Here is an 81,479-nt window from a genome sequence, read left to right on the forward strand (position 1 = left end):
GATATAAAGCATGAATTTTTAGAACAGCTAGAAAATGTTTATTTGCTTTCTAAATCCGGAGTAAAAATACCGGTAAAGCTGTTAGAACTAATAAATACTACTTTAGCAGGTAAATTGAAGGTTCAGCTAGAGCTAGAAGATAATAATCTGGAACAAGGTTTTAATGACTTGAATAAAATGGTAAATAGGATGACCTTTGGACTTATTATAGCATCAATAATAGTTGGCTCAGCTATAATAGTAAATTCCAATGCAGGTCCCAAAATATATGGCATTTCCGCCTTTGGAGCAATAGGGTATCTGGGGGCAGGGATCATGGGCATATGGCTGCTTTATTCCATTTTAAAATCCGGAAAGATGTAAAGAAATACCACTGCTCCTGGGGTACTGACATATAATGTCAGTACCCCAGGGGCAGTGGTAAAATATTACATGGGTTATTCCACCCACTTTTCAGCCCATTTTTGTATTTCACTCATGGAATATTTAAGATCAATGCCTTTTTCCGTAAGCTCGTATTCAATTCTTACAGGAGTTTCTGGATAAACATTTCTTTTTATAATACCCTCACATTCTAATTCTCTAAAACGCTCAGTTAACATTCTATCACTTAGCTCAGGTATTAAATCTCTTATATCTGAAAATCTTTTAGGCCCTTCTAGTAAAACTCTAATAATTAGCCCATTCCATTTCTTGCCTAAAAGCTGGAAAGCTTTTTCAAATCGGGGGCATAAATGAAAGTTATTCATTATTTATCACCTCTAATATAATTTTATCACTTATTGAAGAAAAGTAAATATATTATTCACAAAAACTTACTTGACAATAGTAAATAATATATAGTATTATACTTACATAAAGTAAGTTTAATCTCAAAGATTAATAAATGGTTGTCTAAGGTATTACAAATATATACTAAGTTATATTTAAATAAATAATACTGAATCATAATAAGAATAAATATTATTAGTGTATATATTTAAAAAATAATGAAAATCTATAAACGAAAGAGGTGTATAAGTTTTGAAAATAATTCAAGGTGAAAAGGTGAAAGATGGGGCTGGAGTAAGCATTAATAGGGTTATTGGAGGTAGAGGTCTGAATCATATCAATCCTTTTCTTATGTTAGATGAGTTTAGAAGTGATGACAGTAAAGATTATGAAGCAGGGTTTCCTATGCATCCTCATAGAGGAATGGAAACTATAACATATATGGTAAAGGGAAGTTTTACGCATAGAGATTCTAGAGGAAATCAAGGTAATTTAAATGAAGGAGAAGTTCAATGGATGACTGCGGGAAAAGGAATCCTTCATGAAGAAATGCCTGCAATGAAAGATGGAGAACTTTGGGGATATCAGCTTTGGGTAAACCTGCCAAAAGAATTGAAAATGACAGAACCTAGATATAGTCATCTAAAGGTAGAAGACATGCCGTTGGTAAAGGAAGAAGGAGTGAGCATTAAGCTTATTTCAGGAAAATATTTACATCATGAAGGACCGGCAAAACCTTATTATCCAGTAGATTATATGGATGTTAGGTTTAATGGTGGAACCTTTAAAAGAAAGCTTAAAGGAGTAAACTTAGTTTATGTGCATAGCGGAGAGATAACTGTTAAAACAAAAAATCATAGCGTTAATGTTAATGCTGGAGATTTATGCTTTTTAGAAGATGAGGGAATAATAAGTATATATGGAGAGAATTCAGGTATTCTCTTCATTAGCGCAGAAAAACTCGATGAGCCTGTAGCAAAGTACGGTCCTATAGTTATGAATACCATGGAAGAAGTAATGCAAGCTGTAGATGATTTTAACAATGGAGATTTTGAAAAATAAAATTTGAAATATATATAAACCTAAAATATAAATAAATTTAAAATATAAAGGAGAAATGAATCATGGATTTAAGAAATGTATACGAAGAAAGAAGATCGATTAATTTTTTTGATAGATCAAAGGAAGTAAGTAAGGAAACATTAAAAAATATAATAGATTTAGCAGTTTTAGTTCCATCTGCTTTTAATCTTCAACCTTGGGAAATAATTGAGGTTAGATCAAAAGAAGCCAAGGAAAAATTGTTTAATCTTTCAAATAAGCAGCCAAAAGTTTTAGAAGCACCTGTAACTTTAGTATTAGTAGGACAAAAGAATGGATATGATAAATCAAATCCAGTGTGGGAAGAAATGCTTAATACCTTTGGTGGGGATAAAAAAGTAGTAGAAGGAGCACAAGCTATGGCGTCAGCTTTATACAGCAATACTGATGCAGATAAGTTAAAATTTGCTGAAAGTAACGTTGGATTACTGGCTGCATCAATAATGTATGCTGCTAAACACTATGGCGTAGATTCACATCCTATGAGTGGAATAGATTTTGAAGGAATAAGAAAAGAATTTAACCTAGATGAAAGCAAAACTGTGGTTATGACTATTGCATTAGGATATTTTGATGAAACTAAAGAGCTTTATCCTAGAAGACCGAGAAGAGGTTATGAAGAGATAGTAAGAGAAGTATAAAAAGTAAAATATTAATTAAAGGCTGGAGAAAAAGAATTTATTTCTTTACTCCAGCCTTTAATAAACAAAATTATATTATTCATACCTCAAGGCATCTATAGGTTTAAGGGTAGATGCTTTATAGGCAGGGAATATGCCAAAAATTAATCCTACCACTATAGAGAAGGTAAAGGATATGAATATTATAGGAATAGATATCACTGTAGTCATTCCAAATTTATTAGTAATATTACTTCCTAATATACCAAGTATTATGCCTATTACACCTCCAATGGAGGTAATAAGTAAGGCTTCCACTAAAAATTGAATTAATATGTCTTTTCTTTTCCCGCCTAAAGCTTTTCTAATACCTATTTCTTTTGTACGTTCGGTTACAGATACGAGCATTACATTCATTACTCCAATTCCACCTACCACTAAGGATATGCCAGCTATACCGCCAAGTAAAAGGGATAAGGTGGAGGTTATGGAACCCATGGTATCTAAAAGCTGCTTTTGGCTGGTGACGTTATGAGTTCTATTGGTTCCATCAGATTTTAAGTATTTAGTTAAGTAAGCATCTATTTCATTTTTTGCAGCATCTATAACATTTTCATCGGAAGCTTGCACATAAAATGAAGAAATAGAGTTTACCTTAGTCATAGACATAGCTGTAGTAAGGGGAATCAACACCATATCATCTACATTTGTACCCATGGAGTTTTCTTGAGTGACTAAGACACCTATTATTTTAAAGGTTGTTCCATTTATCATAACTTCTTCACCTACGGGATTAGAAAATCCAAATAGATCTGATGCGATGGTAGAACCAATAACTGCTGTGCTATTTTTGTTTTCTACATCTATATAAGAAAGAAATCTACCTTTACTAAGCTTAATACCTCTCACATCTAAGAAATTTTCATTTGTTCCTATTATATTAGAATCCTTAGTGTCTTTACCAAGTTTTATTGAATAATTTGTATTTACTGTGGGAGAGATTTTTTTTACTCCTCTTAATTTACTTACTTCTTCTATTTCATTAAGATGAATTTTTTTGTCTGAACGATTGCCGATGGTAACAGTTATTAGGTTTGTGCCAAGAGACTGTACTTGGTCGGTAATGTTTTTTGAAGAGCCTCCTGCTATGGAAACTAGTATTATAACTGAGGAAGTACCTATTATTATACCCAGCATAGTAAGTATGGAGCGCATTTTATTGCTAATGATATTTTTTATTGCTAACTTTATAGTTTGTACTAATTTCACTGTAACCCCTCCTTACTCATAGAGTCTTCCGTCTATTATTTTTATAGAACGATCTGCCTGCATAGCAACTTGGGGATCATGGGTAATTAATATTATTGTATGCCCTTCATGGTGTAAGTCCTTTATAAGCTGCATTATCTCTTTATTAGTTTTAGAATCAATGGCTCCAGTAGGCTCGTCTGCTAAAATAAGACTGGGCTTACCAGCCAAGGCTCTAGCTATAGCAACTCTTTGTTGCTGTCCTCCAGATAATTCGTTAGGCTTATGATGCTCCCTTCCTTTTAATCCAACTTTTTCAAGATATAGAAGGGCTAATTTTCTACTTTCCTTTTCACTGATACCTCTGTATAACAATGGTACTTCAACATTTTCCATAGCATTAAGCTTTGGTAATAGATTAAAATTTTGAAATATAAAGCCGATTTTTGCATTTCTTAATTCAGCTAACATGGAATCATTAGCTTTTTCAATATTTATATCATTAAAGAGGTAGCTCCCAGTGTCAGGTGTGTCTAAACAACCTAATATATTCATTAAGGTAGACTTGCCAGAACCAGAAGGGCCTATTATGGATACAAACTCCTTTTCTTTTACTTCTAAGTTTATATTATCAAGAGCTTTTACTATGTTATCTCCCATTTTATATTGTTTGCTTACATTTTTTAAAACAATCATAATAGTGGCCTCCTTTTAGTTTCTAGGTGATTGTCCACCAGTTCTATTGTTGTAACCGCCGCTATTAATTCTCTGCTGACCCATGCCAGGCACAAGCATACTACCATTATTTTTGTTGTTAGAGTTTTGAGAATTTTGAGTGCTTTGTACTGGTACAGGGATTTCTATTTTATCCCCTTCATTTAAACCAGAAGTGATTTCTACCAATGTATTATTAGCTATACCAGTTTCTACCTTTTTAACTACAGGAGTATTATTGTCACCAGCTACCATAACCACTTTTGAATCTTTTGACTTTCTAACTGCCTCTATAGGGATGGCAAGTACATTTTCTTTTCTATTTATTAAAATGGAAACTTCGGCTGTCATGCCCACTTTAATATTTTTTATTTCATCAAATTTTACAGTAACCTCAAAGGTGGTAACTCCATTAGAGTTTTTACCTTCTTGATTAATATCTATGACCTTTCCAGTAAACTTTTCATCTGGGTAAGCAGTGAGTTTTATATCCGCGCTTTGACCTATTTGTATTAAAGAAAGCTCTGATTCATCCACTTGAATTTTAGTACTGAGATTTTCACTATCAAAGATTTTTAAAAGTTCCATGCCAGACTTAACTACCCCATCAGCCTTTACATTAACCTCAGAGATTATACAATCATAAGGAGCTATGACTGCAGCGCTTCCATTCCAGTAAGTTATGAGATTTTGACCTTTTTTTACTTTATCATTGGGTTTTACTAGAACTTCTTTAATGGTATCTACGGTAGCGCTAGTAATAGTTTCTCTTAAAGAAGTTTCTACTGTTCCAGAAGAAGTAATTTTCTTTTCTATGGTAGCTTTAGAGGCATTTGCGGTAGTATATCTAACAGTTTGATTATTTGAAGCTGGCTTAGAATAAACATATTTGTAACCTGCAAAACCACCAATGCCAATAACTGATGCTATAAGTATAGCTATAATAGTCTTTTTCATAATATCTTTCCTTTCATAATGTTTTTACTATAGGAAAGATTATGATAGATTAACCTTAAAATTTGCTTAAAGTTTTAAAGGGATAATTACTTTTATTAAAGTCCCCTTAGGGGTAACTGGAGAAGCCTCTATGACACCTTCATGCTTTTCCACTATCCATTTAGCTATGGAAAGACCTAAACCGGAACCACCAGTTTTTCTTGAACGAGCTTTATCTTCTCTAAAGAACCTTTCAAAAATTCGTTTCCTATTTTCTTCTTTTATGCCTATACCGTTATCTGATACCTCTAATAAAAAGTCATTATTCTTTATACAAGCTTTTATGTTTATGAAACATCCTTCCTCAGTATATTTAAGGGAATTGTCTAAAAGAATTATAATCAGTTGATTTAGTCTTTTTTCATCAGCAAATATACTTATATCTTGCTGCAATTTCAAGTTTAAAGACTTTCCTTCAGCTTCTGCAATCTCTTTGTAAGGTTCGGAAACATTTTTTATAAGTTTAGTTATATCAATATAGGATTTTTCTAATTCTGTTGTATTGGAGTCTGATCTTGCCAAGGTTAATAAGTCTGAAACCATTTTAGAAATTCTTCTAGTTTCTGAAAGTGCAGGTGCTAGAAGTTCATATTTATCCATTATGGAGGCTTTGGGCTCTAAAAGCATCAGCTCTAGTTTAGACTGTATAATGGTAAGGGGTGTCCTAAGTTCATGGGAGGCATTCTCAACAAATTCCTTTTGCTTATTCCAAGAATCTATTATAGGTTTCATGCTCTTATCAGCAAGGTATAGAGCTGCAGCTACGGAAACAATAGAAATAACTATACCACCAATTATTAATATTCTTAATAGATTTGTTAAAATATCCCTTTCAGGATTAGTATTTGTAATAAGTTGAACTATTACAAACTTTCCTTGAAGAGTTGCAGAGAAGGAAATGGTTCTGAAACTATATTCTCCAATAGTGAAATCGTAAAGTTTATCTAATTCCTTGGGCTTAAGCTGCTTTGAATTCTGCTCAAAAAAGGAATAATTTTTTGAAGGTTGTATTATTTCTCCATTTTCACCATAAATGATAGTAGTAATTCTAGGGTTCATGGGAGGAATCATGGGAGAAAAGTTATAGGAAGCTCCTCGCATTATAATGTTTTTTGCAGACTTTAACTCATTATCTACCCTTACATATTGAGTAGATTTTATAGTGCTATAAAGTATAAAGCTAAAAATGGAAAATATCATTATAAAAACAGAGAAGTTTGCAAGCAAAAGTTGAGTTTTTTTCTTATTATGCATTATTTTCATCTCCTACAAGCATATATCCAAAGCCACGTATGGTTTTTATATATTTGTCATAACCATATTTTTTTAAGCTTTTTCTAAGATTGCTTGCATATACCTCTACCACATTAAAGGTGGTATCAGAATTAAACCCCCATATCCTATCAAAGATCTGTTCTTTAGATAATATGGATCCTTGATTATTTATAAGATATTCTAAAAGTTCAAACTGCTTTCCATGAAGATCTATATTTTCATCATTTATTCTTGCATTTCTTAGCTTTAAATCTAGAATTAGATCCTTAAAGACTAGAATATCTTTATTTAGGTTTATACCGCTTCTTCTTAAAATGGCTTCTAGTCTAGCTAATAGTTCTTCTCTATGAAAGGGTTTGATAATATAATCGTCAGCACCTAACTTAAACCCTCTTAGTTTATCATCAATGGAATCTTTAGCTGTGAGTATGAGAACGGGTGTATTTATGTTTTTACACCTCAGCTCCTTTAAAATACTGTACCCATCCATACCAGGATGCATTATATCTAAAATAATGACATCATATATGTTTTGCTCCGCCAGATATAAACCTTGCTCTCCATCCTGGGCAAAATCATAGTGAAATATTTCTTTGATGCTTTCAGCTATACTTTCAATAAGTAATGAGTCATCTTCTATAATTAAAGATTTCATCTTATCACCTTCTTATATTTTAATAATGTTATTATAATTTATTTTCACCTTTTATAAATATAATTTTCAATAAATTTGTATATGTTATTATGTTATAATAATGAAAGAAATTTAAAGTAAAGAGCAGGTGAGCATTTTGCATAATTTTTTAGTTTATATGAACACTCTAGATAGAAATATATTAGACTTTATTCAAAGGAATATGAGAAATTCTTTCGTAGACAGCATAATGCCATTTATAACCGCTTTAGGGGATGCGGGAATAGTTTGGATAATACTTTGCATTATTCTATTAATTACAAAAAAATATAGGAAAGCAGGTATAGTTTGTGCACTATCTCTTATTATAACCGCTATTCTTGGAGAGGGAGTTATAAAAAATTTAATTCAAAGAGCGAGACCTTTTATGAGTGATGCAAACTTGGTATTACTTATAGCAAAACCAAAAACTTTTTCATTTCCTTCAGGTCATACTGCATCATCCTTTGCAGCGGCAGCTGCTCTTGCAGGATACATAAAACCTTATGGAAAGCTATTTTTCATTCCTGCTGCACTTATTGCCTTTTCACGATTATATTTATATGTACATTTTCCCAGCGATGTAATAGCCGGGATAATATTAGGTATAGTTGGCTTTAAACTTGCTGAAACTCTTTATAATAAGGTTATAAATTCAAAAAGAAATACTTAAGTTATTGAAACAATAAAGGTGGATTAAATGGATAAGGAATTAAAAAAAATATATTCAAAAGCTATGTTATGTTATCAAAAAGGATTAATAGATAAAGCGTTAAATTGTTGTGAAAAAGGAATAAGCAAAGATATTTATTGTGCACCTATTTTGAATCTTAAAGGGCTTTTGCTTTATCAAAAAGGCGACTTAGAAGGCTGTAGAGTGGTATGGAACATAAATGCTGATATTAATGATGATGGTGCCTCTAAGGAATATTTAAAAGATTCAAAAAGAGATAGCGATAGACTTAAGCTTTATAGTAATGCCATGCTGTTTATAAAAGAAATGAGAATTAATGAAGCTTTAGAAAATCTTAAAAAGTGCAGAGAAAGCGACTTTAATATTATAAATGTCTCTAATGCATTAGCTAGCTGTTACATAAAAAAGGGAGAGTATATTCATTCAGAATATCACATAGAAAAAGTTTTAGAGTTAGACAAATATAATAAGGAAGCCCTAAGCAACAAGGAATATTTAAAGAAGTTTGGCAATTCATCTACAAAAGATAAATTATTAAATAATAAGATGATTTTAAGAACAACTTCAATAATATTGGGGATTTGTATTGTGATTTTATCTTTAAGATATTTAATCATACCTAAGGTACAATTTCTTAAAAACCCAATAAGCTTATTTACCTCATCAAAAGATGCAAAGAAGGGTTCTAATGATAAAGTAGATTTAGAAAAAGATAACAAGGCACCTATAAAAGGTACAGAAGGTAAATCCAGCGATGATAAGAAGACATCAGGAGATATAAATAAATTGCAAAATAATGAAAGTAAGTTTTCACAAAATGAAATAAAAACTGATTTAGAACATAAGAACTATGACAAATTATATAATGTGGCCATGGAATTTAAAGATTCAAAGCTGAATGTTAACGAAAAAGCTTTATATAATAAAGTTCTAGAAACTCTTGAAACAGAAGGGGTAAACTTCTTTTACTCTCAAGGCATGAAGTTTCAAAAGGAAAAAGATTATGTAAATGCACAAAAAGAGCTTGAAAAAGCCTTTAAGCATAGCAATAAGAGTTATTTAAAGTCGCATATAATATATATGTTAGGTGCTTCTGCAGAAAACCGCCAAGATATTGAGTCTGCAATAAAATATTATAAGCTTTATGCTGAAGAGTATCTTTCTTCAGAATATGGAGACGGGGTTTTGTATAATTTAGCTGTTTTAAACAAAAATATAAATAATTATGAATCTTATAAGTATGCTTCTATGATTAAAAGTAATTTTCCTAATTCCATGTATTTTAATACAACTATAAAGGATATATTAAAATCAAAGTAAGGAGAAAAATCATGATAACAATAATAAAAAATGCTGATATTTATGCTCCGGAACCATTAGGAATTAAACAGGTAGTAATTTTGGAAGATAGGATTGAAGGCATCTATGATGATATAAACATACCTGAAAATTTTATTGAAATTAAAGTTGTGGATGCTGAAGGAAAAATATTAGTACCAGGATTTATAGACAATCATGTGCATATTTTAGGTGGAGGAGGAGAAGGGGGATTCAAAACTAGAACTCCAGAACTTTCACTATCTAAAATAACTACTGCAGGAATAACTACGGTGGTGGGATGTCTAGGTACTGACGATGTATGTAGGGACATAAGGGCATTGGTGGCAAAGGCTAATGCTTTGGAAGAAGAAGGAATAAGTACATATATTTATACAGGTTCTTATGAGATACCAGTAAAAAGCCTTACAGGAAGTCCAAAAGGTGATTTAATGATGGTGTCAAAAGCTATAGGGGTGGGCGAGATAGCTTTATCAGATCATAGGTCTTCCCAACCTACCTATGAGCAGTTTGTAAATACTGTAGCGCAAGCCAGGGTGGGTGGTCTTCTTTCAGGAAAAGCTGGAGTGGTGAATGTTCATTTAGGTGATGGTGCTACTATGATGGAATACTTATTTACCATGATAAGCAAAACTGAAATTCCTGCAACTCAAGTGCTTCCAACTCATATTAACAGGATAGATTCATTATTTGAAATGGGTATAGAATATACTAAAGCTGGAGGTTTTATAGACTTAACCACTAGCTCAGAACCTAACTTTTTAGAACCGGGAGAGGTGAAGGCCTCCAAAGGATTAAAGCTTCTCTTAGATGCCGGTGTGCCTATAGAAAGGATAACCTTTTCCTCTGATGGAAATGGAAGTATGCCTCTTTTTGATAAGGATAAAAAGTTTCTTGGACTTGGAATTTGCTCTGTAGAAACGCTATTTCGTGAGGTAAGGGATGCTGTTTTAGAGGAAAATATACCCTTAGGAGAAGCTCTTAAAGTTATAACTTCCAATGCTGCTGAAATTCTAAAACTGAAAGCCAAAGGAAGCATTGAAAAAGGAAAAGATGCAGATTTAGTCCTTTTAGATAAGGCTACTTTAAATATACATAGTGTAATGGCTAAAGGAGTATTTCATATAGAAAATAATAAGGTTATAGTAAAAGGTACCTTTGAATAATGTCTATTACTAAATATTGCCTTTTTAATGTTAAATATATTATACTATGCTTATATATTGTATAAAAATTGCATTGACAATTAATATAATATAGTTTAATATAAATTACAGAAAGATTACCCCTAGGGGGTATACAAATGGAGGTATTTATATGTTATTACACGTAGGAGATAATGATTTTGCAGCACAAATTGAAAATGAAAAGGGTGTAGTAGTGGTAGATTTTTGGGCTACCTGGTGTGGACCATGTAAGATGATTGCACCAATTATTGAGCAGCTTGCCAATGAAATTCCAGAAGTGAAGTTTGCTAAAGTTGAAGTAGATGAAAACCCATCAGCTACAAGTAAGTATAGAATTAGCAGCATACCTACTATTATGATATTTAAAGATGGAGCTGTAGTTGAAACCGTAGTTGGATTTAGACCAAAACAAGAATTAGAGCAAGCTATAAGAAATCACATGTAATAAGGTATCTTCAAAAAAATAACTAGCATATTGACTTGTTATTTTCTTTAAGATTCCTAAACTGAAAATCCTTAAGGGGAGATAAGATGAAAAGACATGATATTGCCATTATAGGCAGCGGTCCAGCAGGACTATCCGCAGCTATCAATGCAAAAATAAGAAATAAAGATTTAATAATATTTGGGAATAATGATTTCAGCGCTAAGCTTATAAAGGCACCAAAAATAAATAATTATCTTGGTTTTAACGAGATATCTGGAATAGAATTAAAAGAAAATTTCCAAAACCATATTAATTCTATGGGAATTAGCATAATAAATGAAAGAATAAACAATGTTTATGCCATGGGAGATTATTTTGCCCTTATGGTAAATGAAAAGATGTATGAAGCTAAGACAGTTATTTTAGCTACAGGAATTGAATATACAAGACCTTTTAAAGGGGAAGAGCAGTTCCTAGGAAAAGGTGTAGGTTACTGTGCTACTTGTGATGCTCCATTGTATAAAGGAAAAGTTGTTACCATAATAGGTTATAATAAAGAAGCAGAAGAAGAAGCAAATTATGTAAGTGAATTAGCATCAAAGCTTTATTATATACCTATGTATACTTCTGACTATAAGTTAAATCCTTCTATTGAAATAATAAAGGATAGACCTGTAGAAGTTATTGGAGAAGATAAAGTAACAAAACTTATTTTATCGGAAACAGAAATTGAAACAGATGGAATATTTGTTCTAAGAGATAGTATATCTCCAGGACAGCTTGTCCCAGGACTTACCATAGAGGATAATCATATTAAAGTGGATAGATTGATGAAAACAAATATTAATGGATGCTTTGCTGCCGGTGACTGTATAGGAAAGCCTTATCAGTATATAAAGGCAGCTGGAGAAGGACTAATAGCAGCTTTAGGCGCAACTTCTTATTTAGATTCTAAAAGCAGAGAAACTCTAAAGTAAAAAATAGAATATAAGATATTTAAAGCCGGGATGATAATACCATCCCGGCTTTAACTTTACCTATTTACTAAAAAATACATGATTTCCTATGCTTTTAGAATTGCCCTTTGTAACATTTTTCATCCATGCTGACGTAGCTGTTTTGGGATTATAGAAATATATTGCTTTATTTGTAGGATCTTTGCCAGATATGGCTTCTAGTACAGCTTTATAACAGCTATCATCTGGGTTTGCATTTATTTTTCCATTTACCACGCAGGAAAATGCGTTTTTCTCTTTTATGACTCCTTCTATACTACCGGGAAATCTTGGGTTTACAGCGCGATTTAATATTACTGAAGCCACAGCAACCTTTCCTTCATAAGGTTCGCCGCGACTTTCTTTATATACAACTTTTGACATTAACTCTATTTCTTTGCTGGTAATATAAATCTTTTTAGCACCAGCACTAAAAACTTGCACTGATTCAGCCTTTTCTTGATAAAGATTCATAGAATCATTTGTATTGCCTCTGCTTAGTACTCTAACTTCATTGTTATCTAGAGCTTCACTTTTATAATATATAATTTTTGGCGAATTAACAATGTCATTGGGCATTACACTTACTGCCTTTACTTCTAATATCCTAAATGTAATTATACAAAAGATTATAAGCAGAATTTTAAGGGAGCTATTCTTCATTTTCATAAAAACCTCCTTTGGATTACGCTGCTATCCAATATTTTCTCCTTTATTCCAAATTTAATTCACAAAAAGCTATTATCTACCATTAAATAAAAGTCTGGAAGTTTCCAGACCTTTATTTTTCCTTATATTTTTCATATACTAATATAAAATTTTCAAAAGAAGCTTTTAATTCTTCATAGTTTTCTGAGGCGTTTTCGTATAAAATATCTAATTCTTCTTCTGTAAGGCTCTTATCTTTAGATTTTAAATTTTCACTGCTTACTGCATCTCTTAGCTCCTGTATATATTTATTAAAGCCGCTTAAACATACTTTAAAGTTATTATGAGCATCTAAAGCATTGTTAGGTATAGAAATGCTATTGAATTTTTCAGTTAAGGATACCAAAGTCTCTATATTTTTATCTATACTGTCTATTATACCCTCATAACTTTTCTTTTCCTCTCTTACTCTCTTTAGAGGAACCTCATAATCTGAATTAATACTTTTAAATTTACTTACTATTTCATCCATGGTTAATATAAAATCATTTTTTTGAGAACTTATTATATCACTATCTCTATTTAATTTAATAATTTCGTTTATATATGCAAAAGCATTAACAAGAAAGACCTCAGTATCCTTTGGCAATTTTACAGATAGTTTTTTTACAGATGCTTTTTCATAATTTGATAAACATTCACTTTTATATTCTTGTAATTTTTCAAAGGATTTTGTTATATCCTTAGCATTAGGATTGGATAAGGATAAGCATAATTGTTCATAAAGCAGTATATTATTTGAAACTCCTTTACTTACATCAGAATTAAAGGCAATATATTTTTCAGAAGGAGTTTCCTTATCTAATTTTAATTTTATGTCCTTTAACTTTGTTATTATTTCTGGCAAAAGGGTTAGGGATGCTTGTACATCTATTGTTTGATCTTTTATTAGATTTTTTGCCATGGAATTTGCAGAAGCTATATCTTTAATATAGATATGCATTCTACCTTCGTAAGTTTTATAAGATTTTGTAGTAAAGTATCTGTATGTACCGAAAATTATTACGAATATTAATATTAACAGGGCTAAAATATAAGGCGTTTTTATAAATTTTTTATATTCTAATTTCAATATAATACCTCCTTTAGAATTCTTAATTAATTTATATTCAATTGACCATTTTAAAATAACCATTTAATATTTAAATATAGAGTTATTGAATTCTTAATTTTATTTTAAATTTTCGTCATATGTACTAAGGAATATAGGAATAGTGTATAATTGTAAATGTAATGAAATAAGTTATATATACTAATGAATATAGTAATAGTATATAATTCTAGAAGTAAGAAACTGCAGGGGTGAAGTGTTTGTGGAGATACTAAATGTCATGATTAACACCATTAAGAATATATCTTTTTCTAGCATATTAGATATAGCAGTGGTATCATATATTTTCTTTAAAGGTTATATGCTTATTAAAGAAACTCGAGCGGAGCAGCTCTTAAAAGGAATTTTTCTCATTGTAATTTTGATTCCTATTAGCTCATTATTAAAGTTAAATACCGTATATGTAATTTTAAGTAAAACTATCACCATTGGAGTTTTATCTATTATAATCATATTCCAGCCAGAAATAAGAAGAGCGCTAGAGCATTTAGGAAGGACTGCTTTTAATGATATTCATCCTATAGAAGATGATGCACTCATGGAGAAGGTAGTTACAGAAATAGTTAATTCTGTGGAGAATCTTTCCTTATCAAAAACCGGTGCCCTTATTGCCATAGAGCAATCCACTGGTCTCGGAGAGGTTATTATGAATGGAATTCAGATAGATGCGGTAGTATCCTCTGCACTTTTAGAGAATATCTTCGTAGTAAATACTCCTTTACATGATGGAGCTACAATTATAAGAAATAATAGAATTATCGCATCAGGCTGCGTATTACCTCTCACCAGCAGTACTGATATCAACAAAAAATTAGGCACACGTCATAGGGCTGCTATAGGATTATCAGAAACCTCGGATGCTTTGGTATTAATAGTTTCTGAAGAAACAGGCACCATATCTTTAGCGGTAAATGGAAGGCTGTCACGTAACTATGATCGTGACAGGCTAAAAGATGTATTGCTTAAAATAATGAAGAATAGAAGAAATAAAAGAGTAAAGACTATGGGAGAGAGGGTGAAAGCGTGGATAACTCAAACAAAAAGCAAGAAATAGTGGTAAGAATAGTCTGTGTGATTCTAGCTTTTGCTCTATGGCTTTATGTGACTAATATTGAAAATCCTACTAGGACTTATACCTTAAATAACGTACCTGTTGAGATAATAAACCAAGATGCATTAAAAGACTTAAAACTAATTGTGTTACCTAATCAAGATCTTAGCGTATCACTTAAGCTGGAAGGACCCACTTCTGAGGTCTTTGCAGCAAAACCATATCAATTTAAAATAGTGGCAAATCTTAGTGATTATGCAGTGAAAAAGGGAGAAAATCAGATCCCAGTAGAGATAGTAAGTTTTCCATCTAATATTAATATAAAAAATGATCAGTTTTTAAGAGTAAAAGTTATGATAGATGACTATGTGGAGAAAAGTATACCTATACTTCCTGAGGTAAAGGTAAGTACAAAACAAGGGGCGTATGCCTCAGAACCTGACGTGAAACCCACTAATGGACTTGTATCAGGCGCAGCACAATATGTTAATAATGTTAAGTACCTCTTAGCTAAGGGTGAGGTAAGCAATGCAGACAAGGATGTATCCGTAAATCTCCCATTAAAGGCTGTAGATGAAAATAAGAAGGAAGTCTCTAATGTAAAAATTGAACATTCTAATGCAACTATAACTATTCCAGTGAGAAAATCTAAATTTGTAAATATTAATGTAAAAACTAAAGGGACTTTACCTAATGGAATTACTCTTAAGAAAATAGATGTTACGCCAGATAAACTTGAAGTAATAGGAGATGAAGCAGTATTAAATAATATAAGCAGTTTAGATACAGAGCCTATAGACCTTTCCAAAATATCAACCTCTGGAGAAGTAAATGCCAAGGTTATAATAACGGATAAAATACGCATAATAAACAATAAGAACGCAACGGTTCTGGTTGCAATAAATGTAGCCAAGGTTTCACAAAGGTCTCTTAATATTAAAGTAGCTTTAACTGGAGTTTTAGAACAGTTTAATGGACAAATAGAAAAGGATACGGTAACAGTAGTAATAGAGGCTGAAGAATCTATAGCAGCATCAGCAAAGGAAGAAGATTTTATAGCAGAAATAAGTGCTGCTGGAGTTTTGGAGGGAGTTCATGAGCTACCGATAAAGGTATCCTCTAAAAAGCCAGAGATTAGAATAGTAAACTCCAATCCTGATAAAATGAAAGTTACCATAACTAAAAAATAGTTTTCTAATAATCCATTGACAAGGTGGAAATTAAAAACTATAAGCAAATACCACTTAATGAAAATATAAAATATTTAATAAATAGCTTGAAAAGTTACTTTATCCTTTTCAAGCTGTTTTAATGAGGTGATATTAAAGCATGGCCATAAGAATAAATAATATAATACTAAATATAGAAGAAGATATAACATTGCTTTCTCAAAAGGCAGCTAAGAAGCTTAATGTACCTTTAGGAGAAATAAAGAATCTTAAGATAGTAAAAGAGTCTATAGATGCCAGAAGAAAAAACTCCATAAAATTTAATTATTGCATAGATATAGAGCATGAAGATGAAAAAAGATTAGTAGATAAATTAAATGACAAGGATGTTAAATTAGAAGCCCCAGCTTATAATGAAGATACGAGGTTTGGAAATGAAATATTACGTTCTAGGCCTGTAGTTGTAGGATTGGGACCAGCGGGACTATTTGCAGCCTTGCTTCTAGCTAGAAAAGGTTATGCACCCTTGGTGATAGAAAGAGGAGAGTCTGTGCATAAAAGAACAGAGTCTGTGGAAAAGTTTTGGCGGGAAGGCAAGCTTAATCTACAATCTAATGTTCAATTTGGTGAAGGTGGTGCAGGAGCCTTTTCGGATGGTAAGCTTACCACAAGAATAAAGGATAATCGATGTGATTATATTTTAGAAACCATGGTGAAAGCTGGTGCACCAGAAGAGATAATATATAGGGGTAAACCTCATGTAGGTACAGATATACTTAAAGATGTAGTTAAAAATATTAGAGAAGAAATAATTTCCTTAGGGGGAGAAGTGCGTTTTAACTCCCAGCTTAAAGATATCATTATAAAATATGATAAAATTAAAGCAGTAATAATAAATGATGAAGAGATTCCCTGTGATGTGCTTATAATGGCTATAGGCCATAGTTCTAGAGATACCTATGAAATGCTATATAATAAAAATATTTTTATGGAACCAAAGCCCTTTGCCATAGGGGTAAGAGTAGAGCATCCTCAAGGACTAATAGACAGTAATCAATATGGAAGTATGGCAGGACACCCTAAACTGAGAGCAGCAGATTATAGACTTACCTATAACAGCAAAAGTTTAAATAGATCCGTTTACTCTTTTTGTATGTGCCCAGGTGGACTTGTAGTGGCAGCAGCCTCCGAAGAGGATAGGCTGGTGACAAATGGTATGAGTTATCATGCTAGAGATAAGGAAAATGCTAATTCTGCCATAGTAGTATCCGTATCTCCAGAGGACTTCCAAGGAAATTCGCCTTTAAGTGGTATGGAATTCCAAAGGCATTATGAAGGCCTTGCCTATAAACTAGGAGGAGGAGGCTACCAAGCACCTGTCCAGCTTTTGGGAGATTTCTTAAAAGATAATGTTTCCAGAAAGCTTGGGAAAGTAACACCTAGTTATACTCCAGGATATGAGTTTAGAGATTTAAGAAAATGTTTGCCTCTTTATGTAACAGATGCTTTAAAAGAAGGTTTTAAAGATTTTAACAATAAAATAAAAGGTTTTGCAGATAATGATACCATATTAACTGGTATAGAAACTAGAACTTCTGCACCTTTAAGAATAATAAGAAATGACCATTTAGAAAGCATATCCCTTCAAGGCTTATATCCATGTGGTGAGGGTGCAGGCTATGCAGGAGGCATAATATCCGCTGCGGTAGATGGTTTAAAAGTTGTTGAAAGTATAATGGGGAAATATAGTTGCCAGGGACTTTATAGATAGCAAGTTAAAATATCTGATTATTAGCACTTATTATTTATTAATGTAAATAATTCTATAATGTTTAATAATTTGGTAATTTAATACCTAAAAAAGAATATAAATTAACAATTTAATAATACAAAATTCAAATTCTCCTATAACTACTATGGGAGAATTTAAATTTACTTTAAAATGAGTATTTGTTTTATAATAAATTTTTGTTAAAATAAATAGTAGGGTCGCTTGGTATTAAAGGATTAAAAATTATCATGGGGGTTATTATGGATAACAAAAATTTAATATTGGCTATTAATCCTGGTTCTACTTCCACTAAAATTGCAGTGTTTCATGATGGAATTTGCATTGAAGTAGAAAATCTTTCCCATTCCAATGAAGAAATTAGTAAGTACACATGTATTTATCAGCAAAAGGATATGAGAACAGACACCATTATGACTTGGCTTAAGGAAAAAGATATATCTTTAGAAAAGTTAAAGGCCGTGGTAGGAAGAGGGGGGCTTTTAAGACCCATGCCAGGAGGAACTTATTTAGTGACTGAAGCTATGTTAAAAGACCTTCAGGAGGGTATTCAAGGACAACATGCCTCCAATTTGGGAGGAATTATAGCATATGATATTGCTGAGCCATTAAATATCCCTGCTTTTATTGTAGACCCTGTAGCAGTGGATGAAATAGAGGATGTAGCCAGAATTTCTGGAATGCCTGAAATTACAAGGAAATCCCTTGTGCATGCTTTAAACATTAAGGCTACTTCAAGAAAAGTTTGTGATAAAATTAACAAAGATATGAAAACGTGTTCCTTTATTGTAGCTCATTTAGGAGGAGGAATTTCTATAGTTCCACTGCAATATGGCAGGATTATCGATGTTAATAATGCTAATGAAGAAGGTCCATTTTCCCCGGAAAGATCTGGAGGGCTGCCAGCGGGGGATTTAGTTAGATTATGTTTTAGTGGTAAGTACAGTTATGATGATATAAAGAAAAAAATTATGGGACGAGGAGGGCTTATTGGGTATTTAGGTACCAATGATGGTAGAGTAATAAATAAGAGGATACAGTCAGGAGATAGAGGAGCAGAGCTTATTTATAAAGCTTTAGCGTACCAAATAAGCAAAGAAATCGCATCTATGGCTACAGTTTTAAGGGGTAAGGTAGATAGAATAGTACTTACAGGAGGACTTGCCTATGATAAGCTTTTAACTCAATGGATTGAGGAAAGAGTGTCCTTTATAGCTCCTGTAGAAGTTTTTCCTGGAGAAAATGAAATGGAATCTTTGGCACAGGGTGCTGAAAGGGTTTTAAAACAACAAGAAGAAGCAAAAATTTACGAGAATGAGGTGTACATTAATGGTAAGAAATTTTGATGAGGTACTTGGAAAAGTTAAAGAAGGAAAGGTTAAAAAAGTAGCGGTAGCAGTAGCACAGGATGAACCTGTATTAGAAGCTATTAAAGAGGCAAAGATTCAAGGCTTTGCTGATGCCATTTTAGTTGGAGATAAAAATGAGATAGAAGCTATAGCTGAAAAGTTGGATATGGATATTTCTCAATTTGAAATAATTCATGAGCCAGATAAAAAAGCAGCTGCATTAAAAGCTGTAGAATTAGTATCTAGCAAAAAGGCTGATATGGTAATGAAGGGGCTTATTGACACTGCAACTTTCTTAAGAAGCGTTTTAAATAAAGAAGTTGGATTAAGAACTGGAAAACTTATGTCCCATGTGGCTGTTTTTGAGATAAAAGGAATAGACAGACTTATATTCTTAACAGATGCAGCTTTTAATACTTATCCAGATTTAAAAGCAAAGGTAGATATAGTTAATAATTCAGTACAGGTTGCTCATGCAGTAGGTATAGAAATTCCAAAAGTTGCACCTATATGCGCTGTAGAAGTGGTTAATCCAGACATGCCATCTACTGTAGATGCTTCAATATTATCAAAAATGAGTGAAAGAGGACAAATAAAAGGCTGCATAGTGGATGGCCCATTAGCGCTAGATAATGCTTTATCTGAAGAAGCAGCAAAACATAAAAACGTTACAGGTCCTGTGGCAGGAAAAGCTGATATAATGGTTCTACCAAACATAGAAAGTGCCAATGTTATGTACAAAACACTTACTTATACTTCACCAACTAGAAATGGTGGAATACTTGTGGGAACTTCAGCACCAGTTATATTAACATCAAGAGCAGATAGTTTTGAAACTAAGGTTAACTCCATAGCTCTTGCAGCATTGGTGGCTCAAAGTAATAAATAGATTTAAGGGGGAGTACAAATGTCATATAAATTATTAATTATCAATCCAGGTTCCACATCTACAAAAATTGCAGTATATGAAGATGAAAATCAAATCCTAGTGGAAACTTTAAGACACAGCTCAGAAGAAATAGGACAATATGATAGCATATATGGACAATTTGAATTTAGAAAAAATGTTATATTAAATGTACTTAAGGATAAAAATTTCAATATTAAAGATCTAAATGCTGTAGTAGGCAGAGGCGGACTTTTAAAACCTATGATAAGTGGTACTTACAGAGTTAATGAAACCATGCTGGAAGATTTGAAAGTAGGGGTTCAAGGACAACATGCTTCAAATCTTGGTGGAATTATAGCTAATGAAATAGGAAAAGAATTAAATATACCAGCTTTTATAGTAGACCCTGTAGTGGTAGACGAATTAGAGGATATAGCTAGAATATCTGGAATGCCAGAAATAGAAAGAAGAAGTATATTCCATGCATTAAATCAAAAAGCTGTGGCAAAAAGATATGCTAAAGAAAATAATAAGAGATATGAAGATTGCAATTTAATAGTAGCTCATATGGGGGGAGGAGTTTCCGTAGGAGCTCATGAAAATGGCAAAATAGTAGAGGTAAACAATGCTCTTGATGGTGATGGACCATTCTCTCCTGAAAGAAGCGGAGGATTACCTGTAGGTGATTTAGTTAAATTGTGTTTCAGTGGAAAATTCACTAAGGAAGAATTAATAAAGAAGATAAATGGTAAGGGCGGCTATGTAGCATATCTAGACACTAATGATGCTAGAGACGTGCTAAAAGCAGCTGGAGAAGGGGACAAGAAGGCTAAACTTGTCTATGATGCCTTTACATATCAAGTATCTAAAGCCATTGGAGAATGCTCAGCAGTGCTTTGTGGAAAAGTAGACGCTATAATACTTACAGGTGGAATAGCTTACGGAAAACAAGTAGTGGATGACATCAGCGCAAGAACTTCCTGGATAGCACCAATAACCGTATATCCTGGAGAAGATGAGATGCTAGCTCTAGCCCAAGGCGGACTAAGGGTATTAATGGGAGAAGAAGAAGCAAGGGAATATAGATAATAATTGAGAAATAAGTAAAGAAATTGTTTACATTTATGGCAATGGAATATATAATATAGATATAAGTTAAATATTTTAGGCGTTGTTACTGGTAATGCAGGCAAGAGCCAAAAAGACCATTTGTGGTCTTTTTGGCTCTTTTTTAATTTACCATAGAATTTAAAATTTAGGATATAAATTATTAAAGGAATTTTTATTAAATCATAACCAGGAAACTTCTTTCGAAATTTTTTTCTTACATTGAAAGAAACTCCATAAGGTGTTTACTCCATCATTCTAAATTTTAAATTTTAAATTCTAAATTAATAAAGGAGGTCTATCATGGACAAAAAATCTATTCCTACAATCTTGGCAGAAGAGATTCTTGAGAAAGTAGGTGGAAAAGAAAACATTGCAGCTGTGAATTATTGCATGACTAGGTTAAGACTTACACTTAGAGATGAGGCATTGGCTGACAAAAAGGCATTAAAAGCAATTAATGGTGTTATGGGGGTAGTGACCCAAGCTGGACAGTTGCAGATAATACTTGGACCGGGTACAGTTAATAAAGTGGCAGCAGAAGTAGGCAAAAAGACAAGTCTTAGGGTAGGACAAATAGATGAGGCTACCGTTAGAAAGGAAGAATTAAAAAAGAAAAATGCAACTCCATTTAAGCTTTTTCTTAAAAAACTATCCAATATATTTATGCCATTAATTCCTGCCTTTGTAGGATGTGGAATTATCTATGGCTTTGCCAAGCTATTTGAAAACATGGGACTAATATCTGGTAATACTTATAATATACTTTATGTTATTGGTAAAGCAGTATTTTTATACATGAATATAATGGTAGGTATGTACACAGCTAGAGAATTTGGAGGCAGTGAGGCATTAGGCGGATCTATTGCTGGTATTTTAAGTGCCTCTGCTCTATCTAAAATCGTTATAGGCGGAGTGCCTTTAGTTCCAGAAGAAGGAGGAGTATTTGCAGTACTACTTGCTTGTATGGCTGGTGCTTATTTAGAGAAGAAATTAAGAAAAGTTATGCATCCTGTATTGGACATGCTTGTAACTCCCACTGTAGTACTTTTAGTAATTGGATTTGGAGCACTATATATATTCCATCCACTAGGTAGAGCTTTATCCAATAGTTTGACCTGGGCAGTTACCGCTTCTATTGCAAAGGGTAAAGTACTTACTGGTGGAATATTCTCTGTATCCTTCTTGCCACTTGTTATGACAGGCCTTCATAGAGCATTGACTCCAGTAGAAGTAAGCTTACTTAAACAAACTAATATAGATTTGTTAAGGCCAATATTAGCTATGGCAGGGGCAGGACAAGTAGGTGCAGGTATTGCTATTTATATGAAGACAAAAAGTAAGAAGATAAAAACTATAGTAGCAAGTTCCTTGCCTGTAGCTATGTTAGGTGTAGGAGAACCTTTGATGTTCGGTGTAACCCTTCCTTTGGGTAAGCCATTTTTAACTGCTTGTTTAGGTTCAGCTTTTGGAGGCATGTATGTAGCTGCTATGGGAGTGGGATCTACAGGTATTGGACTATCAGGATTGCCACTTACCTTATTAATTCCAGGAAGCAAAGCTGTACACTATTTAATAGGTACTATTTTAGCTTATGCAGGAGGATTTTTATTAACTTACTTTACAAAATGGGAAGATTATAAGGATGATGTGGAAGAAGCTTCTGAAATAGAAAACCCAGCAACAATTCAAGCATAAGAGGATGTGATAAAATGGCTCAATATGATTTTCATTTTCATTCCACCTATTCAGATGGAAGTACTACATTACAAGAGATATTTAATAAAGCTAAGGGAAAAGGAATAAAAGCCCTAGCTGTTACGGATCATGATACTTCACTTAACTTCCCGGAAATGAAAATATTAAGTAAAGCTTATGGCATAGCTTATATACCAGCTTTAGAACTTACAGTGGTAGAGCAAGGTGTAAAATTACATGTATTAGCTTATGGGCTTAATAAGGAATCAGAGGAGCTTTATGCATATTCCACAAATTTAAAAAACTATCTGGATCATAAATCTCATAAACAAATTTCTATTTTAAACTCTAAGGGGATAAATATTTCTCCTGAAGAATTCTTTAAGCAGAGTAAGGGAGGACCTTTATATAGAGCAAAGCTCCTTTATACCTTGGCCTTACATGGATACTTGAAGGTAGATGACATCATGGTATCACTACCAAAATATTTTGGAAAAGATGGCATGTGTTATGTAGAAGATACCTATAACTTCATGAACTTTAAAGAAGGCTGTAAATTTATAAAAAGAAATGGCGGAAAAGTAGTTCTAGCTCACCCAGGAAAAATAAAAAAGAAGAAGGAAGAGCTATATAATGATCTCATTAGGAGTTCATACTTAGATGGCATAGAGGTGTATCATACAGACAATGATGAAGAAGTAAAAAAAGAGCTTAGAGACATATGCCTAAAGAAAGATCTTAGAATTACAGGAGGCAGCGATAGTCATGGTATCTTCAGAAAGAAGTTTATAGATATTGGTGATATGGAGTTACCACAGGAGGTAGTAGAAAGCTTAAAGGATTTATTTGCAACAGTAATGTAGCTAAAAATATATTAAAGACGGTAATCCCATTAAGTGGAACCGTCTTTAATTTCGGTTATTATTTCATTCTTTTTCTGATATAATGAACTAGGAATAATAGAATATATAGAAGATCTCCTTGGGGGTGGAAGTTTTGGGGAGAATTTATAAAGTTATAAGACTTATTAATAATAATGTAGTGATGTGTTATGATGATGAAGATTTCCGCTGTATGCTTATAGGTAAAGGAATCGGCTTTGGACTTAAGGCTCAAAGCAGGATTTATAACACTGAAAAGGTGGAAAAGATATTTTACCTTATAGATCCTGAAAATAAGTATAAGTTTGATTTAATGACTAAGGAAATAAATGTTGATATCATAGGAGTTGTGGAAGAGTCCATTGCACTTATGGAAGATATCCTAGATAAGCCTCTTAAGGAAAGTATACATGTAACACTTTTAGATCATATAAATTTTGCTTTAAATAGAATTAAAAATAATATAACTATAAAAAATGTTTTTGTTCATGAGATTAAATTTCTTTATACAGAAGAATATCTTATAGCAGAGAGAGTGGTTAAGCATATTAATTCTAGGTTAAACATAAAGCTTCCCGAAGATGAGGCTGGATTTATTGCCATGCACATTCATGCTGCAGCCAATGATGGAAACCTTAGAGAAACTGTAATGGCAAATGAAATTCTTGAAGATATGATTACCTTTATAGAAAATAGAATTGGAAAAAAGCTAGATAGAAATAGTCTTCCATACTTCAGGCTCATAACTCATCTTAGATTTGCCATTGATAGAGCCATTAAAAATATTACGTTAGAGAATATATTATTGGATACCATTAAAGATAAATTTAAGGAGAGCTTTTCCTTAGCTAAAGAACTAGTGGAATATATAAAAGAGAATCATGATATATCCTTTAATGACAGCGAGATGGGATATATAGCTGTACATTTGCAAAACATTGTTAATAATAGATGATTTAGGATTTAAAATCAGAAATTAATTTAGAATTGGCAATTAATTTAAAATTTACAATGAAGGATAGTTTTTCTGAAAAAGCATCAGAAAAACTGTATGAATTTATTCAAATTAAAAAACTCCTCAGGGAGTTTTTTGTTTTACATAAATTCAAAAGAAACTCTGTGAGTTTATTCCTTCATTTTACACTCTCAATTCTCAACTCTAAATTGTAAAACGAGTTTATTAGCAATAAATTTCTTCTCCCATTTTTATCTATTTATTAAAACACATAGGGGTGAAAAAAGGAATTGGAAAATAACAAATGCTTTTTTTGACAAGTAAATAATTTGTATAGTAAAATAGATAATTATGATGAATAAAACATTTGAATAATAGGTTAAAATTACAGTATAATTATATTGTAAAGGTTTACCGAAAATTAGTTGATACTATGTGTTAAAAAGGAGTGTATATGAAGAGAATAAATGTTTTTACAGGACATTTTGGCAGTGGTAAAACAGAAATAGCTATAAACTATGCAATGAAGTTAGCGAAACAAGGTGAAAAGGTTACTTTGGTAGACATAGATATAGTTAACCCATATTTTTGTTCCAGGGATATAAAAGAGGAACTCCAAAATTGTGGTGTAAGATTGATTTCGGCAAATCCTCATCTTTCCAATGCTGAGTTAATGGTTGTACCTCCTGAAGTTATTTCTGCTTTTAATGATAAAAGTCATATAGTGGTATTTGACATAGGTGGGGATGACATGGGAGCAATAGCATTGGGTCAGTACAATAAGTACTTTAAAGAAGAACCCTATGATATGTACCTTGTAGTTAACAACAACAGACCTTTAACCTCTAATGCTGAAGAGGCTGAAATTTACTTAAAGGATATAGAAAAATCCAGCAGACTTAAAGTTAATTATCTCATATCTAACACAAATCTTTCCGATGAGACAACTCTAGAACACATACTTAAAGGCGATGAAGAAGTTTTTAAATTATCACAATCATTAAATATTCCATATGCGTATACCGTTTGTAAAAAGGATATGTGCCATGAGTTACAAGGAAAAGTTCATGGAGAAATATTTGGAATAGACATTTATATGAAAAAACCTTGGGAGAAATAAAGTAAAAGAGGGGGAAATAAAATGGCAAAGGTCACTTTTAGAGAGGAAAGATGTAAAGGATGCGGTCAATGTATAATAGCATGTCCAAAACAAATTATATCTTTCTCAGAAAAGCTTAATGCAAAGGGTTATCATCCAGCTGGTATTCCAGAAGACAAGATGAAGGATTGCATAGCTTGTGCATCCTGTGGAAGAATGTGTCCTGACTACGTTATAACTGTTGAAAAATAAGGGGGTATAAAAAATGGCTCAAAAGGTATTAATGAAAGGAAATGAAGCAATAGGTGAAGCGGCTATACAAGCTGGTTGTCAGTGCTTTTTTGGCTATCCTATAACACCGCAAACAGAAGTTGCTGCTTACATGTCTAAAAAGATGCCTAAAATTGGGAGGGTATTTTTACAGGCTGAAAGTGAAGTAGCAGCAATAAATATGGTTTATGGAGCTGCAGGAACAGGAGTTAGATGTATGACTTCCTCCTCAAGTCCAGGAATCAGCTTAAAGGCAGAAGGAGTTTCATATATTGCAGGAGCAGAACTTCCTTGTGTAATAATAAATATTGTTAGAGGTGGTCCAGGACTTGGAAGCATTCAGCCAGCTCAATCAGACTATTTCCAAGCTACTAAAGGATTAGGTCATGGCGATTATAACATGCCTGTATATGCACCTAGTTCCATTCAAGAAATGGTAGATCTTATTCAAGATGCCTTTGATGTGGCAGATGAATATAGAACTCCAGTAATGGTAATGGGAGACGGAATGCTTGGACAGATGATGGAGCCAGTAGAGTTTAAAGAAAGACAAAGAAGAGAACTTCCAGAAAAGACTTGGGCAGCTAATGGTCTTGGAGATAGAAAAGAGCATAATGTAATAAACTCATTGTATCTTCAATCTGAAGATTTGGAGAGACACAATATAAAACTCCAAAAGAAATATGCAGCCATTAAAGAAAATGAAGTAAAATATGAGCTTTATAATATAGATTCAACATGTGACCTTATTATGGTTTCCTATGGTACAACCTCTAGAATTTGCAAAAATGTTATTAAAACTGCAGAGGAAAAAGGTGTGAAATTAGGACTTATAAGACCAATAACTCTATGGCCTTTCCCAGCAGAAGCCTTTGACAAAACCATAGACCTTACTAAGCATGGTTATATTTCTGTGGAAATGAGTGCGGGACAGATGGTGGAAGATGTAAGACTTTCTGTAAATGGAAGAAAGCCAGTAGAGTTTTACGGAAGAACCGGCGGAATGGTGCCTACACCAGAAGAGATACTTAACAAGGTTATGGAAATAGTAGGAGGTGAAAAATAATGACAGTAGTTTTTGAACCTACAAAAGCTTTAAGAGATGTGCCAACCCACTATTGTCCTGGATGTACCCATGGTATAATCCACAGACTTGTAGGTGAGTGTTTAGAAGAATTGGGGATTTTAGATAAAACTATAGGTGTTGCACCTGTAGGATGCTCAGTTTTAGCATATAATTATTTTGCCTGTGATATGTTTGAGGCTGCTCACGGAAGAGCACCAGCAGTAGCTACAGGAATAAAAAGAGCAAATCCTGATAAGGTAGTATTTACTTATCAAGGAGATGGAGACCTAGCAGCTATAGGAACTGCAGAAATAGTTCATGCTGCTGCTAGAGGAGAAAATATAGTTACTATATTTGTAAACAACTGTATCTATGGAATGACCGGAGGACAAATGGCCCCTACTACATTACCAGGACAAGTTACTGAGACTTCTCCTTATGGTAGAGATGTAGCTACTCAAGGACATCCTATTAGAGTATCTGAAATGATATCCACCTTAGATGGAGCGGTTTATGTGGAAAGAGTTTCTGTAGATAAGGTACCTAACGTAATGAAAGCGAAGAAAGCAATTAAAAAGGCTTTCCAAAATGCTATAGAGGGAAAAGGCTTTTCTATGGTAGAAGTATTGTCCATATGTCCAACTAACTGGGGACTATCTACTTCTGAATCTTTAGATTGGCTTAGAGATAATATGATTCCTCACTATCCTTTAGGTGTTAAAAAGGATATTACAGGGGAGGTGAAATAGTTATGTTATCACAGGAAATTTTGTTTGCAGGATTTGGTGGACAAGGAATTTTGTCCATGGCTAAGTTTTTAGCTTATGCAGGTATGGATGCAGAATTAAATGTATCATGGCTACCTTCTTATGGTCCAGAAATGAGAGGAGGAACCTGTAACTGTTCAGTAATAATAACCGAGTCACAAGTAGGTTCTCCTATAGTTAACAAACCAGATACCTTAATAGTTATGAACAGACCTTCCCTTGAAAAATTTGAAAATACCATTAAGCCTAATGGACTACTAATAATAGATGAGGATATGGTAAATATAGATGCATCAAGAGAAGATATAGACGTTATAAAAATACCAGCTCAAAGCATTGCCCAGGAAATAGGTAACAAGACTATTGCCAATATGGTACTATTAGGAGCTTTAGTAAAGAAAACTGGTATAGTTTCCATGGAGGTAATTCTTCAATCCTTAAAAGATCATGGAAAAGAACAATACTTTGAAATGAACAAGATTGCCTTAGAAAAAGGAGCTAGTTACGTTAAGTAATTTAGAATTGAAAATTTAGAACTGAAAATTTAGAATTTAGAATGAAGGAGGAAACTCACAGAGTTTCTTGAAAATTTAAAAATCCCCTTAGGGGGATTTTTTTTGTGGATTTTTATGGGTTAGAAATTAATTTTAGAAATATATAATGATTTTGAAGCTTATTGAAAGATTAGTATAAAGTATTCAGCTTACCTTTAATTTCTAGATGGGCAGATCTCTTATTTCAATTTCAGTACCTTCTGGCGCTTTAACTTTAAATAAATACCCCTCTTCTACTTTATAAATGTCTTCTCCATTTTTGTTTTTAAAGTTTGTATATCCTAAACTTTTAATTCTTTCATATTCTTTTTGTACATTTTCTACTAGAAAACACATATGTACTATTCCTTCATTTAATGAACTCCATGGATTTAATTTTTCTCCCCTTTTAGATGTTTGAAGTTCAATCATAAAATCGCCTAAGCTTAACCATGTATTATAATCTCGTTTATGAAAGTTTGGCGTTTCTATCACTAATTCAAAGCCTAAAATCCTTGTATAGAAATCCAATGAAGCTTTATATTTATCTGTTTGAATACAAACATGGTGAATCATTTTTGTGCTCATAGTTTAACCTCCACCTCTAAAAATATAAATATATTATACCATCACATAATCATTTTAAATTTAATAAAAATTTATCTTTTAAAAATTTTCTCTGGGAATTTTTTTCTTGAACTTTTATATTCTAAAGTTTTTCTGATGCTTTTTCAGAAAAACTATCCTTAATTCTAAATTTTAAATTATATACCATTCTAAATTTTAAATTGCAAATTATCCCTCGAATAACTTCCCTCAATATTTAAGATAATACTATTGTGGAGGTGATTTATAATGGAAAATAATTTTAACGATAACGCTAATAATATGCCTAATAACACTTTAGCTCCTCATGAAGCAGCAGAACTTCATGAAATAATAAGCGGAGGAGTTTTGGGCTATAAGAAACTTCAGGCATCAATGCCCATGGTTAAAGACCCTGAACTTAAGACATTTATAGAGGAGTCAATATCTGGCAAAAAAGTGGAGTTAGATGAAATGCAGAATTTTGTAAATACTATTAAAGGATAAAGGAGGAAGGATAAATGGCTTGGATGGATTCTATTTTAGGGCCCAATGAGAACGAAAATCCTGAAAATAATCAAGATAATACTAACAATACAAACAATTCTTCTAATGAGCAGATTACAGACAAAGATATAGCAATGGATATGCTTACTTCTTCTAAAGGAGATATAGGACAGCTTACTAAGGCTATCACAGAGAGCACCAATCCTCAATTAAGATTAACTTTAACCAATCAGCTGAATTCTGCTATAAACAGTCACTTCAGACTATCAGATATGGCTATAAAAAAAGGCTGGTATGAAGCTCATACTTGTCCCACTGAATTAATTAATAAAGACTTAGGAGAGTTCCAAGGTATGAAGCTTCAACAGCAAAGCATGCAAAATTCTCAAAATATGCAGTAAAAAATAAAGGCTATATCTAGGCATTAGTTCTAGATATAGCTTTTAATGTTAAATATATAACTATTATTTGCAAAAATGATTAATAACCTACAATCTATTGGATAATCCTATTAGACACTTTAATTAATTACCTATATGATTTAATTGGAATTATTATTTTAAGGGGGATTAACATGGAAAAACAATTATTTGTAGATGAGGTAAGAAAAACTGCTGAAGGTTATTTTCAAAGGGGAGAATTTTTCTGCTCTGAAGCGGTGGTAAAAACTATTAACGATTTATTGGACAAGCCATTTGATGATAGCGTGACAAAGCTTGCTTCTGGATTCCCAGTGGGTATTGGTAAATCAGGTTGTCTTTGTGGTGCAGTAAGCGGAGGTGTTATGGCTTTAGGTATGGCTTATGGAAGAAATCACGGAGAACCAATGCAGGATAAGATGTTCCCGGTTTCAGCAGATTTGCACAATCATATTAAAGATATGTATAAGAGCACCTGTTGTAGAGTAATGACAAGAAACTTTGAATTTGCGTCTCCAGAGAGAAAAGCCCACTGTGTAAAAATTACTGGAGAAGTAGCAGCTTATGTAGCTGAAAAATTATACGAGGATGGCGTTATAAAATAGGAGGCATCATGAAGCTTAATGTAATAGAAACCCTATGTATACTCATGGCATTCTTGCTTATAGGATATTTCATTCAAAAAAAAGTAAGTATATTAAAGAGATATTATGTGCCAGCACCTTTAATTGGAGGGTTATTGTTAGCTGTAATCCTTTCCATGATTAACAACTACAGCGTTCTAACTTTAGATTTTTCAGCTCTTCCAATTTTCGTGGCAGGATTTTTTCTTTCTATCGGTCTTAGAGTGAACATAGACTTTTTTAAAAAAGGATTTAAGTGGCAGATGATTTTCCTGGGGATTGCTATAATTACCGCTTTCCTGCAAAATGGTGTAAGCTTACTTATAGGAAAAATCTTTGGAAAGACCGCAGCAGAAATAGTGATTACAGGTTCCTTAGGACTTATGGGAGATCATACTGTTTTAAGTACCATTCCTGAGTTTATGGCTAAAGGAAAAGCTCTAGTACCACAACTTACAGCTTTTTCAGTACTTGCCTTATACATAGCTACCCTAGCTGGAGGAATACTCTTTAGCTTATTTAAGAAAAATACAGATTTAAGCACCAATGTAAAGATACCGCCAGCAGAATTAAATCCTATGGAATTTTTAAAGATACTTTTAATATTTGTTTTAGGAATTTCTATAGCTTTAATACCTGGAAAGTTAGGATTTGGAAAGTTTATTAATCCTGCAGGTGGAGGATTCCTAGTAGGACTGATTCTAAGAACTATATTTGATGTATCAAAAATATATGAGGTAAAATTACCTTCAGTAAACCTCATTGGAAACTACGGTTTATCTATGCTTCTCATTACTGTATTTTCTATGTTTGACATTAGGATAATATCTAAAATAAGTATGTATAATGTCATTCTACTTATTATACAAATGGCATGGCTTATGCTGGTAGCATATTTTGTGGTTTATAAAATATTTAAGAAAAATGCTTTGGCATCTTATGTTGCTTCAGGGCTCATAGGCTTTAGTATAGGAATGCCAGCTAGCACTATGTCCAACATACAATGTTTTTCTGAAAATGAAGGTGCTATTCCTATGGTACTATTTGTAGTACCTCCTGTAGGAGCTTGGATGATAACTGTAATAAATATGTACTTAATTCCATTATTTCTATAAAAGTTTTAAAGCTATCTTAAAGGGATATTTTAGTGTTGATATAAGAATATTTCCTTTAAGATAGCCTTTTTTATTTTAAGTCTTTTAGAGAGGTTAGATTATAGAGTAAAATGTTATTATAAATAATTATAAAATGAGGTGTAAATTTGAGAACAAATTTGAAGATAACCAATAGCCTTACCATGATATCTGAAATGGTTGGAGACTCTACCTTTCAGGTGCTGGAATTTGATAATTTGCAAGGAGCTTCAGATGTAAGTACTGCAAGAGATTTATTTTACATGAGAGAAACAGGAATGAACCTAAGACAAGTGAGGATTCTTCTACAAGATAGCTCCGTTAGGCTTCAAGCTGGGGCTTTAAGCTATTTAAAAGGAAATATAGAAATGGATAGTAAAATGGGGGGACTTATTGGACTAGGTAAAAAACTAATAAGCGGTAAGACCACGGGAGAAAGTGCATTTAAACCACTATATAGCGGATCAGGGGAAATTTTTTTAGAACCTTCCTTCGGTCATTATGCACTGATAGAATTAGAGGATGATGAAGTTATAGTAGATGATGGATTTTTCTTCGCTTGTGAAGAAGGAGTAAAAGTTGGGGCGGCTAGTCAAAAAAATATATCTTCAGCTTTTTTAGGTAATGAAGGATTTTTCCAGACAAAGGTTTCCGGTAGTGGTATAGTGGTATTAGAACTTCCAGTGCCTGAAACTGAAATATTTAAATGTATACTTATCAACGATACCCTAAAGGTAGATGGGAACTTTGCAGTTTTAAGGACAGGCAACATTGAATTTACAGTAGAGAAAGCTGCTAAATCTATTATTGGATCTGCTACTTCAGGAGAAGGTTTGGTTAATGTTTATAGAGGTACAGGAGAGGTTTGGCTAATGCCCACTAAGGATGTATACAATAAGCTTTCCACTTGGGGAGTAGGAGCATTAACCAGCAATAAAGGAAGTTCTAATACAAAAGTTTAAAATATTATCACATATGAATAAGTAATAACTCATATGGCTGCCATTGGAGGTATTATATTTGGACAGAGATGAATTATTTACTAGGGAGCCTTTTCGATTTATATTGAGCCTAATAAGCTGTGTACTTTGGGGAAGTGCTTTTCCAGTTCTTAAAATAAGTTATGTTGAACTTAATCTAGGAGCAGGAGATGTCTTAGGAAGAATTGCATTAGGAGGTATAAGATTTTTTCTTGCATCCCTGCTTTTATTTTTATTTACCAGTTTAGTTTTTAAGAATAGTTTAAATATAGGTAGTAAGAATATATTTAAACTATTTATGCTGGGAATTTTTCAAACGGGATTATTATATATACTATTTTATAATGGTATAGCAAATACCACTGGCATGAAGTCTTCTATAATAGGAGCTTTAGAAACATTTTTCACCATTATTATAGCCCACTTTGTATATAATGATGATAAGATAGATAGGAATAAAACCTTAGGTATCGTCCTTGGATTTACTGGGATAATACTTACAAATTGGGGACAGGGCTTTAATAGCGAGTTTTCTTTTTGGGGTGAAGGCTTGCTAATAATATCCTCCCTTATTGGTTCTGTAAGTGCTATATATGTGAAGAAACTCTGTAAAGAACTGCATCCCTTTGTAATTACTTCTTATCAGATGTTTTTTGGATCAATTCTTATGCTGGCTATTAGCATGGGAAGACTTACAGGAGAAGGACTTAACTTCACTCCAAAAGCAACTGGGCTTCTTATATATTCAGCATTTTTATCAGCGGTATCCTTTGCTATTTGGTATACCCTGTTAAAATATAATAAAGCAGGGGAAATAAGTATGTTTAGATTTATTATCCCCGTATCAGGAGCGTTACTTTCTGCAATATTTATTCCAGGAGAAAGCCTTACTATTATGCTTTTAGCTGCGTTAATATTGGTTTCTGCAGGAATTGTAGTAGTAAATAGAAAAAAAGATGAAACTGGGCAATAGACCCAGTTTCTTTTTTATTGAATATTTAGGAGTATCTCATTTCCTTGACTGTCTCCACCTATGGCTTTGTCAATGATAAGGTTTCCTGTGCTTATGGGCTTTATATCTAAGGAACTATAATTTATTTTTAGGAAAGGGACGTCATTTTTAATGTTATTACTTAGTATAGTTAATTTTAAAGTACCATATTCATTGGAGTCGGTGATGACTTTAACATCCTTGGATAACTGAATATTTTGTATGCTTATCTTAGAAGAATCATACAAAAGTGTTACATCTAAGGCTGTTAATTTATTTTCATTATGATCTAACACCAAGGAAGCGGAAGTATCCGTATTAAGCAGCTTTAAAGTGGTTTTTTGCTTGTTGTATTTTGATAAATCTTTTTGAGAAAGGAACATGCTTTCATCAAAGACTTTACCTGTCCAGCTATCTGAAGGCTGGAAGTTCATAGCTTTTGCAATTATTGGCGGAATATCTTTTTGCTTTCCTCCATCTAGGATTTTATTAGGAGCTATGGTAGGACCATAAAAAGAGATAAAAGTAGTTAAGGTCTCAGGATGTCCATTACCATGACCCGTGTCTCTTCCACCATGGTCTGTAGTAAGTATTATTAAAGTGTCCTCTAAGAGTTTTTCATCTTTCATAGCTTGAATAATGTCTTTTACATTATCATCTTTTTCGCTTAAAGCTTTATAAAACTCATCTTTAAACCATCCTTTAGTATGACCGGCATAATCTACATCGTTTAAATGAACATAAAGCATGGAAGATTCCTTTGCTTTACCGGTTTTAATATAATTTACTAGATTTTCAGTAACCTCTTTATCTGAACCACCAGAAAATTCTACCCCTATATTGCTTTCTATTATACCTTTATTAATTCCTTCCCAATTACTAAAGGAAGCAGCCTTCCTTTGAGGAAAATTCTCCTTGACCACTTTAAAAACAGAAGGATAGGGACTATCTAGTGGATAAGGCGTGCTTTCAGCAATATCATTGGTGATTCTGTAAGGATTACTGGCTTCGTAATAGCTATAACCATGTAATGCGGCTACCCACCCTGGTGCTGAGTTGGAGGGCATATCCACCATAGAATTATGGGTTACTGCTCCTTCTTTAAAGAATTCATTAATAAAGGGTGTGTGACGAACATTATCTAAAGTTGAACTCCCGTAATAAGGAGCTTTTTCGTAAAATGCATTGCCAGCCCCATCAATGCCTATGATTAGAGTACGCTTATAAGGAAAGAATCCTAGTTTTTTTGTTAGTTCTTTTATAGATTTATTACTTAAAATTTTATTGCTATATCCTAAACTTAAATCACCGATACTTATTAAACCGTCTTTGTTTAGATCAAATTTATCTAGAGAAGTTTCTTGAGTATTTTCACTGGCTTTAGCTTTAATACCGTAATTTAAGGGTAAAAGTGAAGAAGCAATAAAAGTTGAAGCAGTAATTATAAAAGTAAATAAATACTTCTTCTTCATAAAATACACCACCTTTTTATTATGCTTTAGCCTTAAGTTACAACAAATTAATTATTATAAGTATATATTGCCACTAAATTAAAATAAATATGAGGGAGAGATATTTAATTTTTAATTTACTGTATGTACATAAAGAGTTTGCTTTATAATAATTTATTAACAAAAAAAGCCGCCACAGGCAGCTTAAGAAGTAACTTTTTCAATATATTTTAATGTGGTAGTGAAAAAGGTAGTCATCATTAGATAAAAAATTGCAGCTATGAAAAATATCTCTAAAGGTCTAAAGGAAACATTGGCCATCTTTTGTGACGTACTCATAAGATCAGTCATAGCTATGGTAGAAACTAATGCGGTATCTTTTATAAGAGCTATAAATTCATTACTCACAGCCGGAATCATTCGGTTTACACATTGAGGAATTATTATATACCAAAGGGTTTGAAAGTAATTTAAACCTTCGGTTTCAGCAGCTTCCCACTGACATTTGTCTACGGATAATATAGCACCTCGTATGGCTTCAGCTACATAGGCTGAAATGTTTATGCTAAGGCCTAAAATAGCTGCAGAGTAAGAGGAAAGCCTGATATCTATTTGTGGAAGGCCAAAATATAATATGAATAATAGTATTAAAAGAGGGGTGCCCCTAAAAAACCAAGTGTAAAAGGTACCTATAATCTTAATTATTTTTATATTACTTAGCTTCATCATAACCACTATAAAGGCCAATATTATTCCAAATATTATAGAAATAAAAGTGAGCTCAACGGTTTTAAATGCTCCATGTGCCAAAATAGGTATATATTGATTTAAAAAATTTATGTCCATGGGAAATCCTCCTGTAGTAATTAAATGTTTAATCATAATCACCAAATATTATCAATTCATTCTAAAAACAATGCCTTGCGCAAAGCATCATATCTAAAAGCCCTTTACTTTTTACTTCTTACTTATTACCTATTACCTCTTACTTATTATTAGTTATATCTTCACCAAACCACTTTTCTGATATTTTTGCTAAGGTTCCATCTTGTTTAAGTTCTTGTATAGCTTTATCTAATTGTTCTTTCATGGCTGAATCATCTTTCCTAATACCAATAGCTACTGGTTCTTTACTTAATTCTTTTTCTGCTACTTTAAACTTACTTCCTTGTTCCTTTAAATAATATCTTGCCACTAGCTCGTCTATAACTACAGCATCTATTCTTCCTATGCCCAGGTCATTAATAGCATCCATATTATTTTTATATTCTTTTACTTCCTTAAAGGTATTTTTTATTGGTTCCATAGCATGTTCGCTAGTGCTGCCAAGCTGAACTCCTACTACTTTACCCTTTAAATCTTCTGGAGAGTTAATTTTACTATCTCCTTTTATTACTATTACTTGCTTTTCCATAATATAAGGCACAGTAAAGTTTATTTGCTTTTGCCTTTCTTCTGTAACACTCATGGCTGATATAACCACATCAAATTTTTTGCTTTGAAGTCCTGGTATTATACCATCCCAGTTATAAGGCATAAAATCAAACTTTTTATTTATTTTTTTCTCTATTTCTTTTGCCATGTCTATATCGAAACCTTGAAGTTCATTAGAATTGCTTCTAAAACCCATAGGAGGAAAAGAATCGTCTAGTCCTACTAATATTTTATCTGAATTTGAGTTACTAACTTTGTTGCTTGTCCCACATGCTGCAAGACCCAAAGAGCTAGTTACTAATAATGTTATGGCTATTTTTTTCAATACATTTATTTTCATTTTCAAAATCCCCTTTTCATTAAGCTAAAATTATTATACTTTATCATTTTAAAGTTGTAAAGCAGTAAAATAAAATAAAAACTTTACAATGCAACAATGTTATGTTATATTGTTTTTAAAGGAGGATGAAAATGGAAGAAGAATTAATTTCAAAAAAAGATTTACTAATAGAGACTGATATTTCTTATGGTCAATTATATAGATGGAAGAGGAAAAACATTATACCTGAAGAATGGTTTATTAAAAAAGCTAGTTTTACTGGTCAAGAAACCTACTTTCCACGAGAAAAAATTTTGGAAAGAATTCAAAAGATAAAAGACTTAAAGGATAATTTATCCTTAGATGAGCTTGCAGAACAGTTTTCCTTAAAACCTACTGCTCTCAGATTACATAGAGATAAATTACTGGAGAAAAACATTGTTACGGACACTGTTCTAGATATTTATGAAAGCTTATTTGAAAAAATAGAAATGTACGATTTTTCGGCTATGCTTAAAGTGTTTATATTTAATATTATTTTGAAAACTGGCAAAATAAGCGTAGAAGAGGCTTCAAGGATAATTACAAACTATAATATCCTTCATGAAGCTAATAATGAAAAGTTATTTAAAATACTTTACTTGAGAAAATATGGAATAGGAACATGCTTATTTGGGGTTTTACCTTGTGAGTTTTATCCTGAGCAGGAAGCTAAAATAGTTTTAAACATTGATATTCCAGATATGATAGAAGAATTAAAAATTAAAATTAATGAATAGGAGGATAATTTATGGATTCAAATAACTTTGCAGATAGAGGAGATTTAAAGATTTCTGGTTCAGGTTCCGCAGGAGGTGGAAATTATAATTCAATAAAAATTAGTGGCTCCGGTAGTATAAAGGGCGATATTAATTGCAGGGAAATGATAATTAGCGGATCAGGCAAGGTAGATGGAAATGTAGAAGCTTTAAATATAAAATTTAGTGGTTCAGGAAAAATTAATGGTAATGTTAGTAGTGATGAAATTAAGGTGAGTGGAAGCGGAAACTTTAAAGGGAAAGTAGAGGCAAATTCCATGGCAGTATCTGGAGACACAGCTATAGAGGAAGGTGTAAAGGCAGAGAATTTAGCTATATCAGGTAGTTTTAGGGTTAATAAAAAGATTGAAGGTGGCACTTTAAAGCTTAGAGGAGAATTATCTTCAGAAAGCTGCGAAGTTGAAAACTTTGATTCAGAAGGTTCTTTTAGGATATCCTCACTTTTAAGTGCAGACAATATATTAATTAGTCTCATAGGAAGATGTGAAGCCAAGGAGATTGGTGGAGAAGCTATTAGTGTAAGAAAAGGATATTCCAAAAGAGGAATTCTACAGAATATATTTGGAGCTATATTTGACCCTGATGGTATTTTAATTGCAGAGGTGATAGAAGGAGATGAAATTTATTTAGAAAATACCAAGGCTAAGTTTGTAAGAGGCTCTAGAGTTACCATAGGTTTTGGCTGTGATATCGATAATGTAGAATATAAAGAAAGTATCCAGGTAGATGAGAAAAGTAATGTAAAGAATAGGTGCCAAGTAGGTGACAAGTAATAAGATAGGTAAGGATGCAGAATTTTAATTGGTATATGAATCTTGTATAGTAAGTTAGTAACAATATAGTATAAATTAAGAGTCAATATAAAAGTTAATAAATTGAAAAAGCATTTTTTGCACTTATATATAATTGTAAAAAATGCTTTTTATTATTAAAATTGCATGAATAATTATACCTATTGTTTACAATTTATAACGAATAAATTGAATTAAATATAAAAAGTTAACTATAATAGTCATTTTTATATAATATTTTCATAATTTTATAAATTTGTTTGTTGATATTCACTAATAATTATGCAATAATAAATTCAGTTTTTATTAGAAGGGTGATGTGAAATGACAAAAGATAATGTAAAGAAGAAGTTTCAGGTACCTCATACCTTTGCTATTATTTTTACTATACTTATTATTGTAGCTGTTTCCACTTGGCTTATTCCAGGTGGGGAGTATGAGAGAGTTAAAAATGCCCAGGGTAAAACAGTGGTAGTAGCTGATTCTTTTAAATATGTGGAAAGTTCTCCAAGAAATGTTGGACAGCTTTTTATGGCTCCCTTAAAAGGTTTTGCCTCTAAAGCAGATGTGGCAGGATTTATTCTTATTGTAGGAGGAGCTTTTGCCATAATTCAAAGCACTAATGCTATAAATGCCGGCATAATGAGGGTGGTAAAAGCATTAAAAGGCAAAGAGATACTTTTAATCCCTATAGTGGTAACATTATTTTCTGTAGGTGGGGCTGTTATAGGCATGGCAGAGGAGACTATACCTTTTGCTGCTATATTCGTACCCCTTGCATTAGCCTTAGGATATGATTCTATAACGGGTATGGCTATGTCCTTTGTGGGAGCTACAGTGGGATTTTCAGCAGCTATGTTAAATCCCTTTACAGTAGGTATTGCTAAAGGAATAGCGGAAACACCCATAAGGGCTGGAATTACTTATAGAACTATAGTATGGGTTGTTTTTACCCTCTGCACTATATTCTATCTTATGCATTATGCTAATAAAGTTAAAAAGAACCCTGAAAGCAGCATACTTTATGAGCATGATTTAAAAAGAAAAGAAGAGTTAAATCTTTTAGGTAATAATGAGGTAAATATTGAATTTACTTTAAGACATAAGATTATTTTATTTACTCTACTAGGGGGATTTGCCCTTATAATATTTGGAGTTTTAAAATATGAATGGTATATAAATGAAATAGCAGCGGTATTTTTAGCAATGGGAATTATATCAGGCTTCTTAGGAAAAATGAAAGTTAATGACATAGTAGAAAGTTTTACTAATGGTGCTAAAGATCTTATTGGAGCAGCCTTGGTGGTAGGGCTTGCCAATGCCATCGTTATATTATGTAATGAAGCTAAAATAATGGACACAATTTTATATAGCTTAGCTAAAGTTATTGAACCACTTCCTAATTTATTGTCCGGATATGCTATGTTAGTGGTGCAATCTATCATTAACTTTTTCGTAGGTTCAGGAACTGGACAAGCTGCTTTAACCATACCTATTATGTACCCCTTAGGTGAACTTGTAGGTATAAACAGAGAAACTACCATACTGATATATCAATTTGGTAATGGCTTTACAGATCTTATATTCCCAACATCAGGTACCTTAATGGCAACCTTAGGGCTAGCTAAAATACCTTATGATCAATGGATGAAATGGGTAATTAGAGTGGTAATAGCATTATTCGTACTTCAGCTTATTATGATTACACCAGCTATACTATTCCCAGCATTACTGAATTAATAAATGAAGAGGGTGCCAGGCAGGTGTGACAAGCGACTGGCACCATAGCAAAGAAAGGAAGTGAAGAGGTTCTGAGGATATTCAGGACTTTGAAATATGGAATTAAAAGAAATAATACAAAGTAAACTGGAAGATATAAAACAAATAAGAAGAACTCTTCATGAAAATGCAGAAGTTGCTCATGAGGAATTTAAAACTCAGAAGATAATAATGGACACTTTAGATAAATTAGAAATAAAGAATTTCAAATGCGCAGACACAGGCGTTATAGGCATAATCAATGAAAGTGAGGAATGTATAGCAGTAAGAGCAGATATGGACGCTCTCCCTGTAAATGGTGTAAGCCATGCTTGTGGACATGATTATCATATGTCCGTAGCCTTAGGTTCAGCTATGGTGCTAAAGGAACTTGGATATGATAAATGTGTAAAGTTCTTATTTCAACCTGCTGAAGAGGCAGATGGAGGAGCGCTTCCTATGATAAAGGAAGATGCTCTTAAGAATCCTGAAGTAAAGTCAATAATAGGATATCATGTATGGCCTGAGCTTCCTGTAGGAAAAATAGAAGCTGAAGGTGGTCCTTCCATGGGTTCCGTGGATGACTTTCATATAACTGTTAAAGGAATTGGTGGACACGCTGCCATGCCACAGCACTGCAAAAACCCCATACTTCCAGCCATAGATATAATTCAAAGCGTTAATATTAAGTCAAGAAATGAAATAGATCCATTAAATTCCCACATAATAACCTTTGCAGCTATAAGCGGAGGAACTGCCAGCAACGTTATTACAGACAAGGTGGTTTTAAAGGGAACGGTGAGAACCTTTGATAATGCTTTAAGATACAAGCTTGCTGAAATGATAAAGGAAACTTCTAAGCTTTGCGCTGAAAAATATAGTTGTGAAGCACAGATAGATTATTTCTTTGAATATCCACCTTTAATCAGTGATTATAAACTATCAGAAAAATTTGTAGCGGAAACTAAAAATATATTAGGAGAAGAAAACGTACTTCCTATAACAAAGACCTTTGCTGGGGAAGATTTTGCCTTCTTTGCTGAAGAAGTACCTTCGGTACACTTTAGACTTGGTATTGCTAGTGGAGAAAAGGGAATGCATCCTCTTCACTCACCTCATTTTGACGCAGATGAAGAAGCTTTATTCTACGGAATCTATACAGTAACCAATTTTATATTATCACAAAAATAAAATGGTAATTAATGTTATCGCCCCTGGGGTGCTTCCAGTAAAAAGGAAGCACCCCAGGGGCGATAACATTAATTGGAATTGTTTCACGTTGTGCAATATAAGAAATTATAATATAATTGTTTTGTATATTTTAATTAAATCTTGAAGTTAAGAGAGGTAATAATCATGGGAAGAATATTTGGAACCGATGGGGTAAGAGGTATTGCTAATACTGAATTAACTGCAGAACTTGCTTACTCACTAGGTAGAGCAGGAGCATATGTATTAACTGAAGGAACGCATAAGCCAAAAATATTGGTGGGTAAGGATACAAGAATTTCAGGAGATATGCTGGAATCAGCCTTGGTATCAGGAATACTTTCAGTAGGAGCTGAAGCTGTAACTTTAGGAGTAATACCCACACCAGCTATAGCACATCTAGTTAAAGAGTACGGAGCTGATGCGGGAGTAGTTATTTCTGCTTCTCATAACCCAGTGGAATTTAACGGAATTAAATTTTTTGACAATAAAGGATTAAAGCTTTCAGATGAATTAGAAGATGAAATCCAAAGAGTAATAGAAAGCGACTTTGAAGGGGTTCCTAGCCCTGTGGGTGCTGATCTTGGAAGAAAGAGAGCAGAGTATTCTGCAGAGGATGATTACAAGGAATTTGCAAAGTCTACTATAGCAGCAGATCTTAAAGGATTAAAGGTTGCTTTAGACTGTGCCAATGGTGCCAGTTATAAGGTGGCTGTGGAAGCATTTAGAGAATTGGGAGCAGAGGTGGTTGTTATTAATGATAATCCAGATGGGGTTAATATTAATGAAAACTGTGGTTCCACTCACCCAGAAGAACTTATGGATTATGTGGTAAGAAAAAAATGTGACTTAGGTTTTGCTTTTGATGGAGATGCAGATAGATGTCTTGCAGTGGATGAAAAAGGAAATCTTATTAATGGAGACTTTATACTTTTAATATGCGCCAAGCATTTAAAAGAGATAGGTAGACTTAAAAATGATACATTAGTTGTCACAGTAATGAGTAATTTGGGATTAGACATAGCAGCTGAAAAAGAGAAGATAAACAGGGTTAAGACCAAGGTCGGAGATAGATACGTACTGGAAGAAATGCTTAAAAGTGGCTACAAGCTAGGTGGAGAGCAATCCGGTCACGTTATTTTCTTAGACTTTAATACCACTGGAGATGGATTAGTAACAGCTTTACAAGTATCCTCCATAGTAAAAAGAAAAGGGAAAGCACTTTCAGAACTGGCTTCCTGCATGAAAGAACTTCCACAGGTACTTGTTAATGCAAAAGTTCCAAATAGCCATAAAGATATTCATATTACTGATAGTGAAATAGCAGGAGAAATAAAAAGAATTGAAGAACTGCTTCATGGAGCAGGAAGAGTACTTATAAGACCTTCAGGTACAGAGCCTCTAGTTAGGGTTATGCTAGAAGGAGAAAACCAGCAAGAGATTGATAACCTTGCTCATAATCTTGCAAAAATGATAGAAGCGAAAGCACAAGCATAGGATACGCTTAGCTAGAGAATATAAAAACTTAGCTATAGAATATAATAAAAATAAAGACGAGAAAACATAAAACATACAGAGAATAGATAGAAACTTACTATCTTTCTCTGTTTTTTTATTATATATAGTGAATATGTAATTTGAATATGCAATATTTAATAGAAAGTATATAATTAGTGATAACGATATAATATTTAATAAGTAAGACATAACAATTATGCACAATTTTTAATAATTAAGAGGTGAAATTAGATGTTAACTTTACAGCAAAAAATATCCATGGCTTATAGGGAAATGGGTAGAGCAGTAATAAGAGTAAACGAAGAAGTTATGGAAGAAGCTAAGGAAAAATGCAAGGGAGTTTATACCTTTGGAGTAAAAAATACTAACTCTATACCACAGGAGATATTTAATAAGCTAAGGAATAGTGAAAAATATCTCTTTTTAACCGTAGATAAAATGGCAGATATGGGCAGAAGTATAGATACTGATATATTGAACCCATTGACATATAGACCTATGACAGGCTCTAGCAGTGGAGGGCCAGTAAATATACTAAAAGGAATAAATGACTTTGCCATAGGAACTGATGGAGGCGGTTCTGTTTTAGCTCCAGCATTATCTTGTAATCTCCCTTCTATGATAGGGGCAGGTTTAGGACTTCTAACCACGGGCAGTGGAAAATCCACAGATAATTTAAGTTTGGTGCCTAGCATAGGTGTGATAGCCAATAGATTGCACATAATGCTTAAGGTTATGGAAGAATTGTTAGATGATACTCTTGAAAGTGATGAAAAGAAAGTTATAACTGTTGTTATTCCAAAGAAAGGAGATGCTCAGTTACCTTTACAAGAGGATATGCATGAAAAGCTTATGAAGTATTACTCAAAATTATCACAAAAAAGCTTTGATTTTAAAGAAATTAATATACAGGGAATGGATAATAGAAATACTTCTATGGACATAATTAAAAAGGCTTTTGAAGAAGAAAAAGCAGACCTTATACTTACCTATGAAGGCCCAATAGATGTGTTTGGTAATGGAGAAACAATACCTAGGATGTTCAAAGGAGAGGCAGGAAAGCTCATTAGTGAAAACAGTGGAAAATTCCTAGTTAAGTCTGCAAACATTGCTGGATTAACTGCCATAACCATACCTTCAGAGGAGCTTGCCTCAGGTTTCGTAATATGTGCTCCTAGTGGATTAGATTCTGCCAGAAAAGCAGTGAAGCTAGCTAAAGCCTTAGAGGAAATAATTAAGCTTCCAGAGGCGTTTGTAAGATACTACATAGATAAGTGCAAGTACGTGGAAGAATTTAATTGGGATATAAATAAATAGTATTTACTTGATTATGCTGTGATTGAAAGTTACATAAGTACTTCCAATCACAGCTTTTATATTAGCAATTTATTATGCTCATATATGAAATATTTTGATTAAGTATGCTCGAAGTATGTTGACAAGGTTTTCAAATGAGCATAAAATATAATTAACCATAGTAAATAATCATAATAAAGCATAAACGAGCATAAAAATCCTTTGGCGATAATAAAATAGAAGTATATACACAAAATAACAAAATACTAAGTGAGTGTGATAGATATGTTTGCAGAAGAAAGACAAAATAATATTGCAAAATTGTTAAAAGATAAAAGCAGTATCAGGGTAAACGAACTTTCTGAAATATTTAATGTTTCCGAGTCTACTATAAGAAGAGACCTTCAGGAGATGGAAGAAAGAAATTTGCTTATGAGAACCCACGGAGGAGCAGTGGGGGTAAATAGAACTAATTTTGAGCCTAACTTTATAGACAAGAAAAATGAAAGAGAAGCTGATAAAGTTCATATAGCTGAAATAGCTGCCACCATGATAGAAGATGGAGATACTATAATTCTTGATTCAGGTACTACCACTTTAGAAATTGCAAAAAGGATAAAAGCAAAGTCGTTAACGGTAATTACAAACTCCATAGATATTGCAGCGGAGCTATCATTAAAAGAAGGTGTAGAAACCATAGTAGCTGGAGGAAGTTTAAGGGTAAGCACCAGAGCCATGGTAGGACATATAGCGGAAAATACCTTCAGAAACTTTAGAGTGGATAAGGCTTTTATAGGAACTAACGGAATTTCCATAGAAGAGGGTATAACCACCCCTAATATGGTAGAAGCTCAAACAAAAAAAGCTATGATAAATTGCGCAAGAAAAGTAATTGTAGTAGCGGATAGCAGCAAATTTACCAATGTAAGCTTTGCGGTAATATGCCCTGTAAAGGCTGTAACTTCAATTATTACCAGTGAAGACATAGATAAAACTATAATAAAATCCTTTGAAGAAATTGGAGTAGACATAATTACAAAATAACCTAAAGAAAAGGTGGTGATTATAGTGGTAATAACTGTAACATTAAACCCTGCCATGGATAAAACCTTAATGGTAGATAATTTTAAAGTAGGTGCAGTAAATAGAGCAAATATAAGCAGATATGATATTGGCGGTAAAGGAATAAATGTATCAAAAGTGCTGAAGGAGTTTGGTGTTGATTCTTTATGTTTAGGATTTTTAGGAGGCATATGGGAACAGAGATTTAAAGACACCCTAGATAAAAGAAATATAAAACATGATTTTATTTCTATAAAAGGAGACACCAGGACAAACACTAAGATAGTGGATATAAACAATAATGTATTTACAGATATAAACGAGCCTGGGCCAGAAATAGCTACAGAAGAATTGGAGCTTTTTATAGAAAAGTTTAATCATAGGTGCAAGGTAGAAGATATAGTTGTGTTATCTGGAGGAGCTGCTCCAGGCATCCCTAAGGATATTTATAAGACCTTAATAGATATAGCTAAGAAAAAAGGTACCTTATGTATACTAGATGCGGATGGGGAATTGCTTAAATATGGTTTGGAAGCTAAACCACATATTATAAAGCCCAATGAACATGAGCTAAGCAAGATGCTGTGCCAGGAAATAACCACCAAAGATCAGGTGATTCAGGCAGGAAAAAAGCTACAAAGCTCAGGAATTTCAAAAGTCCTTGTATCCCTAGGAGAAAAGGGATCCATATTAACAGCACCAGAGGGAGTTTATGAAGCAGAAGGCTTGAAGGTTAAGGTTAAAAGCACTGTGGGGGCAGGGGATTCCATGGTGGCAGCTTTAATATATGCCCATTTAAAAGGCTTTACTCCTGAAGATACCTTGGCCTTTGCTCAAGCCACAGCTACAGCAACGGTGATGATGGAAGGGACAGAAGCCTGTTCGCTAAATCACGTAATGGAAATGGTGGAAATGTCCAAAGAAAAAGTAAAGGAGTTGAAATAAATGGCTGCAAAAGAGATGTTTTCAAAAGAAAGAGTTAAATTTAATTTAGAAGCCACTACAAAAGAAGAGGTAATAGATGAATTAATAGATATTTTATATAAAGACGGAAAGCTTAAGGACGAAGAAGAGTTTAAAAAGGCTGTATTAAAGAGAGAAGAGGAATTTTCCACAGGAATAGGCATGGGAATTGCAATACCTCATGGTAAAAGTGGTGCGGTAATATCACCCTGTATAGCTTTTGGAAGTAGTGAAAAGGGGATAGACTATGAGTCTATGGATGACAAACCAGCACATCTATTCTTTTTAATAGCGGTGCCAGAGGAATCCAGCGACTTGCATTTAAGAGCTTTAAGTGAAATTTCAAGAAAGCTTATGCATGAAGATGTAAGAAAAAAATTATTAAATAGCAAAACCTTTGAAGAATTTATAGAGGTTTTCTAAATAAAAAAGGAGGAATTATTCATGAAATTATTAGCTGTTACTTCATGTCCTACTGGAATAGCCCATACCTACATGGCCGCAGAAGCTCTAGAGATGGCTGCAAAAGAAATGGGTCATGACATAAAAGTGGAGACCCAAGGTTCTGTGGGAGCGGAAAATGTTATAACCCCCGAGGATATAAAAGGAACTTTTGCAGTAATACTAGCCTGTGACACAAATGTAGATAAGAGTAGATTTGCTGGACTTCCTATAGTAGAAGCATCAGTTAAGGATGCTATCAAAGATGCAAAGGGACTTATAGAGAAAGCTTTAACCACAGAAAAAAAGGTTCCTTTAAATGAACAAGTTAAGAACATTAAAGAAAAAGATAAAGAAGAAAGACAAGGCATATACAAGCACTTAATGACCGGTGTTTCCTTTATGATCCCATTTGTAGTGGCAGGAGGACTTTTAATAGCCTTTTCCTTTGCTTTTGGTATCAAAGCCTTTGAGAAGCAAGGTTCACTTCCAGCTGCACTTTTCACCATTGGTGCAGAAGGTGCCTTTAGTTTCATGGTACCTATTCTAGCAGGCTATATAGCTTATTCTATAGCTGACAGGCCAGGTCTTGTACCAGGTATGGTGGGAGGATTCCTTGCAAATAAGCTGGGAGCAGGATTCTTAGGAGGACTTTTAGCAGGTTTCCTAGCAGGATACACAGTTTATTACCTAAGAAAATATATAAAACTCCCAAAATCCATGGAAGGACTTATGCCAGTTCTTATATTACCAGTACTATCCACATTAATAGTAGGACTTATAATGATTTATGTATTAGGTACTCCTATAAAGGCTATAAATGATGGTTTAACTTCTTGGCTTAAGGGCTTAAGCGGAACCAACGCAGTACTTTTAGGAGCTATCATTGGACTTATGATGGCTTTTGACATGGGAGGCCCGGTAAATAAAGCTGCTTACACCTTTGGAGCAGCAACCATTGCAGCAGGACAACCCTCTGCTATCATGGCGGCAGTAATGGCTGCAGGAATGGTGCCACCACTAGGCATAGCCTTAGCCACAGTAACAGCAAAGAACAAATTTACCCCACAAGAAAGAGAAGCTGGAAAAGCAGCTTGGGCTCTAGGAATATCCTTCATCACAGAAGGTGCCATACCATTTGCAGCAGCAGACCCTCTAAGGGTTATACCTTCCATAATGGTAGGTTCAGCAGTAACAGGAGCTCTCTCCATGTTGTTTAAATGTACCCTAGCAGTACCTCACGGTGGTATATTCGTTCTTCCTATTCCTAATGCCGTAGGTAATCTGTTTATGTATATAGTATCAATAGTAATTGGAACAGTGGTAACAGGCTTTATGCTAGGAGCGTTGAAAAAGCCTGTAAATGAATAATTAAGAATTTAGAATTTAAAATTTAAAATTTAAAAATGAAGGAGGAAACCCGAAGAGTTTCTAGGGAAGTATGACAAAAGAAAGAAGCTTCAGATGAAGCTTCTTTCTTTTCGGAGATAAAAGTATTGATAATGTTTTTTTATTTTTGTCTTGAAAAATGAATTTTTATGAGTTATGATTTATATAGAAAACCTTTTCTATATAATATAAAAGTTAAGGTGAATCTATAATAATATAGTGAAAAAATATTTAATTATATAATACTAGATTAAACAGTAGTATTAGGGGTGATAAACATAGTTACAATAAATGAGGTAGCCAAAGAAGCAGGAGTTTCTATTACCACGGTTTCTAGGGTTTTGAATAATAACTATCCAGTAAAAGAAGAAACTAGAAAAAGGGTAGAAGAGGTTATAAAAAAACTTAATTTTAAACCTAATCAGATGGCAAGAGGTCTTATTACTAAAAAAAGTTCCATTATAGGAATACTTGTACCAAGTATAACCAACTGGTTTTTCTCTAGCACCGTAGAGGATATGGAAAGAGAATTGAAGCCTAAAGGATACCACATCCATCTGTCTACCACTGGTGGAGATGCTTCTGAAGAAAGGGCTTATATAAAAGAGCTAGAGGGTAGATGTGTGGATGGCATAATAGTCATGGACCCTAATTACGAGAATATAGTTAATGGATTTTATGAAGAAATAAGCAGCAGGATTCCTTTAATAATTACAAATTCTTATAATCCTGAAGTTAAAAATAATTGCAGCTTTATATCTTACGATGAAAGTAATGGCATGAGTAAGGCTGTGGAGAGGCTTAGAATGCAAGGTAAGGAAAAAATTGCATTACTAAGAGGTAAAGTATCTCAATCCTTTGATATAAGGGAAAAGCTATATTTAGCTCTTGTGAAAAGTGAAAAGCTTAAATATAAAAATATTATTACAGTAGAAAATGGAAATAGCCTGGGTGTAATAAAGGGAATTAAAAGCATGATACATAAGCTTTATAAGGATAAGGATAATTTTCCAGATGGCATTATTGCTTGTAATGACCTTATGGCTGCAGGACTTATATCCTCTCTTAAAGAATTGGGGTTAAGCATCCCAGAGGATGTGTCTGTCATAGGATATGATAATACTCCTCTCTGCGATATAACTTCACCCAGCATCACCACTGTAGATCTCAGCATTGAGCACTTGGGAAAGAGAGCGGTAACTGAGCTTATGGATCTTATAGAAAATGGATTAAACATCAGAAAAAATATTATACTAGATACCAGGCTTATCACCAGAGAAAGCTGTTAATTAGTAAGAATAGAGGCAATCTGCCTCTGTTTTAAAAGCTTATAGAAAGCCTTTTCTATAACTGTTTATAAGTAAGTAAAACTTTAAAATATATTATGAAGGAGGAATGTAAAATGGCAGTATTAGTATGTGGAGGAGCAGGATATATAGGTAGTCATGCTGTAGCTGTACTTGCTGAAAAAGGTGAAGAGGTAGTAGTTATAGACAATTTAGCTACGGGACATAAAGATGCGGTTAAAGGTGGAAAGCTTTATGTAGGTGATCTAAGAGATAAGGATTTTGTTAGAAATGTATTTGATGAAAATAATATTGAAGCAGTTATACATTTTGCAGCCTTTTCCTTAGTGGGAGAAAGCATGGTAGAACCCTTTAAATATTACAACAACAATTTATATGGAACCCTATGCCTTTTAGAAGTTATGAAAGAAAAAGGTGTGAATAAAATAGTGTTCTCATCCACAGCTGCAACTTATGGAGAGCCAGAAAGAGTACCCATTGAAGAAGATGATTATAAAGAACCTACCAATACTTATGGAGAAACAAAGCTGGCAGTGGAAAAGCTTCTTAAATGGGCAGATAAAGCCTATGGCATTAAGCATGTGATTTTAAGATACTTTAATGTGGCAGGAGCTCATCCACAAGGATATATAGGAGAAGATCATAAGACAGAAACCCACCTTATTCCTATAATTTTACAAGTGGCCTTAGGAAAAAGAGACAAGATTATGGTATATGGAGAAGATTATCCAACTAGAGATGGAAGCTGTATAAGAGACTATATTCATGTTATAGACTTAGTGGAAGCTCACCTACTAGCCTTAGATAAGTTAAGAAAGGGAGAAGATAGCAGCGTTTATAATCTAGGAAATGGAGAAGGCTTTACAGTAAAAGAAGTAATTGAAGCTGCAAGAAAAGTAACTGGACACGCTATACCAGCAGAAGTAGCAGAAAGAAGAGCGGGAGATCCAGCGGTATTAATAGCTTCTTCTAACAAGATAATAAAAGAGCTTAATTGGGAGGTTAAGTATCCAGACTTAGAATCTATCATTGAAACAGCCTGGAACTGGCATAAAAATAACCCAAAGGGATTTAATGATTAAAAATTTAAAGATATACATTTTAACAATAAACACCAATTTAAATAAATGCATTACCTTAGAATTCATGCCTTTTTTATCACAGATATCCAAGGCATAAAGATGAATAAAGGTATTAATTTAGGAGGAATAACACATGGCTGAATTAAGATGGAACCCATTATTAAAAGATTGGACAATAGTAGCTTCACACAGACAAAATAGGCCTCAGATGCCAAAGGATTGGTGTCCTTTCTGTCCAGGATCAGGAAACGTACCAGACAACTATGATGTATTTAAATATGACAATGACTTTCCAGCACTTTCACCCAATCCACCTGAGCCAGATCAGGTAGGATCAGAGTTTTACAAAAGCGCAGAAGCTTATGGAAAATGTGAAGTTATACTATACTCACCAGAACACAGAACTACCCTTCCAGAGCTTCCTGTAGAGCATATTAGAAAACTGGTAGATCTATGGTGTGAAAGATTTGAAGAAATATCTAAGGATGAAAAGATAAAATTCATATTTGAGTTTGAAAATAGAGGCGAAGAAGTAGGGGTTACCATGCCTCACCCTCATGGACAAATATATGGCTATTCTGAGATACCTTTAAAAATAAAAACTGAACTAGAAGCCTGCCGTGAGCATTATGAAGCTCATAAGGAATGCATGATATGCAGGATGAATAAGGAAGAAAAGGACTTTGAGAAGAGAATAATTATGGAAAATGAAGATTTCCTAGCTTATCTTCCATACTTTACAGACTATCCTTATGGAGTATTTATAGTAAGTAAAAATCATAGAAGTAAAATAACAGATTTTACTGATAGGGAAAAGAATAATTATGCAGCAATACTTAAAGAGATGACAGGAACCTTTGATTGTCTTTTTGATAGACTATTCCCTTATATGATGTGCATTCATCAAGCGCCTGTTAATTCCCATGAGTATGGAAATTATGATGATTACTATCATTTCCACGTAGAGTTTTATCCACCATTAAGATCAAAAGATAAGATAAAATATTATGCTTCCTCAGAAATGGGGGCTTGGGCGGCTTGTAACCCTACTGCTGTAGAGGATACTGCCAATGAACTAAGAGAAGCACATAAAAAATATTTATCAAAAATTAATAAATAGAAGAGAGGTATATATTATGGAAGCTTTGCAAGTAATGGAAGAATTTAAAAAGCTATACGGTGAAGAAGGAAATATAAGATTATTTCATTCTCCTGGAAGAGTAAACCTTATTGGGGAGCATATAGACTATAATGGCGGTTATGTATTTCCTTGTGCTCTAGAGTTTGGAACCTATGGTGCTGTGAGAGTAAGAAAAGATGACAAGATAAATCTTGCTTCCACAAATTTTGATCTTAAGATAAATGTGGATTTAAAGGATTTAAGCTTTAAAGAAGAACATGATTGGGGAAATTATGCTAAAGGTATAATTAAAATCATGAAAGAAGGAGGATTTAAAGTAGGGGGGATGGATATACTAGTTTCCGGAAATATACCTAATGCATCAGGTCTCTCCTCCTCAGCATCTTTAGAACTTCTCATAGCTGTTATGGTAAACAATTTATTTAATGAAGAAAGAATTGATAGGGTGGAACTAGTTAAAATAGGACAAAAGACGGAAAATCAATATGTAGGTGTTAATTGCGGCATTATGGACCAATTTGCCATAGGCATGGGAAAGAAAGATAAAGCCATTCTTTTAGATTGCGCTACATTAAACTATGAATATGCAGATGCAGATCTAAAGGATTATGCTTTAGTTATTATGAACACTAACAAAAGAAGAGCTCTTAATGAATCCAAATATAATGAAAGAAGAGCGGAATGTGATGAAGCTCTAGACATTCTTAAGAATTACAAAAATATTAATGCACTTTGTGAATTAACAGTAGAAGAGTTTGAACCTTTAAAAAATAACATTAAAAAAGAAAATGTAAGAAACAGAGCAGAACATGCTGTCTATGAAAATGAAAGAGTAAAAGAAGCTATAAAGGTTTTAAATGAGGGAGACTTAATCACTTTTGGAAAGCTATTAACCGCTTCTCATAATTCTTTAAAGGATCTATATGAGGTAACAGGAGAGGCATTAGATGCCATAGTGGAAGAAGCTCTTAAGGTTAAAGGCTGCATAGGTGCAAGAATGACAGGGGCAGGCTTTGGAGGCTGTGCTATAGCAGTGGTAGAAAAGGAAAGTATAGATAATTTTAAAGAAATTATAGGTGAAAATTATTTTAAGAGAACAGGCCTTCACGCTGATTTTTATCTCAGCAATATTGGGGAAGGAACCTGTGAGGTGAAATAATGATTAAAGAAACAATATTTAAAGGAGAAAAAGCTATTCTCATGGAAAGTGAGGAGCTTAGGGTGGTAATCCTTCCTGAAATTGGAGGGAAACTCTGTTCTATTTATGATAAAAATAAAGAATTTGAAGTTTTATTTCAGAATAAGAAAGATTACTATAAAAAGGCACAGCTAAATTCTAATTTTGGAGAATTTGATGCCTCAGGCTTTGATGACTGCTTTCCTACCATTGATGAAAGCAAGGTTATGGTATCAGGTAAGGAAGTAATATATCCTGATCATGGAGAAGTATGGTCATCCAGGCTTAAATATAACATTTTAGAGGATGCTGCACTTTTAAATATGCATAGTGAAATACTGCCTTATAATTATAGTAAAAAGGTAAGTGTTCAAGGTAAGGAAGTAGAGCTTCATTATGAAATTGAGAATACTGGAAGAGATAAATTTCCCATAATATGGGCCATGCATTGCTTGGTAAACTGTGAAGAGGACATGACTATAAACTTCCCTGAAGATACAAAAACTATAGAAAATGTTCATGAAAGTAAGGCTTTAGGAAAGGTAGGAGAAATATATACTTACCCAATAGATACTGTAATTAGTGGGAAAAAGTTTGACTTTAGAAAAATTAACAGTGCAAAACCTAACAATACAGAAAAATATTATGTAGCTCATAAAACAAGAACAGGAAGGTGTTCCATGCACTACCCTTCTAAGGATGTTACTTTTGAAATAGTATATGATATTGAGAAGTTGCCTTATGTTGGTTTTTGGGTAACAGAAGGTGGGTTTAGAGGAGATTATAACTGTGCGCTGGAACCTACCAATGGTTACTATGACTCAATAGACATGGCAGTAAGAAGAGAAATGTGTCATTACTTAAAACCAGGAGAAAAATTCAACTTTGATATTAAATTGATTATTAAATAAAAAATTAATGTATTAGAGAGGCATATTTAAACTTTTATATTTTATATAAAAAAGTTAAATATGCCTTTATTCTATTAAGTATTTTTAGAAAATTGCGATATTTATGTATGTAATAAACTTTTAGTACTATTGAAATTGTTTACGTATTGTGTTACCATTTTTTAGGGGATTATAAAATGTGGTAGGGGGGGATATATTGTTATTATGCAGATATTATCTGTTTTAATAATTGGCGTTGTAGTTGGGATTATAGTAGCCAACATAATGATTAGGTGTGGAATATCTATTTTAAAATTAAGGTATGATAGAAGTAAAAATAAACAAAAGATATATAAGATTATGCTAGATAGTGGAAAAGATATAATGTATTACTTTGAAGTATATCCTGAAAAAAGATTTACTTATTTATCACCTGCTCTGCAGAATATTTTAGGGTGGAAAGCCAGCGATAATTTAAACAATCCAACTAAAATCTTAAAGATGGTGCATCCTGATGATTATGAATTGTTACTTCAAAAGTATAGTGGTGAAGTAGATTACTCAAAGCCAATATTTATGAGGTTTAAACATAAAAATGGACAGTATATTTGGACAGAAGATTATGCAGTACCAATTTATAAGGGTAATAAGCTTATGGCCATAACAGGATGTATAAGGGATATTACTCTTAGAAAAGAGTTAGAAGAGATTATTGAATATAAAAGTCATCATGATCCTATGACTGGAATCTATAATAGACAGTATTTTGAATGGATTTTTGAAAGATTAGACAAACATAAAAATGCTAGAACTGCAATCTTACTTTGTGAATTAAGAGGTATTAAACATCTTAACAATGAATTTGGACTTCAGGGAGGAAATGATTTTATTAAATTCACCGCAGAGTTCTTAAAGGGATTTTCTACAGAGGATTGTATGCTTTTTCGAATAAGCGGGGATGAATTTGCTTTTATAATGATGGATGTAGAAGAAAGATATGTTAAAAATATTGTTGATAAAATTCAGAAAGAGTTAAATATCATAAAAGAAAATGAAAAATTAACTTCTATGGACATGTCTTTAGGGTATGGATATACCTTAAGCTCTTTAGGAAGAATGGCTTTTGCTTTAAGTCAAGCAATGGACATGGTGCATAAAAATAAGGAAAGTGTGGAGGAAGTAAAGATATAGGGGAATTTTTTGACTGCTAATAATATAGTTAGCAGTTTTTGTTTTTTTAATTGCCAACATTGCATGTGAAGGAATATACTAATATAGTAGTGTTTTTAAATAAAAATATTGGAAAAGGGGATGATGTATGGAAAATGTTATTGGAGTTACAATATAAAAGCGCCAGGACTAGAGTAGAGCCAAATTAAAATTTGGAACATATGATTAACTTACCATGACGTATGGAGAAGTTGGAGCATATGATAAAAGGAAACTTCTTCTCCGATGCTAAAGCTTAAAAAATAAGAAATATGAAGCTTTAGCATCTACGAAGAAGAAAGCGACCGCGCCAAATTAAAATTTAGAGCCTCTGCTTTAGTTGACGAGGATGGGGAGTATCGAGTCTTCGGCGGGTGCCCCACGGTAGCGCACTACCGTTAACGATTGATAAAGCCGGGAAGTGATTTCTGGAAACAACATCAATCAGGTGTTAAAACCTTTCAACGGGGGTTTTTGAGTCCTAGGGACAAGTGAACCCTTTTTTAAGAATAAGAGAAAAAATTAGTATACAGGAAGGAAGAATAATATGTGCGGAATAGTTGGATATTTTGGATTAAGAGAGGCTGCGCCTATTTTAGTGGAAGGATTAGAAAAGCTTGAGTATAGAGGGTATGACTCAGCGGGGGTGGCAATCTTAAGTGAAGAAGGAATTGAAGTTTCAAAATGCAAGGGCAGACTTGCAAATTTAGAAAATAGATTAATGGAAAATCCTCTAGAAGGAAATATTGGAATTGGACATACCAGATGGGCTACCCATGGAGAGCCTTCAGATGTGAACTCTCATCCACATAGCAATGCTAAGGTATCTGTGAGTGTGGTGCATAATGGTATTATTGAAAATTATTTAAGGCTAAGAGAGTGGTTAACTTCAAAAGGCTATGAGTTTTTATCTGAAACTGATACTGAAGTTATACCAAATTTAATAGACTATTATTATAAGGGAAACCTAATAGAAGCGGTAATGAAGGCTGTTTCAAAGATGGAAGGCAGCTATGCCATAGGAGTGGTTTGTTCTAAGGAACCCGATAAACTTGTAGCTGTAAGAAAAGATAGTCCTTTGATAGTTGGGTTAGGAAAGGATGAATACTTTATAGCTTCTGACATTCCAGCGGTGTTAAATCATACTAGAGATATATATCTTTTAGAGGATAAAGAGTTTGTGGTATTAACTAAGGATGGTGTTACCCTATTAAATGAAATGGGAGAAACCATAAATAAGGAAGTATATCATGTAACCTGGAATGCTGATGCAGCAGAAAAAGGCGGCTATGAAGACTTTATGCTTAAAGAAATCCATGAGCAGCCAAAGGCTATAAAGGATACCTTGACTTCAAGGATATCCTTAGACCATGATATAGTTTTAGACAAGATAACTATTACAGAAGAAACACTAAAGAATATTGATAGAATTTATATGGTAGCCTGCGGTACTGCATATCACGCAGCAGTGGTGGGAAAATACGTTATAGAAAAGTTGGCAAAAATACCAGTAGAGGTGGATATAGCTTCAGAGTTTAGATATAGAGATCCACTTATAACAGAAAAATCTTTGATAATTGTGGTAAGCCAATCTGGAGAAACCGCAGATACCTTAGCAGTGCTGAGAGACGGCAAGAAAAAGGGCGCCAGGGTAATAGCAATAACTAATGTAGTAGGCTCATCAGCTTCCAGGGAAGCTGACGATGTACTGTACACCTGGGCAGGACCAGAAATAGCAGTAGCCTCCACTAAAGCTTATGTAACACAGCTTATTGCCATGTATATAATAGCACTTCATTTTGCTAGCTTAAAGAAAACTTTAAGACAGGATGAAATTTATAATATTAAAAAAGCTATGCTAGAACTTTCAGGTTTAGCTGAGGAAACCTTAAAGCATAAGGACGTACTGCAGAAATTTGCATCTCAAACCTATATGGAAAAAGATATGTTCTTCTTAGGCAGAGGCCTTGATTATGCAGTGTCCATGGAAGGTTCCTTAAAGCTCAAGGAAATTTCCTACATCCACTCAGAAGCCTACGCCGGAGGAGAACTAAAGCATGGACCTATAGCCCTTATAGAAAAAGGTACAGTGGTAATAGCAACCTTAACTCAAAAGGACTTAATAGATAAAATGGTAAGTAACATTAAAGAAGTGGTAACCAGAGGAGCCAAAGTAATGGCCATTACCATAGAAGGGAACAAGGATATAGAAAAGACTGTGGATTCAGTAATATATATACCTGAAACCCTGGATATATTATCTCCAGTGCTTTCAGTAATTTCACTGCAGCTTATATCCTACTACATGGCAAAGCAAAAAGCCTGTGATGTGGATAAACCAAGAAATCTAGCCAAGTCCGTTACCGTTGAGTAGGGGGTATATTATGGAGAATGAAAAATTAGTAAAATTATTAAATGAATACAAAGAAACCGAAAAAGGCATTGAAGCCGCCCTCCCCTTCGTCCATGAAAAGCTATATGGACAAGGGAAGTTGGAAGTGGTAAAGATGGTCATTGAAGATTTGAAAAAGTTAATAGAAGAATAAGAAAAAGTATAAAGAGCTGTACTAATTTTAGTATGGCTCTTTATTTACAATTTTATTATAGCAGTAAGAACTTTTAGGAAAAATATTTGGAAAATTAATATAAAAGTTAATATGTTGATAATAATATAATTGAAAAGATATTCAGTATAACCAAAATTAGTATATAATAAAAGTAAATATTTGTAATTTGGTATGCGTTTATTTAGAGAATAATTTGTTGGGGGAATAAAACTTGAGTGAAGTTGATAAACGTAACAGGCTGGGTGAAGAACCTTTTTCATATAAGGATTCAAAGGATAAAAAAGTTTTTATATATTGGCATGGAAAACAAGTAACAATCTTAAAAGGAAAAGAAAGCGATAAATTTTTAGCACGGATAGAAAAGGCATACTCAAAGGAAAAGCAATTAATTATGGCAAAGGTAACAGGGAACTTTAAACATGGTAATGAAAAGATGAAGTAAAAGTATTGAAGCAAAGTATTAGTATTATGCATGATGTTTATAAAGAAAGAATGGTAAGTTGGAATATGAAAGAGATAGAGGAGAGTAAAAAATAAAATGAAAGATAAAATTGAAAAATTAATTACTAATTTTAAATTAAGAAATATAGAAGTAATTTATGCTGATACTCTTGAGTGTGCAAAAAATGAAATATTAAATTTAGTTCCAACTAATATATCTGTTGGTATAGGTCATTCGGCAACACTTCAAAAAATGGATATAACTAAAATTCTTAATGATAGAGGTAATACTGTATTTGATAAAGAACTGGCTAAAGACAAAGAAGAGTGTAAAGTATTGAAGAAAAAGGCACTACTTGCAGAGTGGTATATTACAGGTTCTAATGCAATATCAACAGATGGGCAAATTATTAATGTAGATCATAGTGGGAACAGAGTTGCTGCAATTACTTTTGGCCCTGATAATGTAATAATAGTTGTTGGAGTAAATAAAATTGTAGATACATGGGAGGAAGCAATAAAAAGGGTGAAAAACATTGCCTGTCCATTAAATGCAAAAAGGGCAGGATTTAACCCACCTTGTGTAAGGTTAAATAAATGTGTGGATTGTACTTCAACTGAAAGAGTATGCAATAGTATTTCTATCATTGAGGGACAATCTGTAAAAGGAAGAATTAAGGTGTTTATTGTTAATGAAGATTTAGGATTTTAGCAAAAAATAAATATTAATGCATAAAATTTTGAGTTCACTTCTGAAATAAAAGTGTAAGTAAAAACCTATGTGGGACCGCACAATCCCCCTTACGGGATTGATACAATCACTTTTATTCAAGATTTCGGAGATATAAAAGTTACAAAATTTGAGCATAAGGATTTCCAATATAATTAGTAAGGTAAAATGTGGAAGAATTAAATTTTTATCAAGCTTTATTTTAAATTTCCAATTTAAGAGGCATCCACCATTGTCAACGAAAAGCTATATGCACAAAGGAAGTTGCAAGTGTTAAAAGTAGTCATTAAAGCTTTGAAAAAGTTAATAGAAGAGTAGAAATAAGTATAAAGGGCTGTACTAAGGTTAGTATGGCTTTTTATTTGTGATTTATAAGGACAACACCTGTCGGTTGTATGTATGTAACTTTATTTAATATTATGATAAAATTAATATTAAACTGGACCACGGAGGTGAAGTTGTACATGGAATATAAATCAACCATTAAGTCTAGACCATATTTATATAAAGAAACTAAAAAGGCAGCAACCCTTATAAATAAAGGAATAAGCATTGATGAGATAAAGGATAAGTCTCTAGAAGATAATATTTTTCAGCTTGAAAGTGAAGCCAGAAAGAGAGAGGTTGCATCAATAATAGTAACTAGGCTTAAAGATTTAGATGCTTTTATTATTGAAAAAATATCAGAGGGAAATGTAGAAACTTCAAAGATATTGGTTTTATATGGAATTATTAAAACAGACAGATTATTTTTTGAGTTTATGAATGAAATTTTTAAAGAAAAGCTCTTATTAAGAGATTTATTTTTAAGGGATAAAGATTTTAGTGTATTTTTTCAAAGTAAAAGAGAGCAAAGTGAAAAGGTAGCCTCTTGGACAGAATATACCTTTAAAAAGTTAAAACAAGTTTATGTAAGAATTCTCTTTGAATGTGGGCTAATTGAAAACCAAAAAGGTGATAGAAAGATAAAAATTCCAATTTTAGAGAGTGAAGTTAAAGAGTATTTGTATAAAATTGGGGATAAAATATACATAAATGCCATAATAGGAGATAGAGAGTAGGTTATGAGTAATCATGAAAGACATATATAAAAGAATTGACGAGATATTACCTAAGATAGTAGAGCCTAGCTTTAGACAAAATAAGGGCTTAGGCAATGAAATTGGATTTTATGTATTTGATTATGAAGCAGAATATGAACTTTTAGTTAGAGAAAAAGTAAAGTATATAAAAGAAAAGGCTAAGAGTGCACATGGGTTGAATATAGTAGAGTTTGATCTATATGATATTATTTTAGAAATTTTAGATTCCAAAGGATACCTTAAAAAGAACTTTGAAATAGAAGAGAAAAAGGGAAGCGAGTTTGTACTAAATGCAACTAAAAAAACATTGAGATTAACATTAGAAAATGATTTAGTAGTTGATTATGTAGCCAATGGATTAGAAGGTGCGGATATAGTGTTTTTAACAGGGATTGGAAAAGCTTGGCCAATAATTAGGTCCCACACTATTTTAAATAATCTTCATAGAATCGTAGAAAAGCAACCCTTAGTTATGTTTTTTCCAGGTAATTACGATGGAGGAACACTTATGCTATTTAACACTTTAAAGGATGATAACTATTATAGAGCATTTCAATTAGTAGATAGATTTTAAACTGAATTAACAACTTTACAAAAGTTGATTATTTCTTGTAAAGGTATAGATACAAAGGTGTATGAGATGATTTTTTAAAAACCAGAGGGGGAAATTAAGATGGAATTTCAGTTAAAAGAAATGTATTATAAGGAAATTGATAGAGATATCAAAGGTGTTATAAAAGTAGGTCAAGCAGACGATGAAAACATAAAGCAAGAGCTAGAGGAATATGTTGTAACTAGCGAGCTAAGTGCAAGGCTTGATAGTTTTTTTGAAGTTTATAAGAAAAGTATTATAGGATATACAGAAAAAAACGGAGTTTGGATTTCTGGTTTCTTTGGAAGCGGTAAGTCTCACTTTTTAAAAATACTATCTTATCTTTTAGATAATAGGGAAATAGAAGGAAAGAGAGCCATTGATTATTTTGATGATAAAGGATTAGATAATTTTATTTTAGCAAATATGAAGTTAGCTGGAGATGCATCAACAGATGTTATTCTTTTTAACATAGATTCAAAATCCGATTCTAACTCCAAGTCTAATAAGGATGCCATAGTTAATGTATTTAATAAAGTTTTTAATGAAATGCAGGGCTTTTGTGGTTCCATGCCATGGATTGCAGATTTAGAAAGGCAAATGGTGAAAGATGGAGTTTATGAAAGCTTTAAAGAGGTCTTTGAAGAAATATCTGGCAATTCATGGGTTGGATCAAGAGAAGACTTCTATTATGAAGAAGATGCAATTATTGAAGCCTTATCTAAGACTACAAAAATGAGTGAGGAAGCAGCAAGAAACTGGTACAATAAATGCGAAGAAAATTATTCTTTAAGCATAGATAAGTTTGCTACAAGAGTTAAAGAGTATATTGATTCTAAAGGTAATAATCATCATGTGGTATTTTTAGTGGATGAGATTGGTCAGTATATAGGCGATAGTAGAGATCTTATGCTGAATTTACAAACAGTGGTAGAAGATTTAGGCACTACCTGTGGGGGGAAATGTTTTGTTGTAGTAACCTCCCAAGAAGATTTAGGAGATATAGAAGTTGCGAAAGGAAAAGATTTTTCAAAGATTCAGGGAAGATTTGATACTAGATTGTCTTTGTCATCAGCAAATGTTGATGAAGTAATTAAGAAGCGTATACTTAGAAAAAAAGACTGGTCCACAAGTCATTTGAAAGCATTGTATGGACAAAAGGAATCCATAATAAAGAACCTTATAACCTTTAATGCTGAAAATGAAATGAAGCTATATAAAAGCAGTGAAGATTTTTCAGAAGTTTATCCCTTTGTGCCATATCAATTTAACTTGCTACAAGCAACTTTTAATGGTGTAAGAGAGCATGGTGCATCAGGTAAGAGCTTATCTAAAGGAGAAAGAAGCTTACTTGGGGCATATCAGCAAGTTGCTATAGAATATATGAATAGCGGTACTGATATAATTGTTCCATTTTCTGCGTTTTATAATACCATAGAAACATTTTTAGATTCTTCCATTAGATCGGTTATTATTAAGGCAGATAAAAATGAACATTTAAATAAATTTGATGTAGAAGTTTTAAAACTATTATTTTTAATTAAATATGTAAAAGAAGTAAAGTCTAATATAGAAAATGTTTCAACATTGCTGGTAAGTGAAATTGATGCGGATAAAATAGAATTAAAGAAGAAAGTTCAAGAGTCTTTAAATAATCTTATAAGAGAAACATTAGTGCAAAAAAATGGGGATGAGTATGTATTCTTAACAAATGACGAGCAAGATGTAAATAGAGAGATTAAGAACATGCCTGTAGACCTGGGAGAGGTTACTCAAAAGGTAGGGGAAATAATCTTTGATGATATATATGGAGATCCTAAATTTTCATATTCAAGAAGATACGCATTCACCTTTAATAAGATTGTAGATGATAGAACCAGAGGACCTCAAACCAATGACATAGGGGTTAAAGTTATAACTGCAAACTTTGATTTAGTAGGAGCATCCAACGAAAGTGAATTAAAGTTACTGTCTACTAGAGAAAACAACGTGATTATAAATATAGCAAAGGATGTTAACTATTTAGAGGAAATAGAAAATGTACTAAAGATTGATGCTTACCTAAGGGTTAAGGGTGGAACAAAATCAAGTATAGCCATAGAAGATATTAAGGCAAAGAAAAGTAGGGAAAGAGAAGAGAGATCAAAAAGGGCAAAATTCTTAATAGAAGATGCTTTGAGAAATGCTGAAGTATATGTAAACGGCAGCCTTTTAGATATAAAAGAAAAAGCTGGGGTAGATAGAATAAATGAAGGGTTAAGGGCGTTAGTAGATTCTAAATATAATAAAATAAATTATGTAAAAGACTTTAAAGAAAGTACTAAAGACCTCTATGACATCATGGATGCTAGAATAAATCAAATGTCATTAATGGACAAAAATCCAAATAGGCTAGCAGTAGAAGAAGTTAATACACATATCCAAACTAGCTCTGCAAGGAATCTTCAAGTCACAGTTAAGAATGTGTTAACTAAGTTTTCAAATGCTCCTTACGGATGGAAAGACATTGACATACAAGCTATAGTAGTAACTTTATTTAAAAATCAAGAAATCAAGGTTATATTAAACGGGGAAGTATTAACTCCTTATAATAGAGAAATTATAAACTATGTAACAAAAAGAGATTATATAGAGAGAGTAATTTTAAAAACAAGGGAAAAGGTAAATCAAAAGTATATTGAAGTGGTTAAGGATTTAAATAAAGATTTATTTGGATTCTCTTCATTACCATCGGATGAGGATGGGATAATGAGGACATTTAAAGATGAGTGTAAAGAAGAACTTTCAAAAGTAAATGAAATGCTTGTTAACTTTACATTTAAAAATTCTTATCCTGGAGAGCAAATATTAAAAGATGGTAAAAAACTATTTGCTGAAGCGATTAATATTACGGATACTATTGATTTTTTTAAGAGAGTATATGATTTAGAAGATGATTTCCTAGACTATGCTGATAATATTGATGAAATAAAAGGATTTTTCTATAAGAAAGAAAATGGAAGATTGGATTTTTCATCAAGAGGAGAGCAGAGAATTATCTTTGATGATGCCTTAGATAAATTAGCAAATTATAAAGATAACAAAGAATATATAGTAAATGATGATGTAAAAGCAATTATAGGAGAAATAACAGAGATAATAAGAATGTCTAAGCCTTATTCAAGGATACCTGAAATACCTTTTCTTATAGAAAAGTATAATAATAAGATAGTGTCCTTGCTAGAAGAGGAAAGTGTCCCTGTAAAAGGATTTATAGAAATGTGCAGAAATGAAGTGTTTGAAACTTTAGAGGCATATGACTTTAAGGATAAATTTAAAGATAATATAATTGAAGAATTTAATAATCTTTATAATAGAGTTGATGGAGCTAGTAGTTTTGCTGTACTTTCATCAATGCCAGACTTGGCAGAAAAGATTAAGCTTAAGTGGATTAAAGAAATAGTTGCGGAGAATGAAAGAGAAAAGAGGATAAAAGCTAAAGAAATAGAAGAGGCAAATAGAGTAGCTGAAGTAGCAGCAGGTAGTGTGATTAAAGATTCTAAATCTCAACATAAAGTAGAACCTATACCAGAGGTGGTTATTAAGACTAAAACTCTTAGCATGAGAGAATTAGTGAAGGGACAAAAAACTATAAAGAATAATGATGATATAGATGAAGTAGTAGAAGCACTAAGAAGTAAATTAAGAGAAGAATTAGAGAAGGATACAATAATAAGCTTGGTATAAAACTTGTGGGGAGGAAACTCCCCACTAAATTTTAACATGGAGGAGTTTATATGGATAAGAATAAGATAAAATCCTTTGCAGTATGGGCCAGAAGAAAACTTATAAGTTCAGTGCAAGATAGGGCAAGGTATATAGGGATATTTATAGATAATGAAGGAAAATATAATGAGCTAAAAGCTGAGCAGGTTCAAGGGGGATTTAAACTTGAAGGTGTTGAGGGAGTTTTTAAATTATCTTATAAGGATAGAAAGGTTTTAACTAATAGAATTAGGTCTTATGAGGATAATAAAAAAGGCTTTGAACAAGTAATGGAAGAAGTGGCCTATACTTGGTTTAATAGATTTATGGGGCTAAGGTACATGGAAGTTAATGATTATCTTCCTACAAGCATAAGAATACTCTCATCAGAAATAGAAGGAAAAACAGAACCGGATGTTTTAACTAGAGTTTCAGAGGTAATAGATGAATTAGAGTTAAATGCAGATTACATATATGAACTTTTAGATAGCGGAAAAACAGAAGATAGAGAAGAAGCCTATAAGCATATCTTAGTAAAGCAATGTAATGAGCTTGGTAAGATAATACCTCAAATGTTTGAAAAAATAAGCGACTATACAGAACTATTACTACCAGATAACCTATTAGAAGAAGGATCTGTTATTAGGAGGATGGTAGATGATATTGAGGAATCAGACTGGAGAGAAGAGGTAGAAATAATAGGTTGGATGTACCAATACTACATATCTGAAAAGAAGGATGAAGTATTTGCAGCTTTAAAAAAGAATGTAAAAATAACAAAAGAAAATATTCCAGCAGCAACGCAGTTATTCACTCCAAAGTGGATAGTTAAATACATGGTAGAAAACTCCCTAGGCAGACTCTGGCTTGAAGGACATCCCAATGAAGAACTCCAAAAACAGTGGAGATACTACCTAGAAGAAGCAGAACAAGACCCAGAAGTGGAAGAAGAACTAAAGAAAATAAGAGAAGAAAACAGCAAATTAAAACCAGAAGATATAAAAGTACTGGATCCATGCATGGGTTCAGGTCATATTTTAGTTTATGCTTTTGACGTGCTATATGAAATCTACAAATCAGCAGGATATTCAGAAAGAGAAATCCCCAGACTAATTCTGCAAAACAACCTCTACGGCCTAGACATAGACGACCGAGCAGCCCAACTAGCATCCTTCGCTTTAATAATGAAGGCTAGACATTATAATAGAAGATTATTCAGAGAAATAGAAAAAGAAAATATTGATTTAAATTTATGCTCAATACAAGAAAGCAATGACATAACTAAAGAAGTTATGGATTACTTTGTTCAAGGAAATGAAGAACTTAGGAAAGATACTGAATATTTAGTTGCTGTATTTACTGATGCCAAGGAATATGGTTCTATACTTGAAGTAGAACAAGTGAACTTTCAAGCATTGAAACAAAGATTAAAAGAAATCGAAGAAGATCAGAACTTTATGTTTGGTGATTATAGAAGAATTATTTTAGATAAACTACCTATTATTATTAAACAAGCAGAGATAATGAGTAGGAAGTATGAGATTTGTGTTACTAATCCGCCTTATATGGGAAATAGAGGTATAGGGAAAAAGTTGAATAAATATTTAAAAGACAATTATTCTAAATCAAAAAGTGATTTAAGCACTGTGTTTATGGAAAAATGCATAAGTAAGTGCAAGAATAAGGGGTATATGTCAATGATAAATATTCCTACTTGGATGTTTATAAAAACATATAATAAGTTTAGAGAAAATTTATTAGATGAGAATGGAATAGTTAATCTTACGCATTTAGGAAGAGGTGTATTTGGTTCAGATTTTGGGTCTACAGCGTTTATTATTAGAAAAGGGTTTAAAGATAATTATAAAGGGTTATATAAAAAACTATTTGATAACCAAGTAGATGTTGATAGTTTAGAAAATAAAGAAAAATTATTCTTAGAAGGGTATCAAACTTTTATAACAAAGCAACAAATTTTTGATGTTATTCCAACTAGACCTATTGCATACTGGATAAGTAATAGGGTTGTTGATATATATAACAATAGTGCAAATGTTGGAACATATTCAGAAGTCACTAATGGTTTGTTTACTTGTAATAATGATTATTTCTTAAAAATGTGGTATGAAGTAAACTTAAACAAATGTATTTTCAATTGTGAGAATATGAATGAAACAGAAGAAATTAATAAGAAATGGTTACCTTATAATAAAGGAGGAGCATTTAGAAAATGGTATGGTAATCATGAGAACATAATTAACTATAAGGACAGTGGTAGAGAAGTAAGGGAATTTAGAGTGAAGCAAGGACAATCATCATCTTTTCCGGGAGAAAAATATTATTTGAATGAAAGTTTATCTTGGTCATTTGTTAGTTATTCAACATTTGGAGTAAGGTTTTATCCAAAAGGATTTGTATTTGATATAGCAGGATCATCAGTTTTTGCAGACAGGGAAACATTGTTATACTTAGCAGGATATTTATGTTCTAAAGTTGCTTATGAATTTTTAAAAATTAACCCAACAATAAATTATCAAGCGGGAAATATAGATTCATTACCAATAATTTTTGTAGAAGATAAAAAAGAGAGAATTAAAATATTAGTTAATAATAGTATTGAAATTTCAAAGTTAGAATGGAACTCATTTGAGACTTCATGGAATTTTAAAATTCATCCATTACTAAATTTTTTAGATAAGGTTAAAGATTTTAAGTTAAGTTCTTCTTTTGAGGTTTGGAAAAATGAGTGTGATGTGAATTTTAATAAGTTAAAGGCTAACGAAGAAGAATTAAACAGAATATTCATTGATATTTATGGATTGCAGAATGAATTAACACCAGAGGTTGAGGATAAGGATATTACTATTAGGAAGGCTGATAGGGAAAGGGATATTAAGTCATTTATTTCTTATGCTATTGGCTGTATGTTAGGTAGATATTCTATTGATGTAGAAGGGCTTGTTTATGCTGGAGGAGATTTTGAGGATAAGTGGAGTTTTGGTGATAAGAAAGTTAGAAAGATAGTGAAGGATGATAATGGTAATGTGGTAGAGGATTCTTGGGTAGATGCTACTTTCTTGCCTGATGAGGATAATATTATTCCTATTACTGAGGACGAGTATTTTGAGGATGATATAGTTACAAGGTTTATAGAGTTTGTTAGAACTGTTTATGGAGAAGTGACTTTAGAGGAAAATTTAGATTTCATTGCGGATTCTATTGGAAGAAAATCTTCAGAGACTTCTAGACAGGCTATTAGGAGATACTTTGTTAAGGATTTCTATAAGGATCATTTAAAGGTTTATCAGAAGAGACCTATATACTGGATGTTTGATTCTGGTAAGAATGATGGATTTAAGGCGTTAATTTATATGCATAGATATGATGGGCAAACTGTTGCAAGAGTTAGAACTGATTATCTTCATAAACTGCAGAGAAAATATGAAGCAGAGATACAAAGACAGCAGTTAATAGTAGATTCAGATAAATCTACTGTAAAGGATAAAACTACTGCTAAGAAAAATATAGATAGAATAGCAAAACAGATAGAAGAGTGTAGAGAGTATGATCAAGTAGTAGCTCACATAGCCAATGAAAGAAAACCTATTGATTTAGATGATGGAGTTAAAGTTAACTATTCGAAATTCCAAGAGGTTAAGGTAATTAACTCTAAAGGAAAAGAAGTTAAGATGGATTTATTAGCAAAGATATAAAGTTAACATTAGATGAGGGGAATTCCTCATCTAATTGTTATAAGGGTGTGTGAATTATGATATTTAGTTATAATAAAGATATTAGAAAAACTGCATATATGAATTGGCGAACAGATCCTAATAATACAGAAGCAAATTTTGGAGTTATTGCTAATGGTTATTTTATTTCAGCTAAAGTTTTAACAGAAAAGTATATAGAAAATAACATTAGAAAAGATGCAGACGTTGTGATTTACCCTATATTATTTAACACTATTCATGGAATAGAATTGTATTTAAAAGCAATATATATGAAGTTGGCTTATATACTAAAAAAAGAGCAGCAATATGCAGGTGGTCACAACATTAAAGGGCTATTAGGCATGGTATCAAATTTAGTTAAAGAACTTAAAAATAATAAAGAGCAGTTTAAACAATATAAAAATATAATTAAAGATGTTGAACAGTTCATTGATGAAGTATATTTAAAAACGGATAAAATGGATTTTGCAAGGTATTCAGTAGATAACAAGAAAAAAGAAAATTATTTTTATATAGATAATATTGAAAATGAGATTGTGAATTTACCAGTCTTATTAGATAAAATAAATAAAATGCATGAAGCGTTAGAACAATTATTAAGTCATTTTTTATATGATTATGAAGAAGAGGATTATATTTAGTGGTGGTATGTAAGGAAGGTGATATATTGTGCTAATTAATTTTGATAAATGGGAAGTTGATGAGGACTCTCCCTTTGGTAGTGGTGCTAGTGAGAAAAATTGGCTTATTAATCCTGAAACAAAGCAAAAGGGTATATTTAAGTTTCCAAAAGGTGTAGATACGGGAAATCCTACGGGTGAATATTGGGCGGAAAAGCTTGCATCACAATTGGCTGTGATTTTAGGTATTGAATGCGCTAAGGTTGATATTGGAACATACAGAGGTAGAGTTGGATCTATGAGTTATATGATATTGAATTATAATGAAGAATTAATAGAAGGTATTCAATATATTACCAATATATACAAAGAATATGATCAGGATAAATTCATTGACTATAAAACAGAAGAACCCTATTCTATAAATATGATACTTAAATCAATTGAGGAAACTGGATTAGAAAAGGATTTTCTAACTATTCCTATATTTGATGCTTTGATAGGCAATAGTGATAGGCATCACAGTAATTGGGGGATAGTAAAAAATAAAATTAACGGTGAAATAAGGATATCACCTTTATATGATAATGGCTCATCATTATGCTGTCTTATTGCTACAAAAGATGCTCCTAATATTCTAAAAGATAAAATGAGATTTGAGTCTTTAATATTCGGTAAATCAAAATCTATGATAAGATGGGAAACACAAAGAAGAATAAGACATTTTGAATTAGTTGAACATATTAAAAGTGAATATTATCAAGAAACAATTTATATAGTAGATAAAATAAGAGAAAAATTAAGTGAAGATAAAATAAAAGAAATAGTATTAAGTTATGATGATAAAATAATTCATCCAGATTTAAAAGAATTGATAAGTGTTTTTCTAATAGAAAGAAGAAAAAGAATTATAGATATATATTATGGAGAAAAGGAGGCCGAGCGATGAGTAGAATTAATGGTAGAGATTATATTTATTTGGTTTGGAAATGTCATAGTACTAGACAAAGATATATAGTCGGGGAGCTATCTCAAAATGGTAAGTATGAATTTAAATATAGAATTAGTGATGTAAATAAAGCAATTCAGAATGGGTTTGAACCATTAATAGCATTTCCAAATATAAATGAAGTATATGAAAGTAATGACGTGTTTCCTGCATTCTCGAGTAGATTGCCTGATAAGAGAAGAAGAGATATAAGAGAAATATTAGCTAAATATAAACTGGAAAGATATGATACCTTTGAACTTTTAAAAAAAAGTGGAGGCAAATTGCCTACAGATAGTTTAGAATTTATAGACCCAATATTTTTAGATGAAGCTAATATTGTAAGAGAATTTTATATAGCAGGTGTTAAATTCCATGATTATTGTAATAAAAAAAATAAGACTATTAATTTTGAATTGAAAATTAATGAAAACCTTATTTTAGAAAAAGATCCTAGTAATGAGTATGATGAATATGCAATTAAAGTTAAGAATAAAGAGAATAAAGTTATTGGATTTATACCAATATTTTTTAGTAAACCAATAGGTAAAGCAATTGATAGTAAAAGAAAAATTACATGTGTTGTAATTGCTAAAGAGTGTAGTAATACTTGCGCAGAGTGTATAAAAGTAAGATTAAATATTTTGTAACCATAAGGATATAGTATAAAAGAACATGTTTACAAATCATTGCAGTTATGGTATATTTAACATAGGAACTAGGTAAATATGTATAGCATATGGAGAGTTTAACTAGTTACTATAACAAGGCGTAAAGCCGTAAAGTATCCCCTATGTTCGTATGAGCATGGGGGTATCTTTTTATATCCTTATGTATACGTTTTTATTAGAAATAATTTATTTTATCAAATAAATTTTTATATAGATTTTCTTAAAATACACTTGTAAGGTGGGGTTCAAATGGAAAATGAAATCAACTATGCTTTGGGGCTTGATATTGGGATTACATCTGTGGGATGGTCGGTAATTAATTTAGATGTAAATAGAATTGAGGATTTAGGGGTTAGGATTTTTAATGCTGCTGAAAATCCACAGGATGGTTCATCGTTAGCTTTGCCAAGGAGAATGGCTAGAGGAAGAAGACGCTTGCTTAGAAGAAAAGCTTATAGGATAAATAGAGTGAAAAATCTTATATTAAAAAGAGAAATATTAAGTGAGGATGAATTGAACAGTCTTTTTACTAATAAAGAGGTTATTAGTGTATGGGAAGCAAGAGTAAAAGGATTGGATGAACAATTATCTAGGGATGAATGGGCAAAAATTTTAATTAACTTTTGTAAAAGAAGAGGATTTAAGTCTAATAGAAAAAATGAATCTAAGGATAAAGAAGCTGGACAAATTATAAGCAGCATAAATAATAATCTTGAAAAAATGAAAGAGTCAAATGCAAGAACCATTGGAGAATTTATCTATACTGATGCCATGAATTCAGGAGATAAATACATATCATTACGTAATAAATCTGGCGAGTATAATATGTGTGTTTCAAGGAGTATGATTAGAGAAGAAATACATATGCTCTTTGAAAAGCAAAGAGAATTTGGAAATAAATTCGCTACAGATGAAATAGAAGATGAATACTTAAACATATTTAATTCTCAAAGGCCATACTCTAAATTTGAAGATTTAGAAAAATTAGTAGGGTTTTGTACTTTTGAAAAAAAGAAGTATAAAAGAGCACCTAAGAATTGTATTTCAGCAGAGGAGTTCGTTTTATATGACAATATGAATAAGCTTTCAATTATTAAGAATGGTGATAAAAGAAAGTTAAAAGAAGAGGAAAGAAATTTAATTATCAGCGAAGCCTTTAAAAAGAAAGAGATAAAATATACTAGTTTGAGAAATTTATTAAATTTAGAGGAAGATGAATTTTTTTCAACCTTAACCTATAGTCTTGATAAAGATAAAGCTAAAACTGAAAATACAAAATTTATTTCATTAAAAGGTTATCACGAAATAAGAAAGTCCATAGAAAATGGAGTAAGCAAAGAGTATTGGGAAGAAATTAAAAATAATAGAAAGATGCTGAATGATATAGCTTATGTTTTGACTTTAGGGAAGACAGATGAGGATATTATTAAACAATTAAAACTTAGAAATATCACAGATGAAATAGTTATACAATCACTCTTAGATATTTCTTTTAGCAAGTTCAATAATCTATCTATAGAAGCTATTGAAAGAATATTACCCTTTATGAAAAAGGGATATCAATATAATGAAGCTTGTGAATTGGCTGGATATGACTTTAAAGCAATATATAAAGGAACTAGGTCTAAAAAATTACCAGTGATTGAAATAGATGAAATAGTAAATCCTGTAGTTAACAGAGCTTTAGCCCAAACAAGAAAAGTTATAAATGCAGTTATAGATAGATATGGCTCACCAGTAAGAATAAATATAGAACTTGCCAGGGAGTTAGCTAAAAACTTTAAAGATAGAAAAGCTATTGAAAAAGAGCAAAAAGAAAACAGAGATAATGTTGATAAAATAAAAGAAGAAATTAAAATTTTAATGAGAAGAGAACCCACATCCAGTGAAGTGCTTAAATATAGATTATGGCAGCAACAAAGGTGGGAATGTGCGTATACTCAACAACCTATACCTATAGAAAAGCTATTTCATGAAGGGTATTGTGAGATAGACCACATATTACCCTTTAGTAGATCCTTTGATAACAGTCTATCCAATAAAGTATTAGTATTAGGTGTAGAAAATCAAAGAAAAGGTAATAGGACTCCTTTTGAGTATTTTGGAGATGTTGAAGAGCGATGGAACAGATTCCAAATATGGGTTAATGGAAGTAGTTTAAATTACAAGAAAAAAGTTAACTTGCTAAAGAAGAAATTTTCCAAAGAGGAACAAGATGAATGGAAGGCCAGAAACCTGCAAGATACAAAATATATATGTAAATATATAGCTAATTATATTAACAACAGATTAGAATTTAAAGAAAGTGATTCAAAACAAAAGGTTATTACTATTAATGGAAGAGCCACAGCTTACTTAAGAGCAAAATGGGGATTAAATAAAGTTAGAGAAGATGGGGATAAACATCATGCTTTAGATGCAACTGTAGTTGCAGTTACGACCCAAGGCATGGTACAAAAAATATCTAGATATAGTAAGGCTAATGAATTAAGATTTTTTAGAGATAACGATGAATTTGTAGATATAGAAACTGGAGAAATAGTAAAATCTGCAGATAATAGAGAAGTTTTAAAAGATATACTTCCTAGATCTTGGAGGGGATTCAGTGAAGAACTTAAGATGAGATTAAGTGAACAACCTCTTTATGAACTTGAGAAATATCCAATAGCTACTTACGATTTAGAGTTTATGCAAAACACAGTAAAACCTATATTAGTCTCAAGAGTTCCTTTCAGAAAAATTGGAGGGAAATTGTTTGGTGAAACCATTTACTCAAGTAAAGCTTTCAAAGAAGATTACTTTATTAAGAAAAAGAAACTAACAGAATTAACTAAGGAAGATTTGAAAAATATCTATAATTATAGCTGTGATAAAATACTTTACGATGCCATAACAGAAAGAATGGAAGAGTTTAATTATAATGCTAAAAAGGCCTTCCAAGAGGAATTTAGAAAACCAACTAAAAGTGGTGAAAAAGGGCCTATTGTGAGAAGTATTAAAATAAAAACAAAAGTTCCTTTTAAAGATGGAATAGAAGTGAAGAATGTTGATGGATTAGTGGCTAAGGATGGAATGGTAAGGATAGATATTTATGAAAAAGAGGGTAAGTATTTTGCAGTACCGGTATATAGATATCAGTTAGCTAATGGAATAATTCCTAAAAAAGCAGCATTGCAGTCAAAGTCAGAAGAGGATTGGCCAATAATGGGTGAAAGTTATAAATTTAATTTTTCTATCTATAAAAATGATTTAATAGAAATAAGATATAAGAGGAAGAAAGGATATTTTGGATATTATGATAAATTTAATAGACATACAGCTTCGTTGGTTATTAAAGAGCACGATAATGCAAAAGAGTATGAAGGAATTGGAATAAAATCAGATGTTTTAGAATTTAACAAATATGAGGTAGACGTACTAGGAAATTATTATAAAGTTAAAGTAGGTGGAAACAATTGAGCTTTAGAAGCATAATAATTTCTAATGCTGCTAATTTAACACTTAGAAATAATAATCTAATAATAAATGTTGAAGAAGAATTTCAAATTCCTATAGAGGATATATCTGTGTTAGTTATAGAAGGTGTATCCGTTAAATTAACTAGCAGATTATTAAGTAATTTAGCAGAAAACAATGTGGCAACTATTGTTTGTGATGAGAAACACTTACCATCATCTATATTGCTACCTTTAAATTCACACCATAGGGCATATAAAGTGCTAAAAGACCAGTTGAGTCAAAGTGCTGCTTTTAGCAAAAGAATATGGCAAAGTATAATTAAACAAAAATTATATAATCAGGGGAAATGCCTAGAGCTTCTATCTCTGGAAGGAGTGGAATTTTTAAATAAGCTCTCTACTTCAGTTGAGAGTGGGGACAGGGGGAATAGGGAAGCTATAGGAGCAAAGTATTATTTTAAATCTTTATTTGGAGAAGATTTTACACGAAATGATGATAATGGTATTAATTCTGCTTTAAACTATGGATATACAATTATGAGAAGTGCAGTGGCAAGAACACTTGTTATGTATGGATTCAACACTACACTGGGAGTAAATCATTGTAATGAGCTGAACTCTTTTAATCTTGCGGATGATTTTATGGAACCACTTAGGCCTATTGTAGATTTATGGGTTCATAATAATATAAAGTATGATGATGCCTTAAGCAAAGAGCACAGAATAGCATTGGTGGATTTAGTTAATAGTGAGTGTATTATTGATGAGCAAAATCATTCCATTTTAAATGCTATAGACAAGATGGTTGCCTCTTATACAACAGCTTGTAGTAAAAAAGATTTTAGATTATTAAAGTTACCTACAATAAAACAATTGGAATACCATTATTATGAGTAGGCGATTTATGAGATTATTAGTATTTTTTGATTTACCTGTTGTAGAGAGGAAAGATAGGAAGGCGTATCAGGAGTTTAGGAGATTTTTATTAAACGATGGTTACATAATGATTCAATTCTCTGTGTATTCTAGGATTTGTAATGGAATTGATGGAGCAAATAAGCATATTGCAAGGCTTAAAAAGAATTTACCACCTAAAGGATCAGTTAGATATCTCCAAATAACAGAAAAACAATATTGTGAAATGACTTTTTTAGTAGGTTCACCAAATCCGCAAGAAAAGAATATAAATTCAAGCCAATTGAATGTTTTTTAAAAGGTAAAAACCCCTTGAAACCTAGTTGTTTCAAGGGGGTTGCCAGTTCCTATTATAGCATATGGAGAATTTACTAGGAACTATAACCCTTATGATATCGGCGTATTTATATATGACATTATAGCATATGGAGAATTTACTAGGAACTATAACTCTTCGCATAAGCCATTGCAATTTGCTTTTATTATAGCATATGGAGAATTTACTAGGAACTATAACCATAGCTGTGGACATACCTAATATAGCCAAATTATAGCATATGGAGAATTTACTAGGAACTATAACTAAAAATGTAAAGGTAAATAAACCAAAGGAATTATAGCATATGGAGAATTTACTAGGAACTATAACTCATTAATTCACTCATTTTTAATCCTCCTAATTATAGCATATGGAGAATTTACTAGGAACTATAACCGCTTGGCTTAAGTTCCAAGGTTACTGTTGATTATAGCATATGGAGAATTTACTAGGAACTATAACCAAGAAAAAGTATCAACCTACGAAAGACAAATTATAGCATATGGAGAATTTACTAGGAACTATAACTTAAATTACCTAACTTCCCCGTTTAACACTATTATAGCATATGGAGAATTTACTAGGAACTATAACGAGTTGCTTTCCCTTGTCGCGCGTCTACAAATTATAGCATATGGAGAATTTACTAGGAACTATAACCATTGGCTTTAAGGCCTGTTAAGGCAGAAAATTATAGCATATGGAGAATTTACTAGGAACTATAACGGTACATCATACTTAGATGCTGATTGCATAATTATAGCATATGGAGAATTTACTAGGAACTATAACAAATAGCATGGGATAAAGAACTAAGTGAATATTATAGCATATGGAGAATTTACTAGGAACTATAACACATTGGAGAAGATATACCTCAACAGACTAATTATAGCATATGGAGAATTTACTAGGAACTATAACCTTGTCTTTCTGTTATTTTTAGTAAAAATGATTATAGCATATGGAGAATTTACTAGGAACTATAACTGTACAAATCTTCCATCTCTTGTTCTGTTAATTATAGCATATGGAGAATTTACTAGGAACTATAACTAACCCTTTTAGCGTTATATACTTCAGTTAATTATAGCATATGGAGAATTTACTAGGAACTATAACAAATAATTGATATAATTAATATAGATATAAATAATAGCATATGGAGAACTTACTGGAAACAATTACCGGAATTCGTGGATAACAAACAAAAATATTATAAAATTGGTAATATAATCAAAGAGATGTCCAAGGTAGATAAGATTATTTATAATGATTCTCAGAGCGCCAAGTTTTCAGTATGGAAATTAGCAAAGAAAGATTAATATCAAATGATTTTTCTTTGTAAAATGTGATTAATAAATAAATTTACAAAGAGATTTACAAAGAAAATAAAGTTAATTTAAATGTCATTTTCTATAAGTGACATTGCTTAAAAAATAAGCAATGCTTCATATAGAAAATGACATTTTCAAAGAGGTGTACATATGAACTTACAGGAAATAAGAAACTTTCTAAAAGAGTTATTTTCAAAGCCCTTAGGTGATGGAAAAAAGCGTCATATTGTATTTTGGTATGATAGCAATGAGGATTTCTCTCAAGATATAGACGAGTTTGATATAGAAAGTGTTAAGGTTATTAGATTGACTGATAACAATGCCTTTTGGGCTAAATATCATATAGAAAAGGAAGATCTAACTAGTAACATACTTGTTTATTCCAATATGGAAAAGCCAAGACCAGAGGAAGATTGGCTTTACGATATTTTTTGTTATAGTGAAGAATTTTCTACGGATAGAGCTACTGTAATTATGAGAGAATTAAAAGTTATGGATGCTTCATTAAAAGAAGAATTTAAACTTTATAATACTTTCTTTAAGAGTAAAGAGAGAATAGCAGCCTTTAAAAATTTAAATATACAAGAATATACAAAGGAAAAGGTTCATATAGGTGTTCTTGCGGTTTTAGCTAAAGTTAAAATCATGGATATGGAAGAAATATTAAAGGCTATATTAAAAGAATACCTAGATGGTAGAAATAAAATATATGAAGATATAAAGAAATTTGGGGATATAGATTCTTTATGGGCTTTAATAATTAAATATTACGGTTACGGATTTGAAGAAAATAGTTTAGAAAGATTCATGGCCATGCTTTTAATAACTAATATGAATGAAACAATAAGCTTCCAGTTACCAAAACAATACGATGCCTTTATATCAAAAAAGGCAACTAATTGTATAGTATTTATTAATCACTTTATGAATAATAGTAAAGACTCAGAATATTACCACAAGATGCAAAAAATCGTAGGAGAAAAGTTAAAGCTAGATAAGCTGCTAGAACAGAATGGATCAGAAACCTTTATTAACTGTGATATTTTTGAGGAAATGGATAAAATAATCCTTAGCAGAATTACAATGCTATTAAAGGATGGATTAGAAGAATACAGTAAATATTTGAATTTTATTGATGCTAGAAGAACTATGCATTTTTATAAAAAGTATCAGAATGAGTATAAAGGATTAAAATGGGCTATAAATCTACTAAATAAGAAAAGAGAGTTAAATTCAAACATAAAGGCAGAAGCTTCTTATGATATGTTTAAATCTTATATTAAGGAATACTATTTCATAGATAAAGCCTATAGAAAGTTCTACTATTACTATGATAACTGCATAGAAAAAGACGAATTAAGTGACTTAAAAGAAAGTATAGAAAATTTATACAATAATTGGTACTTGCAAGAGTTATCTATTAAATGGTTTAATTCCTTAGAAAAAGAAAGTACTTGGAGAATTAATGACCTAAAGTATCAGGATAACTTCTATGATAAGTTTGTTAAATATGGAAAAGAAAAAGTTTTTGTAATAATATCGGATGGATTAAGGTATGAGAGTGCAGAAGAGCTTGCAAGTAAGCTTACCAATGAAAGAAAAGGAAAGGTAGAGCTTGATCACATGCAAGGGGTATTACCTTCTTATACAAAACTAGGCATGGCCTCTTTACTTCCTCATAAGAGTATAGAAATTAATTCTAAATATGATGTATTGGTAAATGGAGTTAGTACCAATGGAACTGAAAACAGAAACACTATATTAAAGATGGAAAACCCTAATTCTATGGCTATAATTTATAATAAGGTTATGGATATGAACGAGTCAGAAATAAGAAAAGCCTTTGCAGGACTTGATGTGATTTATATTTATCATAATACCATTGATGCTATAGGAGATAACGCATCTACAGAAAGAGAAGTATTTGCAGCAACGGAATCTGCATTAGATGAAATTATTGCTTTAGTAAATAAGTTGGTGAATAGAGTAAGTGCAGCAAGTATAGTTATTACAGCAGATCATGGATATCTTTACAGGAGAAATGCTATGGAAGAAAGTGATAAGATATCAGGAGTTAAATTTGATGATGGTGAAGATAACAGAAGATTCATATTAACTGCTAATACATGTAATGTTGAAGGTGCTGTAGCCTTTAGTATGAATTATTTATTAGGGCCAAGTTCTAATAAAAATGTTGTTACTCCTAGGGGAACTTCTAGGTTTAAAGTACAGGGAGCAGGTGCTAACTACGTTCATGGGGGAGCGATGTTACAGGAAGTAGTAATACCAGTGATTAAGTTTAAGAATGATCGAAGTGAGTCCTCTGTAAACAAACCAAGAGTGGTAAAATTAACATTAACAAGCATTACAAGAAAAATAACTAACATCATAACTTATCTTGAATTCTTCCAAGAAGAAAAAATCCAAGATAAGGTTTTAGCACAAAGAGTTAAATGTTATTTTGAAGATGAAGAAGGAAATAGAATATCTAATGAGAATATCATTATTGGAGACTCTAGATCAGAAAATCCAATAGAAAGAACTTATAGAGAAAAGTTTGTATTAAAAAGCATTCCTTATGATAAGAGAAAACAATACTTCTTAGTGATACAGGATGATGAGAATACTAATGGAACATATGAGAGAATACCATTTAATATTGATATTGCTATAGTGGATGAATTTGGATTTTAAAATTAAGGGGATTCATTAAGTGTTGGTATAGGGATGGAGGTTAATTGAGTGTTAGTATGGATGATTTAAGCATAAAATTAAACACACATTTCGCAGGGAAAGTAGTTAGAAAGGATTTAACACAAAAGTTAAAGCAAGGTGCAAATGTTCCTACATACGTACTTGAGTATCTATTGGGGATGTATTGTGCTACTGATGATAATGATAGTATAAATGAAGGTGTAGAAAGAGTTAAGAATATATTATCTGATAATTTTGTAAGACCAGATGAAGCTGAAAAAATCAAGTCTAAAATAAGAGAAATGTCTAGATATACTGTGATAGATAAGCTTACTGTAAAGTTAAATGAGAAAAAAGATATTTATGTGGCGGAATTTTCAAACTTAGGATTAAAAGATGTTGAAATAGATGCTAATTATGTAAAGGACTATGAGAAACTTCTAGGCGGTGGGATATGGTGTATCGTTAAAGTTCAATACTTATATGATGAAACCGCTAAAAATTCTTCTCCGTTTTTAATAGATCAAGTAACCCCTATTCAGATGCCTAATATGGATATGGATGAACTTATAGAAGGAAGAAAACAATTTAATAAGGAAGAATGGATAGATATACTTATTAGAAGTATAGGAATGGAGCCCACTCAATTAAAAAATGATGTTAAGTGGCACTTGTTTCTAAGAATGGTACCATTATGCGAAAATAACTATAATTTGTGCGAATTGGGACCAAGAGGAACAGGTAAATCCCATTTATATAAAGAAATATCTCCAAACTCCATATTAGTTTCGGGCGGTCAAACTACAGTTGCGAACCTATTCTATAACATGTCCCAAAGAAAAATAGGATTGGTGGGGTTGTGGGATACTGTTGCTTTTGATGAAGTTGCTGGAATAACTTTTAAAGATAAAGATGGTATACAGATAATGAAGGACTACATGGCTTCAGGTTCCTTTGCTAGAGGGAAGGAAGAAAAAGCAGCATCAGCTTCTATGGTTTTTGTGGGTAACATAAATCAAAGTGTTGATGTTTTATTAAAGACATCTCACTTATTTGAACCATTCCCAGAGGCTATGGCCTATGACTCAGCTTTCTTTGATAGGATACATTTTTACTTACCAGGTTGGGAAATACCTAAAATGAGACCAGAGTTTTTTACAGATAGTTTTGGGCTTATAACTGACTACCTTTCTGAATATCTAAGGAACATGAGAAAAATAACTTATGGTGATGCTATAGATAAGTATTTTAGACTGGGAAATAATTTAAATCAAAGAGATGTGATAGCAGTCAGAAAAACCGTTTCAGGATTAGTAAAATTGATATACCCTCATGGAGAATTTACCAAAGAAGATATAGAAGAAATATTAAGATATGCTTTAGTTGGTAGAAGAAGAGTAAAAGAGCAATTAAAAAAGATAGGTGGAATGGAATTTTATGATGTTCATTTCTCTTACATAGATATTGAAAATATGGAGGAAGAGTTCGTATCAGTACCGGAACAAGGTAGTGGTTCACTTATACCAGAAGGTGCTATGAAATCAGGTCAAGTATATACCATAGGAGTAGGAAACTCTGGAATGATAGGGGTATATAAGATAGAAACCGAAGTAGTAAATGGTTCTGGCAAGTTTGAGAAAACAGGTTTAGGATATGATAGAGAGGCAAAAGAAAGCATAGAAACTGCATTTAGATTTTTTAGAGCTAATAGCAGGAACATAAGTGCATCTATATCAACTACTCAAAAAGATTACTTAATGCATGTACAAGATATTAATGGAGTAGGAATTACTTCAAGTTTATCCTTAGCTGCAATTATAGCAATGTGTTCAGGTGCTCTTATGAAACCAGTACAAAGTCAGTTAGCAATACTAGGTTCTATTAGTATAGGAGGAACGGTAAATAAGGTAGAAGACCTTGCCAATACCTTACAAGTATGTTTTGATTCAGGAGCAAAGAAGATCTTACTGCCCATGGTCAATGCTACAGATTTAGGAACAGTACCACCAGAATTATTTGCTAAATTTCAAATAATGTTCTATAGTGGAGCGGAAGATGCTGTATATAAGGCATTGGGCGTGCAATAATATAGAGCTATCAGATGCGGATTTTAAAAAGCTTATATGAAAACAGTATAACTACATAAAGAAAATTGCAAAAGAAGGGTTTTATTAGAAGAAAAGCAGCTTCACATCTTTGATGTGAAGCTGCTTTTCTATACTATGTGTTCTATCACTTAATATGATTCGTGAGCATCCATAGATTTGATTTATACAAATCTTCGGATGCTTTCAATTGTAATAGGTGTTGATTTACAATGAAAATTGACCCCCTTACTTTAAAATTATAAGCTTGTATGGTGACAAAGTACATCATACAAGGGAGGCATAAAGTGAAGGTGAAAGATTTGAGAGACTGGTATACAGTTAATAACATGTATAGTAAGGGGGTACCGATAAAACAAATAGCTAGAGAACTGGGAATAGCCAGAAATACAGTTAAGAAATTGATTAAGCATGAGGAGGAACCGAGGTATTCAAGAAAAGTAACTTATACAAAGATTGATGCTTATAAAGATAAAATAAGAGTTTGGTATTTGGAAAGAGATTATGA

At 32.3% G+C, this 81,479-nt stretch carries 74 protein-coding genes and 1 CRISPR repeat array (1 of these 75 cut by a window edge); of the genes, 62 read left to right on the forward strand and 12 right to left on the reverse strand.

Annotated elements, in window-relative coordinates; all coding sequences use genetic code 11:
* Positions 1 to 363: the final stretch of an ABC1 kinase family protein gene (locus BUA82_RS09560; RefSeq protein ID WP_073007004.1), read on the forward strand. It extends 1,233 nt beyond the left edge of the window; the window shows 363 of its 1,596 coding nt (coding positions 1,234–1,596); its start codon lies beyond the left edge, outside the window; its stop codon occupies positions 361 to 363.
* 74 nt (positions 364 to 437) lie between these two features.
* Here the strand turns inward: BUA82_RS09560 and BUA82_RS09565 are convergent, their stop codons facing one another.
* Complete coding sequence (locus BUA82_RS09565; RefSeq protein ID WP_073007006.1) at positions 438 to 749, reverse strand: winged helix-turn-helix transcriptional regulator; 312 nt, start codon at positions 747 to 749, stop codon at positions 438 to 440.
* Between the two features lie 274 nt (positions 750 to 1,023).
* Here BUA82_RS09565 and BUA82_RS09570 point away from each other — a divergent pair, with 274 nt between their 5' ends.
* On the forward strand, positions 1,024 to 1,833 hold the full coding sequence (locus BUA82_RS09570; RefSeq protein WP_073007008.1) for a pirin family protein: 810 nt from the start codon (positions 1,024 to 1,026) through the stop codon (positions 1,831 to 1,833).
* A 62-nt stretch (positions 1,834 to 1,895) separates the two neighbouring features.
* A complete protein-coding gene (locus BUA82_RS09575) occupies positions 1,896 to 2,513 on the forward strand; it encodes a nitroreductase family protein (RefSeq protein ID WP_178140713.1) in 618 nt (205 codons plus the stop codon).
* Between the two features lie 75 nt (positions 2,514 to 2,588).
* Here the strand turns inward: BUA82_RS09575 and BUA82_RS09580 are convergent, their stop codons facing one another.
* The 5 genes from BUA82_RS09580 to BUA82_RS09600 all read right to left on the reverse strand — a co-directional run bounded on the left by BUA82_RS09580 (position 2,589) and on the right by BUA82_RS09600 (position 7,380).
* Positions 2,589 to 3,761, reverse strand: a complete 1,173-nt coding sequence (locus BUA82_RS09580; RefSeq protein ID WP_073007012.1) for an ABC transporter permease — start codon at positions 3,759 to 3,761, stop codon at positions 2,589 to 2,591.
* A 12-nt stretch (positions 3,762 to 3,773) separates the two neighbouring features.
* A complete protein-coding gene (locus tag BUA82_RS09585; RefSeq protein WP_073007015.1) occupies positions 3,774 to 4,436 on the reverse strand; it encodes an ABC transporter ATP-binding protein in 663 nt (220 codons plus the stop codon).
* Positions 4,437 to 4,451: 15 nt separating this feature from the next.
* Complete coding sequence (locus BUA82_RS09590; protein ID WP_073007017.1) at positions 4,452 to 5,411, reverse strand: efflux RND transporter periplasmic adaptor subunit; 960 nt, start codon at positions 5,409 to 5,411, stop codon at positions 4,452 to 4,454.
* 66 nt (positions 5,412 to 5,477) lie between these two features.
* Positions 5,478 to 6,704 (reverse strand): sensor histidine kinase, encoded by a 1,227-nt coding sequence (locus BUA82_RS09595; RefSeq protein ID WP_073007019.1) that lies wholly within the window; start codon positions 6,702 to 6,704, stop codon positions 5,478 to 5,480.
* Entirely contained in the window at positions 6,697 to 7,380 is a 684-nt protein-coding gene (locus BUA82_RS09600) for a response regulator transcription factor (RefSeq protein ID WP_073007022.1), read from the reverse strand. The genes BUA82_RS09595 and BUA82_RS09600 overlap by 8 nt, the downstream gene beginning before the upstream one ends.
* A gap of 136 nt (positions 7,381 to 7,516) precedes the next feature.
* Between BUA82_RS09600 and BUA82_RS09605 the strand changes: the two genes are divergently transcribed.
* From BUA82_RS09605 to BUA82_RS09625, 5 genes are all read left to right on the forward strand, one after another.
* Positions 7,517 to 8,071, forward strand: coding sequence for a phosphatase PAP2 family protein (locus tag BUA82_RS09605; RefSeq protein WP_242948950.1), 555 nt, complete (start codon positions 7,517 to 7,519; stop codon positions 8,069 to 8,071).
* A gap of 27 nt (positions 8,072 to 8,098) precedes the next feature.
* Positions 8,099 to 9,412, forward strand: coding sequence for a hypothetical protein (locus BUA82_RS09610; RefSeq protein WP_073007024.1), 1,314 nt, complete (start codon positions 8,099 to 8,101; stop codon positions 9,410 to 9,412).
* Between the two features lie 11 nt (positions 9,413 to 9,423).
* Positions 9,424 to 10,596 carry a beta-aspartyl-peptidase gene (iadA, locus tag BUA82_RS09615; RefSeq protein ID WP_073007026.1) on the forward strand — a complete coding sequence of 391 codons (1,173 nt, stop codon included), beginning with the start codon at positions 9,424 to 9,426 and terminating at the stop codon, positions 10,594 to 10,596.
* A gap of 151 nt (positions 10,597 to 10,747) precedes the next feature.
* Positions 10,748 to 11,062, forward strand: coding sequence for a thioredoxin (gene trxA, locus BUA82_RS09620; RefSeq protein ID WP_073007029.1), 315 nt, complete (start codon positions 10,748 to 10,750; stop codon positions 11,060 to 11,062).
* Between the two features lie 86 nt (positions 11,063 to 11,148).
* The gene (locus BUA82_RS09625) at positions 11,149 to 12,021 is read left to right on the forward strand and encodes an NAD(P)/FAD-dependent oxidoreductase (protein WP_073007031.1); all 873 of its coding nucleotides are present in this window, start codon (positions 11,149 to 11,151) and stop codon (positions 12,019 to 12,021) included.
* 60 nt (positions 12,022 to 12,081) lie between these two features.
* Here the strand turns inward: BUA82_RS09625 and BUA82_RS09630 are convergent, their stop codons facing one another.
* Positions 12,082 to 12,702 (reverse strand): cell wall hydrolase, encoded by a 621-nt coding sequence (locus BUA82_RS09630; protein WP_083599881.1) that lies wholly within the window; start codon positions 12,700 to 12,702, stop codon positions 12,082 to 12,084.
* A 118-nt stretch (positions 12,703 to 12,820) separates the two neighbouring features.
* Complete coding sequence (locus BUA82_RS09635; protein WP_073007033.1) at positions 12,821 to 13,819, reverse strand: hypothetical protein; 999 nt, start codon at positions 13,817 to 13,819, stop codon at positions 12,821 to 12,823.
* Between the two features lie 259 nt (positions 13,820 to 14,078).
* Between BUA82_RS09635 and cdaA the strand changes: the two genes are divergently transcribed.
* The 14 genes from cdaA (at position 14,079) to BUA82_RS09705 (ending at position 28,463) form a co-directional block, all read left to right on the forward strand.
* The gene (cdaA, locus tag BUA82_RS09640; protein WP_178140718.1) at positions 14,079 to 14,912 is read left to right on the forward strand and encodes a diadenylate cyclase CdaA; all 834 of its coding nucleotides are present in this window, start codon (positions 14,079 to 14,081) and stop codon (positions 14,910 to 14,912) included.
* Entirely contained in the window at positions 14,882 to 16,099 is a 1,218-nt protein-coding gene (locus BUA82_RS09645; protein ID WP_073007037.1) for a CdaR family protein, read from the forward strand. Before cdaA ends, BUA82_RS09645 begins: the two co-directional genes overlap by 31 nt.
* Positions 16,100 to 16,238: 139 nt before the next feature.
* A complete protein-coding gene (locus BUA82_RS09650; protein ID WP_073007039.1) occupies positions 16,239 to 17,849 on the forward strand; it encodes an NAD(P)/FAD-dependent oxidoreductase in 1,611 nt (536 codons plus the stop codon).
* A gap of 260 nt (positions 17,850 to 18,109) precedes the next feature.
* Positions 18,110 to 19,213: a butyrate kinase gene (gene buk, locus BUA82_RS09655; RefSeq protein ID WP_073007041.1), complete on the forward strand. Its 1,104-nt coding sequence runs from the start codon at positions 18,110 to 18,112 to the stop codon at positions 19,211 to 19,213.
* Positions 19,197 to 20,105 carry a phosphate butyryltransferase gene (gene ptb / locus BUA82_RS09660; RefSeq protein ID WP_242948951.1) on the forward strand — a complete coding sequence of 303 codons (909 nt, stop codon included), beginning with the start codon at positions 19,197 to 19,199 and terminating at the stop codon, positions 20,103 to 20,105. Before buk (BUA82_RS09655) ends, ptb begins: the two co-directional genes overlap by 17 nt.
* A gap of 18 nt (positions 20,106 to 20,123) precedes the next feature.
* Complete coding sequence (buk, locus tag BUA82_RS09665) at positions 20,124 to 21,194, forward strand: butyrate kinase (protein ID WP_073007043.1); 1,071 nt, start codon at positions 20,124 to 20,126, stop codon at positions 21,192 to 21,194.
* A gap of 321 nt (positions 21,195 to 21,515) precedes the next feature.
* The gene (locus BUA82_RS09670; protein ID WP_073007044.1) at positions 21,516 to 22,910 is read left to right on the forward strand and encodes a PTS transporter subunit EIIC; all 1,395 of its coding nucleotides are present in this window, start codon (positions 21,516 to 21,518) and stop codon (positions 22,908 to 22,910) included.
* Between the two features lie 14 nt (positions 22,911 to 22,924).
* A complete protein-coding gene (locus BUA82_RS09675) occupies positions 22,925 to 23,773 on the forward strand; it encodes a PHP domain-containing protein (protein WP_073007045.1) in 849 nt (282 codons plus the stop codon).
* A 133-nt stretch (positions 23,774 to 23,906) separates the two neighbouring features.
* Positions 23,907 to 24,746, forward strand: a complete 840-nt coding sequence (locus tag BUA82_RS09680; protein WP_083599872.1) for a PRD domain-containing protein — start codon at positions 23,907 to 23,909, stop codon at positions 24,744 to 24,746.
* Positions 24,747 to 25,200: 454 nt separating this feature from the next.
* Entirely contained in the window at positions 25,201 to 25,866 is a 666-nt protein-coding gene (locus tag BUA82_RS09685; RefSeq protein WP_073007046.1) for an ATP-binding protein, read from the forward strand.
* Between the two features lie 21 nt (positions 25,867 to 25,887).
* A complete protein-coding gene (locus BUA82_RS09690) occupies positions 25,888 to 26,097 on the forward strand; it encodes a 4Fe-4S dicluster domain-containing protein (RefSeq protein WP_073007047.1) in 210 nt (69 codons plus the stop codon).
* 13 nt (positions 26,098 to 26,110) lie between these two features.
* Positions 26,111 to 27,181: a 3-methyl-2-oxobutanoate dehydrogenase subunit VorB gene (locus tag BUA82_RS09695; RefSeq protein WP_073007048.1), complete on the forward strand. Its 1,071-nt coding sequence runs from the start codon at positions 26,111 to 26,113 to the stop codon at positions 27,179 to 27,181.
* Positions 27,181 to 27,930: a thiamine pyrophosphate-dependent enzyme gene (locus tag BUA82_RS09700; protein WP_073007049.1), complete on the forward strand. Its 750-nt coding sequence runs from the start codon at positions 27,181 to 27,183 to the stop codon at positions 27,928 to 27,930. The genes BUA82_RS09695 and BUA82_RS09700 overlap by 1 nt, the downstream gene beginning before the upstream one ends.
* A 2-nt stretch (positions 27,931 to 27,932) precedes the next feature.
* Positions 27,933 to 28,463, forward strand: coding sequence for a 2-oxoacid:acceptor oxidoreductase family protein (locus tag BUA82_RS09705; protein WP_073007051.1), 531 nt, complete (start codon positions 27,933 to 27,935; stop codon positions 28,461 to 28,463).
* A 201-nt stretch (positions 28,464 to 28,664) separates the two neighbouring features.
* Here BUA82_RS09705 and BUA82_RS09710 read toward each other — a convergent pair whose 3' ends face one another.
* Positions 28,665 to 29,069, reverse strand: coding sequence for a VOC family protein (locus BUA82_RS09710; protein ID WP_073007053.1), 405 nt, complete (start codon positions 29,067 to 29,069; stop codon positions 28,665 to 28,667).
* 267 nt (positions 29,070 to 29,336) lie between these two features.
* On the opposite strand from BUA82_RS09710, the gene BUA82_RS09715 reads away from it, so the two are divergent.
* The 6 genes from BUA82_RS09715 to BUA82_RS09740 all read left to right on the forward strand — a co-directional run bounded on the left by BUA82_RS09715 (position 29,337) and on the right by BUA82_RS09740 (position 33,701).
* Positions 29,337 to 29,573, forward strand: a complete 237-nt coding sequence (locus BUA82_RS09715; RefSeq protein ID WP_073007056.1) for a hypothetical protein — start codon at positions 29,337 to 29,339, stop codon at positions 29,571 to 29,573.
* A gap of 14 nt (positions 29,574 to 29,587) precedes the next feature.
* Positions 29,588 to 29,974: a spore coat protein gene (locus tag BUA82_RS09720; RefSeq protein WP_073007058.1), complete on the forward strand. Its 387-nt coding sequence runs from the start codon at positions 29,588 to 29,590 to the stop codon at positions 29,972 to 29,974.
* 173 nt (positions 29,975 to 30,147) lie between these two features.
* A complete protein-coding gene (locus BUA82_RS09725; RefSeq protein ID WP_073007061.1) occupies positions 30,148 to 30,597 on the forward strand; it encodes a C-GCAxxG-C-C family protein in 450 nt (149 codons plus the stop codon).
* An 8-nt stretch (positions 30,598 to 30,605) separates the two neighbouring features.
* Entirely contained in the window at positions 30,606 to 31,730 is a 1,125-nt protein-coding gene (locus BUA82_RS09730) for a sodium/glutamate symporter (protein ID WP_073007062.1), read from the forward strand.
* 146 nt (positions 31,731 to 31,876) lie between these two features.
* Positions 31,877 to 32,710, forward strand: a complete 834-nt coding sequence (locus BUA82_RS09735; RefSeq protein ID WP_073007063.1) for an AIM24 family protein — start codon at positions 31,877 to 31,879, stop codon at positions 32,708 to 32,710.
* Between the two features lie 58 nt (positions 32,711 to 32,768).
* Positions 32,769 to 33,701: a DMT family transporter gene (locus BUA82_RS09740; protein ID WP_073007064.1), complete on the forward strand. Its 933-nt coding sequence runs from the start codon at positions 32,769 to 32,771 to the stop codon at positions 33,699 to 33,701.
* Between the two features lie 14 nt (positions 33,702 to 33,715).
* On the opposite strand, the gene BUA82_RS09745 is transcribed toward BUA82_RS09740, so the two are convergent.
* The 3 genes from BUA82_RS09745 to BUA82_RS09755 all read right to left on the reverse strand — a co-directional run bounded on the left by BUA82_RS09745 (position 33,716) and on the right by BUA82_RS09755 (position 36,944).
* On the reverse strand, positions 33,716 to 35,191 hold the full coding sequence (locus tag BUA82_RS09745; protein WP_073007065.1) for an alkaline phosphatase family protein: 1,476 nt from the start codon (positions 35,189 to 35,191) through the stop codon (positions 33,716 to 33,718).
* A gap of 183 nt (positions 35,192 to 35,374) precedes the next feature.
* Positions 35,375 to 36,016 (reverse strand): amino acid ABC transporter permease, encoded by a 642-nt coding sequence (locus tag BUA82_RS09750; protein ID WP_073007066.1) that lies wholly within the window; start codon positions 36,014 to 36,016, stop codon positions 35,375 to 35,377.
* A gap of 139 nt (positions 36,017 to 36,155) precedes the next feature.
* On the reverse strand, positions 36,156 to 36,944 hold the full coding sequence (locus BUA82_RS09755) for an amino acid ABC transporter substrate-binding protein (RefSeq protein ID WP_073007067.1): 789 nt from the start codon (positions 36,942 to 36,944) through the stop codon (positions 36,156 to 36,158).
* Positions 36,945 to 37,075: 131 nt separating this feature from the next.
* Here BUA82_RS09755 and BUA82_RS09760 point away from each other — a divergent pair, with 131 nt between their 5' ends.
* The 34 genes from BUA82_RS09760 to BUA82_RS09920 form a co-directional block, all read left to right on the forward strand.
* Positions 37,076 to 37,702, forward strand: coding sequence for a DUF4004 family protein (locus BUA82_RS09760; RefSeq protein ID WP_073007068.1), 627 nt, complete (start codon positions 37,076 to 37,078; stop codon positions 37,700 to 37,702).
* An 11-nt stretch (positions 37,703 to 37,713) separates the two neighbouring features.
* Complete coding sequence (locus BUA82_RS09765; RefSeq protein ID WP_073007069.1) at positions 37,714 to 38,514, forward strand: polymer-forming cytoskeletal protein; 801 nt, start codon at positions 37,714 to 37,716, stop codon at positions 38,512 to 38,514.
* Between the two features lie 342 nt (positions 38,515 to 38,856).
* Positions 38,857 to 40,272, forward strand: coding sequence for a YfcC family protein (locus BUA82_RS09770; RefSeq protein ID WP_073007070.1), 1,416 nt, complete (start codon positions 38,857 to 38,859; stop codon positions 40,270 to 40,272).
* A 96-nt stretch (positions 40,273 to 40,368) separates the two neighbouring features.
* The gene (locus tag BUA82_RS09775; protein ID WP_073007072.1) at positions 40,369 to 41,481 is read left to right on the forward strand and encodes a M20 metallopeptidase family protein; all 1,113 of its coding nucleotides are present in this window, start codon (positions 40,369 to 40,371) and stop codon (positions 41,479 to 41,481) included.
* Between the two features lie 165 nt (positions 41,482 to 41,646).
* Positions 41,647 to 42,996: a phosphoglucosamine mutase gene (gene glmM / locus BUA82_RS09780; RefSeq protein WP_073007075.1), complete on the forward strand. Its 1,350-nt coding sequence runs from the start codon at positions 41,647 to 41,649 to the stop codon at positions 42,994 to 42,996.
* A gap of 252 nt (positions 42,997 to 43,248) precedes the next feature.
* On the forward strand, positions 43,249 to 44,334 hold the full coding sequence (locus tag BUA82_RS09785; RefSeq protein ID WP_073007077.1) for an amidase: 1,086 nt from the start codon (positions 43,249 to 43,251) through the stop codon (positions 44,332 to 44,334).
* Between the two features lie 264 nt (positions 44,335 to 44,598).
* Positions 44,599 to 45,357, forward strand: coding sequence for a DeoR/GlpR family DNA-binding transcription regulator (locus BUA82_RS09790; RefSeq protein WP_073007079.1), 759 nt, complete (start codon positions 44,599 to 44,601; stop codon positions 45,355 to 45,357).
* Between the two features lie 24 nt (positions 45,358 to 45,381).
* The gene (gene pfkB, locus BUA82_RS09795) at positions 45,382 to 46,320 is read left to right on the forward strand and encodes a 1-phosphofructokinase (protein WP_073007082.1); all 939 of its coding nucleotides are present in this window, start codon (positions 45,382 to 45,384) and stop codon (positions 46,318 to 46,320) included.
* Entirely contained in the window at positions 46,321 to 46,761 is a 441-nt protein-coding gene (locus BUA82_RS09800; RefSeq protein WP_073007085.1) for a PTS sugar transporter subunit IIA, read from the forward strand.
* 21 nt (positions 46,762 to 46,782) lie between these two features.
* A complete protein-coding gene (locus tag BUA82_RS09805) occupies positions 46,783 to 48,150 on the forward strand; it encodes a PTS fructose transporter subunit IIC (protein WP_073007087.1) in 1,368 nt (455 codons plus the stop codon).
* 287 nt (positions 48,151 to 48,437) lie between these two features.
* On the forward strand, positions 48,438 to 49,457 hold the full coding sequence (locus tag BUA82_RS09810) for a LacI family DNA-binding transcriptional regulator (RefSeq protein WP_083599874.1): 1,020 nt from the start codon (positions 48,438 to 48,440) through the stop codon (positions 49,455 to 49,457).
* Positions 49,458 to 49,570: 113 nt separating this feature from the next.
* Positions 49,571 to 50,557 (forward strand): UDP-glucose 4-epimerase GalE, encoded by a 987-nt coding sequence (gene galE, locus BUA82_RS09815; protein WP_073007089.1) that lies wholly within the window; start codon positions 49,571 to 49,573, stop codon positions 50,555 to 50,557.
* A gap of 133 nt (positions 50,558 to 50,690) precedes the next feature.
* Positions 50,691 to 51,677, forward strand: coding sequence for a galactose-1-phosphate uridylyltransferase (galT, locus tag BUA82_RS09820; RefSeq protein ID WP_073007091.1), 987 nt, complete (start codon positions 50,691 to 50,693; stop codon positions 51,675 to 51,677).
* Positions 51,678 to 51,693: 16 nt separating this feature from the next.
* The gene (locus tag BUA82_RS09825; protein WP_073007093.1) at positions 51,694 to 52,857 is read left to right on the forward strand and encodes a galactokinase; all 1,164 of its coding nucleotides are present in this window, start codon (positions 51,694 to 51,696) and stop codon (positions 52,855 to 52,857) included.
* Positions 52,857 to 53,786: a DUF5107 domain-containing protein gene (locus BUA82_RS09830; RefSeq protein WP_073007095.1), complete on the forward strand. Its 930-nt coding sequence runs from the start codon at positions 52,857 to 52,859 to the stop codon at positions 53,784 to 53,786. Before BUA82_RS09825 ends, BUA82_RS09830 begins: the two co-directional genes overlap by 1 nt.
* Positions 53,787 to 53,990: 204 nt before the next feature.
* Positions 53,991 to 54,956, forward strand: coding sequence for a sensor domain-containing diguanylate cyclase (locus BUA82_RS09835; RefSeq protein WP_073007097.1), 966 nt, complete (start codon positions 53,991 to 53,993; stop codon positions 54,954 to 54,956).
* 565 nt (positions 54,957 to 55,521) lie between these two features.
* Positions 55,522 to 57,348 carry a glutamine--fructose-6-phosphate transaminase (isomerizing) gene (glmS, locus tag BUA82_RS09840; protein ID WP_073007099.1) on the forward strand — a complete coding sequence of 609 codons (1,827 nt, stop codon included), beginning with the start codon at positions 55,522 to 55,524 and terminating at the stop codon, positions 57,346 to 57,348.
* A gap of 10 nt (positions 57,349 to 57,358) precedes the next feature.
* The gene (locus BUA82_RS20675; RefSeq protein ID WP_178140714.1) at positions 57,359 to 57,520 is read left to right on the forward strand and encodes a hypothetical protein; all 162 of its coding nucleotides are present in this window, start codon (positions 57,359 to 57,361) and stop codon (positions 57,518 to 57,520) included.
* 232 nt (positions 57,521 to 57,752) lie between these two features.
* Positions 57,753 to 57,983 carry a hypothetical protein gene (locus tag BUA82_RS09845; protein ID WP_073007102.1) on the forward strand — a complete coding sequence of 77 codons (231 nt, stop codon included), beginning with the start codon at positions 57,753 to 57,755 and terminating at the stop codon, positions 57,981 to 57,983.
* Positions 57,984 to 58,079: 96 nt separating this feature from the next.
* On the forward strand, positions 58,080 to 58,694 hold the full coding sequence (locus BUA82_RS09850) for a lactate utilization protein (protein WP_073007104.1): 615 nt from the start codon (positions 58,080 to 58,082) through the stop codon (positions 58,692 to 58,694).
* A 69-nt stretch (positions 58,695 to 58,763) separates the two neighbouring features.
* Entirely contained in the window at positions 58,764 to 58,871 is a 108-nt protein-coding gene (locus tag BUA82_RS21230; protein WP_083599875.1) for a DUF3888 domain-containing protein, read from the forward strand.
* A 305-nt stretch (positions 58,872 to 59,176) separates the two neighbouring features.
* Positions 59,177 to 59,773 carry a DUF1819 family protein gene (locus BUA82_RS09860; protein WP_073007107.1) on the forward strand — a complete coding sequence of 199 codons (597 nt, stop codon included), beginning with the start codon at positions 59,177 to 59,179 and terminating at the stop codon, positions 59,771 to 59,773.
* A gap of 13 nt (positions 59,774 to 59,786) precedes the next feature.
* Positions 59,787 to 60,368, forward strand: coding sequence for a DUF1788 domain-containing protein (locus BUA82_RS09865; RefSeq protein ID WP_073007109.1), 582 nt, complete (start codon positions 59,787 to 59,789; stop codon positions 60,366 to 60,368).
* Between the two features lie 99 nt (positions 60,369 to 60,467).
* Positions 60,468 to 64,112 (forward strand): BREX system P-loop protein BrxC, encoded by a 3,645-nt coding sequence (brxC, locus tag BUA82_RS09870; RefSeq protein WP_073007111.1) that lies wholly within the window; start codon positions 60,468 to 60,470, stop codon positions 64,110 to 64,112.
* A 50-nt stretch (positions 64,113 to 64,162) separates the two neighbouring features.
* Positions 64,163 to 67,843, forward strand: a complete 3,681-nt coding sequence (pglX, locus tag BUA82_RS09875) for a BREX-1 system adenine-specific DNA-methyltransferase PglX (protein ID WP_073007114.1) — start codon at positions 64,163 to 64,165, stop codon at positions 67,841 to 67,843.
* Positions 67,844 to 67,899: 56 nt separating this feature from the next.
* Positions 67,900 to 68,505: a hypothetical protein gene (locus BUA82_RS09880; protein ID WP_073007116.1), complete on the forward strand. Its 606-nt coding sequence runs from the start codon at positions 67,900 to 67,902 to the stop codon at positions 68,503 to 68,505.
* A gap of 28 nt (positions 68,506 to 68,533) precedes the next feature.
* A complete protein-coding gene (locus BUA82_RS09885) occupies positions 68,534 to 69,433 on the forward strand; it encodes a HipA domain-containing protein (protein ID WP_073007118.1) in 900 nt (299 codons plus the stop codon).
* Positions 69,430 to 70,122: an HIRAN domain-containing protein gene (locus tag BUA82_RS09890; protein WP_073007121.1), complete on the forward strand. Its 693-nt coding sequence runs from the start codon at positions 69,430 to 69,432 to the stop codon at positions 70,120 to 70,122. The genes BUA82_RS09885 and BUA82_RS09890 overlap by 4 nt, the downstream gene beginning before the upstream one ends.
* Positions 70,123 to 70,392: 270 nt before the next feature.
* Positions 70,393 to 73,602 (forward strand): type II CRISPR RNA-guided endonuclease Cas9, encoded by a 3,210-nt coding sequence (gene cas9 / locus BUA82_RS09895; protein WP_073007123.1) that lies wholly within the window; start codon positions 70,393 to 70,395, stop codon positions 73,600 to 73,602.
* The gene (gene cas1, locus BUA82_RS09900) at positions 73,599 to 74,498 is read left to right on the forward strand and encodes a type II CRISPR-associated endonuclease Cas1 (protein WP_073007125.1); all 900 of its coding nucleotides are present in this window, start codon (positions 73,599 to 73,601) and stop codon (positions 74,496 to 74,498) included. The genes cas9 and cas1 overlap by 4 nt, the downstream gene beginning before the upstream one ends.
* A 7-nt stretch (positions 74,499 to 74,505) precedes the next feature.
* Entirely contained in the window at positions 74,506 to 74,814 is a 309-nt protein-coding gene (gene cas2 / locus BUA82_RS09905) for a CRISPR-associated endonuclease Cas2 (protein ID WP_073007128.1), read from the forward strand.
* A gap of 51 nt (positions 74,815 to 74,865) precedes the next feature.
* Positions 74,866 to 76,023: direct repeats of the CRISPR family, unit length 36 nt; unit sequence ATTATAGCATATGGAGAATTTACTAGGAACTATAAC.
* Between the two features lie 299 nt (positions 76,024 to 76,322).
* Positions 76,323 to 78,866 (forward strand): BREX-1 system phosphatase PglZ type A, encoded by a 2,544-nt coding sequence (pglZ, locus tag BUA82_RS09910; RefSeq protein ID WP_073007130.1) that lies wholly within the window; start codon positions 76,323 to 76,325, stop codon positions 78,864 to 78,866.
* A gap of 56 nt (positions 78,867 to 78,922) precedes the next feature.
* Complete coding sequence (brxL, locus tag BUA82_RS09915) at positions 78,923 to 80,953, forward strand: protease Lon-related BREX system protein BrxL (protein ID WP_073007227.1); 2,031 nt, start codon at positions 78,923 to 78,925, stop codon at positions 80,951 to 80,953.
* A 305-nt stretch (positions 80,954 to 81,258) separates the two neighbouring features.
* A partial coding sequence (locus tag BUA82_RS09920) for a helix-turn-helix domain-containing protein (RefSeq protein ID WP_178140715.1) occupies positions 81,259 to 81,479 on the forward strand: 221 nt, incomplete at its 3' end.

Origin of the sequence: Clostridium amylolyticum (genome assembly GCF_900142075.1) — a bacterium.
GTDB lineage: Bacteria > Bacillota > Clostridia > Clostridiales > Clostridiaceae > Clostridium_AA > Clostridium_AA amylolyticum.

Bases quoted from the DNA above. Each gene is read 5' to 3' on its own strand.
- BUA82_RS09565 (WP_073007006.1), bottom strand. From the start codon at position 749: ATGAATAACTTTCATTTATGCCCCCGATTTGAAAAAGCTTTCCAGCTT.
- BUA82_RS09575 (WP_178140713.1), top strand. From the start codon at position 1,896: ATGGATTTAAGAAATGTATACGAAGAAAGAAGATCGATTAATTTTTTT.
- BUA82_RS09585 (WP_073007015.1), bottom strand. From the start codon at position 4,436: ATGATTGTTTTAAAAAATGTAAGCAAACAATATAAAATGGGAGATAAC.
- BUA82_RS09590 (WP_073007017.1), bottom strand. From the start codon at position 5,411: ATGAAAAAGACTATTATAGCTATACTTATAGCATCAGTTATTGGCATT.
- BUA82_RS09595 (WP_073007019.1), bottom strand. From the start codon at position 6,704: ATGCATAATAAGAAAAAAACTCAACTTTTGCTTGCAAACTTCTCTGTT.
- BUA82_RS09600 (WP_073007022.1), bottom strand. From the start codon at position 7,380: ATGAAATCTTTAATTATAGAAGATGACTCATTACTTATTGAAAGTATA.
- BUA82_RS09610 (WP_073007024.1), top strand. From the start codon at position 8,099: ATGGATAAGGAATTAAAAAAAATATATTCAAAAGCTATGTTATGTTAT.
- iadA (WP_073007026.1), top strand. From the start codon at position 9,424: ATGATAACAATAATAAAAAATGCTGATATTTATGCTCCGGAACCATTA.
- trxA (WP_073007029.1), top strand. From the start codon at position 10,748: ATGTTATTACACGTAGGAGATAATGATTTTGCAGCACAAATTGAAAAT.
- BUA82_RS09625 (WP_073007031.1), top strand. From the start codon at position 11,149: ATGAAAAGACATGATATTGCCATTATAGGCAGCGGTCCAGCAGGACTA.
- BUA82_RS09630 (WP_083599881.1), bottom strand. From the start codon at position 12,702: ATGAAGAATAGCTCCCTTAAAATTCTGCTTATAATCTTTTGTATAATT.
- cdaA (WP_178140718.1), top strand. From the start codon at position 14,079: ATGATTAACACCATTAAGAATATATCTTTTTCTAGCATATTAGATATA.
- BUA82_RS09650 (WP_073007039.1), top strand. From the start codon at position 16,239: ATGGCCATAAGAATAAATAATATAATACTAAATATAGAAGAAGATATA.
- buk (WP_073007041.1), top strand. From the start codon at position 18,110: ATGGATAACAAAAATTTAATATTGGCTATTAATCCTGGTTCTACTTCC.
- ptb (WP_242948951.1), top strand. From the start codon at position 19,197: ATGGTAAGAAATTTTGATGAGGTACTTGGAAAAGTTAAAGAAGGAAAG.
- buk (WP_073007043.1), top strand. From the start codon at position 20,124: ATGTCATATAAATTATTAATTATCAATCCAGGTTCCACATCTACAAAA.
- BUA82_RS09670 (WP_073007044.1), top strand. From the start codon at position 21,516: ATGGACAAAAAATCTATTCCTACAATCTTGGCAGAAGAGATTCTTGAG.
- BUA82_RS09675 (WP_073007045.1), top strand. From the start codon at position 22,925: ATGGCTCAATATGATTTTCATTTTCATTCCACCTATTCAGATGGAAGT.
- BUA82_RS09685 (WP_073007046.1), top strand. From the start codon at position 25,201: ATGAAGAGAATAAATGTTTTTACAGGACATTTTGGCAGTGGTAAAACA.
- BUA82_RS09690 (WP_073007047.1), top strand. From the start codon at position 25,888: ATGGCAAAGGTCACTTTTAGAGAGGAAAGATGTAAAGGATGCGGTCAA.
- BUA82_RS09695 (WP_073007048.1), top strand. From the start codon at position 26,111: ATGGCTCAAAAGGTATTAATGAAAGGAAATGAAGCAATAGGTGAAGCG.
- BUA82_RS09700 (WP_073007049.1), top strand. From the start codon at position 27,181: ATGACAGTAGTTTTTGAACCTACAAAAGCTTTAAGAGATGTGCCAACC.
- BUA82_RS09705 (WP_073007051.1), top strand. From the start codon at position 27,933: ATGTTATCACAGGAAATTTTGTTTGCAGGATTTGGTGGACAAGGAATT.
- BUA82_RS09710 (WP_073007053.1), bottom strand. From the start codon at position 29,069: ATGAGCACAAAAATGATTCACCATGTTTGTATTCAAACAGATAAATAT.
- BUA82_RS09715 (WP_073007056.1), top strand. From the start codon at position 29,337: ATGGAAAATAATTTTAACGATAACGCTAATAATATGCCTAATAACACT.
- BUA82_RS09720 (WP_073007058.1), top strand. From the start codon at position 29,588: ATGGCTTGGATGGATTCTATTTTAGGGCCCAATGAGAACGAAAATCCT.
- BUA82_RS09725 (WP_073007061.1), top strand. From the start codon at position 30,148: ATGGAAAAACAATTATTTGTAGATGAGGTAAGAAAAACTGCTGAAGGT.
- BUA82_RS09730 (WP_073007062.1), top strand. From the start codon at position 30,606: ATGAAGCTTAATGTAATAGAAACCCTATGTATACTCATGGCATTCTTG.
- BUA82_RS09745 (WP_073007065.1), bottom strand. From the start codon at position 35,191: ATGAAGAAGAAGTATTTATTTACTTTTATAATTACTGCTTCAACTTTT.
- BUA82_RS09750 (WP_073007066.1), bottom strand. From the start codon at position 36,016: ATGGACATAAATTTTTTAAATCAATATATACCTATTTTGGCACATGGA.
- BUA82_RS09755 (WP_073007067.1), bottom strand. From the start codon at position 36,944: ATGAAAATAAATGTATTGAAAAAAATAGCCATAACATTATTAGTAACT.
- BUA82_RS09760 (WP_073007068.1), top strand. From the start codon at position 37,076: ATGGAAGAAGAATTAATTTCAAAAAAAGATTTACTAATAGAGACTGAT.
- BUA82_RS09765 (WP_073007069.1), top strand. From the start codon at position 37,714: ATGGATTCAAATAACTTTGCAGATAGAGGAGATTTAAAGATTTCTGGT.
- BUA82_RS09770 (WP_073007070.1), top strand. From the start codon at position 38,857: ATGACAAAAGATAATGTAAAGAAGAAGTTTCAGGTACCTCATACCTTT.
- BUA82_RS09775 (WP_073007072.1), top strand. From the start codon at position 40,369: ATGGAATTAAAAGAAATAATACAAAGTAAACTGGAAGATATAAAACAA.
- glmM (WP_073007075.1), top strand. From the start codon at position 41,647: ATGGGAAGAATATTTGGAACCGATGGGGTAAGAGGTATTGCTAATACT.
- BUA82_RS09785 (WP_073007077.1), top strand. From the start codon at position 43,249: ATGTTAACTTTACAGCAAAAAATATCCATGGCTTATAGGGAAATGGGT.
- BUA82_RS09790 (WP_073007079.1), top strand. From the start codon at position 44,599: ATGTTTGCAGAAGAAAGACAAAATAATATTGCAAAATTGTTAAAAGAT.
- BUA82_RS09800 (WP_073007085.1), top strand. From the start codon at position 46,321: ATGGCTGCAAAAGAGATGTTTTCAAAAGAAAGAGTTAAATTTAATTTA.
- BUA82_RS09805 (WP_073007087.1), top strand. From the start codon at position 46,783: ATGAAATTATTAGCTGTTACTTCATGTCCTACTGGAATAGCCCATACC.
- galE (WP_073007089.1), top strand. From the start codon at position 49,571: ATGGCAGTATTAGTATGTGGAGGAGCAGGATATATAGGTAGTCATGCT.
- galT (WP_073007091.1), top strand. From the start codon at position 50,691: ATGGCTGAATTAAGATGGAACCCATTATTAAAAGATTGGACAATAGTA.
- BUA82_RS09825 (WP_073007093.1), top strand. From the start codon at position 51,694: ATGGAAGCTTTGCAAGTAATGGAAGAATTTAAAAAGCTATACGGTGAA.
- BUA82_RS09830 (WP_073007095.1), top strand. From the start codon at position 52,857: ATGATTAAAGAAACAATATTTAAAGGAGAAAAAGCTATTCTCATGGAA.
- BUA82_RS09835 (WP_073007097.1), top strand. From the start codon at position 53,991: ATGCAGATATTATCTGTTTTAATAATTGGCGTTGTAGTTGGGATTATA.
- glmS (WP_073007099.1), top strand. From the start codon at position 55,522: ATGTGCGGAATAGTTGGATATTTTGGATTAAGAGAGGCTGCGCCTATT.
- BUA82_RS20675 (WP_178140714.1), top strand. From the start codon at position 57,359: ATGGAGAATGAAAAATTAGTAAAATTATTAAATGAATACAAAGAAACC.
- BUA82_RS09850 (WP_073007104.1), top strand. From the start codon at position 58,080: ATGAAAGATAAAATTGAAAAATTAATTACTAATTTTAAATTAAGAAAT.
- BUA82_RS09860 (WP_073007107.1), top strand. From the start codon at position 59,177: ATGGAATATAAATCAACCATTAAGTCTAGACCATATTTATATAAAGAA.
- BUA82_RS09865 (WP_073007109.1), top strand. From the start codon at position 59,787: ATGAAAGACATATATAAAAGAATTGACGAGATATTACCTAAGATAGTA.
- brxC (WP_073007111.1), top strand. From the start codon at position 60,468: ATGGAATTTCAGTTAAAAGAAATGTATTATAAGGAAATTGATAGAGAT.
- pglX (WP_073007114.1), top strand. From the start codon at position 64,163: ATGGATAAGAATAAGATAAAATCCTTTGCAGTATGGGCCAGAAGAAAA.
- BUA82_RS09880 (WP_073007116.1), top strand. From the start codon at position 67,900: ATGATATTTAGTTATAATAAAGATATTAGAAAAACTGCATATATGAAT.
- BUA82_RS09890 (WP_073007121.1), top strand. From the start codon at position 69,430: ATGAGTAGAATTAATGGTAGAGATTATATTTATTTGGTTTGGAAATGT.
- cas9 (WP_073007123.1), top strand. From the start codon at position 70,393: ATGGAAAATGAAATCAACTATGCTTTGGGGCTTGATATTGGGATTACA.
- cas2 (WP_073007128.1), top strand. From the start codon at position 74,506: ATGAGATTATTAGTATTTTTTGATTTACCTGTTGTAGAGAGGAAAGAT.
- pglZ (WP_073007130.1), top strand. From the start codon at position 76,323: ATGAACTTACAGGAAATAAGAAACTTTCTAAAAGAGTTATTTTCAAAG.
- brxL (WP_073007227.1), top strand. From the start codon at position 78,923: ATGGATGATTTAAGCATAAAATTAAACACACATTTCGCAGGGAAAGTA.